Origin of the sequence: Pseudomonas sp. UME65, assembly GCF_014170225.1 — a bacterium.
GTDB lineage: Bacteria > Pseudomonadota > Gammaproteobacteria > Pseudomonadales > Pseudomonadaceae > Aquipseudomonas > Aquipseudomonas protegens.
The window spans coordinates 338714-450222 of sequence record NZ_LZZQ01000010.1; the positions used below are offsets into that span (position 1 = coordinate 338714).

General features: G+C 64.4%; 107 protein-coding genes and 2 tRNA genes (2 of these 109 running past the window's edge). 69 read left to right on the forward strand and 40 right to left on the reverse strand.

The genetic code is table 11. The annotated features are described in order from the left end of the window. Both A9971_RS09300 and A9971_RS09305 read left to right on the forward strand, forming a co-directional pair. On the forward strand, positions 1–522 hold the 3' portion of the coding sequence (locus A9971_RS09300) for a DJ-1/PfpI family protein (RefSeq protein ID WP_011059700.1). 60 nt of this gene lie to the left of the window's left edge; only the last 522 of its 582 coding nucleotides appear in the window; its start codon lies off the left edge, out of view; its stop codon occupies positions 520–522. 14 nt (positions 523–536) lie between these two features. Then, positions 537–842, forward strand: a complete 306-nt coding sequence (locus A9971_RS09305) for a ribbon-helix-helix domain-containing protein (RefSeq protein ID WP_011059701.1) — start codon at positions 537–539, stop codon at positions 840–842. A gap of 133 nt (positions 843–975) precedes the next feature. On the opposite strand, the gene A9971_RS09310 is transcribed toward A9971_RS09305, so the two are convergent. Beyond that, complete coding sequence (locus A9971_RS09310) at positions 976–1977, reverse strand: GntR family transcriptional regulator (protein WP_011059702.1); 1002 nt, start codon at positions 1975–1977, stop codon at positions 976–978. A gap of 395 nt (positions 1978–2372) precedes the next feature. On the opposite strand from A9971_RS09310, the gene A9971_RS09315 reads away from it, so the two are divergent. From A9971_RS09315 to A9971_RS09350, 8 genes are all read left to right on the forward strand, one after another. Further along, positions 2373–3731 carry an amidase gene (locus A9971_RS09315; RefSeq protein ID WP_183000518.1) on the forward strand — a complete coding sequence of 453 codons (1359 nt, stop codon included), beginning with the start codon at positions 2373–2375 and terminating at the stop codon, positions 3729–3731. 45 nt (positions 3732–3776) lie between these two features. Continuing rightward, positions 3777–4658 carry a polysaccharide deacetylase gene (locus A9971_RS09320; RefSeq protein WP_011059704.1) on the forward strand — a complete coding sequence of 294 codons (882 nt, stop codon included), beginning with the start codon at positions 3777–3779 and terminating at the stop codon, positions 4656–4658. Positions 4659–4686: 28 nt separating this feature from the next. After that, complete coding sequence (locus A9971_RS09325; RefSeq protein ID WP_123473836.1) at positions 4687–6027, forward strand: MFS transporter; 1341 nt, start codon at positions 4687–4689, stop codon at positions 6025–6027. Positions 6028–6039: 12 nt separating this feature from the next. Continuing rightward, positions 6040–6801, forward strand: coding sequence for an SDR family NAD(P)-dependent oxidoreductase (locus A9971_RS09330; RefSeq protein WP_015634456.1), 762 nt, complete (start codon positions 6040–6042; stop codon positions 6799–6801). Positions 6802–6897: 96 nt separating this feature from the next. Then, positions 6898–7647 carry an SDR family NAD(P)-dependent oxidoreductase gene (locus A9971_RS09335; protein WP_015634457.1) on the forward strand — a complete coding sequence of 250 codons (750 nt, stop codon included), beginning with the start codon at positions 6898–6900 and terminating at the stop codon, positions 7645–7647. A gap of 13 nt (positions 7648–7660) precedes the next feature. Further along, positions 7661–7960 (forward strand): hypothetical protein, encoded by a 300-nt coding sequence (locus A9971_RS09340; RefSeq protein WP_011059708.1) that lies wholly within the window; start codon positions 7661–7663, stop codon positions 7958–7960. Further along, positions 7957–8964, forward strand: coding sequence for a GTP-binding protein (locus A9971_RS09345; protein WP_183000519.1), 1008 nt, complete (start codon positions 7957–7959; stop codon positions 8962–8964). The genes A9971_RS09340 and A9971_RS09345 overlap by 4 nt, the downstream gene beginning before the upstream one ends. Beyond that, positions 8964–10172: a PotD/PotF family extracellular solute-binding protein gene (locus A9971_RS09350; protein WP_011059710.1), complete on the forward strand. Its 1209-nt coding sequence runs from the start codon at positions 8964–8966 to the stop codon at positions 10170–10172. The genes A9971_RS09345 and A9971_RS09350 overlap by 1 nt, the downstream gene beginning before the upstream one ends. A 3-nt stretch (positions 10173–10175) precedes the next feature. Here A9971_RS09350 and A9971_RS09355 read toward each other — a convergent pair whose 3' ends face one another. From A9971_RS09355 to A9971_RS09385, 7 genes are all read right to left on the reverse strand, one after another. Next, the gene (locus A9971_RS09355; protein ID WP_183000520.1) at positions 10176–10796 is read right to left on the reverse strand and encodes a hypothetical protein; all 621 of its coding nucleotides are present in this window, start codon (positions 10794–10796) and stop codon (positions 10176–10178) included. Between the two features lie 9 nt (positions 10797–10805). Further along, on the reverse strand, positions 10806–11096 hold the full coding sequence (locus A9971_RS09360; protein ID WP_225368733.1) for a hypothetical protein: 291 nt from the start codon (positions 11094–11096) through the stop codon (positions 10806–10808). Positions 11097–11306: 210 nt separating this feature from the next. Continuing rightward, positions 11307–13868 (reverse strand): TonB-dependent receptor, encoded by a 2562-nt coding sequence (locus tag A9971_RS09365; RefSeq protein ID WP_183000521.1) that lies wholly within the window; start codon positions 13866–13868, stop codon positions 11307–11309. A 121-nt stretch (positions 13869–13989) separates the two neighbouring features. Further along, positions 13990–14952 (reverse strand): FecR domain-containing protein, encoded by a 963-nt coding sequence (locus A9971_RS09370; protein ID WP_015634462.1) that lies wholly within the window; start codon positions 14950–14952, stop codon positions 13990–13992. Beyond that, complete coding sequence (locus A9971_RS09375; protein ID WP_011059715.1) at positions 14949–15497, reverse strand: RNA polymerase sigma factor; 549 nt, start codon at positions 15495–15497, stop codon at positions 14949–14951. Before A9971_RS09375 ends, A9971_RS09370 begins: the two co-directional genes overlap by 4 nt. Positions 15498–15749: 252 nt before the next feature. Continuing rightward, positions 15750–17333, reverse strand: coding sequence for a rhodanese-related sulfurtransferase (locus A9971_RS09380; protein WP_103290502.1), 1584 nt, complete (start codon positions 17331–17333; stop codon positions 15750–15752). After that, positions 17330–17959, reverse strand: coding sequence for a cysteine dioxygenase (locus A9971_RS09385; protein WP_011059717.1), 630 nt, complete (start codon positions 17957–17959; stop codon positions 17330–17332). The genes A9971_RS09380 and A9971_RS09385 overlap by 4 nt, the downstream gene beginning before the upstream one ends. A 106-nt stretch (positions 17960–18065) precedes the next feature. Here A9971_RS09385 and A9971_RS09390 point away from each other — a divergent pair, with 106 nt between their 5' ends. The 19 genes from A9971_RS09390 to A9971_RS09480 all read left to right on the forward strand — a co-directional run bounded on the left by A9971_RS09390 (position 18066) and on the right by A9971_RS09480 (position 39014). Beyond that, positions 18066–18965, forward strand: a complete 900-nt coding sequence (locus tag A9971_RS09390; protein WP_011059718.1) for a LysR family transcriptional regulator — start codon at positions 18066–18068, stop codon at positions 18963–18965. Between the two features lie 221 nt (positions 18966–19186). Next, the gene (locus A9971_RS09395; RefSeq protein ID WP_011059719.1) at positions 19187–20008 is read left to right on the forward strand and encodes an ABC transporter permease; all 822 of its coding nucleotides are present in this window, start codon (positions 19187–19189) and stop codon (positions 20006–20008) included. 3 nt (positions 20009–20011) lie between these two features. After that, a complete protein-coding gene (locus A9971_RS09400; RefSeq protein WP_011059720.1) occupies positions 20012–20791 on the forward strand; it encodes an ABC transporter ATP-binding protein in 780 nt (259 codons plus the stop codon). Beyond that, positions 20788–21993, forward strand: coding sequence for an acyl-CoA dehydrogenase family protein (locus tag A9971_RS09405; RefSeq protein ID WP_053149489.1), 1206 nt, complete (start codon positions 20788–20790; stop codon positions 21991–21993). The genes A9971_RS09400 and A9971_RS09405 overlap by 4 nt, the downstream gene beginning before the upstream one ends. Further along, positions 21990–22928, forward strand: a complete 939-nt coding sequence (locus A9971_RS09410) for a D-isomer specific 2-hydroxyacid dehydrogenase family protein (RefSeq protein ID WP_065364427.1) — start codon at positions 21990–21992, stop codon at positions 22926–22928. The genes A9971_RS09405 and A9971_RS09410 overlap by 4 nt, the downstream gene beginning before the upstream one ends. Positions 22929–23089: 161 nt before the next feature. Next, positions 23090–23899, forward strand: a complete 810-nt coding sequence (locus A9971_RS09415) for a class II aldolase/adducin family protein (protein ID WP_183000522.1) — start codon at positions 23090–23092, stop codon at positions 23897–23899. Positions 23900–23911: 12 nt separating this feature from the next. Beyond that, complete coding sequence (locus tag A9971_RS09420) at positions 23912–24874, forward strand: ABC transporter substrate-binding protein (RefSeq protein ID WP_011059724.1); 963 nt, start codon at positions 23912–23914, stop codon at positions 24872–24874. A 304-nt stretch (positions 24875–25178) separates the two neighbouring features. After that, complete coding sequence (locus A9971_RS09425) at positions 25179–26390, forward strand: dipeptidase (RefSeq protein WP_015634469.1); 1212 nt, start codon at positions 25179–25181, stop codon at positions 26388–26390. Between the two features lie 266 nt (positions 26391–26656). Further along, positions 26657–28234 (forward strand): FAD-dependent oxidoreductase, encoded by a 1578-nt coding sequence (locus A9971_RS09430; RefSeq protein ID WP_015634470.1) that lies wholly within the window; start codon positions 26657–26659, stop codon positions 28232–28234. An 88-nt stretch (positions 28235–28322) separates the two neighbouring features. Beyond that, complete coding sequence (locus A9971_RS09435) at positions 28323–28820, forward strand: RidA family protein (RefSeq protein WP_015634471.1); 498 nt, start codon at positions 28323–28325, stop codon at positions 28818–28820. A gap of 25 nt (positions 28821–28845) precedes the next feature. After that, a complete protein-coding gene (locus A9971_RS09440; protein WP_183000523.1) occupies positions 28846–31314 on the forward strand; it encodes a TonB-dependent siderophore receptor in 2469 nt (822 codons plus the stop codon). 52 nt (positions 31315–31366) lie between these two features. Beyond that, positions 31367–32437, forward strand: coding sequence for an aliphatic sulfonate ABC transporter substrate-binding protein (locus A9971_RS09445; protein WP_183000524.1), 1071 nt, complete (start codon positions 31367–31369; stop codon positions 32435–32437). Positions 32438–32729: 292 nt separating this feature from the next. Next, on the forward strand, positions 32730–33506 hold the full coding sequence (locus A9971_RS09450; protein WP_011059730.1) for a 2OG-Fe(II) oxygenase: 777 nt from the start codon (positions 32730–32732) through the stop codon (positions 33504–33506). Between the two features lie 4 nt (positions 33507–33510). Next, positions 33511–34260 carry a tRNA-dependent cyclodipeptide synthase gene (locus A9971_RS09455; protein WP_011059731.1) on the forward strand — a complete coding sequence of 250 codons (750 nt, stop codon included), beginning with the start codon at positions 33511–33513 and terminating at the stop codon, positions 34258–34260. 130 nt (positions 34261–34390) lie between these two features. Further along, positions 34391–35818 (forward strand): MFS transporter, encoded by a 1428-nt coding sequence (locus tag A9971_RS09460; protein WP_072451077.1) that lies wholly within the window; start codon positions 34391–34393, stop codon positions 35816–35818. 13 nt (positions 35819–35831) lie between these two features. After that, positions 35832–37163: an LLM class flavin-dependent oxidoreductase gene (locus tag A9971_RS09465; protein ID WP_019094811.1), complete on the forward strand. Its 1332-nt coding sequence runs from the start codon at positions 35832–35834 to the stop codon at positions 37161–37163. 62 nt (positions 37164–37225) lie between these two features. Continuing rightward, a complete protein-coding gene (locus A9971_RS09470) occupies positions 37226–37564 on the forward strand; it encodes a YegP family protein (RefSeq protein WP_011059734.1) in 339 nt (112 codons plus the stop codon). A 272-nt stretch (positions 37565–37836) separates the two neighbouring features. Then, positions 37837–38481, forward strand: coding sequence for a hypothetical protein (locus A9971_RS09475; protein ID WP_183000525.1), 645 nt, complete (start codon positions 37837–37839; stop codon positions 38479–38481). Beyond that, entirely contained in the window at positions 38481–39014 is a 534-nt protein-coding gene (locus A9971_RS09480) for a hypothetical protein (RefSeq protein ID WP_011059736.1), read from the forward strand. The genes A9971_RS09475 and A9971_RS09480 overlap by 1 nt, the downstream gene beginning before the upstream one ends. Positions 39015–39082: 68 nt before the next feature. On the opposite strand, the gene A9971_RS09485 is transcribed toward A9971_RS09480, so the two are convergent. Both A9971_RS09485 and A9971_RS09490 read right to left on the reverse strand, forming a co-directional pair. Next, positions 39083–39970, reverse strand: coding sequence for a dihydrodipicolinate synthase family protein (locus A9971_RS09485; RefSeq protein ID WP_015634478.1), 888 nt, complete (start codon positions 39968–39970; stop codon positions 39083–39085). A gap of 31 nt (positions 39971–40001) precedes the next feature. Then, positions 40002–40784, reverse strand: a complete 783-nt coding sequence (locus tag A9971_RS09490; protein ID WP_011059738.1) for an aldolase — start codon at positions 40782–40784, stop codon at positions 40002–40004. A gap of 161 nt (positions 40785–40945) precedes the next feature. Between A9971_RS09490 and A9971_RS09495 the strand changes: the two genes are divergently transcribed. Next, the gene (locus A9971_RS09495) at positions 40946–41488 is read left to right on the forward strand and encodes a helix-turn-helix domain-containing protein (protein WP_015634479.1); all 543 of its coding nucleotides are present in this window, start codon (positions 40946–40948) and stop codon (positions 41486–41488) included. Between the two features lie 109 nt (positions 41489–41597). Here the strand turns inward: A9971_RS09495 and A9971_RS09500 are convergent, their stop codons facing one another. Continuing rightward, entirely contained in the window at positions 41598–42617 is a 1020-nt protein-coding gene (locus tag A9971_RS09500; RefSeq protein ID WP_041752724.1) for a DUF4917 family protein, read from the reverse strand. 158 nt (positions 42618–42775) lie between these two features. Between A9971_RS09500 and yiaY the strand changes: the two genes are divergently transcribed. From yiaY to A9971_RS09535, 7 genes are all read left to right on the forward strand, one after another. Next, complete coding sequence (yiaY, locus tag A9971_RS09505) at positions 42776–43924, forward strand: L-threonine dehydrogenase (protein WP_011059741.1); 1149 nt, start codon at positions 42776–42778, stop codon at positions 43922–43924. A 158-nt stretch (positions 43925–44082) separates the two neighbouring features. Further along, entirely contained in the window at positions 44083–44820 is a 738-nt protein-coding gene (locus A9971_RS09510; protein WP_053149500.1) for a hypothetical protein, read from the forward strand. 25 nt (positions 44821–44845) lie between these two features. Continuing rightward, on the forward strand, positions 44846–45577 hold the full coding sequence (locus A9971_RS09515; protein WP_183000526.1) for a hypothetical protein: 732 nt from the start codon (positions 44846–44848) through the stop codon (positions 45575–45577). 239 nt (positions 45578–45816) lie between these two features. Next, positions 45817–46455 (forward strand): LysE family translocator, encoded by a 639-nt coding sequence (locus A9971_RS09520; RefSeq protein ID WP_011059744.1) that lies wholly within the window; start codon positions 45817–45819, stop codon positions 46453–46455. Between the two features lie 104 nt (positions 46456–46559). Beyond that, positions 46560–47909, forward strand: a complete 1350-nt coding sequence (locus tag A9971_RS09525) for a bifunctional diguanylate cyclase/phosphodiesterase (RefSeq protein WP_011059745.1) — start codon at positions 46560–46562, stop codon at positions 47907–47909. 159 nt (positions 47910–48068) lie between these two features. Beyond that, positions 48069–48599 (forward strand): DUF4142 domain-containing protein, encoded by a 531-nt coding sequence (locus tag A9971_RS09530; protein ID WP_011059746.1) that lies wholly within the window; start codon positions 48069–48071, stop codon positions 48597–48599. A gap of 42 nt (positions 48600–48641) precedes the next feature. Further along, the gene (locus tag A9971_RS09535) at positions 48642–49550 is read left to right on the forward strand and encodes an SDR family oxidoreductase (protein ID WP_183000527.1); all 909 of its coding nucleotides are present in this window, start codon (positions 48642–48644) and stop codon (positions 49548–49550) included. A 38-nt stretch (positions 49551–49588) separates the two neighbouring features. Here the strand turns inward: A9971_RS09535 and A9971_RS09540 are convergent, their stop codons facing one another. Then, on the reverse strand, positions 49589–49999 hold the full coding sequence (locus A9971_RS09540; RefSeq protein WP_015634485.1) for a low affinity iron permease family protein: 411 nt from the start codon (positions 49997–49999) through the stop codon (positions 49589–49591). Positions 50000–50251: 252 nt separating this feature from the next. Between A9971_RS09540 and A9971_RS09545 the strand changes: the two genes are divergently transcribed. Both A9971_RS09545 and A9971_RS09550 read left to right on the forward strand, forming a co-directional pair. Then, positions 50252–51337: a type I restriction endonuclease gene (locus tag A9971_RS09545; RefSeq protein ID WP_015634486.1), complete on the forward strand. Its 1086-nt coding sequence runs from the start codon at positions 50252–50254 to the stop codon at positions 51335–51337. Positions 51338–51543: 206 nt separating this feature from the next. Continuing rightward, on the forward strand, positions 51544–52317 hold the full coding sequence (locus A9971_RS09550) for a GNAT family N-acetyltransferase (protein ID WP_019096079.1): 774 nt from the start codon (positions 51544–51546) through the stop codon (positions 52315–52317). A 7-nt stretch (positions 52318–52324) separates the two neighbouring features. On the opposite strand, the gene A9971_RS09555 is transcribed toward A9971_RS09550, so the two are convergent. From A9971_RS09555 to A9971_RS09575, 5 genes are read right to left on the reverse strand one after another with little or no spacing between them, the layout of a single operon-like run. Beyond that, on the reverse strand, positions 52325–53101 hold the full coding sequence (locus A9971_RS09555; protein ID WP_011059750.1) for an AraC family transcriptional regulator: 777 nt from the start codon (positions 53099–53101) through the stop codon (positions 52325–52327). 59 nt (positions 53102–53160) lie between these two features. Next, the gene (locus A9971_RS09560) at positions 53161–54450 is read right to left on the reverse strand and encodes an FAD/NAD(P)-binding oxidoreductase (RefSeq protein ID WP_183000528.1); all 1290 of its coding nucleotides are present in this window, start codon (positions 54448–54450) and stop codon (positions 53161–53163) included. Beyond that, positions 54447–54680 carry a 2Fe-2S iron-sulfur cluster-binding protein gene (locus tag A9971_RS09565; protein ID WP_183000529.1) on the reverse strand — a complete coding sequence of 78 codons (234 nt, stop codon included), beginning with the start codon at positions 54678–54680 and terminating at the stop codon, positions 54447–54449. Before A9971_RS09565 ends, A9971_RS09560 begins: the two co-directional genes overlap by 4 nt. After that, positions 54677–55798, reverse strand: coding sequence for an FAD-binding oxidoreductase (locus A9971_RS09570; protein WP_183000530.1), 1122 nt, complete (start codon positions 55796–55798; stop codon positions 54677–54679). Before A9971_RS09570 ends, A9971_RS09565 begins: the two co-directional genes overlap by 4 nt. After that, positions 55795–56727: a 4-hydroxyproline epimerase gene (locus A9971_RS09575; RefSeq protein WP_047335913.1), complete on the reverse strand. Its 933-nt coding sequence runs from the start codon at positions 56725–56727 to the stop codon at positions 55795–55797. The genes A9971_RS09570 and A9971_RS09575 overlap by 4 nt, the downstream gene beginning before the upstream one ends. A 276-nt stretch (positions 56728–57003) precedes the next feature. Between A9971_RS09575 and A9971_RS09580 the strand changes: the two genes are divergently transcribed. The 4 genes from A9971_RS09580 to A9971_RS09595 all read left to right on the forward strand — a co-directional run bounded on the left by A9971_RS09580 (position 57004) and on the right by A9971_RS09595 (position 62388). After that, on the forward strand, positions 57004–57924 hold the full coding sequence (locus A9971_RS09580) for a dihydrodipicolinate synthase family protein (RefSeq protein ID WP_183000531.1): 921 nt from the start codon (positions 57004–57006) through the stop codon (positions 57922–57924). Between the two features lie 159 nt (positions 57925–58083). Beyond that, positions 58084–59655, forward strand: coding sequence for an APC family permease (locus tag A9971_RS09585; protein ID WP_053156751.1), 1572 nt, complete (start codon positions 58084–58086; stop codon positions 59653–59655). A gap of 32 nt (positions 59656–59687) precedes the next feature. Continuing rightward, positions 59688–61262 carry an aldehyde dehydrogenase (NADP(+)) gene (locus A9971_RS09590; protein ID WP_053149527.1) on the forward strand — a complete coding sequence of 525 codons (1575 nt, stop codon included), beginning with the start codon at positions 59688–59690 and terminating at the stop codon, positions 61260–61262. 115 nt (positions 61263–61377) lie between these two features. Beyond that, positions 61378–62388: an Ldh family oxidoreductase gene (locus A9971_RS09595; protein WP_065364411.1), complete on the forward strand. Its 1011-nt coding sequence runs from the start codon at positions 61378–61380 to the stop codon at positions 62386–62388. A gap of 57 nt (positions 62389–62445) precedes the next feature. Here the strand turns inward: A9971_RS09595 and A9971_RS09600 are convergent, their stop codons facing one another. Then, positions 62446–64602 carry a TonB-dependent siderophore receptor gene (locus A9971_RS09600; protein WP_011059759.1) on the reverse strand — a complete coding sequence of 719 codons (2157 nt, stop codon included), beginning with the start codon at positions 64600–64602 and terminating at the stop codon, positions 62446–62448. A 231-nt stretch (positions 64603–64833) separates the two neighbouring features. Here A9971_RS09600 and A9971_RS09605 point away from each other — a divergent pair, with 231 nt between their 5' ends. Further along, positions 64834–65370: a GNAT family N-acetyltransferase gene (locus tag A9971_RS09605; protein ID WP_015634497.1), complete on the forward strand. Its 537-nt coding sequence runs from the start codon at positions 64834–64836 to the stop codon at positions 65368–65370. A 58-nt stretch (positions 65371–65428) separates the two neighbouring features. Here the strand turns inward: A9971_RS09605 and A9971_RS09610 are convergent, their stop codons facing one another. From A9971_RS09610 to A9971_RS09625, 4 genes are all read right to left on the reverse strand, one after another. Continuing rightward, positions 65429–65803: a hypothetical protein gene (locus tag A9971_RS09610; protein WP_015634498.1), complete on the reverse strand. Its 375-nt coding sequence runs from the start codon at positions 65801–65803 to the stop codon at positions 65429–65431. 218 nt (positions 65804–66021) lie between these two features. Then, positions 66022–66309 (reverse strand): hypothetical protein, encoded by a 288-nt coding sequence (locus tag A9971_RS09615; RefSeq protein ID WP_015634499.1) that lies wholly within the window; start codon positions 66307–66309, stop codon positions 66022–66024. Positions 66310–66785: 476 nt separating this feature from the next. Further along, positions 66786–67973 (reverse strand): DUF1501 domain-containing protein, encoded by a 1188-nt coding sequence (locus tag A9971_RS09620; RefSeq protein ID WP_015634500.1) that lies wholly within the window; start codon positions 67971–67973, stop codon positions 66786–66788. Between the two features lie 27 nt (positions 67974–68000). Beyond that, the gene (locus A9971_RS09625) at positions 68001–69539 is read right to left on the reverse strand and encodes a DUF1800 domain-containing protein (RefSeq protein WP_183000532.1); all 1539 of its coding nucleotides are present in this window, start codon (positions 69537–69539) and stop codon (positions 68001–68003) included. A 375-nt stretch (positions 69540–69914) separates the two neighbouring features. On the opposite strand from A9971_RS09625, the gene A9971_RS09630 reads away from it, so the two are divergent. Further along, entirely contained in the window at positions 69915–71690 is a 1776-nt protein-coding gene (locus A9971_RS09630) for a sensor domain-containing phosphodiesterase (RefSeq protein WP_053149541.1), read from the forward strand. Between the two features lie 79 nt (positions 71691–71769). Here the strand turns inward: A9971_RS09630 and A9971_RS09635 are convergent, their stop codons facing one another. After that, positions 71770–72498 carry a bifunctional 2-polyprenyl-6-hydroxyphenol methylase/3-demethylubiquinol 3-O-methyltransferase UbiG gene (locus A9971_RS09635; RefSeq protein ID WP_183000533.1) on the reverse strand — a complete coding sequence of 243 codons (729 nt, stop codon included), beginning with the start codon at positions 72496–72498 and terminating at the stop codon, positions 71770–71772. 272 nt (positions 72499–72770) lie between these two features. Between A9971_RS09635 and A9971_RS09640 the strand changes: the two genes are divergently transcribed. Then, positions 72771–73199, forward strand: coding sequence for an SMI1/KNR4 family protein (locus A9971_RS09640; RefSeq protein WP_072443252.1), 429 nt, complete (start codon positions 72771–72773; stop codon positions 73197–73199). Positions 73200–73305: 106 nt separating this feature from the next. On the opposite strand, the gene A9971_RS09645 is transcribed toward A9971_RS09640, so the two are convergent. The 5 genes from A9971_RS09645 to A9971_RS09665 form a co-directional block, all read right to left on the reverse strand. Next, positions 73306–73379, reverse strand: a tRNA-Gly gene (locus tag A9971_RS09645). A gap of 155 nt (positions 73380–73534) precedes the next feature. Next, on the reverse strand, positions 73535–74419 hold the full coding sequence (locus A9971_RS09650; protein ID WP_015634505.1) for an alpha/beta fold hydrolase: 885 nt from the start codon (positions 74417–74419) through the stop codon (positions 73535–73537). Between the two features lie 325 nt (positions 74420–74744). Continuing rightward, positions 74745–75437, reverse strand: coding sequence for a pseudouridine synthase (locus tag A9971_RS09655; RefSeq protein ID WP_015634506.1), 693 nt, complete (start codon positions 75435–75437; stop codon positions 74745–74747). A gap of 29 nt (positions 75438–75466) precedes the next feature. After that, on the reverse strand, positions 75467–75685 hold the full coding sequence (locus A9971_RS09660; protein WP_011059771.1) for a cysteine-rich CWC family protein: 219 nt from the start codon (positions 75683–75685) through the stop codon (positions 75467–75469). Further along, a complete protein-coding gene (locus A9971_RS09665; protein WP_183000534.1) occupies positions 75678–77165 on the reverse strand; it encodes a sensor domain-containing diguanylate cyclase in 1488 nt (495 codons plus the stop codon). Before A9971_RS09665 ends, A9971_RS09660 begins: the two co-directional genes overlap by 8 nt. A 312-nt stretch (positions 77166–77477) precedes the next feature. Between A9971_RS09665 and A9971_RS09670 the strand changes: the two genes are divergently transcribed. Next, entirely contained in the window at positions 77478–77714 is a 237-nt protein-coding gene (locus A9971_RS09670) for a hypothetical protein (protein ID WP_015634507.1), read from the forward strand. A 274-nt stretch (positions 77715–77988) separates the two neighbouring features. Beyond that, a complete protein-coding gene (locus A9971_RS09675) occupies positions 77989–78384 on the forward strand; it encodes a hypothetical protein (RefSeq protein ID WP_065364737.1) in 396 nt (131 codons plus the stop codon). Positions 78385–78499: 115 nt separating this feature from the next. Here the strand turns inward: A9971_RS09675 and A9971_RS09680 are convergent, their stop codons facing one another. Further along, on the reverse strand, positions 78500–79612 hold the full coding sequence (locus tag A9971_RS09680; protein ID WP_183000535.1) for an enoyl-CoA hydratase/isomerase family protein: 1113 nt from the start codon (positions 79610–79612) through the stop codon (positions 78500–78502). A 132-nt stretch (positions 79613–79744) separates the two neighbouring features. Here A9971_RS09680 and ung point away from each other — a divergent pair, with 132 nt between their 5' ends. Beyond that, positions 79745–80437 carry a uracil-DNA glycosylase gene (gene ung / locus A9971_RS09685; RefSeq protein WP_011059775.1) on the forward strand — a complete coding sequence of 231 codons (693 nt, stop codon included), beginning with the start codon at positions 79745–79747 and terminating at the stop codon, positions 80435–80437. Between the two features lie 154 nt (positions 80438–80591). Here the strand turns inward: ung and A9971_RS09690 are convergent, their stop codons facing one another. The 5 genes from A9971_RS09690 to A9971_RS09710 form a co-directional block, all read right to left on the reverse strand. Beyond that, positions 80592–81623: an AbrB family transcriptional regulator gene (locus A9971_RS09690; RefSeq protein WP_072443256.1), complete on the reverse strand. Its 1032-nt coding sequence runs from the start codon at positions 81621–81623 to the stop codon at positions 80592–80594. Then, the gene (locus A9971_RS09695; RefSeq protein WP_011059777.1) at positions 81616–83130 is read right to left on the reverse strand and encodes a tripartite tricarboxylate transporter permease; all 1515 of its coding nucleotides are present in this window, start codon (positions 83128–83130) and stop codon (positions 81616–81618) included. Before A9971_RS09695 ends, A9971_RS09690 begins: the two co-directional genes overlap by 8 nt. 1 nt (position 83131) lies before the next feature. Further along, positions 83132–83590: a tripartite tricarboxylate transporter TctB family protein gene (locus A9971_RS09700; protein WP_011059778.1), complete on the reverse strand. Its 459-nt coding sequence runs from the start codon at positions 83588–83590 to the stop codon at positions 83132–83134. A 58-nt stretch (positions 83591–83648) separates the two neighbouring features. Next, the gene (locus tag A9971_RS09705; RefSeq protein ID WP_011059779.1) at positions 83649–84635 is read right to left on the reverse strand and encodes a tripartite tricarboxylate transporter substrate binding protein; all 987 of its coding nucleotides are present in this window, start codon (positions 84633–84635) and stop codon (positions 83649–83651) included. Positions 84636–84714: 79 nt separating this feature from the next. Continuing rightward, positions 84715–86007 carry an OprD family porin gene (locus A9971_RS09710; RefSeq protein ID WP_015634513.1) on the reverse strand — a complete coding sequence of 431 codons (1293 nt, stop codon included), beginning with the start codon at positions 86005–86007 and terminating at the stop codon, positions 84715–84717. A gap of 236 nt (positions 86008–86243) precedes the next feature. Between A9971_RS09710 and A9971_RS09715 the strand changes: the two genes are divergently transcribed. Together A9971_RS09715 and A9971_RS09720 are read left to right on the forward strand one after the other, a co-directional pair. Continuing rightward, a complete protein-coding gene (locus A9971_RS09715; protein WP_011059781.1) occupies positions 86244–86915 on the forward strand; it encodes a response regulator in 672 nt (223 codons plus the stop codon). Beyond that, a complete protein-coding gene (locus tag A9971_RS09720; protein ID WP_011059782.1) occupies positions 86908–88293 on the forward strand; it encodes a sensor histidine kinase in 1386 nt (461 codons plus the stop codon). The genes A9971_RS09715 and A9971_RS09720 overlap by 8 nt, the downstream gene beginning before the upstream one ends. A 7-nt stretch (positions 88294–88300) precedes the next feature. Here A9971_RS09720 and A9971_RS09725 read toward each other — a convergent pair whose 3' ends face one another. Continuing rightward, on the reverse strand, positions 88301–89122 hold the full coding sequence (locus A9971_RS09725) for an HDOD domain-containing protein (protein WP_011059783.1): 822 nt from the start codon (positions 89120–89122) through the stop codon (positions 88301–88303). Between the two features lie 37 nt (positions 89123–89159). Next, positions 89160–90101, reverse strand: coding sequence for a folate-binding protein YgfZ (locus A9971_RS09730; protein ID WP_183000536.1), 942 nt, complete (start codon positions 90099–90101; stop codon positions 89160–89162). A gap of 149 nt (positions 90102–90250) precedes the next feature. Here A9971_RS09730 and A9971_RS09735 point away from each other — a divergent pair, with 149 nt between their 5' ends. Both A9971_RS09735 and A9971_RS09740 read left to right on the forward strand, forming a co-directional pair. After that, entirely contained in the window at positions 90251–90505 is a 255-nt protein-coding gene (locus A9971_RS09735; protein WP_011059785.1) for a succinate dehydrogenase assembly factor 2, read from the forward strand. Then, positions 90489–90941 carry a protein YgfX gene (locus A9971_RS09740; protein ID WP_015634517.1) on the forward strand — a complete coding sequence of 151 codons (453 nt, stop codon included), beginning with the start codon at positions 90489–90491 and terminating at the stop codon, positions 90939–90941. The genes A9971_RS09735 and A9971_RS09740 overlap by 17 nt, the downstream gene beginning before the upstream one ends. On the opposite strand, the gene nadB is transcribed toward A9971_RS09740, so the two are convergent. Continuing rightward, positions 90910–92526, reverse strand: a complete 1617-nt coding sequence (gene nadB, locus A9971_RS09745; RefSeq protein WP_072451051.1) for an L-aspartate oxidase — start codon at positions 92524–92526, stop codon at positions 90910–90912. The two genes, A9971_RS09740 and nadB, sit on opposite strands and share 32 nt — an antisense overlap. 558 nt (positions 92527–93084) lie before the next feature. Here nadB and rpoE point away from each other — a divergent pair. The 4 genes from rpoE (at position 93085) to A9971_RS09765 (ending at position 96905) form a co-directional block, all read left to right on the forward strand. After that, positions 93085–93666 carry an RNA polymerase sigma factor RpoE gene (gene rpoE / locus A9971_RS09750; protein WP_007930230.1) on the forward strand — a complete coding sequence of 194 codons (582 nt, stop codon included), beginning with the start codon at positions 93085–93087 and terminating at the stop codon, positions 93664–93666. Between the two features lie 31 nt (positions 93667–93697). Then, positions 93698–94285: a sigma-E factor negative regulatory protein gene (locus A9971_RS09755; RefSeq protein ID WP_011059788.1), complete on the forward strand. Its 588-nt coding sequence runs from the start codon at positions 93698–93700 to the stop codon at positions 94283–94285. An 8-nt stretch (positions 94286–94293) separates the two neighbouring features. Further along, positions 94294–95250, forward strand: coding sequence for a MucB/RseB C-terminal domain-containing protein (locus A9971_RS09760; protein ID WP_041116484.1), 957 nt, complete (start codon positions 94294–94296; stop codon positions 95248–95250). A gap of 224 nt (positions 95251–95474) precedes the next feature. After that, positions 95475–96905, forward strand: coding sequence for a DegQ family serine endoprotease (locus A9971_RS09765; RefSeq protein WP_011059790.1), 1431 nt, complete (start codon positions 95475–95477; stop codon positions 96903–96905). Between the two features lie 75 nt (positions 96906–96980). Here A9971_RS09765 and A9971_RS09770 read toward each other — a convergent pair whose 3' ends face one another. Further along, entirely contained in the window at positions 96981–98414 is a 1434-nt protein-coding gene (locus tag A9971_RS09770; protein WP_011059791.1) for a M48 family metalloprotease, read from the reverse strand. 232 nt (positions 98415–98646) lie between these two features. Here A9971_RS09770 and A9971_RS09775 point away from each other — a divergent pair, with 232 nt between their 5' ends. Next, on the forward strand, positions 98647–98886 hold the full coding sequence (locus A9971_RS09775) for a sulfurtransferase TusA family protein (RefSeq protein WP_011059792.1): 240 nt from the start codon (positions 98647–98649) through the stop codon (positions 98884–98886). A 40-nt stretch (positions 98887–98926) separates the two neighbouring features. Continuing rightward, the gene (locus tag A9971_RS09780) at positions 98927–99997 is read left to right on the forward strand and encodes an AI-2E family transporter (RefSeq protein WP_047284335.1); all 1071 of its coding nucleotides are present in this window, start codon (positions 98927–98929) and stop codon (positions 99995–99997) included. Between the two features lie 36 nt (positions 99998–100033). Here the strand turns inward: A9971_RS09780 and A9971_RS09785 are convergent, their stop codons facing one another. Continuing rightward, complete coding sequence (locus A9971_RS09785) at positions 100034–100507, reverse strand: peroxiredoxin (RefSeq protein WP_011059794.1); 474 nt, start codon at positions 100505–100507, stop codon at positions 100034–100036. Between the two features lie 9 nt (positions 100508–100516). Continuing rightward, entirely contained in the window at positions 100517–101077 is a 561-nt protein-coding gene (locus A9971_RS09790; protein ID WP_011059795.1) for a glycine cleavage system protein R, read from the reverse strand. 325 nt (positions 101078–101402) lie between these two features. Here A9971_RS09790 and dapA point away from each other — a divergent pair, with 325 nt between their 5' ends. The 10 genes from dapA to A9971_RS09840 all read left to right on the forward strand — a co-directional run. Beyond that, on the forward strand, positions 101403–102281 hold the full coding sequence (dapA, locus tag A9971_RS09795; RefSeq protein ID WP_011059796.1) for a 4-hydroxy-tetrahydrodipicolinate synthase: 879 nt from the start codon (positions 101403–101405) through the stop codon (positions 102279–102281). 17 nt (positions 102282–102298) lie between these two features. Beyond that, the gene (bamC, locus tag A9971_RS09800) at positions 102299–103414 is read left to right on the forward strand and encodes an outer membrane protein assembly factor BamC (RefSeq protein WP_011059797.1); all 1116 of its coding nucleotides are present in this window, start codon (positions 102299–102301) and stop codon (positions 103412–103414) included. A 4-nt stretch (positions 103415–103418) separates the two neighbouring features. Further along, the gene (locus tag A9971_RS09805) at positions 103419–104177 is read left to right on the forward strand and encodes an MBL fold metallo-hydrolase (protein ID WP_011059798.1); all 759 of its coding nucleotides are present in this window, start codon (positions 103419–103421) and stop codon (positions 104175–104177) included. A gap of 28 nt (positions 104178–104205) precedes the next feature. Beyond that, positions 104206–104919 carry a phosphoribosylaminoimidazolesuccinocarboxamide synthase gene (purC, locus tag A9971_RS09810; RefSeq protein WP_058433542.1) on the forward strand — a complete coding sequence of 238 codons (714 nt, stop codon included), beginning with the start codon at positions 104206–104208 and terminating at the stop codon, positions 104917–104919. Between the two features lie 84 nt (positions 104920–105003). Beyond that, a tRNA-Ser gene (locus tag A9971_RS09815) sits at positions 105004–105093 on the forward strand. A gap of 568 nt (positions 105094–105661) precedes the next feature. Further along, positions 105662–106228 (forward strand): fimbrial protein, encoded by a 567-nt coding sequence (locus tag A9971_RS09820; protein ID WP_169892601.1) that lies wholly within the window; start codon positions 105662–105664, stop codon positions 106226–106228. Between the two features lie 27 nt (positions 106229–106255). Beyond that, positions 106256–106999: a molecular chaperone gene (locus A9971_RS09825; RefSeq protein WP_169892599.1), complete on the forward strand. Its 744-nt coding sequence runs from the start codon at positions 106256–106258 to the stop codon at positions 106997–106999. A 173-nt stretch (positions 107000–107172) separates the two neighbouring features. Continuing rightward, positions 107173–109755: a fimbria/pilus outer membrane usher protein gene (locus A9971_RS09830; protein ID WP_183000537.1), complete on the forward strand. Its 2583-nt coding sequence runs from the start codon at positions 107173–107175 to the stop codon at positions 109753–109755. After that, the gene (locus tag A9971_RS09835; RefSeq protein WP_183000538.1) at positions 109755–110513 is read left to right on the forward strand and encodes a fimbria/pilus periplasmic chaperone; all 759 of its coding nucleotides are present in this window, start codon (positions 109755–109757) and stop codon (positions 110511–110513) included. Before A9971_RS09830 ends, A9971_RS09835 begins: the two co-directional genes overlap by 1 nt. A gap of 94 nt (positions 110514–110607) precedes the next feature. Beyond that, on the forward strand, positions 110608–111509 hold the 5' portion of the coding sequence (locus A9971_RS09840; protein WP_220802955.1) for a ShlB/FhaC/HecB family hemolysin secretion/activation protein. It continues 730 nt past the right edge of the window; the window shows 902 of its 1632 coding nt (coding positions 1–902); it begins with the start codon at positions 110608–110610; its stop codon lies beyond the right edge, outside the window.

Here is a 111509-nt window from a genome sequence, read left to right on the forward strand (position 1 = left end):
GTGCCGTTCCAGGCCCTGCTGATGGTCGGTCACAACGTGCATGCGGTGTGTCCCGACAAGAGCGCCGGGCAGACCGTGCGCACGGCGATCCACGACTTCGAGGGCGACCAGACCTACAGCGAAAAGCCGGGCCATCTGTTTGCCCTGAACTTCGATTTCGCCCAAGTGAAGTCCAGCGATTACGACGCCCTGCTGATCCCCGGTGGCCGTGCCCCGGAATACCTGCGCCTGAACGAAAAGGTCCTGCAACTGGTCAGGGAATTCGACCAGGCTGGCAAGCCGATTGCCGCGGTGTGCCACGGCGCGCAACTGCTGGCGGCGGCCGGCATCCTCGAAGGCCGCGAATGCAGCGCCTACCCGGCCTGCGCCCCGGAAGTTCGGCTGGCGGGGGGCACCTATATCGATATCCCCGTGACCCAAGGCCATGTTCAAGGCAATCTGGCCACCGCCCCGGCCTGGCCGGCGCATCCCAGTTGGCTGGCCGGTTTCCTGGGCCTGCTGGGCACCAAAATCACCCTGTAAGCGAGGGCCACGCCATGTGCGAGCTGTACGTCAAAGCCGACCCGATTCTCTACGAATCCCGTTCTCGCTCGTTGCGCATCTGTGGCGTGGTCACGACCTTGCGCCTGGAAAACCAGTTCTGGGACATTCTCAGCGAGATCGCCGAAGTGGACGGCATGACCACCAACCAGCTGATCGCCAAGCTGTATGAAGAGGTCATGGATTACCGTGGCGAAGTGGTGAATTTCGCCTCCTTCCTGCGGGTCAGTTGCACCCGCTACCTGAGCCAGCGCCGCAGCACCGTCCCCGACCTCAGCCTGGTAAAGCGCAACGCACTGTAGCCGCTGCCGCAGGCTGCGAAAGGCCCGCAGGGACGCGGGGTTCTGAGGGCCGCCGGAGGTTTGGCAGGCGATCGCCAGGCAAGGTCCTGCGGACCTTTGCGCAGCCTCGCGGGCTCGGCAGCGGCTACGGGGCTCAGCTGATTTTGCTGAGGAAGCCGGGTAGTTCCGGTTCCGGGAGCACCGACAGCACTTTGAGGCGTTGCAACATGCGCTGGCGGGCGCGTTGCAGGTGTTCTCTGAGGTTCAGGGCCGCAGCGTCGTAGGCACCGTGCAGCAGCAGTTCGAGGATCAGTCGGTGCTCGGCGAGCATCGCCGGGTCGGCGCCGATGCCCAGCAGGCGGTAGAAGATCCGGTTGATGATCATCGGGCTCTGGGCCTGACGGATCAGCGCCGCCATCTTGCGGTTCTGCAAGCCGCCCAGGCATTGCTGGTGCAGGTCTTCTTCCAGGCGTTCCAGGGCCTCCAGCCCACAGTGCTCGGCCTGTTGCGCCTGGGTCACCCGTTCCAGCATCTGTTCCAGGCGTTCGCGGCCCAGGCCCGGCGCGCTCTGGCGCAGGGCTTCGGGTTCCAGGCAGGCGCGCAGTTCGTAGTCTTCGGTGACTTCCCGGGCGGTCAGCGGTCCGGCCAGCCATTGGGAGTAGGGTTCCTTTTCCACCAGGCCGCGATCGCGCAGGCGCATCAGTGCTTCGCGGACCACCGCGCGGCTGACGCCGTAGTGCTCGGCTGCGGCCTGTTCGTCGAGGCGAAAGTGACCGAAGGCGATGCAGGTGGAGAGGGCACTGCCCAGTTCTTCGTAGATCCGTTCCCCCAGGGGCCGGGTGTCCACCAGTTCTTCGTCGCTGGCCAGCCCCAGGTGGGCATGGCTCAGGGGCAGGCGCAGCGGTTCGATCTCCAGGCCCTGGGGGTTGATCAGGTAGCCGCGGCCGTCAAAACGGCTGATCAGCCCTTCGCCGTGCAACAGATCGAGGGCCTTGCGCACCGGCACTCGGCTGGTGCCGAACAGTTCCGCCAGGGGCGCTTCCAGCAGCACCAGGCCCTGCAGGGCGGTGCCCTGGAGGATGGCGTCGCGCAAGACCTGACGGATCATGGCGTAGCGCGATGCGGTGCGCGGGTCCTCTGCTGACACTGCTTTCATCGGTTCCTCTAGGGGCTGTTGCCGGTGGGTGACGAGCCCGTTGCCGGGCCGCGGTGGCCGGGGATTCTCTCACAGTTGCCAAGTGTCACTGAGTGCCACGTTTGGTTGCCCCGTCCTGGGGCCGCCCTGGGTGGGTTGTTACCTTTCTGCACCAAAATGTACTTTTTAATAAAAGATACATTATTTCAATGGCAGACCCTTGGGCGAGGATTTTCTCCGTCGGTCGTCGCGCGATCTCTGTCAGTAGCCCAATCTGGCTCGCTATTACAGGCGAATCTGGGGGATTTTCCGAAAGCACGCGGTGCTCCCTGCGTTTTGAGCTGGCACGGAATCTGCTCTGTATAAAATGTACATTTTAATATTTAGTACATTTTTAGATTTTTGCGGAGTGAGCCATGCACCCTGATTCGCTGAATGACGCCACGGCCATGGCGCAAGCCTTTGCCTCGGGCCGCACCGATCCGGTCCAGGTTCTGGAGCAGGCCCTGGCGTTGGCCGAGGCAACGCCCCATGTGTTCATTTCCCTGTGCCCGGCCCGGGCCCGGCGCGAGGCCGAGGCGGCGGCTGCCCGCTGGCGGGCCGGCCAGCCGCTGAGCCTGCTGGATGGCGTGCCCCTGGCCTGGAAGGACCTGTTCGACCTGGCCGGCAGTATCACCACCGCCGCCGCCCAGGTGCGTCGCGAGGCGCCGCCGGCCAAGGTGGATGCGCCCAGCGTACGGCAGCTGTGCCGGGCCGGGCTGGTCAGCCTGGGCAAGACCAACCTCAGTGAGTTCGCCTATTCCGGGCTCGGCCTGAATCCGCACTTCGGCACTCCGATCAACCCCCACAGTGATGCCCAGCCACGGATTCCCGGTGGTTCCTCGGCAGGTTCCGCGGTGGCGGTGGCGGCCGGTATCGTGCCGATCGCCATGGGCACCGACACTGCCGGTTCGATCCGCATTCCCGCAGCCTTCAATGGCCTGGTGGGCTACCGCGCCACCTCTCTGCGCTATGACCGCGAGGGGGTGTTTCCCCTGGCCGAAAGCCTCGACAGCCTCGGGCCGCTGACCCGCAGCGTGCGTGATGCCTGGCTGATCGACGGGCTGTTGCGCGGTGGCGACCCCCGGCAATTGCCGCCGCCCCGCAGCCTGGCCGGGCAACGCTTCTGGGTCGATTCGCAAGTGCTTGACGACAGCCGTACCCAGGCCGCCGTGCGGGCCAATCTGCTGGTGGTCATCGAAAGCCTGCAACAGGCCGGGGCGCTGGTGGAGCAACGGCCGCTGCACAGCCTGCAAGCCACCCTGCAACTGATCCAGGAACAAGGCTGGCTCGGCGCCGCCGAAGCCTTCGCCCTGCACCAGCCGTTGCTCGACAGCGAGTACGCCGAACAGCTCGATCCGCGGGTGCGACGGCGCCTGGAAAGCGCCCGGCAGATGCCCGCCAGCCAGTTGCTGCGGCTGTACCAGGCGCGGCTCCAGTTGCAGCAACAGGTGCAGGACGAACTGGACGGCGCGGTGCTGATTACCCCCACCGTGGCCCATGTGGCGCCGCCCCTGGCGCCCCTGGAGCAGGACGACGAGCTCTTTGCCCGGACCAACCTGGCGACCCTGCGCCTGACCATGCCCGGCAGTTTCCTCGACATGCCCGGCGTGGCCCTGCCTAGCGGCCGCGATGCCCAGGGCTTGCCCACCGGGCTGTTGCTGAGCCTGCCCCAGGGCCATGACCGGCAACTGCTGGATGCGGCCCTGGCGCTGGAGGCGGCGTTGCCGCGCTAGCTTCGACGATTTTTTTCAACCACAAGCAATCACTGGAGGCCGCTCATGGCTAAAGAAATTCTCTGTGCATTTGGTGTCGATGTGGACGCGGTGGCCGGCTGGCTCGGTTCCTACGGCGGCGAGGATTCGCCGGACGACATCTCCCGCGGCCTGTTCGCCGGCGAGGTCGGCGCGCCGCGCCTGCTCAAGCTGTTCGAGCGTTATGGCCTGCGCACCACCTGGTTCATTCCCGGCCACTCCATGGAGACCTTTCCCGAGCAGATGAAGGCGGTTGCCGAGGCCGGCCACGAGATCGGCGTGCACGGCTACAGCCACGAAAACCCCATCGCCATGACCCCGGAACAGGAAGAGATCGTCCTCGACAAATCCATCGAGCTGATCACCCGGGTCACCGGCAAGCGCCCCACCGGCTACGTTGCGCCCTGGTGGGAATTCAGCAAGGTGACCAATGAGCTGCTGCTGAAAAAGGGCATCAAGTACGACCACAGCCTGATGCACAACGACTTCCATCCCTACTACGTGCGGGTCGGCGACAGCTGGACCAAGATCGACTACAGCCAGCACCCCGACACCTGGATGAAACCTTTGGTGCGGGGCCAGGAAACCGACCTGGTGGAGATCCCGGCCAACTGGTACCTGGACGACCTGCCGCCGATGATGTTCATCAAGAAGGCGCCCAACAGCCACGGTTTCGTCAACCCGCGGCACCTGGAGGAAATGTGGCGCGACCAGTTCGACTGGGTCTACCGCGAGCATGAGCACGCGGTGTTCACCATGACCATCCACCCCGACGTCTCCGGCCGCCCGCAAGTGCTGTTGATGCTCGAACGCCTGATCGAACACATCCAGAGCCATGCCGGCGTGCGCTTCGTCACCTTCGACGAGATCGCCGACGACTTTATCCGCCGCCACCCGCGCAACCGCTGACCCCGGCCACTTCATCGAGGCGTGACTGATGTCTATCTATAACAAGCTCGACCTGACTGGCTGGAAACCCCAGCAGTTGACCCCGGCCCAAGTGCGCTTCGCCACCTGGATCGCCTTCTTCGCCTGGGTGTTTGCGGTGTACGACTTCATTCTGTTTGGCACCCTGCTGCCGGAGATCGGCCGGCACTTCGGCTGGGGCGAGGTCGAGCAGGCCGAGATCGCCACCTGGGTGGCGGTGGGCACCGCGGTGGTGGCCCTGGCCATCGGGCCGCTGGTGGACAAGCTGGGCCGGCGCATGGGCATCATTTTCACCGTCAGCGGCTCGGCCATCTGCTCGGCGCTGACCGCCGTCGGCGGCGCCTGGGGCAAGTCGCCGCTGATCCTGATCCGCTCCCTGGGCGGCCTGGGCTATGCCGAGGAAACGGTGAACGCCACCTACCTCAGCGAGTTGTACGCGGCATCCGACGACCCGCAACTGGCCAAGCGCCGGGGCTTCATCTACAGCCTGGTGCAGGGTGGCTGGCCGGTGGGGGCGCTGATCGCCGCCGGGTTGACCGCGGTGCTGCTGCCGATCATCGGCTGGCAAGGCTGCTTCATCTTCGCCGCGATCCCGGCCATCGTCATTGCGGTGATGGCGCGCAAGCTCAAGGAGAGCCCGCAGTTCCAGATCCACCAGCGCATCAGCCAGCTGCGCAAAAGTGGTTCGGTGAGCGAGGCCCAGGCGGTGGCGCTGACCTATGGCGTGGACTATGACGAGCACAGCAAGGCCGGCCTGGCTGCGGCCTTTCGTGGCCCGGCACGGCGCGCGACCCTGGTGATCGGCGCGGCGATCCTGCTCAACTGGGCGGCGATCCAGGTGTTCAGCGTGCTCGGCACGTCGGTGATCGTCAGCGTGCACCACATCTCCTTCGAGAACTCGCTGATCATCCTGGTGCTCTCCAACCTGGTGGGCTACTGCGGCTACCTGAGCCACGGCTGGATGGGCGACAAGATCGGCCGGCGCAATGTCATCGGCCTGGGCTGGATGCTCGGCGGCCTGTCGTTCGCCGGCATGCTCTACGGCCCGAGCAACATGCCGATGGTGGTGGGTCTCTACAGCCTGGGCCTGTTCTTCCTGATCGGCCCGTACTCGGCGGCGCTGTTCTTCATCAGCGAAAGCTTCCCTACCAGCATCCGCGCCACCGGCGGCGCGATCATCCACGCCATGGGGCCGATCGGCGCGGTGGTGGCGGGTTTCGGCGCCACCCAGGTGCTGTCCGCCGGTGGCGACTGGCAGACCTCGGCGCTGTATTTCGGCGCGCTGCCTTGTTTCCTCTCCGGTGCGCTGATGTTCGCCGCGCGCCATGTGCGTCCTGAATCCGTTCAATAAGGAAAGTTATCCATGACTCAAAAAGTCGCCGTGATCACCGGTGCCGCCAGCGGCATCGGCCAGGCCCTGGCCGTGGCCTATGCACGGGCCGGTGTGGCGGTGGTGGGCGGGTATTTCCCCGCCGACCCCCATGACCCGCAAGCCACCCGCGACCTCGTGGCCGAGGCGGGCGGGCACTGCCTGATGCTGCCCCTGGACGTGACCGACAGCGCCTCGGTGGACGCCTTGGCCGAGCAGGCCGTGGCGCACTTTGGCCGCCTCGATTACGCCGTGGCCAATGCCGGCCTGTTGCGCCGCGCACCCTTGCTAGACATGACCGACGCGGCCTGGAACGCCATGCTCGATGTGGACCTGACCGGGGTCATGCGCACCTTCCGCGCGGCGGTCAAACACATGGGTGAGGGCGGTGCCCTGGTGGCGATTTCGTCGATTGCCGGTGGCGTCTACGGCTGGCAGGACCACGCTCACTATGCAGCGGCCAAGGCCGGGGTGCCGGGGTTGTGCCGCTCGCTGGCGGTGGAACTGGCGGCCAGGGGCATTCGCTGCAACGCGGTGATCCCGGGGTTGATCGAGACCCCGCAGTCGCTGGACAGCCAGAACTCCCTGGGCCCGGAAGGCCTGGCCAAGGCGGCCCGCGCCATCCCCCTGGGCCGGGTCGGGCGGGCCGATGAAGTGGCGTCCCTGGTGCGCTTTCTCACCAGCGAGGAGTCCAGCTACCTCACCGGGCAAAGCATCGTCATCGATGGCGGCCTGACGGTGCGCTGGCCGGATTGAACCCCTTCGCCAGCCAGCCGGCTCGTGCAGGCGGCTCACCGCCTCCGTAGGAGCTGGCTGGCCAGCGAACCGCACACCCTTGAAGGAGAAAGTCCTATGCAACACCTGCACAACCGCCGCGCCGTGATCACCGGCGCCGGCAGCGGTATCGGCGCCGCTATCGCCCGGGCCTACGCGGTGGCGGGAGCACGCCTGCTGCTGGCTGACCGCGACCCCGCGCGCCTGGCCGAGAGCGCCCAAGCCTGCCGCGAGCTGGGCGCTGAAGTCGTCGAATGCGTGGCCGATGTCGGCAGTGTCGAAGGGGCCCAGGCCGGAGTCGATGCCTGTGTCGAGCATTTTGGCGGTATCGATATCCTGGTGAACAACGCCGGCATGCTGACCCAGGCGCGCTGCGTCGATCTGTCCATCGAGATGTGGAACGACATGCTGCGGGTCGATCTCACCAGCGTCTTCGTCGCCAGCCAGCGGGCCTTGCCCCATATGCTGGCGCAGCGTTGGGGGCGGATCATCAATGTCGCCTCGCAGCTGGGAATCAAGGGCGGCGCCGAGCTGACCCACTACGCCGCGGCCAAGGCCGGGGTCATCGGCTTCACCAAGTCCCTGGCCCTGGAAGTGGCCATGGACAATGTGCTGGTCAACGCCATCGCCCCGGGGCCGATCGAGACGCCGCTGGTGTCTGGCATCAGCAGCGCCTGGAAAACCGCCAAGGCCGCCGAGCTGCCCCTGGGGCGCTTCGGCCTGGCCGATGAAGTGGCGCCCACCGCAGTGCTGCTGGCCAGCGAGCCGGGGGGCAACCTGTTCGTCGGCCAGACCCTGGGCCCGAACTCCGGGGACGTCATGCCATGAAGGAGGGCTGAACATGTGCGGGTTATGCGGGCTGCTGGGCGAAGACGTGCACTGGAGCGATCCGCTGGGGGATGAACTGCCCCGGCGTCGCGAACGCTTGCGCAGAATCGCCGCGATCAACCGGGTACTGGTGCCGTTGCGGCTCAAGGTCGAAGACTTCCAGGGCTCGGCCTATCTGCTGCTGGGGGCTACCGGCCGCCAGGAACTGGCCAGCGGCCTGGAGCAGCTGTGGAGCCTGGCCGAATCCATGCTCGGCCGGCCCCTCGATCCTCTCGACCCTGTGATCCTCAAGCACCTGGAGCAACAGCCATGAGCATGCCCCTTAACGTCATCACCGGGTTTCTCGGCAGTGGCAAGACCACCTTGCTCAACCGCCTGTTGCAGGACCAGAGCCTGGGGGACACGGCGCTGCTGATCAACGAGTTCGGCGATATCGGCATCGATCATTTGCTGGTGCAGGAGGTGGCGCCGGACACGGTGCTGCTGCCCAGCGGCTGTGTCTGCTGTTCGGTTCGCGGCGAACTGAAAGAGGCGCTGCTGGCGCTCCTGGCGCGGCGTAGCCGGGGCGAGGTTCCGGCCTTTCGCCGGGTGCTGCTGGAAACCACCGGGCTGGCCGACCCGGCGCCGATCCTGGCCACGGTGAACAACGATCCGCAATTGCGCGGGCGGGTGCACATCGGCCTGCTGGTGACCCTGGTGGACGCCAGCCACGCGGCGTTGCAGGAGCGCCTGCACCCGGAGTGGCTGGCCCAGGTGGCGGCCGCGGATCGCTTGCTGCTGAGCAAGACCGATTGTGTCGACGAAGCAACCCAGGCGGCATTGCGCGAGCATTTGCAGCGGCTCAATCCCGGGGCGCCCCTGTTGCTGACCCAGGCGATCCAGAGTGGCGATCAGCTGTTGCTGGGGGAGGGGCTGCGCGGTGCGACGGCAGAGCGGGAAGTGGCGCGCTGGCAGTTGCAGGGGCCACTCAAAGCGGCTGCGCCACAGCATGGCGCGGCGCAAGTGTGCAGCCTGGAGTTCGAGCAAGCCCTGGATTGGGTGGGCTTCGGGGTCTGGTTGTCGATGCTGCTAAGATGCCACGGCGAACGAATTCTGCGGGTGAAAGGATTGCTCAACATCAACGCCAACCAGGCCCCCATCGTCATCCATGGCGTGCAGCATTGCCTGCACGCACCCGTGCATCTGCCCCGTTGGCCCAGTGCCGACCATCGCTCGCGGCTGGTGTTTATCCTGCGCGGGCTTGCGCCCGAACAACTGCGTCGCTCCTTCGAGGTGTTCGCCCGCAGTTTCGCCCCGGCCGCCGGGGAGGGTGCCTGATGGCGGCGACGCAACCAGTCACCCTGCGGGTGCTGGGCACCTCGGTGACCCTGCTCGAATCCCTGCGGGTGCGTGCCGAGCAGGACCTGGGCATCCGCCTGGTGTATCAGGTACACGATGTGGAGCAGGCCCAGCGCATCGCGGTGATGCAGCCGGACAGCTACGACCTCTATGACCAGTGGTTTCACAACGTCGATTTTGTCTGGCCGGCCCAGGCGATCCAGCCCATCGATACCCGGCGCATTGCCCTGTGGCACGAGATCAACGACCTGCCCAAGCGCGGGCGCCTGTCGCCGGACGATCGCCTGGGCAGTGGCAGCGTGCCCAGCGAACGGCTCTATGTGCAGCACGACGGTAGCCTGGGCAGCACGGCCAGCGAGCGCATCAGCATGCTGCCGCTGACCCACAACGCCGACAGTTTCGCCTACCGCCCGGAGCGCCTGCCGGCGGGTTTTTCCAGCGCCAACGAAAGCTGGGGCTGGCTGCTGGAGCCGGCCTGGAGCGGGCGCATTGCCTTGCAGAGCGATGCGGCGATCGGTGCCCTGGACGCCGCCCTGGCGGTGCAGGGCTGTGGCCTGGAATCCTTCAAGGACATCGGCAACCTGAGCATCGAAGAGATCGACCGGCTGGCAGGGATCCTGGTGCGCAAGCAGCGTGAAGGGCACTTCGCGGCGTTCTGGTCGGACGATGAAGAGGCCGCGCAACTGATGCTCAGCCCGCGCATCGATATCCAGAGCCTGTGGTCGCCGACGCTGATGCGCCTGCACCGGGCGGGGGTCAAATACCGCCTGGCAGTGCCGAAGGAAGGCTACCGCGCCTGGTTCGGCGGGCTGTCGTTGTCGCGCCACGCCAAGGGCGCGGTGCTGGATGCAGCCTATGCCTACCTCAACTGGTGGCTGTCGGGCTGGCCCGGTGCGGTGATGGCACGCCAGGGCTACTACATCGGCAACCCGGCGCGTACCCGCGATCACCTGAGCAGCGCCGAGTGGGATTACTGGTACGCCGGCAAACCGGCCCGGGAAGAGTTGCCGGGCAGCGACGGCGAACCGCTGATCGATATCGGCGAGACCCGCGATGGCGGTTCCTACCAGCAGCGCATGGGGCATATCGCCGTGTGGAACTCGGTGATGGACGAGCACAACTACCTGGTGCGGCGCTGGGGGGATTTCCTGCGGGCGGGGCGGGTCGCGGGCCGGGGCAAAGGCTGAAGGTCAAAGCCCCAGGCGCGCCAGCTGGCGCAGGTCGGCGATCACCGCGGGGTTGCCGCCTTCGAGCACATCCAGGCGCATCTGCGCGATCAGCGCTTTCAGCAGCTCGGTCTGGGTCATCCGGGTGGTTTGCAGCAGGCGTGCAAGATCCTCGGCCACATAGTGGTTGACCTTCAGCGACAGGCGTTTCATGGCATGCACGGCAGGCAACTGGCGGGCCTCGGCCTGCTCGGCCAGGTACGCGGCGAAGCCGCTTTGCACTTGCTCCAGGGAAGACGCGGCGGGGGCGCTGAAGTAGTAGCCGAGGAACAGTTTGCGCATCTGCACTCCGGCATCCGGGGCCACGCAGTGCATCGCCGCATCCAGTACATCGAGGTAGACCGCTGGCAGCCGCGCCTCGATGGAGGTCAATGACTGCTTGCGCGCTTCCTTGATCGCCGGTGTGGACTGGGGCGGGATGGCCACCACCGTGGCGCAGAGGTCGCAAACCCCCACCAGGATGTCCCGGGCCAGGCCATGGCCGTCGCTGAAAGGGACGTCGCGCCGCAGGTAGGTAATGCCGACGACCTGTTGGCAATGCTCGCAGAGCGCCTTGCCCCGGTCGCCTTGCAGAAAGAGTTTCATGGGTTGCCCTCATCGGTGAACGCTGATGAACCACGCATCTGGCTCGATAAAGTAGAACTTGATGTACCAGCCGGCCTTTTTCAGCACGTGGACCGCGATGCCCGGGACGCTGTGGTGGGCGCTGCAACTGTGGTCCTGGCCCTTGCAGGCATTGATGACCTCGATCAGTTGACTGGTCGAGATCTCGCCGGTGGCCAGCAGGTTCTTGACCTCGATCGAGCCGCGCGCGGCATGCAGATAGTGGCCGCTTTGTAAGGCATTGATCAGGTCCCGCCTGACCTTCCTGAAGCCTCTGTCCATGACGTCTTTTGGTTTGTACGACAAGTGTCGTACGGAATCAATGGGAAGTTGACTGAAAGTGCCCAAAGGCATTTCAGCGGTTTTCAGAGGGGAGTCGATCTTAGCCCGGCAGGTGCGGGCGGCAGGGCTTGGCTAACGGTTTGCAATACATCCGTGATGGCCAACGGCTGGCCTGTTGCGGTGCGTCCGATGCACCGCAGCCAGTTGCCGTCAGAAGAAGCGGGTCACGCTGATCTTGGCGTTGCGCCCCAGGCTGGATGCGTTATCGCCGCTCAGTGGTGGGCGATAGTCACGGTTGAACATGTTGTCCAGGGTGAAGTTGACTTCGGTGCCCTTGAGGTAAGGCTGCTGGGGTTTCCAGTTGGCGAACAGGCCGTGCACGTTGTAGCGGTCGTTCTTGTACTGGTCCCAGTAGGCGTCGCCCAGGGCGCTGGCCGGGCCGCCGGCATAGATGTCGCTGGGTACCCGGTCAGTCTGGCGCACCCACTGGCCCTGCCAGCCCACTTGCGCATCCCACTGTGGAATCTTCACCCCCAGGCTGGCCACCCACTTGCGTGGCGGAATGTCCCGGGCCCAGACGTTCGGCCCCCAGGGGTTGGTGTAGGCGCCTTCATGCTTACCGGTAATCCACGAGTAGGACAGCGAGCCGAACAGGTAGGTCGAGTCGTAGAAGCTTTCCACCTCGAAGCCCTTGATGGTCAGGTCGCCGATATTGCGGTAGACGCCTATGGTCGGCTGGTTGCACACCTGGCCGATGCTCTTGCCGCTGCTGAGTTGCTCGGGGCAGCCGATCCCGAGGTTCTTCATGATTTCGTCTTTGATGGTGTTGTGGAACAGCGTGGTACGCACCTGTACGCGGTCGGCCTGGGTGAACACGTCGGAGAAGCTGGTGATGTTACCGGCGCGCAACGCGGTGATGCGTTCCGGGTCGAGATTGCGGCTGGTGGCGGAGCGGGTGGAGGCGGCCGACTGGACCTCGTACTGCTCGTCGATCACCGGCGCGCGCCAGGTCTTGCTGTAGTCGGCGAACAGGGCGAATTGCGGGGTCACTGTCCAGAACGCCGACAGCCGAGGCGACCAGCCGGTGTAGGTCTTGTCGCCGTAATCGTGGCCCGCCACCGGGTCGGGGCTGTTGTAGAACGGTGCGTCGTTCTTCTCGCCGCGGTTGCGCACATGGTCGTAGCGCAGGGACGGGGTCAGGGTGAAATTCCCCAGGGTGATGGCGTCCTGGATGTAGAAGGCATTGTTGTCGACCTTGCCGTGGGGCATGAAGCCAGGCTGGTAGTGGCCGTAGTTGTACTTGGGCACTTCATAGGTCTTGCCCGGCATCCACATGTCCACTTCGCGGGTGTGCTTGCGGATCTGGATGCCATTGGTCAGCGCGTGTTCCAGCGGGCCGGTGCTGAAGCGGCTGGTGTTTTTCAGGGCCAGGATCTTGTCGTCATAGCCCACGGTGATCTTGCGGCCACCGGAGGCCGGCTGGAAGAAGGCGTTCGGCCCGCGTTCGTCGGTCTGGTCGGTGGTGGAATCGGAGTACTTGGCCTCGAAGTCGATCCATGGATTGTCCACGGGGGTGTACTGGTACTTGGCGATCCAGGTGGTGTCGATGGTATTGCGCTGGGCCAGGAAGCGGCGGGTGGCGCCGTCATAACCGTACTTGTTGATGTCGCTCTGGCTCGGTGGCGTCGGGTAGCTCTTGGCCGAGAAGGGCGCCCAGATGTCGCTGTTGGAGCGCATGTAGCTGAAGCCCAGGCGATGTTCGTCGGTCAGTTGCATGTTCAGCTTGAACAGCTCGCCTTCCATGTCCTGGGCGGTATTGGGCAGGCGCTTGGGGTTGATCGGGTAGGCGTTGCGCGGGTCGGGCTGGGCGCTGGCGATCTTCATGTCGTCGCCGTCGCGCTTGGTCCAGTAGGCAAGGGCATCGAAGCGGTGATCATCGGTACGGCCGTACACCGCGCCGGTGTAGGCCTGTTCATGGCTGTTGCTGCTGTAGCCGTACTTGACCATGGCGCCGGCGTTGCGACCTTCCTGCAGCAGGTCCGGGGCGTCCTTGGTCTCCATGTGCACGGTGCCGCCGAAACCACCGTTGCCGGTCTCGGGGGAGTGCGGGCCTTTTTCCACTTCGATGCGCTTGATCAGCTCCGGCTCGATGAACACCGAACCCTGCTGGTAGCGTTCGAAGCCGCTCTTGGTGGCGCCATCAACGCTCATCGGCACGTCTTCGGCATCCCCCAGGCCCCAGATGTTGATGGTCTGGCCACCGGGTTTGAGCGAGCCGCCCAGGCTCACGCCGGGCAGGGTGTCGATCAGGCTGACCACGTTGGTGGCCTGGTGGCGATCGATTTCCGCCTGGTTCAGGGTCGAGCGGCCGACACTCGAGGAGTCCACTTCGGTGCCGTTGCCGATCACGCTCATGGCCCCCAGTTGCAGGGCCGAACCACTGCTCAGGTTGGTGTCGGCAGGGCGCACGATGTAGGTGTTGTCGACCTTCACCAGGTTGAACCGACCGTCCTGCAGCAAGGTGCGAATCGCCTCTTCCGGGCTGTAGTCACCCTGCAGGGCCGGCGCCTTGGCGTTGCGCAGCAGTTGCTCATCGAACAGCAGCTGGATCTTCGCCTGCTGGGCGATCTGGCTCAGGGACGCGGCCAGAGGCTGCGCCGGCAACTGGAAATGCAGCGGCCCGGCGTAGGCCTGCAGGCTGAATGCCAGGCAGGCGGCGAGCAGGGTAGGGCGGGTACGGACTAACGGAACAGGCAAGAGCGCGCGAAACATGACTTCCCCCAGAGCGGCTTAAAGGCCAAAAAAGCGCTGCGTACAGATCGCAGACGGGAGGAAGACGCGGCAGTGAAAAAAAACCTCATATGCGAATGCAAAATATTCTCATATGAGTGGATCAACGAGCCTCGAGCCTCAGCTGGCCGTCGGCCAGGGGTACGGCTTTTACCGGAATCAGCACGGGCAGTGCCTTGATCAGGGCGTCGGGGTCGTTGACATCGAGGTTGCCCGAGACCTTGTAGGCCCCCAGCGAACCCTCAGCCAGTTGCACCGGCTGGCGCCGATACAGGTTCAACTCATCCACCAGGCTGGCCAGGTCGCGGTTGCGAAAGGCCAGGTGCCCGCTGCGCCAGTCCGCGACCTCATCGCTGTCCAGGGTCTGCTGGCGCAGGGTGCCTTTGTGCAGGTCATAGGTGGCTTGCTGGCGGGCGCCGAGCAGGGTCAACTCCCCGGGCTTGCCGTCCGGGCTGAAGGCCACCTGGCCGTGGGCGACGCTGACCACCAGCTGGCGCTGGCCACGACGCACGTCGAAGGCGGTGCCCACCACCCGCACTTTGGCCGCGCCGCTGTGCACCCACAGCGGGCGCTCCTTGTCGGCGGCCACTTCCAGGTACAGCTGGCCCTGTTGCAGGTAGATATCACGCTGCTGGGCGCTGAAATCCACTTTCACCTGGGTGTTGGCGTTGACGTACAGGGTGCTGCCATCGGGCAGCTTGAAGGCGCGGGCGCCCTTTTCCTGGGCCGCCACCTGCTGGATGTAGGGCCCCTGGGGCGTGCCCAGGTTGACTGCCAGCACCGCACAGAGCACCGCCGCGGCCGCCGCCAGGGCCGGGCGCCAGGGGGCGGGCTTGCGCCGGGGCAGGGGAATGGGCCGGCTCAGTTGCTGCAATTGCGCAAGATCGACCCACAGTTCTTCGAACTCGGCATAGGCCCGGGCGTGGGCCGGCTCGCTGACCCAGGTATCGAAGGCCTTGCGCGTGGCGCGGTCCGGGTCGTTGCGGTTGCGGGCGAACCAGCTGGCGGCCTCGGCGTCGATCTGCTCGCTGTCGAGGTCGTTGTGGGTGCCGGAAAAGCGGGTCATTCAGGCTGCTCCTTGCCGTTTTCTCGTTGTAGGTGCTGCTTGCAGTGCAGCAGGGCAAAGGCGATGTGTTTTTCCACCATGCTCACGGAAATGCCCATGCGCTCGGCGATCTGCGTCTGGCTCAGCCCTTCGAAGCGGTGCAGCATAAGGGCTTCGCGGCGGCGCGGCGAGAGTTGGGCGAGGACTTCTTTCAACTGTTCCAGGCGTTGCAGGCGCTGGGCCGCGGGCAGGGGCTCATGCTGCTCGTCGGCCAGGGGTTCGTTGTCCAGGCTTTGCTCGTGGTGCCCGTCCTGATGAGCCCGGGAGCGTACCTGCTGGCGCCGCCAATGATCACGCAGCAGGTTGCGTGCCATCTGGAACAGGAAGGCCCGGGGCTGTTCGACCTGGGCCCGGTCACGGTAGTCGAGCCATTGGGTGAACACGTCCTGGGTCATGTCCGCCGCGTCGCTGGCGTTGTCCGTGCGTTTACGCAGGAAATGCAGGATGTCCGCATAGAACCCGCGAACAGAGTCCGCCGACGCAGAGTCGGGCTTGGAGCGAGACATGGATATCCTTCTTGACGACGCGGTGAGCACAAGGTCGCGAATGATATCGAGAATTATTGCTATTTGCCATCCAGGCCGATTGATGATCCACCAGCACCGCCTACGCGCCCGAAATACCCCTCCTCGCAGGAGCGGGCTTGCCCGCGAGGGTGCCCTTGCGAGCGATGCCAGGCCTGCGGCCTCTTCGCCGGCAAGCCGGCTCCTACAGTCCAGAGGCGGGGTCTGTAGGAGCTGGCTTGCCAGCGAAGCGGTTCAGATGACGAAGAAGCCGTGGGTGCCATCCCGGCCCAACTGCGCCACCAGGCCGAATTCCCAGTCCAGGTAGCCCTGCATGGCTTCTTTCGGGTTGTCGGTGCCTTCATAGGGGCGCCGGTAGCGGTCGATCCGGGGTGAAGCCAGTTGCTGGCGGCTTTCTTCCACGGGCAGGCCGGCTTCGATCCACGCCGCGGTGCCACCGCTGAGGAGGAACACCGGACGCTGGGTCAGGGCCTGCAGCTGCGGCACCACGAAGCGCGCCAGCAGGCTGCTGCCGCAGGTCAGGACATAGCGCTCCGCCTGTGGCAACTGGGCCAGGGCTTCCTGCAACTGGCTGGGCAATGCCCACCAGGCGCCGGGGATGTGGCGCTGCACGTAGTTGGCGCTGGCGGTGAAGTCCAGTACCAGGGTGCCGGGCTCCTGGAGCCAGGTGGCGAGGGTGCGTGGGCTGATTTCTTCGGCCGGCGAGGTGTCCGGCAGTGGCGCCTGCCAGCGGCCGCGCACGCTGAAGTCGCTGTCGCGCAGGCCGTCCAGCACCGCCACCTGCCAGCCCATCTGGGCCAGCCAGGAAGCGCTCATGTTGGCGCGCACGCCGTCGTCGTCCACCAGGACCAGGCGCGCACCGCGCACGCTGGCGAAGTGGTCGGTTTCCTGCACCAGTTGCCCACCGGGGGTGGAGCGGGCGCCGGGCAGGTGGCCGGCGGCGAATTCCTCCGGGGTGCGCACATCGAACAGGTAGCTGGTGCGCTTGGGGTCGGCCTGCCAGCGCCGCCACTGGGCCAGGTCGATGCGTGCCACGTCGGCGCGGTCGGCCACGGCCCGAGCGGCGTCCTGGGCTGGGGCCCGCTGGGCCTCGTTGATGGCCTTGAAGCGCCGGCTCTGACCGTGTTCGAGCTTCTGCCCGGCCAGGGTCCAGCCGATGGTGCCATTGCGCAGTGCCGCCACCGGGTTGGGGATGCCGGCATTCACCAGGGACTGGGTGCCGATGATGCTGCGGGTGCGCCCGGCGCAATTGACCACCACCCGGGTGCGGGGATCGGGGGCCAGCTCACGCACCCGCAGCACCAGTTCGGCCCCGGGCACGCTGGTGCTGCCGGGGATGCTCATGGTCTGGTATTCGTCGAAGCGCCGGGCATCGAGCACCACCAGGTCGGCCTGCTGGTCGAGCAGTGCCTGGAGCTCCTCGGCGGCCAGGGACGGAGTGTGGCGCTCGGCTTCCACCAGTTCGCCAAAGGCCTTGCTCGGCACGTTGACGTCCTTGAACAGCTCGCCGCCGGCGCTGCGCCAACCCTCCAGGCCGCCTGCCAGCAGGGCGACATCGCTGTAGCCCAGTTGCCGCAGGCGCGTGGCGGCGCGCTGGGCCAGCCCTTCGCCCTGGTCGTAGAGGGTGATCGGGGTGTCGCGGCGGGGGATGCGCGCATACACCTCCAGCTCCAGTTTCGACAGCGCGATGTTGGCCGCGAACAGCGGGTGGGCCTCGGCGAAGGGCGCTTCTTCACGCACATCGATCAGTGCCAGCTCCTGGCGGTCGAGCAGGGCCTGGCGGATCTGTGCCGGGCTGCGGGTCGGGAAATCGGTCATTGCAGGGGCTCCTTCGACAAGTCCCAGAGGTTAGGCAGCAAATGGTTGGAGTAGCCGGAGACAAAGGGTTTTTCCTGGCCGTCCAGGTCGTATACGGCGCGCTGCACGGCACCGATATTGGCGCCATACACATGGATGCTGACGGATACCCGATCGGCATGGGCATTGCTCACCTGATGGATGTCGCCAATGCGTGGCGACACCGCTTCCACCTGGCCCGGCACCAGGCGCAGCGGCGCGCCGGCAGGCTGCAGGCGGCCGTCGGCCAGGCGTTCGAACCCCTGGCTGTCCTCGGCGCCGCGCAGCATGCCGATCAGGCCCCAGACCCGGTGGTCGTGGATCGGTGTGCGCTGCCCAGGGCCCCAGACGAAACTGACGATGGAGAAGCGCTGGCGCGAGTCGGCATGCAGCAGGAACTGCTGGTAGCGCTGCGGATCCGGCTGGGCGAAGGCCGCGGGCAGCCAGTCGTCCTGGCTCACCAGCTGGTGCAGCAGCGCGGCGCCCTGGTCCAGCACCCGGGCTTCATCGGGATGGCTGTCCAGCAGCTCGGCCAGAGCGGCGATAAAGTCCCGCAGGCGGGCGAAGTTGGCTGATTCGATGGCGACTGTCGTGGCGTTGTGGGGCATGGGCTCCCTCCGTGGACACAAGGCAAATGACGCGAACTACACGGGCGAGCTAAAAGGTATTATTCTTATCGAACATTTTTCCAGTCATTTATTATGCGAAAAAAGAATGAAGATAGATGATCTGAATGCGTTCGTGGCGGTAATCCGCTGCCAGACCATCAGCCAGGCGGCCGATGCCCTGCAGTTGACCCAGCCAGCCATTACCCGCCGGGTGCAGAATTTCGAGGAAGCCCTGGGGGTGGAATTGCTGGACCGCAACACCAAGCCGCTCAAGCCCACCAGCATGGGCTTGCGGGTCTATGGCCAGTGCCTGGAAGTGCTGCGCAGCATCGACGCGCTGAATGAACTGGTGGCCAATGACGGCGCCCCCAGTGGTGCCCTGCGCATCGGCGTGCCGCAGACCATAGGCGATGTGGTGCTGCTCGATGCCCTGAGCCAGTTGAAGGCGCTGTATCCGCAGTTGCAGACCTCGGTGGCCACGGGCTGGGGCAGCCACCTGTTGAGCAAGGTCGAGAACGGTGAGCTGGATGTGGTGGCGGCGCTGTTTCCCGCTGGCAAGGTCTTCCCCGAAGGTGTGGTGGGCCGTTCCCTGGGCAGCATGAACCTGGTGGTGGTGGCGGCCAAGGGCGAGGTGCGCAAGCGCTCGTGCAAACTGGCCGACTGTTACCAGCGCGGCTGGGTGCTGAACCCGGACGGCTGCGGCTTTCGTGCCGGCCTGCAACGGGCGCTGAGCGCACAGGGGCTGTCGTTGCAGATCAACCTGGAAACCTTCGGCACCGAGCTGCAACTGGGGTTGATCGCCAATGGCCTGGGCTATGGCCTGGTGCCGCTGCCGCTGCTGGAAAACAGCAGCCATCGGGACAAGCTGGAGATCGTCCCGGTCAGCGACTTCAAGCCGGTGATCGACCTGTGGCTGGTCCACCCGCGGTTCCTCGGCAACCTGCAAGAGCCGGTGAGCATGTTCGGCGAGATGGTCGCCGCCCGCGTCGGCAAGGCTGCGCCGTAGGAGCTGGCTTGCCAGCGAAGGCGCCCTCTAGGCCGGCGCAAACCTCAGGGGGCTGTTCGCCGGAAAGCCGGCTCCTTCGGATTGTTTTGATTATTGAATTGCATGTCTTGGCAATCATTGAATGCAATTTTTGTATATTAAGTTAGAACCAAAACGAATTTCACGGACGTTTTTTATGTAGTTAGCATGGGGCTCGAACGCGCTGAAATAAGGATGTTGCGATGCCTGCGCCAGCCCCCCTCACCTCGTCCCGTCGCTGGGCCGAGCGCCCCGGATACCAGCTCCTGGGCAACCTGCTGCTGCGCCTGGTCAGCCCGTTGCTGCTTCTGCTGGTGTGGGAACTGGCCTCGCGCAGCGGGCTGTTGCCGGCGCGGATCATTGCCGCTCCCAGTACCATCGGCGGCACCCTGTGGCAGATGCTCGGCAGCGGCGAACTGGCCGGGCACCTGTGGGTGTCCCTCAAGCGCGCCCTCAGCGGCCTGACCATCGGCGTCAGCCTGGGCACGCTCCTGGCCCTGGTGGCCGGGTTGTCCCGGCGCGGCGAGCTCGCCATCGATTCCCCCATGCAGATGCTGCGCACCCTGCCGTTCCTGGCCATAGTGCCGCTGTTCATTCTCTGGTTCGGCGTGGGCGAGACGCCGAAGATCGCGCTGATCGCCCTGGGCACTACCTTTCCTATCTACCTCACGCTGTTTTCCGGCATTCGCAGCCTCGATCCCAAGCTGGTGGAGGCCGCGACCCTGCTGGGCCTCAAACGCTGGGAACTGATCGTCCACGTGATCCTGCCCGGGGCTCTGCCGGCGTTCTTCGTCGGCCTGCGCTATGCCTTCGGCATCAGTTGGCTGGGGCTGGTGGTGGTGGAGCAGATCAACGCCAGCGCCGGTATCGGCTACCTGGTCAACGACGCGCGGGACTTCATGCGCACCGACGTGATCGTCATCTGCCTCCTGGTCTACAGCGTGCTCGGCCTGGGCATCGACGGGCTGGTGCGCGGCCTCGAACGTTGCGCCCTGGCCTGGCGCCCGACCTTTATCAGGAACTGACCCATGACTTTGTCATTGCCCCAGCAGGGCCGCCTGCGCGCTGCCGTCGAATGCCGCCGGATCACCCGGCGTTTTGCCGGGCAGGCGGTGCTCGATGGCCTGGATCTGGACATCGCTCCCGGGGAGTTCGTGGCCCTCCTGGGCAGCAGCGGTTCGGGCAAGACCACCTTGCTGCGAACCCTGGCCGGGCTGGAACCCATCGACCAGGGCCAGTTGCAGGTGCCTTCGGCCATGGCCGCAGTGTTCCAGGAGCCACGGTTGATGCCCTGGAAGCGCGTGTGGCGCAACGTTGCCCTGGGCGTGCGTGGGGCCGGGGCCCGGGAGCGGGCCGAGGCAGCGCTGGAGGAGGTCGGGCTGGCCCACCGGCTCAATGCCTGGCCAGGCACCTTGTCCGGCGGCGAGGCCCAGCGAGTGGCATTGGCCCGGGCCCTGGTACGCGAGCCGCACCTGTTGCTGCTGGATGAGCCCTTCGCCGCTCTGGACGCCCTGACCCGGATCCGCATGCACCAACTGATCATCCGCCTGTGGCGGGTGCACACCCCGGCGGTGCTGCTGGTGACCCACGATGTCGACGAGGCGCTGCTGCTGGCCGATCGGGTGCTGGTGCTGGCCAACGGGCAAATCGCCGAGCAATTGCCAATCCGCCTGCCGCGTCCGCGTCAGGCCTCCACCCCTGGGTTCCAGGCACTGCGCGCGCGGTTGCTGCAACTGCTGGGTGTGGAAACCGAGGCCGAGCCGGCCGTCGACATCTCCCTTCCCTTGAGCAGGACTGCCAGCCGATGAGCCTTTCCAGCGTGCAACCGTCTCCGTCCGTGTCCCGTCCCGTCCCTGATCCAGACTCCAGCGAGTTCGCCGACCTGCTGCAGCAACTGAGTGAAGAATTCGCCGCCACCGCAGCGCACTACGACCGTCACAGCGAATTTCCCCACGCCAACCTGCAACGCCTGCACCAGCATGGCCTGCTGGCCCTGACCGTGCCCCGGGCCCTGGGCGGCAGCGAGGCGAGCCTGGCCCAGGCGCGACGAGTGATAGGCGCCGTGGCCCGGGGCGAGCCTTCCACCGCGCTGGTGCTGGTGATGCAGTACCTGCAGCACACGCGCCTGCAACAGAACACGGCCTGGCCGCTGCACCTGCGCCAGCGCGTGGCCCGGGAGGCGGTGCAAGAGGGTGCCCTGATCAACGCCCTGCGGGTCGAGCCGGACCTGGGTACCCCGGCCCGGGGCGGTTTGCCGGCGACCCTGGCACGACGAGTCGAGGGCGGCTGGCTGCTCAGCGGGCGCAAGATCTACTCCACCGGCATTCCCGGGCTGACCTGGCTTGCGGTCTGGGCCCGCAGCGACGAGGCCGAGCCGCAAGTGGGCACCTGGCTGGTCCACCGTGACAGCCCCGGGATCAGCGTCGAGGAAACCTGGGACCACCTGGGCATGCGCGCCACCGGCAGCCACGACGTGATTTTCGATGAGGTGTTCGTGCCCGAGGAACAGGCGGTGGATATCCAGCCGGCTCACGTGCCCCGGCCCTCCGAGCTGGACAGCAAGGGCGTGCTCTGGCTGGCGGTGCTGCTCTCGGCCATCTACGACGGCGTGGCCCGGGCCGCGCGCGACTGGCTGCTGGGCTGGCTGGCCCAGCGTGCCCCGGCCAACCTTGGCGCACCGCTGTCGAGCCTGCCGCGCTTTCAGGAACTGATCGGGCGCATCGACGCCTTGCTGCTCAACAACCGGGTGCTGCTCGATGCCGCCGCCGAAGGGCGGATCGCCCCGGGGGAGGCGACCCAGATCAAATACCTGGTGACTAGCAACGCCATCAGCGCCGTGGAGCTGGGCATCGAAGCCATCGGCAACCCCGGGCTGGCCCGGGGCAACCCCATCGAGCGGCATTACCGCGATGTGCTGTGCAGCCGCATTCATACCCCGCAGAACGACGCGATTCTCGGTGCCGTGGGGCGCGCCGCCTTTGCCTTGCCCAGCCGCGGAGCCCAGGCGTGACGCGCATCGCCAGCCAGCTCGACGAGCACTTCAACCAGCAGTTGCGCCAGTGGCTGCCGGGGGTGGAAGTATTGAGCCTGCCTCGGGGCCTGCCGTGTGGCTTGCCCGCCGATATCGAAGTGCTGCTGGCCGCGCCCCACGCCGATTTTCGCAACGCGCCAAAGCCGCCGGCGGGCTGGCCGTTTGGCCTGCGCTTCGTGCAACTGGTGACTTCGGGCCTGGATTATTTTCCTCGCTGGCTGTTCCAGGACCTGCCGGTGGCCAGTGCCCGAGGCAGCACCGCCGAAAGCATTGCCGAGTTTGCCCTGGCGGCGATCTTCGCCGCCGCCAAGCAACTGCCCCAGGTGTGGATCGAGCGCGCCGAACACTGGCAGCAACGGCCGCTGGCCTCGGTGGCCGGCAGCACCCTGGGGCTGTTCGGCTTTGGCAGCATCGCCCGGGAGCTGGCGCCCAAGGCCCAGGCCCTGGGCATGCAGGTACTGGCCCTGCGGCGTTCGGCGCAGCCGTTCGAGGTGCCCGGGGTGGAGGCGGTGGCCGACCTGCAGGAGCTGTTTGCCCGCGCCGATCACCTGCTGCTGGCGGTGCCGTTGACTGAGCAGACCCGGGGCATCATTGATGCCGATGTACTGGCAGCGGCCAAGCCAGGGTTGCACCTGATCAATATCGCTCGCGGTGCGCTGATCGATCAGCCGGCGCTGTTGCAGGCCCTGGACACCGGGCGCATCGCCCTGGCCAGCCTGGATGTGGCCGACCCCGAGCCGTTGCCCGAGGGGCATCCTTTCTATCGCCACCCGGGTATTCGCCTGTCGCCCCACACCTCGGCCAATTCGCCCCGGGTCTACCTGAATATCGCTCGCCTGCTGGGGCGCAATCTCCAGCGCTGGGGCGATGGCTTACCCCTGGAAAACCCGGTGGAGATCCAGCGTGGCTACTAACGCGCGGTTCCAGCCCTGGCCGGCAGCGCTTCGTGTAGCCGCTGCCGCAGGCAGCGCACGGCCCGAAGGGGCGCCGGGGGTATCAAGGTCGCTGAAGGTTCGGCGGGAGATCGCCAAGCAAGGCCCTGCGGGCCTTTTCGACAATTTCAAGGAGAGCGGATATGACCGCACATTTTCGCCCCGCGGTGTATGACTTGCCCCGCGATGGCCATACGGTTTTTCGCTGGGAGCATCCGCCCCAGCAGGCCACCGTCGAGCTGGAGCGCCTGCAGCGCAAGCAGAGCCTGGCCGCGGCGTTCCGGGTGTTCGCCCGGCTGGGGTTCGACATGGGCGGCGCCGGGCATATCACGGTGCGTGACCCGGGGCGCCCGGACCATTTCTGGGTCAACCCGGTGGGGGTGTATTTCGGCCATGTACGGGTCCGCGACCTGTTGCTGGTCAACCCCGAAGGGGCGGTGATCGAAGGCGAGGGCGCGTTGAACCTGGCGGCGTTCGCCATCCATGCGGCGCTGCATGAAGCCCATCCCGAGGTGGTCGCCGCGGCCCATGCCCATTCGCTGTACGGCAAGGCCTGGTCGAGCCTGGGGCGCTTGCTCGATCCGCTGACCCAGGACGCCTGCGCTTTCTATGAAAGGCACGGGCTGTTCGACAACTTTTCCGGGGTGGTGCTGGAGGCCAGCGAGGGCGCGCGGATCGCCGCCGCACTGGCGGGGCGCAAGGCGCTGATCCTGCAGAACCACGGCCTGCTCACCGTGGGTGAAACCGTCGAGGCGGCGGTGTGGCGCTTCATCGCCATGGACAACGCCGCCCAGACTCAACTGCTGGCGGAAGCTGCCGGCACCCCGCGGCCCATTCCCCATGAGGTGGCGCGCCACACCGCACGCCAGGTCGGCACCGAGTTTGGCGGCTGGTTCAGTTTCCAGCCTTACCGCGAGCGGGTCGTGCGCGAAGAACCGGACTTTCTCGATTAAGGACCATTGCCCATGCAGCGTCGTCATTTTCTCCAACTCTCGGCCCTGGCCGGTCTGGCCGCCGCCTTGCCGCGCCTGGGCCTGGGAGCCTCCGTGGACCTGTCCGGGGTCACCCTGAACGTCGCCACCTACAAGGGGGCGGCGCCGAGCTTCTTTGCCGAGGCGGGCATCGAGCCCCCGCCCTACAAGGTCAAGTACGCTGAATTCACCGGCGGCAACCTGAGCTTCGAGGCCCTGGTCAGCGGCACCCTGGACATCTCGCCGATGAGCGAGATCCCGCCGATCTTCGGGATCAAGAACCACGCCCCGGTGAAGCTGATCGCGGTGCTCACCGGCGACGTCAACAACCAGGCCTTCATCGTGCCCAAGGGCTCTGCAGTGCAGTCGGTGGCCGAGCTCAAGGGCAAGCGCATCGGTTATATCCGCTCCACCAGTTCCCATTACTTCCTGCTCAAGGCGCTGAAGGAGCAGGGCCTGGGCTTTGCCGATATCGTGCCCATGGCGTTGACTGCGCAGGACGGTTTCGCCGCGTTCCAGAACGGTGCCCTGGATGCCTGGGTCAGCTTCGGCTACTTCATCCAGCTGGCGGAACTGCGGGCCGGGGCCCGGGTATTGAAGACCGGCCAGGGCTACCTGTCCGGCAACTACGTGATCGCCGCCAACCAGCAGAGCATCGCCGACCCGGCCAAGCACGCGGCGATCACCGACTACATCCTGCGCGAGTACCGCTCCTGGCAGTGGATTGCCAGCCACCCCGAGGAATGGGCGACCAGGAGCGCGCAGATTCTCGGCATGCCCCGGGAAGTGTTCCTTGCCCAGTACCGGGCCCAGAGCGGCCCGCGCCTGCTGCAACCGGTGGACGACGCAGCGGTGAAATCCCAGCAGGACGTGGCCGACCTGTTCTTCGAGGCCGGCGTGCTGCCCCAGCAACTGGATGTATCCGGCCTGTGGGACCGCAGCTTCCACTGGACCTGAGCCTGTAGCCGCCGGCTTGCCGGCGAAAGGGCGATGACGCCTTCGCTGGCCAGCCAGCTCCTACGGAACACCCGACACCCCATGTAGGAGCCGGCTTGCCGGCGAAGAGGCCCTCAAGCCTTGCGCTGGCCAGGATGACGCCTTCGCTGGCAAGCCAGCTCCTACGGAATACCTGACACCCCATGTAGGAGCCGGCTTGCCGGCGAAGAGGCCCTCAAGCCTTGCGCTGGCCAGGATGACGCTTTCGCTGGCCAGCCAGCTCTTGCGATCCGGGGGGAAATTCTTTCATTGGCCAGGAGGCCGCATGTTTACCCGAACCTTGCTGTGCCTGGCGCTGGCCAGCCCCTGGGCCTTGGCCGACAGCCCCGCCCAAGCCCTGCACCAGCGCCTGATCGTGCTCGACAGCCACCTCGATACCCCCATGCAACTGGCCCGCCCCGGTTGGGACATCACCCAGCGCCATCGCTACCAGGACGACCTGTCCCAGGTCGATCTGCCACGGATGAAAGAGGGCGGCCTGGACGGCGGTTTCTGGGCCATTTTCACCCCCCAGGGGCCGCTCACCGCCGAAGGCCGGGCCCTGGCCAGCGAACATGGGCTGGCGGTGCTGGCGCGGATCCGCGACCTGCTGGGCGCCCACCCCGATGATTTCGCCCTGGCCCTGACGGCTGGCGATGTACCGGCCATCGTCGCCCGTGGCCAGCGTGTGGTTTTCATCAGCATGGAAAACGCCCAGCCCCTGGCCGCCGATCCGGCACGCTTGCACACCTATTACCGCCAGGGCCTGCGCATGCTCGGCCTGGTGCACTCGGCCAACAACGATTTCGCCGACTCGGCCACCGCCCTGCCGCAGTGGCGCGGCCTGAGCCCGGCGGGCCGGGAGCTGGTGGCCGAGGCCAATCGCCTGGGGATACTGCTGGATGTCTCCCATGCCTCGGACCAGGTGTTCGACCAGGTCCTGGCGCTGTCGAGGGCGCCGATCATTGCCTCCCATTCCAGCAGCCGTGCAATCACCGCCCATCCACGCAACCTGGATGACCGGCGCCTGCGGCAACTGGCGGCCAGGGGCGGTGTGGTGCAGGTCAACAGCTTTCCCAGCGACCTGATCAACCTTGCGCCCAATCCCGAGCGGGACAAGGCCCTGGGGCCGTTGTACCGCGAGTTCCGCCTGGCGGCGAGCATGAGCCCGGAACAGGTGGCGGACCTGGCCGAACGCATTCGCCAGGTCGAAGCCCGCTACCCGCAGCCCAGGGCCAGCCTGGACGATTACCTGCGCCACCTGCTGCACATCCTGGAAGTGGTCGGCCCGGATCATGTGGGCATCGGCGCCGACTGGGACGGCGGTGGCGGGGTACAGGGGCTCGAAGATGTCGCGCAACTGCCACGGATTACCCAGCGCCTGTTGGCGGCGGGCTACAGCGAAGCGGACCTGGCGAAGATCTGGGGCGGCAACTTGTTGCGCGTTCTCGACGCCGCCCAGGCCGTAGGAGCCGGCTTGCCGGCGAAGGGGCGCTGATGCCGGCGCGAGCCGTGGGGCTTCTTCGCTGGCAAGCCGGTTCCTGGCGGGGCGAGTATGGCCAGGCACGGCCAGGCGCAGGGCTATGCGCGGAGCGCAGAATCTTTTGGCTTGAATATGAAACAAAGTAATATTTTCATATGCTTAAAATGTATTTCTCTTATTAAATAAGCGCCCCTAGGATGGCTTCACATAGACCCAAGTGACTGCATAAGTCGCCGATCTATAACCGAACGCACTATCCATCCGCAGCAGGGAGCGCTTGCATGCCACTGACCAGAAGACAATTGATCGCCCGTATTGCCGCTGTCGGCGGGGTCCAGGCGGCGAGTGCGGTCATGGGCCTGTTCGGCGCCAGCGCAACGGCCGAAGCGTTCGAGGAAAACTACGCGGCGCTGCCCACGGCGGCGCTGGGCAAGGGGGCCAGCGTGGTGGTGATCGGCGCCGGGATCGGTGGCCTGGTCAGCGCCTACGAGTTGAGCAAGGCCGGGTTCAAGGTGACCTTGCTGGAAGCCCGGGACCGGGTCGGCGGGCGCAACTGGACGGTGCGTGGTGGCGATCGGGTGGAGTACAGCGACGGCAGCACCCAGGTCGCGCAATTCGGGGAGGGGTTCTACCTCAATGCCGGGGCCGGCCGCCTGCCCAGCCACCATCAGTTGATGCTCGGCTACTGCCGCGAGCTGGGGGTGGAGCTGGAGGTGCTGGTCAATACCAGCCGCAACGCCCTGGTGCGTCCGGACCTTGACCAGCCGGCGTTGCAGATCCGCCAGGCGGTCAATGACAGCCGCGGGCATTTTTCCGAGCTGCTGGCCAAGGCCGTCAATCGCCATGCCCTGGATCAGGAGCTGACACCAGCCGATCGCAGCAACCTGCTGAGTTTCCTGAAAACCTGGGGTGATCTTTCCGACAAGCTGGAGTACCTGGGGTCGGCCCGCTCCGGCTACAAGGTCTGGCCCGGCGCCGGCGACCAGTTGGCGCAGAAGAATGATCCGCTGCCGTTGCAGACCCTGCTCAACCCGGCGCTGACCACGGCGTTGATGATCGACGAATACCCGGAGTTCTCGCCCACCATGTTCCAGCCGGTGGGCGGCATGGACCGCATTCCCCAGGCCTTTGCCCGGCGCCTGAAAGGCCAGTTGCGGCTGCACAGCGAGGTGCGTTCCATCAGCAACCAGGCCGACAGCGCCGAAGTGGTCTACCTGGACCGGCGCACCGGCCGCACCCACAACCTCAAGGCCGACTACGTGATCAGCAGCCTGCCCCTGCCGCTGCTGGCCAAGGTGCAGAACAACTTCAGCGCCCCGGTGCGCCAGGCCATCGGCGCGGTGCAGTTCGGCTACGCCAACAAGGTGGCCTGGCAGTCGCGGCGCTTCTGGGAAAGCCAGTACCAGATCTACGGCGGGCTGTCGTTCATCAACCAGGAAGCCTCCGGGCTGTGGTACCCCAGCGGCGGTTTCAACCAGGCCGAAGGGGTGCTGGTGGCGGCCTATAACAACGGCGAAACCGCCCGACGGTTCGGGGAGAAAACCCTGGCCCAGCAGATCGAGATTTCCCGTCAGGCGGTGGAGCTCCTGCACCCCGGGCACAGCCAGGAACTGCGCAATCCGCTGGTGATTGCCTGGAGCAAGATCCCCTACAACTTCGGCCCCTGGATCAGCCATGAAGTGGCCGAGCCGGACTACGGCCTGCTCAACCAGCCCCAGGGCCGGGTCTACCTCACCAGCGACGGCCTGGCCCACAGCGGCGTGGGCATCTGGCAGGAAGCCGCCGCCGGCGCGGCGCGGCGGGTGGTGCGGCAACTTTTCCAACGGGCGCAAGGCTCGTCGCTACAGCAAACGGCCTGAAAAAGCCGAGCACTCACACAACAGCGGTAACCCATGCCGGGTAGCGGACCTCCGAGGCTGGCACACACAACCTTGGGAGCGTCTTTGCATGTCTTTGAAAAACACCGTCGTAGGGCTGGGGCTGTTGTTCGCCGCCAGCAGCAGTTGGGCCGCGGGAATCCAGCGCGTGCCGTCCAGCTACCCCAATTCGCCGATCCTGCAATCGGTGACCCTGCCCGCCAACAGCGAGGTGACCTACCTCTCCGGGCTGCTGCCGGACCCGGTGGACCCCAAGGCGTCCAAGGAGCAGATCCACGCCGAGGGCAACACCGAGGCCCAGGCCCGGGTGGTGCTGCGCAAGGTGGAGACGATCCTCGCCAGCCAGGGCCTGACCCTGGGGGACGTGGTGCAACTGCGCATCTACCTGGTAGGGGACCCGGCCCTGGGCGGCAAGCTGGATTTCGACGGCCTGCAAGTGGCCTTCCGCGAGTTCTTCGGCACCCAGAAGCAGCCGCTCAAGCCCGCCCGGACCACGGTGCAAGTGGCGGGGCTGGTGCTGCCCGGCGCCTTGATCGAAGTCGAAACCGTTGCCGCCCGAGCGCGCTGAACCGCCTGTCAAAGGATCTGAAGTCATGAGTATTTCCTTGCATAAAATCCTCTTCGGCGCGGCCCCCCTGAGCCTTGGCCTGCTGGGCCTGGCGCTGCCCGCCGAACTGCTGGCGGCCGACGAAACCCTGGGCACGGTGGTGGTCACCGGGGTGCGCGGCAGCCAGCAACGCACGGTGACCGACAGCCCGGCGCCGATCGATGTGATCGACAGCGAGCAGTTGCGCAGCATCGGCCAGAACGGCCTGAAAGAGATGCTCGGGCGCCTGCTGCCGTCGTTCAACGTACCGACCATCAACGGCGGCGGCACGGCGTTCCTGGTGCGCGGGGTGAGCATGCGCGGCCTGGGCGGCGACCAGGTGCTGGTGCTGATCAATGGCAAGCGCCGGCACAACTCGGCGCTGATCAACAACGGCGCACGGGTCGGCAACGCCTCGGTGCCGGTGGACCTGGACCTGATTCCCACCGCCGCCATCGAGCGCATCGAAGTGCTGCGCGACGGCGCGGCGGCGCAGTACGGCTCCGACGCCATCGCCGGGGTGATCAACATCATCCTCAAGCGCAATGCCGAAGGCCTGACCTCCGACACCACCCTGGGCCAGTACTACGACGGCGACGGCACCACCGGCCACGAAGCCTTCAACTGGGGCAACAAACTGGGAGAGAACGGCGGCTTCATCAACCTGTCCTGGGACGCCAAGCTGCAGGAACCCTACGAGCGCTCCAGTGCCGCCAGCGGCCAGCTGTACTTCAAGCAGGCCGACGGCTCGCCGGACCCCCGGGAAAGCAATCGCCAGGGCTGGGGCACCGAGTACGGCCTGGGCCGCGACCGCACCACCAGCCTGGCCTACAACGCCGAGCTGCCTCTGGAGGACGACCTCAAGCTGTACTCGTTCTCGACCCTGAGCTACCGCAACAGCAACAAGGACCTGGGGCACCGCAAGCCCACCGACATCACCAGCCTGGCGGGCATTCCCAATGCGCCTTACCCCAACGGCGGCCAGGCGCGGCGGGAAATCCACGAGACCGATTTCCAGGTCGCCGGTGGTGCCAAGGGCCTGCTCGGTGGCTGGGACTGGGACCTGTCGAACACCTACGGCAAGGATCGCGGCGTGCTCGACACGGCCAACAACCTGAACATTTCCAATGGCCCCTACAGCCAGCACGACTTCCACCTGGGCAACCTGGTGTTCGACCAGTGGACCAACAACCTGGACTTCTCCCGGGCCCTGGACATCGGCTGGAGCAGCCCGCTGGAAACCTCCTTCGGCGTGGAATACCGCTGGGAGAAATATGCGCTGGAGGAGGGCGAGGCCAACTCCTACAACCAGGGCAGCTATGTCCCCAACACCGGGCCTTTCGCCGGTGTGGTGCCGGACCCGGGGTTGTTCTCGGTCAACGGCACGACCCCGGAAGATGCCTACAGCCTCAAGCGCCACAGTGAGGCGGCTTATATCGACCTGGGCCTGAACATCACCCCCAACTGGTACGTCGGTGCGGCGGCGCGCTACGAGAAGTACAACCTAGGGGTAGGCGACACCACCAGCGGCAAGCTCACCACCCGTTACGAGTTCCTCCCCGGGTACGCGGTGCGGGCTGCGGTGAGCAACGGCTTCCGTGCACCGTCCCTGGCCCAGAGCGTCTTTTCCACCACCAGCACGGTCACCGAATTCGGCGCCGGTGGCACCACCACCTCGGTGCGTACCAAGCAGATGCGCCCCAACTCGCCGGAAGCGGTGGCCCTGGGCGCCAAGGACCTGGAGCCGGAAACCTCGCGCAACTACAGCCTGGGGTTCACCGCCGAGCCCACCGATCGGCTGCGCCTGACGGCCGACTTCTACCTGATCGACATCGACAAGCGCATTCTCCAGACCGGCATCCTCAAGGGCCCGGCGGTGTCGCAGATCCTGGTGGAGAACGGCCTCTCGCCGAACCTCGCCGGGCAGTACTACACCAACGCTGCCGACACCCGGACCAAGGGCGTGGACCTGGTGGCGGACTACCGCCAGTCCTTCGGCGAGTACGGCACGGCGAAATGGAGCGTCGCCTACAACCACAACAAGACCACCATCCGCGACCTGGCGGACACCCCGGCGGCCCTGTCGCGCCTGGGGGCGGGGTATGTGCTGTTCGACCGCCAGCAGCAGATCGACCTGACTAAATCCACGCCCAAGGACAAGTGGATCCTTTCCAGCAACTACAAGGTCGGCGACTGGACCACCAACCTGCAGTTGACCCGCTTTGGCGAGTACACCGAAGGCTCGAACATCCCGAGCAACGATCGCACCTACAGCGCCAAGTGGATCACCGACCTGGACGTGGCCTACGACGTGACCCAGAACCTCACCGTGGCCGTGGGCGCCAACAACCTGTTCGACGTGTACCCGGACAAGATCGGCCTCAAGGCCTGGGCGGGAACCTATGAATACGGAATGTTCTCGCCCTATGGCCTGGGCGGCGGCTACTACTACAGCCGCGTCAGCCTGGCGTTCTGAGCATGACCACGATCACTCTCGTAGGAGCTGGCTTGCCAGCGAAGGCGGCGGCATGACCGGCGCAGGGTTCAAGGGCCATTCGCCGGCAAGCCGGCTCCTACAGCCGTGGCGTCCTGCCGGTCGTTTACCTGGTGGGAGCTGGCTTGCCAGCGAAGGCGGCGGCATGAAGGGCGCAGGGGGCAGGGGCGGTTCGCCGGCAGGCCGGCTCCTGCAAGGGCTGGTGTTGTGTTTGTGGCTGGGCAGTGCACTGGCGCAGCCGGCGCTGCGGGTGTCCAGCCAGAAGCAGTCGCTGAAGATTCTGCTGCAGGCGGCAGGCGAGCTGGAGCAGGTGCCGTACCCCATCGAGTTCGCCTCCTTCGCTGCCGCGGCCCCCACCGCCGAGGCCCTGGCCGCCGGGGCGGTGGATATCGGCAGCCTGGGGGATGCGCCCTTTGTGTTTGCCGCCGCGGCCGGGGCGCCGCTCAAGACCGTGGGGGTGATCAAGCTCAAGGTCACGCCGACCGCGGTGGCGATCGTGGTCAAGGAGGATTCGCCGCTGAAGCAGGCCGCCGACCTCAAGGGCCGGCGCATCACCACCACCCGGGGCTCCATCGGCCATTTCCTGGCCCTGGCCGCCCTGCGGTCGTTGGGCCTGCACGGCGCGGATGCGCAGTTCATCTTTCTCCAGCCGGCCGAATCCCGCAGCCTGCTGAGCAACGGCCAGGCCGATGCCTGGTCGACCTGGGACCCCTATACCAGCATGGTGCAGATGGAGGGCGGCAGCCGGGTGCTGGTCAGTGGCGAAGGGCTGTTCGCCGGGCACATGCTGCTGGTGGCCAACGACCAGGCGATTCGCGACAAGCCGCAGCAGATCGCCGACTTCCTGCAGCGCCTGGATCGTGCCTATGCCTGGGCCAACCAGCACCAGAGCGAGTTTTCAAAGATCCAGGCCGGCTACAGCGGTTTGCCGGTGGAGGTGCATGAGCGTTCCAATCGCTACTCGGTGCCCCGGCGTATCGCCGTAGGCCCGGCCGTGGTGGAAGACGTGCAGCACACCGCCGATCTCTACCGCGAGGAGGGCATTATTCAGAAGACTTTCGATGCGGCAGCTTACATGGATGCTCAATTCAATGAAGTTGAATGAGTGTGTGGCAGTTTTATTAATTGATCTCGGGAGGTTTTAAATAAATAAAGAGCAATAATGTCCTTCGCTTAATTTAACTATCAGCAAATTTCATAATCTTCTCGCAGCACTTTCAAAGTGCCTGTGGTGGCCGCTATTTGCCTGATTTTCGATACATTTTTAAGTTTGGATATTAGAGATAAAGGATATTTCACAAGGCCATCGCAACTGCCTAAGGTGGCCCTGAAACAAATTATTACGTTCTACCGATGTTGTACTTCGTCGCTACTTCCAGGGAATTAAGGGAGCTTGCATGTTCACAGTCACTACGGCCGACAAACTTGAAGCGCGGCATATCCTCGATGTTGTGGAAAAACGCTCTTACGGCGTTCAGCTCAAAGGTTTCTGCCCACCGGATACCTTGCAGGTGGCGCGGGATCATCTGTATCAGCAGGAACTGCGCAGTGCCTTCAGCCAGCAGCAGGAATTCGTCCGGGTCGGCAAGGCCTATATCGAGATCCAGGATGAGCAGAGCCGGGCCGAATACCACGCCCTGGCCCTGCCCAACATTCGCAAGATCCGCAATCTGTTCCGGCCACTGGCCTCGCCCATCGACGAACTGCGCCTGCTGCTGGACGAAGTCTGGCCGCAGGGCGCGCACCTGTTGCAGGTGGACGGGCAGAAGTGTTTCGTCGGTATTGCCCGCTTCCAGGGTTCGGGGGTCGATCTCACGCCCCACACCGACAAGCTCGAACGCAATGCCCCCGAGGGCCACAGCCCGCAGTTGCTGACCCAGCTGTCCACCAACATCTACCTGGAGATCCCCGAGGATGGCGGCGAGCTGGAGATCTGGGGCATCGAGCCGGACGAGCAGGAGTACAACCGCCTCAAGGGCGAACGGGCCTACGGCATCGAACGCCACCTGCTGCCGCCGCCGGATTTCGTGGTCAAGCCCGAGCCCGGCGACCTGATCCTCCTCAACCCGCGGCTGATCCACGCCGTGCGCCCTTCGGCCAGCAGCACCCGGGTCACCCTCGGGGTCTTTATCGGTTACTACGGCGAACACCAGCCTTTGGCCTACTGGAGCTGAACTCATGAGCAAGGTGCAGGAAATCAACCTCAAGGCCTACTTCAACAAGGGCGGCGAGGAGCACGAATTCGACGGCAAGCGCGTGGTACTGGCGGTCAGCGTCGGCCAGGAATATCACGAGGACCAGAAGCTGCGGTCCACCATTCACTTGATCAACCAGTCCGGTTTCAGCCACGTCAAGGTGGTGGTGGCCGATACCCTGCAACGCCACAACAAGCACGGCAAGTCCCCCGGGGAGGCGCTGTCGGCGGCGATCCGCGATGGCGATGCCTGGCTGGCGCGCAACCAGAGCATCCTCGACGGCCTGCGGGTGCCGTACCACATCACCCGCTGGAACCAGGAACTGGCCAGCGACCGCTATGCCGAGCTGCGCCAGCAACTGAACCAGGTCTACCAGCAGCGCGAGGAACTGCGCGACGCCATCGACAGCACCATCGGCGTATTCACCGAGCGCCTGCGCCTGCGTGACGAACACGCGGACATCGAGCGGGCGGCGGCCCAGTGCCGGGAGTACATCCTGGAAGAGATCCCGATCATCCTGCCGCTGTGGGCCGACGAGGGTTACCACTATGTGCTCTACCCGCAGCAGATGACCACGGCCATGGCCACCAGCCGCGAGTTGCTGATCGAACCCCACAGCCCGGACCGGGTGCGCTGGCTGCCCCTGAAGTTCAAGAAGCGGGGGATCCCGATTCCCTTCACCTTGCCCGGCGCCATTCACCCCAACTGGACCAGCGGCGCCATCGCCATCTGATCCGCCGCGATCAATGTAGGCGCTGGCTTGCCAGCGAAAGCGCCCCTGCCGGCGATGCCGGACTCAAGGGGCTGTTCGCCGGCAAGCGGGCTCCTACAGAGCGTTTTTTTATGACTGACAAGGAGTTTCCATGGGCGTTTTTGCGCAACAGCAACGCAAATGGTGGGCATTGCTCGGTGTGAGCATCGCCAGTTTTCTCGGCTGTGTGGATTTCACCATCGTCAACACCGCGTTACCGGCCCTGCAGGCCGACCTCGGGGCCTCGGTGGACGCCCTGCAATGGGTGATCAACGGCTTCATCCTGGCCCTGTCGAGCTTCATGGTGCTGGTGGGGCGCCTGGCCGACCTGCACGGGCGCAAGCGGGTGCTGTTCATCGGCCTGACGGTGTTCGGCCTGGCTTCCCTGGCGGCCGGGCTGGCGGGGCAGATCGATACCCTGATCGGTGCGCGGGTGGCCCAGGGGCTGGCATGCGCGGTGCTCTATACCGCCTCGGGGGCGATTGTCTCCAGCACCTTCGAGACCGCCGAGCAGGGCCGGGCCTTCGGCGTGCTGTTCGGGGTCAATGGAGTGGGGCTGGCGGTCGGCCCGGTGTTGGGCGGGCTGATAACCAGCGCCTTCGGCTGGCAGTGGATCTTTCTCATCAACGTGCCCTTCGTACTGCTGAGCCTGGGCATTTGCAGCTTCAGCGTGAAGGAGTCGCGTTCGGCCGAAACCGGGGCGCGCCTGGATGGTTGGGGCGCGCTGCTGTTGCTGATCGGCCTGCCGAGCCTGGTGCTGGTGATCGTCCAGGGCGGCAGCTGGGGCTGGGGCTCACCCCTGACCCTGGCCCTGGTGGCGCTGGCGGTGCTGGCCCTGGGCGCATTCCTGGCGGTGGAGCGGCGGGTGGCCGCGCCGATCATCGACCTCAAGCTGTTCGCCAACCGGCGTTTCGTTGCCGGAGTGGCGGCCAGTTTCGGCCTGGCGCTGTTCTACTGTGTGGCGTTTTTCGTCATGCCGCTGTACCTGGCGCAGATCCGCGGCGAAACGGTGCAGGCCAGCGGCCTGCTGTTGCTGCCCACCACCCTGGGGGTGGCGCTGCTGTCACCGCTGGTGGGGCGCCTGGTGGATCGCAAGGGGCCGGCGCTGCTGATCAAGACCGGGCTGCTGCTGTTCGTGCTGTCGGCGTTGTTGCAGGCCGGTTTCGATGGCCAGACTTCGCTGCCTTATCTGCTGGGCGCCTTTGTCGTCATGGGCCTGGGGTGGGCCAGCATTCTCGGGCCGTCCACGGTGCTGGGGATTTCCTCGGTGCCCCAGGAAGTGGGCTCGGTGGCCATGGGCTCGCTGATGACCTTGCACAACGTCGGTGGCGGTGTCGGGCTGGCGGTGGGGGTGGGGCTGTTCCATCACTTTTCCGCCACGCCGCTGGACGATGCCCAGGGCGCCTTTCTCAATGGTTACCGCGCGGTGATGGGCTTTCTGGCGGTGGTCACGCTGCTGGTCTGGGCCTCGGTGAGCCTGCTCTTGCGCACGGCCCCGGCGCCGGTGCCGACGGCCGAGGAGGGCACCAGCCGTGGCTGAGCGCGGCGGGCAGATGGGGCTGGGGGCCTTTCTCTCCGGCTCCGGCGCCCATGGCGGCAGTTGGCGCCATCCCCAGGCGGATGCCGACGCCTCGTTGAATTTCCAGCGCTACCGGCACTACGCGCAAACTCTGGAGCGGGGCTGTTTCGACGCCCTGTTTCTCAACGACAACGTGGCGGTGGGGGACCTGGACCCGCGAGTACTGGCCCGCAGTTCCTACAGCCTGCGCTGGGACCCGCTGACCCTGCTGCCGGCCCTGGCGGTGGTGACCCGGCATATCGGCCTGATCGCCACCGCCAGCACCTCCTACAACGAGCCCTACAACCTGGCGCGCAAGTTCGCTTCCCTGGACCACCTGAGTGAGGGCCGGGCTGGCTGGAACCTGGTAACCGGGCTGGTCGGCGGGGAGAACTTCAACCACCCCGAACCCCTGAGCCACGCCGAGCGGTACGCCCGGGCCGAGGAGTTCTTCAGTGTGGCCAGCGGGCTGTGGGACAGCTGGGCCGACGACGCCTTTCCCCGGGACAAGGCCAGCGGCCAGTGGCTGCGCCCGGAGCGCATGCACCTGTTGCAGCACCGGGGGCGGCACTTCCAGGTACAGGGGCCGTTGAATGCACCGCGGCCATTGCAGGGCTGGCCGGTGATCGCCCAGGCCGGGTCGTCCGGGCCGGGCTGTGAGCTGGCGGCGCGCTGCGCCGAGCTGGTGTTCACCGCCCAGACCGACCTGCAGCAGGCCAAGGCTTTCTATCGCGAACTCAAGGAACGGCTTCCCGCTTACGGGCGTCATGCCGGGCAGTTGAAAATATTCCCCGGCATCGCCCCCACGGTGGGCCGCACCCTCAACGAAGCCGAGGAGAAGTACCAGCAATTGCAGGAACTGCAGGACCCCCAGGCACAACTCAAGGCCCTGTCCTACCTGCTGGACCTGGGTATCGACCTTTCGCATCTGCCCCTGCATGCGCAGGTGCCGTTGCTGGACGACGCCGCCCCCACCGAGCGGCATAAAAGCCGCCGGCACCTGGTGCAGGAACTGATCCGCCGGGAGCGGCCGAGCCTGGCGCAACTGCTGCGCAGCCTGTCGGCCAGCGGGCACAAGGTACTGGTGGGCACGCCGGGGCAGATCGTCGATGAGCTGGCTACCTGGTACCAGGAATACGCCGCCGACGGCTTCAATGTGCTGTTCACCCATCTGCCGGGGGCCATCGACGATTTCGTGCAACTGATCACCCCCGAGCTGCAGCGCCGGGGTCTGTTTCGCCAGCGCTACACCGGCCACAGCCTGCGCGAACACCTGGGGCTGGCGCGGGTGGAAAACCGTTTCTTCAGCCACCGGGGCAATGGCTGAATGGCTGAAAGAGTCTTTACTCTCAAGGCGCAACGCCCATCGATCAACCTAGGAGCTACAGCATGTCCGGATGGTATGAGTTGAAGAAAAGCAGCAACGGCCAGTTTCGCTTCGTGCTCAAGGCGGCCAATGCCGAGGTCATTCTCAGCAGCGAGCAGTACACCACCCGCGCCGCAGCCGAGAACGGCATCGCCTCGGTGCAGGCCAACAGTCCCCTGGAAGAGCGCTACGAGCGCAAGAGCGCCAAGGATGGCAAACCCTATTTCAACCTCAAGGCGGCCAACCACCAGATCATCGGCAACAGTGAAACCTATTCCTCGGAAGCGGCCCGGGAAAAGGGCATCGCCAGCGTCAAGGCCAACGGCCCCAGCCACAACATCAAGGACCTGACGTCCGTTTAGGCCCGGCTCCACACACCCTCGACAGCACCAGGCCCGAACCCAGGCAGCGTTCGGGCTTTGTGCTGCCAGCGGGTTTTCACAAGCACCTGGCATTTGCCTGGAGGCCGGGCGAGGGCAGCGTATTGTGATCTGGCAGGCCGCCAGCCGATTGGCGACGGAGTTATGGCGCAATGCCATCATTTGCCTTATCCTCCGCGCCCGTCACCGGGCGCTCGGCAGGCCTGGCACTCTGGTTGACGTTATCAATCATTGTCCAAGGGATCTGCGACGTCATGATTCGCCCTCTCGTATTACTCGCCGCGCTGCTGGCGTTGAGCGGTTGCTACAGCCTGTCTTCCACGAAAGTTGCCGAGAGCATGCGCCCCGACTCGCAGTCGGGGGTGGCCTATGTGGTGGGGGTGGTCGGCATCTGGCCGAAGGCGGTGCACACCGCCAACGAACAAATGCTGCTGATTCGCCCGCGCGGCGGTGACGGGTTCGCCTCGGCGCGCTTGTACAACCAGATCTACGGCCGCACGCCACGGGATGTGCGCGAGACCTGGCACGGCATCGGCAGCCTGTTCGTGATGCCGCTCAAACCCGGGCGCTACGAGATCTACAACCTGCACTTCGACCGCGGCAACGCCACCGCCTGGAGCCGCGAAGATTTCTCCATCCCCTTGGAACTGGAAGCCGGCAAGGCTTATTACCTGGGTGATTTTCGCGCCGGCTGCCTGTCGGCGTCGGGGGCCAAGTGCGTGTTTCTGCACAGCGACCACCAGGAGCGCGACGCTGCCCTGGTGCGCGCCAAATACCCGCAGGTGCCGAACCTGCAACGGGTCGATCTGGAGAAGATGGAGGAGGTCACGTCGTTGATCGTCAGGGAGCAGGGGCCCAAGGCGTCGATGCTCAAGGCCATGCTGTCGGGGGATCTGTAATGCGTAGTCAATTGTGGTTTTTGATGGTGCTGATGCTGGGGCTTGGCGGTTGCCAGACCAGCCACAGTCTCAAGCCGGCCGAGGTGGATTATCAGCAGCGGCTACCGGCGATCAGCGTCAGTGTGATGGGGGCCATCCCTGCCGGCCTGATCCGTGACGAACTGCGTCGTCGCGGCACCTTCGAGCAGGTGCAGCCGGGGTTCAGTGCCGATGGCTACAACGTGATCGTGATGGCCAACAGTGATTACTTCGGCTGGCAGAACATTCCCATGGGGCTGCTCAGTGCCATGACCTTGTTTATCGTGCCGGGCCGGACCACTTGGGACAGCCAGGTGATGTTCCATGTGAGCCGCGGTGACCAGGAGGTGGCCAAGTATCGGGTCAGTAATCAGACCCGCTCCTGGCGTGGTTGGGCCAACACTGATGGCGGCCAATACCAGCATGTGCGGCGCATCACCGACGACTTCATTGCGCAGATGCTGCAGGACCCGCAGTTCAAGGCCCAGGCCCCGGTGGCGCTGGACAGTCACTGAGCCACGCTTGGACGCGGCCCATGCCAAAGCCCGGACGGTGTCAGCCGTCCGGGCTTTTTTTCAGGAAATCAACCCAGGCTCTGCAGCAGCGTCTGCAACTGTTGGCGACCGCCCTCGTTCAGTGCGAATACCGGCTTGCGCGGCTCGCCGGTGGGCAGCCCGGCGAGTTCCAGCCCGGCCTTGACCGTGGCCGGCAAACCGCCCTTGAGGATGAAGTCCAGCAGCGGCAACTGGCGGTAGAACAGCGCCCGGGCGCGGGCCAGGTCGTTGCTCAGCACGGCCTGATAGAGGTCGAGATTGAGCTGCGGGATCAGGTTCGCCGCCGCTGTGCACCAGCCACTGGCACCGGCAGCGAAAGCTTCCAGGGCCAGCGGGTTGCAGCCGTTGTAGAACGGCACCTGGCCTTCGCCCAGCAGTTGCAGCTTGTGCATGCGCTGGATGTCGCCGGTGCTTTCCTTGACCAGGGTGACGTTTTCCACGGCGTGGAAGATCTTCAGGATCAGTTCCACCGACATGTCGGTGCCGCTGGTGGCCGGGTTGTTGTAGAGCATGATCGGCACGCCGATGCTGGCGCCGATGGCCTGGTAGTGAGCGAGGATCTCGGCTTCGCTGAGCTTCCAGTAGGAGGCGGGCAGCACCATCACCACGTCGGCGCCCTTGGCTTCGGCAAAACGCGCGCGGCGGATGGCCTTGGCGGTGGTCAGGTCGGAGACGCTGACGATGGTCGGCACGCGTTTGGCCACGTGGCGGATGCTGAACTCGCTGACCTGGTCCCATTCGGCGTCGCTCAGGTAGGCGCCTTCGCCGGTGCTGCCCAGGGGGGCGATGGCGTGGACGCCCGCGTCGATCATGCGGTCGATGGAACGCCCGAGGGCGTCCAGGTCCAGGCCTTCGCCGTTGGGGCCGAAGGGGGTGACGGTGTAGCCGATGATGCCGTGGATCTGGGTAGTAGGCATGGTGCAACTCCTGCAAGGCATAAGGGGTGGATCAGTTCAGGCAGTCGGCGTGTTTTTTCAGGTTTTGCCGAGCGTAGTAGTTGAAGGCGGCGCTGTGGCGCTTGGGCTTGGAAATCCAGTCGTGGGCTTCGCGGCCCAGCTCCGGGAGGATCGGCTTGATGGTGCCGGCGGCCATGGCCAGCAGTTGCAGCTTGGCCGCACGCTCGATCAGTTGAGCGATCACGCAGGCTTCCTCGATGCTCGCGCCGGTGGACAGCTGGCCGTGGTGGGAAAGCAGGATCGCGCGCTTGTCGCCCAGGGCGGCGGAGATGATTTCGCCTTCTTCGTTGCCCACCGGCACCCCCGGCCAGGCTTCGAGAAAGGCGCAGTCCTCGTACAGGGGGCAGAGGTCCATGTGCGACACCGCAAGCGGCACTTCGATCATCGACAGCGCGGCGACGTGGGTCGGGTGGGTGTGGATGATGCAGTTCACGTCCGGCCGGGCGCGGTACACCCAGCTGTGGAAGCGGTTGGCCGGGTTGGGCATGCCGTGGCCTTCGAGGACCTCCAGGTCTTCGTTGACCAGCAGCAGGTTGCTGGCGCTGATTTCATCGAAGCCCAGGCCCAGTTGCTGGGTGTAGTAGGTGCCGGGTTGCGGGCCGCGGGCGGTGATCTGCCCGGCGAGGCCCGAGTCGTGGCCGTTCTCGAACAGAATGCGGCAGGTCAGGGCCAGCTTTTGTCGGTCGGTCCACGTATTATCCGCCAGGGTATTTTGCATCTGGGTCAGGGCTTGCTTGACCAGTTGGTCTTTGGGCAATGCTAATGTCTTGGCCATGTCGAAGGTCCTTTGAGAAGTGCAATGGACGTCGGATCTGCGCTTCACCTGCTGCTTGCGACGGCGCTTGGTGAATCGCGATGACACTTAAGAGGCTATATGACACTTTGTGTCATTGGCAAGCGCCAATCGTTGTTTTCTAGATGGATTAACCGCTCTACATGTCTATCCGTTTGAAATTACTGAGAAAAAAACTGGGCGTGACCCTGGAAGCCCTGGCCGAGAAATCCGGGATGACCAAGAGCTATCTGTCGAAAGTCGAGCGCGGGCTGAACACGCCGTCGATCGCTGCCGCGTTGAAGCTGGCCAAGGCGCTGAACGTCAAGGTCGAGGAACTGTTCGCCGAGGACAGCATCAGCCTCGACAGCTACAGCCTGGTGCGCAGCGACCAGCGCCAGTCACTGGCGGCCAATGGGCAGGTCCCGGGTTATGCGGTGCTGGCCCATCAGGTCAGCGAGCGCAACCTGCTGCCGTTCATCATCTACCCGGCCCGGGAATTCAGTGACAAGACCTTCAAGGAACACCTGGGGGAGGAGTTCCTGTTCGTCCACGAAGGCCAGGTGGAAGTGGATTTCATGAACGAGCGGGTGATTCTCAACCGTGGCGATGCACTGCACTTCAATGCGCAGAAACCCCACCGCATCCGTTCCGTGGGGGACGAGCAGGCGCAGTTGCTGGTGGTGGTGCACAGCAGCGAGGACTGAAGGCGTTCAGCGCCGCCAGGAGCCGGCTGGTTGGCGAATGAGCACCAAGACATGCATCGCCCCGGCGGACATCTTCGCTGGCAAGCCAGCTCCTACAGGGCGGGAGTGCTCAGCGCTCCACGGGCACCGACAGGGCCGGGTTGCCCAGGGCGTGGGTCTTGGAGTCGAAGAAACGCAGACTCAGGTCCAGGCCTTCGAACAGCTTGGCGTAGTGGCGTTTCTGGTGCTGGATGAACGCGGCGCTGCGCGGGTAGATGGAGATCGCCAGGGTCTGGGTCGCCGACTGGCGGATCGCCTGGACCAGGTGGCTGTCCTGGGGCCCCAGGTTGTGGCCGAAGATGCACAGCGCGCCGCTGTGATCCAGCAACTGCTGGTAGCAGAACGACAGGTAATCCGAGCTGCGGATGGTCTTGAGCTTGTCCGCCAGCGGCCCCTCGCTGACGAACAGCGGCACGTCGTCCAGGGTCTTGAGGGTGTTGTTGATGGCGAAGCTGCCCAGCAGGGTGCCTTCGGTGGAGGTCAGCTTGCGCGCGCTGCCGTCCAGGTTGCGCACCAGGTGCAGGCCGCCATGCAGGTAGAGAATGCGGGTCGGGGCGCTAGGGGCGCTGCCCAGTTCGAAGGCCGGATCGGCACCGTGGAACAGGTCGTCGATGCCTTGGCTGTCCTGTTGCACGGCCCAGTAGTTGAGCAGGTCATAGTTGCTGGTGAACACCGTGGGATAGCGCCGCAGTTCCTGGTTGATCGCCGCCAGGCTCTGCTCCTGGACCAGGCGCCAGGGAATGTGCACCGCGTGCACGGTGTTGATCAGCGCTTCCTTGATGGCGTAGTAGCGATTGCGCGGCGCCGCCGAGCTGACTGCCAGGGCCTTGTTGACTCGGCTGGTGGTTTTCAGGGCGCCCAGTACCTGCTCGAAACTGCGGGTCTGTAGGGCCTCGAATACGCTGAGCTCGGACTGGCTGAGGGGTTTTTCTTCCACTGTGCGAGCGTTTTCGAACAGTGAGTCGTAGGCAAAGTCTTCCCACACGGCACGGCTGGCGCCGTTGCCGATCAGCAGGCCACTGAACGGTGTGCTGGCACCCAGGGCGTTCCAGTCTTCAAGTTCGGCATCAAATTCCTGGAAATCCATCATCGCGGTCATCGGTCTCAAGGCTGGAGGTATTTCGGCTGGCGACTTTATCACGACCGACCCTTGAGCCAGATCAACAACGCCGGTGACCGATCGGTCGATCCTGTTTGGCAAACATTGCATCGACACCGTGAAATCGGCATTCGCCGGGAGACCTTCTGATGAGCAGCACCTTTTTCATTCCAGCCGTGAACATCATGGGCATCGGCTGTCTCGACGAGGCCATGAGCGCCATCCGCAACTATGGATTTCGCAAGGCGCTGATCGTCACTGACACGGGCCTGGCCAAGGCTGGCGTGGCCAGCATGGTGGCCGAGAAGCTGGCCATGCAGGACATCGATTCGGTGATCTTCGACGGTGCCAAGCCCAACCCCAGCATTGCCAACGTCGAGCAGGGCCTGGCGCAATTGCAGCAGGCACAGTGCGATTTCGTCATCTCCCTGGGCGGCGGATCGCCCCATGACTGCGCCAAGGGCATTGCCCTGTGTGCCACCAATGGCGGGCAGATCCGCGATTACGAAGGCGTCGACCAGTCGGCCAAGCCGCAACTGCCCTTGATCGCCATCAACACCACCGCCGGCACCGCCAGCGAAATGACCCGTTTCTGCATCATCACCGACGAATCGCGCCATGTGAAAATGGCCATCGTCGACCGCAACGTCACACCATTGCTGTCGGTGAACGATCCGGCACTGATGGTGGCGATGCCCAAGGGCCTGACCGCCGCCACCGGCATGGATGCCTTGACCCACGCGGTGGAAGCCTATGTGTCCACCGCCGCCAACCCCATCACCGACGCCTGCGCCCTGAAGGCCGTGGAAATGATCAGCGCCAACCTGCGCCAGGCGGTGCACGACGGCAACGATCTGCTGGCACGGGAGAACATGGCCTATGCGCAGTTCCTCGCCGGCATGGCATTCAACAATGCGTCCCTGGGTTTCGTGCACGCCATGGCCCACCAGTTGGGCGGCTTCTACGACCTGCCCCATGGCGTGTGCAACGCGGTGCTGTTGCCCCATGTGCAGAGCTTCAACGCCACGGTATGCGCCCAGCGCCTGACCGATGTGGCCCACGCGCTGGGAGCGGACATTCGCGGTTTCAGCCCGGAAGAGGGCGCCCAGGCGGCCATCGCGGCGATCCGCACCCTGGCCCGTGATGTGGAGATTCCCGCCGGTTTGCGCGAGTTGGGCGCCAAGTTGCAGGACATTCCGCTATTGGCGGCCAATGCCCTCAAGGATGCCTGCGGCCTGACCAACCCGCGTCCGGCGGATCAGCGGCAGATCGAGGAGATTTTCCGCAACGCGTTCTGAGGGACGGGACCCTTCGCTGGCAAGCCAGCGAAGGGTTCATCCGCACGCCCGGCACCACAGACTCCCGAGCAACTGCTCCCGGCGTTGAAAGCGCCCGCGCCGCGGAGGATAGTGCGACCTGAAATGGCGCTCTATCCGCCTGTCACAAGGAGTCGTGAATGATCCGTTGCTCTTCCCTGGCCCCGCTTCTGGGCAGCCTGGCCCTGCTGGCCGGTGCCACATCCGCCGCCGCCCAGTGCCTGCCGCCGCCACGCAATGCCGAAGTCCCGGGCTTTTCCCTGTGCAAGGACTGGCCGGCCTTTGCCGACCAGAGCATCAGCCTGCTGTCCGAGCAGGTTCCGGACCCCAGCGACACCGGCACCGATGACGGCACCTACAACCTGCAACTGGCAGTGCTGGACCGCAGCAGCGGACAGGCCCTGGCCAGCTATGAGCAGCCTGCCGCCTTTGTCTCCGACGCCTTTCGCCTGGAGAGCGTGAAGCTCGATACCGGGCGCTTCCAACTGACGCCTCAGGTTCGAGCGTTCGGGGTCCGGGCCGCGTTCGAGGGTTCCTCCAGGGTCAACCCGTTCAATCAGACCTGGCTCAGCCTCTACGTGCGCGAGGGCAGTACCCTGCGCCCGGTGCTGGAGAAGTTCGTGGCCCATTCCTACAACGGCGAATGGGATGGCCAGTGCGCCGGCGAGGGCACTAAAACCACGCGCACCCTGGATATCGCCAAGACCCGCAGCCACGGTTACGCCGACCTGATCGTGCGTTCGGTCAGCGTCAGTACCCAGAGCAAAAAAGTCGGGGAAGAATGCCAGTCCACCTCCGTGGCCGCCAAACCGGTGGTCAGCACCCTGCACTACGATGGCCAACGCTACGTCCTGCCCAATGGCTTCAGTGGCATCTGATACCGGCGATCGATAAGGAAGCTTGATGAACCTGCTTGAACAATCGACCCGCGGGCTGGTGCTGTGCGCGTTGCTGGGCGTGGCGACGATGGCGCTGGCCGAGTGCGACAACAGCCCCAATTCCCCGGGAGAACTCCACGTCTGCAAACCCTGGCCGGCGGAAGACGGCATCAACATCGGGATTCGAGCAACGCCAGTGCAAGGGGCCGAAAACGCCAAGGTACCTCGCTACAACCTGGATGTGGCGCTGCTGCTCGACGACAGCGGCTGGGCCGTGGCCAGCTACAACAAGGACCTGGCCCGGCGTTCCGATGGCTTGGCTTTGCAGGGGTTGCAGATCGATACCGGGCGTTACCAGTTGAGCGAGGAGGAGCGGGCCTTTGGCCTGCGGGCCACCTACCGCCGCGCCTCAAGCACCCACCCCCATGAGAAAACCGTGCTGACCCTGTTCGTGCGTGATGGCAAGGGCCTTCCGCCGAGGCTCGAAGGGCTGGTGGTGGATGAGCGCCGCGCTGAGCTCGGTCGTGGCGGTGAGTGTGTCGGGCGCAGCCGGACCCTGCACCGGACCCTGGAACTGGGCAACGGCCAGCGCAACGGCCATACCGACCTGCTGGTGCGTACGCGAATCGTCGACACCGAGCATTTCAAGGGGCCGGCCGGTTGCGAAAGCCGCGACCTGGCGTCCAGGGACAGCCGTGTCACCTTGCACTACGACGGCCAGCGCTACCCCTTGCCGAAAACCTTGACGGGAGCGTGAACCATGCTCAAGGGGCTCAACCACCTGAGCCTGGCCGTCAGCGATCTGGCCTCGCGATTGCTGGCCTGGCGCGATCATCCTTACCCGGGAATGCGCTTTTACTCCGCCGATTGAGAGACTGTTCCACAGGGGCAGCTGACGAAAGCGGCTGGTGGCAAGGTGCCTTGATCGTGCAGAATCCGCCACATTCCCCCTGTGCCTGGCGTTTTTGTCAGGCGCATCGTCCTGGAGTCTTGCTGATGACCTCATCGCTGTTGCTGGCCGTTATCGCCTCGGGTTTCATTTATGCGATCACCCCCGGGCCCGGAGTGCTGGCGGTGTTCGGCATCGGCGCGGCCCGCGGGCGGCAGGCGGGGGCCGGTTTTCTCTGCGGGCACATGCTGGGCGACGTGGTCTGGTGCAGCACGGCGCTGATCGCCATTGTCGGGGCCCGGGAGATCGGCAGCGATGCGTTCAATATCCTTGGCGTGCTCAGCGGCCTGTACCTGTTCTGGCTCGGCTTGCGGGCCATCCGCAGTAAACCGCGCGATGGCGACGAACCCCAGGGCCCGGCGCGCAACCCGTTCTGGCACGGGATCCTGTTCGGCCTGACCAATCCCAAGGCTTATCCGGTGGCGGTGGCAACCTTCACCGCGCTGCTCTCCAGCCGCGCGGAGCTGTTGACCTGGTCGATGCTGCCGGGGCTGATTGCCCTGAGTTTCCTTGGCGGCCTTGGCGCATACGCTATCCTCATCGGCATCGTCGGCGCGCGTAAGGTACGCAATTGGTACCAGCGCCACGAGCTGGCGATCACCCGGGTCTGCGGGGTGATGTTCATCGGTTTCGCGATCAATGCCCTGCTGCACGCAGTGCCAGGGTTGGTCGGCAACAAGGCGTGACGCGCCGCGCGGGTTGCGACGGTGTGCAGTTGCAGGCTTCGGCCTGCGACCGGGCTCAAGGGATGGGTACTCAGTGCATTTTTCATGGGTAGTAGCTTTCTCTGATGGCAACCAAGAACTCCGCGCCTCTGGCCAGTTTCATCGACCTGCTCCTGGACGCCGTGTGCGCCGTGGATGTCGAGGGTCGCTTCGTGTTCGTCAGCGCCGCTTGTGAGCGGGTCTTCGGCTACACCGCCGACGAGCTGATCGGCCGCCCGATGATCGAGCTGGTGCACCCGGCCGATCGTGAACGTACCTTGCAGGCCGCCCGGGAAATCATGGGCGGGGTGCCCAAGCCGAATTTCGAGAACCGCTACGTGCGCAAGGACGGGCGGGTGGCGCATATTCTCTGGTCGGCGCGCTGGTCGGAAGTGGACCAGTTGCGCATCGCCGTGGCCCGCGACATCACCGAGCGCAAGCAGGCGGAATCCCGGCAGGCGGCGCTGTACGCGATTTCCGAGGCGGCCCATGCCACCGAAGACCTGCTGGTGCTGTTCCGGCATGTGCATCGGATCATCGGCGAATGGCTGCCGGCGCTGAACTGTTCCCTGGCGCTCTACGACGAGCGCAGCGCCAGCCTGAGTTTTCCCTATCACGTCGATGACTGCGAGGGCAGCCCGGAACTGCCGGGCACCTTGATCGAACGCTTCTGTGTCGAGGTGCTGCAATGCGGCCAGCCCTTGCTGCTGGCGCCGGAGTGCCCGGTGAACCGGGTGCTCTGGAGCGAGTTCGCGGCTATCCAGGGTTCGCGCTGCTGGCTGGGCGTGCCGCTGAATTCGCAAAAGGGCACCATCGGCGTGCTGATGGTCAAGAGCGCCCCGGGCACCGAAAGCTACAGCGAACAGGACCAGGAACTCTTGCAGTACGTCAGCGCGCAGCTGGCCGCGGCCATCGAACGCAAGCAGCTGCATGCACGCCTGCACTACATGGCCGAATACGATCAATTGACTCACCTGCCCAACCGCGAACTGCTGCGCGAGCGCCTGCGTTCGGCCCTGGCCCGGGCCCGGCGCGAGTCGGGGCGCATGGCCCTGCTGTATGTCGACCTGGACAAGTTCAAGGAGGTCAACGACACCTGCGGGCACGCGGTGGGGGACATGCTGCTGCAAGCGGTGGCCAACCGGCTCAAGGGCTGCGTGCGGGAAACCGACACCGTGGCGCGGATCGGCGGCGACGAGTTCGTGATCCTGCTGGAGAGCGTGCAGCACAGCGAGGACGCCCAGCGGGTAGCGGAGAAGATCCGGCGGACGCTGGGCGAGCCGCTGCGCCTGGACGGCCACTCGTTGAACATCCTGCCGAGCATCGGCATCGGCCTGTATCCCGAGCATGGCCTGGAGGAAAAACAGCTGTTCAAGCACGCCGACGAAGCCATGTACGCGGTCAAGCGGGCACAGAAAAGCCGCTCCAACGCCTGAGCCGGCAGGCACCGGATGAAGCCCTGGCCCGGCCGTGCCGGGGTTCACCGTTCGTCGTGCAAGCGAGGGTTTTTCTAAACCTTTGCGCCCCCCACCTTTCCCTATGCAGACGGGAGCCATGGCTTCCGGCAGATCAATTTGCAAGCGGAGAGCCACCTCATGAACCCCATGGCCACAGTCATGCGCGGTGCCGGACTGGCACTGCTCCTGGGCCTTGGCGCCACCAGCGCCCTGGCCCAGTCCCCCGCGGATTTCATCGACGACGCCTCGGCCAAGGGCATGGCCGATATCGAAGCCAGCCGCCTGGCCCACCAGCAGACCTCATCCAAGGCGGTCAAGGAATACACCATCCAGGTGATCAACGACCGCACCACCGCCAACCAGCACCTGGCCAAGATCGCCAAGCAGCTGGACTTGCCGGTCGCCCCCCGGGAACAGGTGATGGACCAGGCCAAGCGCCTGATGCCCCGCGTACCTGAAGCCGAGGGCGAGGACTTCGATCGCGCCTACGCCGCCAGCCAGGTCAAGGCCACCGAAGAAGCCATCGAGCAGATCCAGCAGCAGGCGCAGACCAGCGAGGTGCCGGAGCTCAAGGCATTTGCCGAAGAGACCCTGCCCAAGCTGGAAAACCACCTGCAGATGGCCAAGGCCCTGCAGGCCGGGCGCCGGTCCGACCGGCTGGACGGTTGAGCCCGCCGTTGCCCCATCCTTGCCCTTTAGTTGGAGAGCACCATGTCGACTCAACCCGTATCCAATCAGTACGCGATGCAGGATCCCCTGACCCAGTACCCCCAGCCGGAATTTCCCGACCAGCCGCAAACGGCGCCGGGCATCGACCAGGACATGATTCCCCGTCCCGACCACGGCGAGCAAAGCTATCACGGTTTTGGCCGGTTGCTGGGGCGCAAGGCCCTGATCACCGGCGGCGATTCGGGTATCGGCCGCGCGGCGGCCATTGCCTATGCCCGTGAAGGCGCGGACGTTGCCATCAACTACCTGCCCGAGGAGGAGCGTGACGCCCGCCAGGTGATAGAGCTGATCAAGGCCGCCGGGCGCAAGGCCGTTGCGCTTCCCGGCGATATCAGCGACGAACGTTTCTGCCGCGACCTGGTGCGCCGGGCCCATGAGCAACTGGGTGGGCTGGACATCCTGGTCAACGTGGCCGGCAAGCAGGTGGCGCAGGAGGACATCGCCGACATCAGCACCGCTCAGTTCGACGCCACCTTGAAGACCAACGTGTATGCCTTGTTCTGGATCTGTCAGGCGGCCTTGCCGCTGATGCCGGCTGGCGCCACGGTGATCAACACCGCGTCGATCCAGTCCTACCAGCCTTCGGCCAGCCTCCTGGATTACGCCACCACCAAGGCAGCGATCGTGGCTTTCACCAAGGCCCTGGCCAAACAGGTGATCGGGCGGGGGATCCGGGTCAACGCCGTGGCGCCGGGGCCGATCTGGACCGTACTGCAACCCAGTGGTGGCCAGCCTCGGGAAAAGATCCCGCAGTTCGGCCTGCAAACCCCCATGAAGCGTCCGGGACAGCCGGCCGAATGCGCTCCCCTGTACGTGCTATTGGCGTCGCAGGAATCGAGCTACATCACCGGCGAAGTGTTCGGGGTCACCGGCGGCAACCCTCTGCCCTAGGATGATCGGCGCAGGGGCCTGCCTTCGCCGAGCCGATCTCAGCACTGATTGAGATCGGTCTTGTCCTGCTGGCTGGAGGTGCTGACGGACAGCTCGGAATCGCCGCCCTGGCCGATCTCGCGGTATTCGCGGCGCATCTGCTCCAGCTGCTTGAGGTCCAGCCCGTCCAGGTTGAGCATGGCGTTGTGGGCCGCCTTGGTGGCCCGCAGCAGCTCGTCGATCTTCAAGTGCAGAATGTCGTTGTCGCGGTTCTGGGTGTTCTGGATCAGGAACACCATGAGGAAGGTGATGATGGTGGTGGAGGTATTGATGATCAACTGCCAGGTGTCGTTGAAGTGAAACACCGGCCCGCTGAGCCCCCAGATCAGAATCAGCAACAGCGCGCCGAGAAAGGTTTTCGGGCTGCCGGCCCACATCGACAGCGTTTGCGAAATCTTCGAGAACTTCATGACCGTGTTCCTTATGGGGGAGGTGTCTGAAGCTGTGACAGCAGGGCTCTGGTGAAAGTGCTTTTTTCGTTAATTCACCGAGGTATGAGGGCTCCCGATGGGAGCTGTTTTATCTTTTACCCAGCTGCCTGGCAGTAACCTGTGTTTGAGTTGACGGGGATGTCTGTCTTTGTACCGGTTTGTGGCTAGTATCAATGGCGTTCAAAGTGCCATCACGCTAATACACGGATCGGAAACTGTCAGAGGTCTCTCATGGAATTTCTTGAAAAACTCACCAGTCTTGCTGCCAAGGTACGTCTACAAGGCGCGGCCATTCAAACCGAAGAGGCGACGAAAAACGCGTTCGTCATGCCTTTCATCAGTACGGTCCTGGGTTATGACGTTTTCGATCCCATGGAGGTGACGCCAGAGTTCGTCTGCGATGTCGGGACCAAGAAGGGCGAGAAGATTGATTACGCGATCATCAAGGATGGCGAGGTGCAGATGCTTATCGAGTGCAAGAAAATCGGTGAGCCGTTACACATCAATCATGCATCCCAGTTGTTTCGTTACTTTCACGTGACCAGCGCACGTATATCCATCCTCACTAATGGTCAGGTCTATAAGTTTTTCACGGACCTGGATGCGCCGAACAAGATGGATGAAAAGCCTTTCCTTGAGCTTGATCTGCTGGACATTGATGAGTACTCGGTGCCGGAGCTGATCAAGCTGACCAAGTCGGCGTTTGATGTCGAGTCGATTCTCAGCGCAGCGGGCGAATTGAAGTATGTCAGTCAGATCAAGAAGGTCGTCGCTTCACAAGTCAGCAAGCCGGACGATGACTTTGTGAAGGTCTTTGCATCGCGAGTCTATGAAGGCGTGATCACGCAAAAAGTACGCGATCAGTTTTACGAACTGACGCGCAAAGCCATCGGTCAGTTCCTCAATGATCAGATCAATGACCGTTTGAAGTCCGCAATGAGCGGGGCTAATCAGGTTCTCATTCCCCAGCATTCGGCCCCCCTCAACGATGAAGCGGGAGTCGATGAGGAGGAGCGCACAGATGAGAAGATCTTCACGACCCTGGAGGAGCTTGAGGGATATCACATCGTACGAGCGGTGGTGCGCTCGGTGGTTGATGCCAAGCGTATTGTGCAACGCGACACTCAGAGCTATTTCGGCATCCTGCTTGACGATAACAATCGCAAGCCGATTTGCCGTTTGCACTTCAATAGATCACAGAAGTACATCGGTATTTTCGACCAGGACAAGGTTGAGACTCGCCATCCCATCAACTCTGTCGACGAGATTTACGAGTATTCGGAACATCTAAAGAAGACGGTGGGTTTTTATGACTAGGTGACCGGGCTCGCAGTGAAACTGGCGAAGGCGGCAGGAGGGGCGCTTCCTGACCGCTGGAGCAGAGCAATTGGCTGCCCGCTTACACCTCACAACACTCCTTCGCACAATAAAACAGGATTGTGCTGGAGCTGTCGGGGCGCTGGGCTTAACGTGGCCCGGGCCAGGTGCCCCATGGGGCGCCACGACGCTCAAGGAGGCAGCTTATGTCGGCCAGTACCGGTGCTTCGGTCATCGACCTGTATCACCAGGCGCAAGACTATTTCTTCGTTTCCATCTCCCAGTTCTATCGACGTTTCGGCAGTGGCCTGAGTGCCTATTGCACCGGGGTCGAAGCCAGCAGCCTGAACCTGTTGATGATGAATGTCTGCGCTGTCGACGAGCCGGGGGCGTTGGCCGAAGGCGTGGCGTTCCTGCAGCGCACGGGCATGCCGTTCTGTGTGGTGGTGCCCGAGGCGCTGGTGCCCCGGGTCAGCGGGCAATTGCACCAGCAGCATCTGCTGGCGGCGGACAAGACCACCTGCATGGTGCTCGATCTGACGCGCCATGAGCCCCGGCAAGCGCTTGCGGCGCAGGCCCAGGTGCGCTGTAGCGACCTGCGCCTGGAGGATTGGGCGCAGCCCGTGCAGAGTGCATTCGAGTCCGGCGAGGGGGGGATCGAGCAGTACCTGGCCCGGCATCGGGCGGCGCTGTCGGCGGGCCGGGCCCTGAGCCATTTCACCCTGTATGTCGAGGAGCGCCCGGTGAGTGCCCTGACCCTCTCGCTGCTGCCGGGGCTGGCGCGCCTGGATGACATCGGCACCGTGCAGGATTGCCAGGGCCAGGGCTATGCCACGGCGCTGATTCAAGCGGTGCTGGCGTTCGCCCGGGCCAGGGGCGCCAGGACCTGCGTGCTGGAAGCCTCCCTCGATGGCCTGTCGATCTACCGCAAGGCCGGCTTCGAACCGCTGTTCGACTACCGCACCTTCTGCCAGGAATGAGCCCGCCCTAGCGGGCAGCGTTCTGCCGGAACTGGCGCGGGCTGAGCCCGGTCAGGGCCTTGAACTGGCGGCTGAAGGCGCTGTGGTCGGTGTAGCCGCATTGCAGCGCCACCTCGGTGATGGGTTCTTCGGTGAGCAGCAACTGCGAAGCGTGTTCCAGGCGGACCTTGTGGATCATCTGCCGTGGCGTGAGGTGGAAGATGCGCTTGCAGTAGCGCTCCAGCTGGGCAGTGGACAGGCTGGCGATGCGGGTCAGGTCGTCCAGGCGGATGGCCTCGCTGTAGTGCTCGCGGATATGCCGGTCCACCGCTGCCAGGCGTTCATAGGCCGGATGGGTGTCATGGGCGGCCTGCAGGTCCAGGGAGATCCCGGCCATGCCGATGATCTGCCCGTCACGCCCGTACAGCGGCAGTTTGTGGGTCAGGCACCAGCCGGGCTCGCGGCTGCCATACAGATGCAGTTCCAGCTGGCCCTTGATGGTGATGCCCTGGCGCAGCACGCGCTGGTCCTGCTCGGTGTAGACCGGGCCGAGCACCGCCGGGAAGACTTCGGCGGAGGTCTTGCCCAGCAGGGGCCGCACATTCTTGAAACCGCAGCGCTGGGCCAGGGTCAGGTTGGCCACTCGGTAGCGGGCCTGCAGGTCCTTGATGAAGAACACCGCGCTGGGGATGCAGTCCAGCAGCGGGGTGATCGGCGCCATGTTGGCCAGCAGGCCATTGAGGTCCCGGGGTGCATGGGCGGCGATGGCCCGGGGCAAGTGGTGCAGCTGTGCGCCATCGATCATCGTCTGCCTCTCTCTATGGGGGCTTGGGGGATGGATCTGGGTCGATAAAGCCAAGGGGTTCAGGGGCCGCCGGTTGCATTGTCGGCGCCGGGGCGTGCCTGCTGGCTGTCGAGCAGCAGCGTGGCGATCCGCGCCGGCACCAGGGGTGCCCGTGGCGGGGTGGGCGCCCAGCCGAACAGGCGGTGGGCCGCGCTGGCACAGACCCGGTCCTGGCAGGCGCCCATGCCGCAGCGGCTCTGCAGCTTGGCCTGGGCCCAGTCGGGGGCTGCGGCCACGGCGGCGTAGGGCACATCCTCGCACCGGCACAGCAGAGTATCAGCTCGGGCCAGTTGCAGGACCTGCGGCTGCAGCTCGAAATGCCGCAGCAGGCGCTCGGCAAAATGCTGCCAGTGACGGCGCTGCTGGATCAGTTCGGCGGCCCGGTCTGCCTGCCCGCTGGCCACACAGCCGGCGATCCGGCCTTCGATCAGCGCCAGTTCGCTGCCACCGATGCCCGTGCACTCGCCGGCGGCCAGGACCTGGGGCAGGCTGCTGCGCTGTTGCTGATCGACCGCGATGGCGCCCTGTTCCAGGCGGCAGCCCAGGTGGTTGGCCAGGCGCACATTGGGCACCAGGCCGAAGCCGCAGGCCAGGTAGTCGCAGGGGATTTCCAGGGTGCGCCGGCCCTGGCGGATGCGCACGGCCTGCAGGTGCTGCTCGCCCAGCGCCTCGACCACGTGGGCGTTGCAGCGATAGCTCGGGGTGGCCAGGCTCAGGGCCTGGGCCAGCTTGTTCGGCCAGCGCCACAACTGGGCGGCAAAACCCAGCAGAGAGGCCGCCGGGGCCTGTTCCAGCACCCGCACCACCCGGCCGCCGGCGCGGCGCGCGGTGGCGGCGCTGGCCAGCAGCAAGGGACCGCTGCCGGCGATCACCAGGGTCTTTCCTGCCACCGCCAGGCCGTTCTTGAGCAGCGCTTGCAGGCCGCCGGCCCCGGTCACCCCGGGCAGGGTCCAGCCGGGGAAGGGCAGCAGCAGTTCCTGGGCGCCACAGCACAGGATCAGTTGTTCGAATTCCACGTGCCAGGCCTGCCGGGCATCTTCGAGCAACAGGCTGTGGGTGCCCAGGGTCGAGATGATGCGGGTGGCGCTGAGGTAACGCACCGCCGGGTGCTGCAGTACCTTGAAGTGCTCGGCCTGGGCGGCGCTGGGCGGATGCTGGGGGCCGTGGCGCCAGATCTGGCCGCCGGGGCGCGGGTTGTCATCGACGATCAGGATCGAGCTGGCGCTGCGGCTGGCGGCCTGGGCGGCGGCCAGCCCCGCCGGGCCGCTGCCGACGATGAGGATCTGGCACTGCAGGTGGCGGGCGGTCATTGGCTGCGCTCCACCTGCATGCCGTCCCGGCACAGGGTCTGGCAGGCCAGCTGGCGGCGGCCATCGATGGTCATCCGGCATTCCTGGCAGATGCCCATGCCGCAGAACATGGTCCGCGGCTGGCCACCGCAGGAGGTGCGGGTGCGCGGGTCGGCACTGCCGGCCACGGCGGCGGCCACGCTGAGGCCGTCGGCCACCTGCAGGGCCTGCTGGTCCAGGTAGATGATCATGGCAAGTCTCCAGTCAGGGCGGCGAAGCGCCCGGGCAGATAGGGGCGCGGGTCGAGCGCCGGGCATTCGCCCAGCATCAGGTCCACCAGCAGTCGCGCGCTGCCGGGAGCGGTGGTGACTCCCAGGCCTTCGTGCCCGACCGCCAGCCACAGGCCCGGTTGCCGCGGGTGTTCGCCGAGGATTGGCAGGCCATCCGGCGTGGCGGCGCGAAAGCCGGTCCAGGCGCGGATGCCGTTGAGCTCGGCGAGCGCCGGCAGGTAGTCCACGGCGCGCCGCAGCATGGGCGCCAGTACGCTGGGTTCGATGGCCGGATCGAGGGTGTCGAACTGTCGGGACGAGCCGATCAGCAACTGGCCGGTGGGCCGCGGCTGGACATTGAACGCCACCGAGGTGCCGTGGCTGGCGTGGGCGCTGGCGGCGTAACCCAGCTCCACCAGTTGGTGGCCGACCTGTTGCGGGTAGCGGTCGCTGATCAGCAGATGGCCCTTCTTCGGGCGCAGGGGCAGGGCCGGCAACAGTTCCCGGGCAGCGAAGCCGTTGGCCAGCAGCACCCGTTGTGCCCTCAACACGCGACCGTCGGCGAGCTCCACCTGGTCCCCGGCGACGCTGCGCACCCGGGCTGCCTGGCGCCTGATCAGCGAAGCGTTGCCGAGCAGCCAGTGGGCAGTGGCCGGGGCGGAGAGAATCGCGTCGCCGGGGATCTTCAGCGCACCGGCCAGGCCTTTGCGCAACATCGGTTCCAGGCTCGCCAGCCGGGTGCTGTCCAGCAGCTCGCCGCTGATGCCGTGGTCGGCCAGGGCCTGCTGCTTGGTTCGCGCCAGGTCCCTCTCGTGGTGGTCGGCGGCCAACCACAAGGTGCCGCAGTTCCGGTAGGCGCAGGCCTCGGGCAGGCGTTCGCGCAGCTGCCGCCAGAGGCCGAGGGAGTAGTGACTCAAGGCCAGTTCCGCCGGGTTGTCGTCCATCACCACCAGATGGCCCATGCCGGCCCCGGTGGCACCGCCACGACCATCGTCGAGCACCTGCACTCGCAGGCCGCGCCGGGCCAGCTCATGGGCGCAGGCGGCACCGATGATGCCAGCGCCCACCACTATCACCTCGGCCTCGGCCACCGGCGTCACGAGCCGATGCCCCAGGCGAACGGATCGCTGTCGTCCAGCAGCAGAGTGGCTTCGGCGCTGATGTGGGCACTGCCGCGAAGGATCGGAATCAGTTGCTCGCCGACCTTCTCATAGTGGGCGCTGAACTGGCTGCCGATGACACTGGCCTGGCGCCAGGCCTGGCCCGGGGCGAGCTTGCCGTCCGCCGCCAGGCACGCCAGCTTGGCGCTGGTGCCAGTGCCGCAGGGCGAACGGTCGTAGGCCTTGCCGGGGCAGAGCACGAAGTTGCGGCTGTCGGCTTGCGGGTCGTCGGCGAACAGTTCGATGTGGTCGATGACCCCGCCCTCGGCGCCGGTGATGCCGGCGGCTTCGAGGGCCTGGCGCACGTCCCAGGTGTAGTGGGTCAGGGCTTCGACATTGTCCAGGGCAATGCGCTGGCCGTGGTCGCTGATCAGGAAGAACCAGTTGCCGCCCCAGGCGATGTCGCCGTGCACCTTGCCGTGGCCGGGCAGTTGCAGCATCACCTGGGTGCGGTAGCGGTAGGCGGGGACGTTGCGCACGCTCACCGACAGGTCCTCGTGCAGGGTGGCCTCGACGGTGCCCACCGGGGTTTCGATACGGTGCACGCCCTGGTCGATGCGCCCCAGGTGATACAGCGAGCGCACCAGGCCAATGGTGCCGTGGCCGCACATGCCCAGGTAGCCGCTGTTGTTGAAGAAGATCACTCCGGCACAGGCGTCGCTGGCCTGCGGCTGGCACAGCAGGGCCCCCACCAGCACGTCGCTGCCCCTGGGTTCGAGGACGCAGGCCCGGCGCCACTGGTCGTGCTCGCGCTCCAGGATCTGCAAGCGTTCGGCCATGGAGCCGCGGCCCAGGTCGGGAAAGCCGTCGATGACCAGGCGGGTGGGTTCACCCCCGGTGTGGGAGTCGATCACGGTTATTTTTTTCATGAGGGCACCTGAGGGCAAAGAGCTACAGAGTGGCCTTGGCAGGGGCGCTGCCGCTTGTGGGTTTTCGCTGTCGTGGATGACGAAATCGGCACAGTCCGTTCGGCTGTAGAGGCGGTGTGCGAGGAACGCGCCGGTGAGCCGCGAGCGCCGGGCAAGTGTGCCGATTTCGTCTCCTTCGGGGGTGAAAAGTCTCAAGCTGCGACGGGGATAAAAGGCGACTCTGGATTTCGTATCCAACGCCTGTCGGCCCGGCCGACCTCATACAAGGACAAGACCATGAGCCGTAAAGCCATCCAGTGGAGCGGTGTGTTCCCCGCAGTGACCACCCAGTTCAACGCCGATTTTTCCCTGAACCTGCAAGCCACCCACAAGGTCATGCACAGCCTGGTGGACGATGGCGTCTCGGGGCTGGTGGTGTGCGGCACCGTGGGGGAGAACACCTCGTTGACCACCGCGGAAAAACTCGCGGTGATCGAAGTGGCCAAGGACGCCGCCGGCGGCCGGGTGCCGGTGATTGCCGGGGTGGCCGAATTCACCACCGAGTTTGCCCGCAACACCGTGCGCGAGGCCGCCAGGGCCGGGGCCGACGGGGTGATGGTGATGCCCGCCCTGGTGTACTCGGCCAAGCCCCATGAGACCGCCGCGCATTTTCGCGCCGTGGCCACCGGCACCGACCTGCCGGTGATGGTCTACAACAACCCGCCCATCTACAAGAACGACGTCACCCCCGACGTACTGATCGCCCTGCAGGACTGCGAGAACATCGTCTGCTTCAAGGATTCCTCCGGCGATACCCGGCGCTTCATCGACCTGCGCAATGCCGTCGGCGACCGCTTCGTGCTGTTCGCCGGGCTCGATGACGTGGTGGTGGAAAGCGTTGCGGTGGGCGCCGAGGGCTGGGTCTCCGGGATGTCCGTGGCCTTCCCCAAGGAGGGCGAGACGCTGTTCCGCCTGGCCAAGGAAAAGCGCTTCGAGGAAGCCCTGGCCCTGTACCGCTGGTTCATGCCGCTGCTGCACCTGGATGCCCGTCCGGACCTGGTGCAGTGCATCAAGCTCTGCGAGGAACTGGTAGGGCGTGGTTCGTCCATTACCCGGCCGCCGCGCTTGCCACTGCAAGGCGAGACCCTGGCCGAGGTCAAGGCGATTGTCGCCAAGGCCCTGGCCACGCGCCCGAGCCTGCCCAACGTCGGCTTGTAAGGCGTTCACGGGCGCCCAGGGTGAAGGGCGCCCGCTTCCAAATAACAGCTCCGGGCAGCCACAAGGCACAGCCCGGGTGCAGTGCTGCAAGCGTCGGACGGCCCCGCCGACGTGACATTCCATCTGCCCATTCCAATAATCCAAAACAGGCGCAGCCCCATGTCAGGCAAAGGCAAATTCAAGAAACAACTCTCTCTGGTGGACCTGACCTTTATCGGTCTGGGTGCGATTTTCGGTTCCGGCTGGCTGTTCGCTGCCAGCCACGTTTCGGCGATTGCCGGGCCGGCGGGGATCTTTTCATGGCTGCTGGGCGGCTTTGCCGTACTGCTGCTGGGCATCGTCTACTGCGAGCTGGGGGCAGCCCTGCCCCGGGCCGGCGGGGTAGTGCGCTATCCGGTGTTTTCCCACGGGCCGCTGCTGGGCTACCTGATGGGGTTCATCACCCTGATCGCCTTTTCCAGCCTGGTGGCGATTGAAGTGGTGGCGGCCCGGCAGTACGCCGCGGCCTGGTTCCCGGCGCTGACCCACGAGGGCTCGAGCAACCCGACGATCATCGGCTGGCTGGTGCAGTTCGCCCTGTTGTGCCTGTTCTTCTGGCTCAACTACTACAGCGTCAAGACCTTCGCCAAATCCAACAACTTCATCAGCCTGTTCAAGTTCATCGTGCCGCTGCTGGTGATCGGGGTGCTGTTCACCTTCTTCAAGCCCGATAACTTCCATGTCCAGGGCTTTGCGCCGTTCGGTCTCTCGGGGATCGAGATGGCGGTCTCGGCGGGGGGCATCATCTTTGCCTACCTGGGGCTGACCCCGATCATTTCCGTGGCCAGCGAAGTGCGCAATCCGCAGCGCACCATTCCCATTGCCCTGATCCTTTCGGTGCTGCTCTCGACCCTGATCTACGGCCTGCTGCAACTGGCCTTCCTGGGCAGCATTCCCACGGAAATGCTGGCCAACGGCTGGAGCGGCATCAGCAAGGAGTTCTCTCTGCCGTACCGCGATATCGCCCTGACGCTCGGGGTCGGCTGGCTGGCCTACCTGGTGGTGGCCGACGCGGTGATCTCCCCCAGCGGCTGCGGCAACATCTACATGAACGCCACGCCGCGGGTGGTCTACGGCTGGGCCCGTACCGGGACCTTTTTCAAGATCTTCACCCGCATCGACGAAGAGTCCGGCATTCCGCGTCCGGCGCTGTGGCTGACCTTCGGCCTGTCGGTGTTCTGGACCTTGCCGTTCCCTTCCTGGGAAGCCCTGATCAATGTGGTCTCGGCAGCCCTGGTACTGAGCTATGCAGTGGCGCCCATCAGTGTCGCGGCCTTGCGCAAGAGCGCGCCGGAGTTGGCGCGGCCGTTCCGCGTGCGTGGTTTTTCCCTGCTGGGGCCGGTGTCCTTCGTGATCGCGGCGCTGATCGTCTACTGGTCGGGCTGGGGCACGGTGTCCTGGCTGCTGGGGCTGCAGATCCTGATGTTCGTGATCTACCTGTTGTGCAAGCGCCTGGTGCCCACCGATCACTTGAGCCTTGGCGAACAGGTGCGTTCGTCCCTGTGGCTGATCGCGTTCTATGCCCTGACCATCGTCATTTCCTACCTGGGCAGCTTCGGCGGCATCGGCGCCCTGGCTCACCCCTTCGACACCCTGACCGTCACCCTCATGGCCCTGTGTATCTACTACTGGGGCGCCAACACCGGCGTGCCCGGCGCCAAGCTGGTGCTGGACGGCGATGAGGTGGAATGAGGGTGCCCACTTTCAAGCAGACGAGGCAAACCATGACTGTTACTGGACAGATGCTGATCGGCCAGCAAGCCGGCTTAGGCACCCACGGGCATATCCATGGGCTGAACGCGGCCACCGGCGAGGTGCTGCAACCGGCTTTTGGCGGGGCCGCACCGGCCGACCTGGAGCGTGCCTGTGCCCTGGCCCAGGCGGCGTTCGAGCCTTATCGGCTGTTGCCGCTGGAGCGGCGGGCGGCGTTTCTGGAGAGTATCGCCAGCCAGATTCTTGAGCTGGGGGATGAACTGATCGAGCGTTGCCTGCTGGAAACCGGCCTGCCCCGTGCCCGCCTGGAAGGCGAGCGCGGGCGCACCGTTGGCCAGTTGCGGCTGTTTGCCGCGGTGGTGCGCAAGGGCGGGTTTCTCGGGGTGCGGATCGACCCGGCGCAGCCCGGGCGCCAGCCTTTGCCCAGGGTCGACCTGCGCTTGCGGCAGATGGGTCTGGGGCCGGTGGCGGTGTTCGGTGCGTCGAACTTTCCTTTGGCCTTTTCCGTGGCCGGCGGCGATACCGCATCGGCCCTGGCGGCGGGCTGCCCGGTGATCGTCAAGGCGCACTCGGCCCACCCCGGCACCTCGGAGCTGGTGGCCCAGGCCATCGCCCGGGCGGCACGGCAGCAGGGAATGCCCGAAGGGGTGTTTTCACTGTTGTTCGACAGTGGCCGGGATATCGGCCAGGGGCTGGTGGCGGACTCGCGGATCAAGGCCGTGGGTTTCACCGGCTCGCGCAGTGGCGGGATGGCCCTGATGCAGATCGCCGCAGCGCGCGCCGAGCCGATCCCGGTGTATGCGGAGATGAGTTCGATCAATCCGGTGCTGCTGTTGCCCCATGCCCTTGAGGAGCGCGGCGAGCAGATCGCCCCGGCGTTTGTCGCCTCGCTGACCCAGGGCGCCGGGCAGTTCTGCACCAACCCGGGGTTGATCCTGGCCGTCGATGGGCCGGCGTTGCAGCGTTTTGAGCGGGCCGCCGCCGAGGCCCTCGGCCACGTGGCGGCGCAGACCATGCTCACGCCGGGCATTTACCGCAGCTACTGCCAAGGCGTGGCCAGCCTCGCGGCGCATGCCCGGGTGCAGCTCCTGGCCCAGGGCCCGGAAGGGCAGGGCCAGCAGGCGCGCGGGGCATTGTTCGCCACCTCGGCCGCGGCGTTCATGGCGTGCCCCGAGTTGCGCGGGGAGATCTTTGGCCCGGCCTCGCTGATTGTCCGCTGCGCCGACTTGACTGTCCTTCAACAGGTACTGCGCAGCCTGGAGGGCCAGCTGACCATTGCCATTCACCTGGTCGAGGGCGATCAGCCGCAGGTGCGGGCGCTGCTGCCGCTGCTGGAGAGCAAGGCCGGGCGCCTGCTGGCCAACGGTTTCGGCACCGGTGTCGAAGTGGCCCATGCCATGGTCCATGGCGGGCCGTTCCCGGCCACTTCCGACAGCCGCAGCACTTCCGTGGGCAGCCTGGCGATCCAGCGCTTCCTGCGCCCGGTGTCCTACCAGGACCTGCCCGAGTCGCTGTTGCCGGCTGAACTGCACAGCGCCAATCCATTGCAGGTGCCGCAGCTGCTCGACGGCCAGGGCCCGGGCTGACCCGAGGCGCGCCTGCTCTCCTCGGGAGTGCCGGCGCGCCTGCTCATCCTTCTTGCCTTACCTATCCGCAAACTCTCCCACAGGAGCGTTCCCCACCTGCCATAGAGGTTCCTGCATGTCTGAATACATCACCCTGTCACTGGATGAAGTCTGTGCCCTGTCCTATCAGGTCCTCACTCGCCACGGCCTGTCCGACGCCCATGCCCGGGCGATCGCCGAAGTCATCACCCAGGGCCAGCGTGACGAGTGCCACTCCCATGGGGTGTATCGTCTGCTGGGCTGCGTACGTTCGGTGCGCGAGGGCCGGATAGACCCCCGGGCCGAACCCAGCCTGCGGCATGTTTCTCCCGGGGTGCTGGAGGTGGATGCCCATTACGGCTACTCCCTGCTGGGTTTTCATACCGGTTTGCCGATCCTTGCGGAAAAGGCCCGCAGCCAGGGGATCGCCGCCATGGTGATCAAGCGCTGCTTCCACTTTTCCGCGCTGTGGCCGGAGGTCGAGGCGATTGCCGACTACGGCCTGGTGGGGATGGCGATGAACCCCAGTCATAGCTGGGTGGCCCCGGCGGGCGGGCGTCATCCGGTGTTCGGCACCAACCCCCTGGCCTTTGCCTGGCCGCGCCCGGGGGGCCAGCCTTTTGTCTTTGACTTCGCCACCAGTGCCATTGCCCGGGGGGATATCGAACTGCATGCGCGCCAGGGCAAGCCGATTCCCGAGCACTGGGCCATCGACGCCGATGGCCAGCCCACCACTGATGCCAAGGCGGCGTTGCAGGGCGCCATGCAGACGTTCGGCGGGCACAAGGGTTCGGCCCTGGCGGCGATGATCGAGTTGCTGGCCGGTGCCCTGATCGGCGACCTGACCAGTGCCGAGTCCATGGCCTTCGATGGAGGCGTGGGGGCTACGCCCTGCCATGGGGAACTGGTGCTGGCGTTCGATCCCAGGGTGTTTTTGGGGGAGGGCTATGCGCAGGGGCTGGAACGGGCGGAAGGGTTGTTCGCGGCGATTGCCCGACAGGGCGCACGGCTGCCGTCACAGCGGCGTTTTGCGGCCCGGGCCCGCAGCCTGGAGCACGGAGTGCAGATTCCCCGAGGGCTGCTGGAGGATATTCGCGGGTTGCTCTGAGGCCTGTTCACCGGCAGACGGCTCCTGCGGATGAGTGCAGGAGCCGGCTTTACGGCATCAGAAGCGTACGTTGGCCGCCAGCTCGGCGGAGCGCCCCGGCGCGACGGTGGCGAACATCCCCACGTGGGAGGCGTCGTAGTAAGTCTCGTCGGTGAGGTTGAGCACGTTGAGTTGCAGGTCCAGGTTCTTGTTCACCCGGTAGGCGAGCATGGCGTCGTAGCGCCAGTAGGAATCGAGGCTGCGGGTGTTTTCATCGTTGGTATAGCGCTTGTCCACATAGTTGGCGCCGCCGCCGACCTTCCAGCGGTCGGTGAGGGCGTAGGTGGTCCAGACCGAGCCGCTGTTGGGGGCGATGAACTTGGCCTGGTTGCCATCGAAGTTGGTGTTTTTTCCGGACGCATACTTGACCGTCTTGGCATCCAGGTAGGTGTAGCCCGCCATCACTTCCCACTGCTCGGTGAGATGGCCGGTGGCTCCCACTTCAAACCCCTTCACCTCGACGTCGCCGTCCAGCGTGACCTCGTTGCTGATCGGGTCGTAGGTCCGGGCGTTGGTCTTCTCGGTCTTGAACAGGGCCGCGGTCAGGGACAGGCGTTCGTTCAGCAGGTCCCACTTGGTGCCCAGCTCGATGCTGCGGCTCTTTTCCGGATCCAGGTTGCTCAACCGCCCGCCCGCGGCGCCGTCGGCCCCCCCGGATTGCCCGGCGGTTTCCCCCGATGGGTTGAACGAAGTGCCGTAGGACAGGTAGATGCTGCCGTACGGCAGGGGCTTGAAGACGATGCCGCTCTGGTAGGTCCAGAGGTTGCTGCGGTTGCTCTGCACACCATCTCGCACGTGGTAGTTGTCGAAGCGCGCCCCCAGGTTCAGGTCCCATTGTTCATGCAGGGCCAGGGTGTCCATCACGTACAGGGCGCGGTTGTTGTGCTTGGTGACGCGATGCTGGCCATCGCCGCGTGGCACCGGGGTGAAGGGATCCTTGGGGTTAGGGTGGTTCAGGTCACCGAGGTCGGCGCTGCCCGCGCTGCCATAGCGGTTTTTCTCGTCGATCCGTTCCCGGGAGAATTCCAGGCCGGCGCTGTAGCTGTGGCCGATGGAGCCAGTGTCGAACTTGCCGAAAATATCGGTCTGGTTGATCAGCGAGGTATTGACCACGTTACGTGGGCGAGCGGTGCGTTGTGCGAGGTTGTTGCGCTCCTGGGCCGGTGTCGCAATCGGCCGGCTCATGATGTAGTCCTGCATGCTGCGCCCCTGGCGTGTGGTGTTGCGCAGGGTCAGGTGGTCATTGAAGTCGTGTTCCAGTTGCAGGGTGAACAGGTCGGCCGAGGTCTTGCGGAAGTCGCGTTTGCTGAAGCCGTAGAAATTGTCCCGGTCGACCTTGACCGGCTTGCCGCTGATGGCCGATACCGGAACACCCTGGTCGGGAATGTCGTCGCTCTGCATGTGGTAGTAGCTGAGGGTGCCGCGGGTATCGGTGTTCAGGCCGAAGGAAAAGCTCGGCGCCAGGCCCCAGCGGGTGACTTCCACATCGTCGCGCCCGGGGGTATCGGCTTCATGCTTCATGGCGTTCAGGCGCAGCGCCATGTTCTGTTCGGGCAAGTACTGGTTGAGGTCGACGGTGGTGCGGCGCAGTTGATCGGTGCCCAGGGTCAGGCTGCCGGCGGCGAAGGTTTCCTGCTGCGGCACTTTGCTGACCAGGTTGATGGTGCCGCCGGTGGAACCGCGCCCCGCGTAGGCCGAGCCCGGGCCCTTGACGATCTCGATCTGCTCGACGTTGAAGGCTTCGTGGGTCATGCGCCCGACATCGCGAATGCCGTCGATCATGATGTCGGTGCTGGCTTCGAAACCACGGATGAAGGGCCGGTCGCCCAGCGGCGTGCCGCCTTCGCCCGCGCCGAAGGTGATTCCCGGCGTGGTGCGCAGGGCATCGGCCAGGGTCGACACCGCACGCTCCTGCATCAGGGATTCGGTGATGATGGTCACCGACTTCGGGGTTTCGCGCAGCGGTGCGGTGAACTTCACCGAATCCGATGTTTCGCGCTTGTATCCCGGCTTGTGTTCGCCCTTGACGTGGGTGGTGCCGAGGGTGACGGATGCCGGGTCGGATGGGCGTTCGGTGGATTGCTCGGTGGCGCCGAGGCTGGCTTCGCTAAGGGCCATCAAACCGAGGGATGTGGACCACAACTTCCATGGGTGTGGGCGGGCAGGACTGGACATTTCAGATAAAGCCTCCGTTTTATTTGGAAGCGATTCTCATATGCGAATTTATGTCATTCAATCAGAACTATCTGAACAATCATGTCGAAAAGTGTATGCGTCGTTGTATGCGCGATAGCCGGCCCCTCCTCAGGACCGCTACCAAGGGGCCGTGGCCTGTTGCTGAACCGGAGGGTTCTTTTTTTTCCGGCGTTGCGGTTTCATGAGCGCCCCCTTTCAGGAAGCTCACGGATGAACCTGCATTTCGAAACCGCCCGCCTGTTGCTGCGCCCCCGTACCCTTGAGCACTTCCAGGCGTGCCTGGGTATGGATCAGGATCCCGAAGTCACGCGCTTCATCCCCGGGACCTGGGATGGCGGGCAGTGGCACAGGGACTTTTTACAGGGGCGCATGACCCAGGATTTCGGCCCGCGCTGCGGGTATTGGGCGATCTTCGCCAAGGACGCGCCGGATGAGTTGCTGGGCTGGGTTTCCTTCATTCCCTTCGATGCTGTGGGGCCCGAGCTGGAAATGGGCTGGCGCCTGGTGCGGCGGGCCTGGGGGCGGGGTTTTGCCAGCGAGGCCGCGCGGCGGATCGTCGAGCATGCGTTTGCCGACCCGGCGGTGCAGCGCATAGTCGCCGATGCCCATGTCGACAACGAGGCGTCGTTGGCGGTGGCGCGCAAGGTCGGTTTTCGCTTCACCCACAATGCCGATTTCGAAGGCTTGCCCTGCCGCTTCTTTGCAATGACCCGTGAGGATTTTTGCCAGCAACGGTCGGCTGGCTGAGGCGGGGGGGCAAGCGTGGGGCGCCGTTGGCGGCGCCCCGTATGGTCCATGCCTGCCGTCAGAGGTGGCGGCTGACCCACCACAGCACCAGGAAGGCAATGACGGCCACCAGGGCCGCGAACTGGAACAGATTGATCAGCCACTTCAGGCCCAGGGGGAATTTCCTGTAGTCCTTCACGTTCAGGCCGCCGTTGCGCAGGAACAGGTGGGGCATGGCGAACAGTGCGCCGATGCACAGCAGCATGAAGAAACGGCTAAGGGGGTCCTTGCCCAGGAGCGGCATGCGGATGGCAATGACCCGGCAGCGCGACAGGTGCTTGACCATGTCATCAAGCCTGAAATAGCCCAGGTAGACCTGGATCGCCAGGGACACCAGCCCGGCCATGACCACCAGGACCCAACCCGCGGTATAGATATCTTTTGCGTTACACATATCTCTTCAGTGACCTCCTCAAGGTGGCGACCACGCGCTCAGCGTATTGCTCCTCCAGTGAGCCCTGGCACGCAGGGCAGCCGGCCACCATAGCACTTTGGGAGCCGTGTCGGGCGCAGGTGCTCCGGTACCCAGGGGCCAATGAGCACCGCATCAGGGCTGTTTAGCGCGGTCGTAGCCCTGGTCGGAGGCTGGGAGAGAGGGGGGGCAGGGCGGCCCTAGAGCTTGGCGCAACGCTCCACATCGGCCTGGGTGGTGACCTGGGTGTCGATGCCCAGGCGGTATTTGCAATAGTCGATGATCATCTGGCGCTGTTCATCGGTGAGCTTTTCCACGCGCCGGTAGTCGCCGTCATTGGCGTGGATGTTGAAGAATTCCAGGCGCAGGGTCGGGGATGTCTTGATAAACCAGCGGGTATGGGTTTCAGCCTCTTCAAGCTCGGTGTAGTAACCGAGGTTGAGCACCATCAGCAGGATGAGGGAGAGCAGCAACAGCAGTGTTTTCAAGGCACGGCTCCTTCCGTGGGGGGGCGCCAGGGGCGCGGGCTGCGAATGCTTCAGGTTTTTCCCCGGCTTGGCAAGCGCTCGGGCAGGAGGGGGGACAGCATCGATGGCGGGATTGGCTTCAGGTTCAGCAAGCAGACAGTTGCGCACTGGTAAAAATATCGGCACGCCTGGCAGGAGCCGGGCGGTGACAGGGGGCAAATGGTTTCAAGCGGATTCACGGCAGGTTGCCAAGAGTCTGCCGGGGCGAATGGCCCGGTGCATCCGTTTGCGAACCGCAGAGCGATCGTGGGCTCTGTACGAAAACTACCTGCGCTTCGATCAGACTGCGTTAAAAACAGGCTCGGAATGCTCATTTAGGTTCCTAAACTCCGCTTCCTCGCCTGTTTTTGCCTTGCCTGATCTTTGCTCGGCGAGTTTTCGTACAGACCCTGGGATCGCTCTTTTTTTGCCAGCACCCGGGCGTTTCAGCAACGGCATCAGACCAGGCCCAGGGTCGCGGGCCGGGAACCGGGGAACACCGCCTGTACCTGAGCGCTGGAAAGCCCCCAGGTAGCGCCCAGTAGGCCGCCGAGCAGATCCCGGTAGTTGTTGAGCACCGGGTAGTCGCGGTTCTGCAGCAGGCTTTGCGCGTTCACCGTCACTTGCTCGCCGGCCAGGCGCCCGCCGCGAATGCTGCCGCCCAACACCCAGTACACCGTGCCATGGCCGTGGTCGGTGCCCCGGGCGCCGTTCTCGCGAAAGGTCCGGCCGAATTCGGAGACCACGACCACCAGGCTGTCCTTCCAGTGCTCGCCCATGGCCTCGGCATAGGCCGCCAGCCCTTGCCCGAGGTTGGCCAGGTTGCTGGCCAGTTGGCCCTGGGTGCTGCCCTGGTTGACGTGGGTATCCCAGCCGCCGACATCGACGAAGCCCAGGCGATACTGCTCGCGCATCAGGCCGGCCATGCGCCGGGTCTGGGCGGCGAAGCTCTGTGCATTGGCGGCCCCGCGATTGGCTGCGAGCATCTCTTGCTGCAGCTCCCGGGAGACCTTCTGGCGCAGGGCCAGTCCATCGCTGGCCGCGGCGGCATAGGGCGTGTGCTGGTACATGGAGGCCAGAATCGCTGCCTGGCGCTCATCGAAGGGCGTCTTGCCGGCGCTGCGCAAGGACAGGTTGGGAATCTCCTGGCCGCCCTGGAAGCTCAGGGGCAGGGCGTCGGTAAAGGCGATAGGCGCGCTGTCGGGCACCTGCCGCGCCAAGCGTGCGAGGAACCCCGAGTCGTAGCGCCGGTGCTGCTGGCTCGGCTGGCCGGCCTCGATAGTGTCCTGGGTCTGGAAGTGGCTGCGGGACAGGTCGTCGGTGCCGGCAAAGGGCACGAAGGCGAGTTCATGGCGCTGCCACAGCGGGTACAGCGAATCGCGCAGCACCGGGTTCAGGCCCCAGTGGCTGTCCAGGGCGATGGCGCTCTGTGGGTTGTGCCCATCGGGCCGGGCAATCGCCAGGGTCGGGCGCGACTCGTAGTAGAAGTCGCTGCTGTAGGGCACCAGCAGGTTGTTGCAGTCATAGCCGCCGCGCAGGAACACCAGCAGGGTGCGCGGCGCCGAGGCCGGTGCGGCGAACAGCCGGGCACAAAACGTCAGGCTGGGCAGGGCGGCGGCTGCGATCAACAATTGGCGACGATTCATGACGGCTCCTGGTCAGGTGGGGCGCTCTCAGCGATTGTTGAAATCCGGCGAGGACAGCAGGAAGGTGTTCCATTCCTGGGGGGAAACGGCCTGCTCCAGGGCGTTGCGGGTGGTGCTGGAGAGGTAGGGGGCGATTGCCTGGTAATACATCGGCGTGGTGATCATGGGAAACCCCGGCCCCGGGACCTGGCTGCCCTCGGCGGTGAACAGCCGGTTGTTGCCCGAGCCCATGGCCCGGGCGATTTCAAAGCGCCTGGCCATCTGCCCGGAACTCGACCAGCCACTGGCTACCAGCGGCCAGCCGTCGGGAGTGATGCGCCCGAACAGCGGCTGGCCCATCTGATTCAGCCAGTTGAGCAGTGGTCGCGGGTTGGCCAGGGGCTTGCCGTCATAGGTCAGGCGCAGCGCCGAGACCACGAACTGTTGCGGGTCCTTGAATTTCCTGCCGGCCGCGTGCAGCAGCTCCGGCGATTGCATCAGGGTGGCCATGACCTGGGCGATGTCGCCATCGCTGTCACTGAAGCTCTTGGCCATGCGCGCCACCAGCGCCGGCGGCGGCTCGTCCGCGACGAAGTACTGGGCCAGCTTGCGCGAGATGAACCGCGCGCAGGCCGGTTGCCGGGTGATGAGGTCCACGGCCTGGGTGATCTCGTCATACCCGCTGCCCTTGATGGTATGGCCCAGCAGGTGCTTGTCGCTGAAGTCGTGACGTTTGGGGTTGAACTGGAACAGGCCCTGTTGCACCACCAGGGGCTGCAGGTTGCGGGGAAAGCGCTGCTCGCGACCGTCCAGGGGCGCCAGCCCGGCTCCGGTGAGGATCAGCGCCAGCTGTTGCACGTCTTCCTGGCTGTAGCCGGCGTCGACGCCCAGGCTGTGCAGTTCCATCAGTTCACGGGCGTAGTTCTCGTTGACCTTGCCCCTGGCGTTGCTGCTGTTGTCCAGGTATTCGAGCATGGCCGGGCTTTGCAGGGTGGCCAGCAGCAGGTCCTTGAACTTGCCCAGGGCGTGGGGGCGGAGGGTGTTTTCAAGGTAATCTGCGGTCAGCAGCCGCACCCTGCCCTTGCCCTGGAACACGCTGAAATGGTTGAGCCAGAACAGCACCAGTTGTTCCTTGAGCTGGTTGGGGCCGTAGACAGCTTGCAACAGCACACTGGACTGGGTCTGTTCAGCCAGTTGGGCGGCGTACTGGCGCAGGTCTTTTTGCGCCTGGTTGCGCGCTTCGCCCTCGGGCATTGCCTTGATCTGTTCTTGGCGCTGCCGGAACTCCTCCAGCAGGGAGCGGGGCGAATCGTTCAGGGCCGGATAACTGCGCAGCAGGGTGTCGATGGCCGGTGGCAACGGATCGTGCAGGCGATCGTCCAGTTGCGCCCTCAGCAGCTCATTGCGCCCCAGGGTGCGCAGGCGCTGGAGTTGCGCCGCGTCCAGGTCGAAGCCGTCACGCCGCAGCCAGGCGATGTCGGCGGCACTGGGCGCTTGAGGTTGTGCGGCGTGGGCCAGGATTGGTAGCAGCACAGCCAGGGCAGTCGACAGGTACAGGCAGCGGGGCAACGGGGAAAGCCTTGGCATGGGCGGTTGGTCCGAAGTGAGAGGTCGCGGCCGATGGGGATTTTCGCCGTCCGTCGCCAGGTTCAGGGCAGGGCGTGAAGCCTGTCCCGGCTCCCTGGGCAGCACAGCGGTATAGCGTCGCAGGCTACCAGAGGGTTGTACCGGCTTTCAGTTGGCAATGCTCTAGGACAAGTGTTTCAACGCAGGGTTGGGGGGCTTGCCGTCGACCGTTCGTCCGACGGATGGAATTGGCAAGCACTAGTCACTGCGTCATGCTGTCGATGGATGTCGTAGTGCCACTACTTCAAGGCCCGACCCGGTTTCCGGGTGTCGTTCCATCCCTGCGTTGGTGAGATAGATTGGTGATGAGTGTGTTGATCCTGCCCGAGGCGCAATATGCCCGATAAGGCGCTGGCCGAGGAGCAGCGCCTGGCTGCCCTGTATGCCCTGGAACTGCTGGATACGGCCCGGTGCGAGCGTTTTGACCGCATCTGCCGGCTGGCCGCAGAGTACTTCAAGGTGCCCACGGCCCTGATCACCCTGGTGGACCGTGATCGGCAGTGGTTCAAGTCGCGGGTGGGCTTTGCGCCCGAGCAGACCCCCATCGAGCAATCGTTCTGCGCCTATACCATCAAGTCCGGTGATGTATTCGAGGTGGAAAACGCCCGCCAGGATGTGCGTTTCCACGCCAACCCCCTGGTGACCCAAGACCCGGGCATCGGTTTTTATGCCGGCGCGCCGCTGATTACCTCCACCGGGCATGCGATCGGCAGCCTGTGCGTCATCGATCGCCAGCCCCAGCGCCTGAACGCTGCCGAGCGTCAGCAACTGCGCGACCTGGCATCCCTGGTGATGGAGCAGGTGGAGCAGCGTCAGCGCCTGACCCGGCGCGACCCGGTGAGCAGGCTGCCCAACCGTGAGCAATTTCAGAGCGACCTGTACGACCTGGCGGATGAGAACCCGGGAGAACGGCGCGTGCTGGTGCTGGTGGACGCGGTGGACATGACCGTGGCCCACGAGCTGACCCTGGCCATGGGCCTGGCGCCGTTCGAGACCATCGTGCGTTTCCTGGCCCAGCAACTGCTCGCCTACCTGGGGCGCCATGTGCGGGTGTATCACGTATCGGTCAAGCGCTTCGGCTTCCTGCTGCCGGCGGCTCCCGGGATCGAGCGCTTCCTGGAAGGCCTGGTGCGGCGCCTGCGGCGTCAGCCGCCAGGGCTGGAACTGCCGATGATTCCCGGGGTGTGCGCGGGCACGGTGGAGTTCTCCACGGACCGCGACGCCGTGCCCGACGTGTTGCGCAAGGCCATGTTCGCCCTGGAACTGGCGACCCTCAACCGCAGCACCTGGGCGCCTTACGACGTGGTGCGGGACCAGGCCTACCGGCGAGCCTTCAACCTGGCCTCGGATATCAGCGAAGCCCTGGACAGTGGGCAGATCTACCTGATGTTCCAGCCGCGTTTCGCCCTGCCCGACGGCGCCCAGGTCAGCGCCGAGGCGCTGATCCGCTGGGATCACCCCTGGCTGGGGCCGATTTCACCGGCGGAGTTCATTCCGGTGATGGAGCGCAATGCGTTGATCCACCGCGTAACCCACTGGGTGATCAATGCGGTGCTCGGCAAGCTGCAGGCCTGGAGCGACGGTGAAGTGCAGCGCCTGTCGATCAACCTCTCGCCCCAGGATTTCGAGGACCAGGACATCGCTGATGTGCTCAAGGCGGCCTGTCGCCGCCACGGCATCGAACCCCATCGCCTGGAAGTGGAAATCACCGAGGGTGCCTGGTTGCGTTCCAACCCGCGGGTGCTGGACCAGTTGAGCAAGATCCGCGCCCTGGGCATGGATGTGGCCATCGACGATTTCGGTACCGGCTACAGTAACTTCGCCTATCTGCATCAGATTCCGGCCAACGTGGTGAAGCTCGACAAATCCATGGTCACCGACCTTGAGAGCAGTGCCCAGCACCAGAAGATCACCCGCTCGGTCATCGCCCTGGCCCGGGAACTGGGCTACCGCACCGTGGCCGAGGGCATTGAAAGCTTCAAGTGCCTGCAGATGCTGCGCACCTTCGGCTGCGATGAGGCCCAGGGTTATTTCCTGGCCCGGCCCATGGTCCAGGAAAAATTCCTGGCCCGCAGCGCGGCCCAGCGCTTTCCACTACAGCAAGGCTACTGACTGCGGCTTCTGTAGCCGCTGTCGCAGGCTGCGAGCGGCCCGAAGGGGCGTTAAAAAACCTTGAGGGCGCCGCACCTCCTCACCGCTGCGCTGCCACCAGCAACAGCATCGGCCGCACCCGCTCCTCTGCCAGCGCCGGAAGGTCCTCGATCTGCTGCGCCGTGGGGCCCCACTCCTGCACATGGCGCAGGTTGAAGCCGGTATCGATCAGCGTGTTGAGCAGCGTGCCCAGGGTACGGTGCTGCTTGATCACCCCTTCGGCCAGCCAGTGGGTCACCCGCTCGCCTTCCTGCTGGTAGCTGTCCACCGGCCAGGACTGGCGGCCCTGCGCGTCCACCTGCCAGCCCGGGTTGCGCGGTGCCATGAAGATCGGGTGCTCGATGGAGAACACCAGGCGCGCCCCCGGTACCAGGGCCGCATAGATCTGGGCGAACAGGCCGGGCAAATCCTTTATGTAGTGCAGGGCCAGTGAGCTATAGGCCAGGTCGAAGCTGCAGGCGGGCAGGCGCAGTTGCTCCAGGTCCTCTTGCTGATACTGCACGTTGGGTGCCGAGGTGGTGGCGCGGGCGGTGGCCAGCATCTTCTGCGAAACGTCCAGGCCCACTACCTGGCGGGCACCGTGCTCGCTGGCCCAGCGGCTGAACCAGCCATAGCCGCAGCCCAGGTCCAGCACCCGCAGGCCGTTCATCGGTGGCAGCAGGGCTTGCAGGGCCGGCCATTCCGGCGCGGCGTCGAGGCCGCCGAGGGAGCGGCCCATCTGGCTGTAGGCCTGGAAAAAAATCGGGTCGTCGTAGATGTTCTGAGTCATGTCGGGAGGCTCTATCAGGTTCGTGTGCAGCCCTGGTGGGCAGGGAATGTCATGCAGTTGAAACAGCTGAGGGGCTTCTCCCTCGCAGGGCGCGACGCAGGTATCGTCGATGGCCGGGCAGGTGGTGCAGCAAAACAGGTCGGATATCTTAGCCAGTTTTGCGGGTCGGACCATCGCCGGATGCTTTGCACGCCAGGATCTTCATCGGCACAATCGCCGGCCGGGAACACCGAGTGTCCCCGGCCCCGAATTCGTACCCCAAGAGAGGCATCATGGGCAAAGCGAGAGTGACAGGCACGACGATCGAGGCGATCCGCGCGGCAGAGATGGCATTGGGGCGTACCTTGCCCTGCTCGTTCGCGCGCTGGTTGCTGGAGCACAACGGCAAGGCCCTGGGGGCGCTGGAGGTGTTTCCGGTCTTCGATGCCCGGGATCCGCGCAAGACCTGGGAGTCGATAGTCCGCCATTTCGAAGGCGGCTGGCGGGCCTGGCAGGACAACGTCTGCGCTGACCCGGCGGGTTTCTCCAGCCTGCTGCCGTTCGCCCAGTTCGGCACGGGCGACTACTACTGCTTCGATTACGCCGTGCTGGGGGAGGCCGGTGAGCCGGTGGTGGTGCTCTGGTCCCATGAGACTGGCGCCACGTCCGTGGTTGCCGATGGCTATGCAGCTTTTCTGGCCAGCACCGATCGGCCCGGGTAGGCACAAGGCTTGGGCTTGAATGGTCAGGTCTGGAGGGAGAGATCGCTGCAGTTCAACGACTGGAAAACTGCTTGGAGCTTCTGCGTGGGCACGCAGATTGGGGAAGTGGAGCGGGTGAAGGGAATCGAACCCTCGTTATCAGCTTGGGAAGCTGGAGTAATGCCATTATACGACACCCGCTCGAACGGCTGACTTTGTACCAGATGTGGCCGTGGATTTGAAGTTTTTCTTTAGCTGACTTGCGCTTGCGCGCCGCTGACCTTCATCGCCAGCCCGCCCCATACCGTGAAAACCGGGGTTGTCACGGTATGCAGGCGGCCTGCGAGGAGGGCTTTTCAGAGGGCTCGTACATGCTGCTCCTGGACATGCGGGGCACGCGAACGGTTGTCGTACTGGCCCGGTTTGAGGAACCCCATCAGGGCCTGGCGGGTGTCGCGGCAGGCGGCCTTGTGCTCCATGTCGAGAAAGTGCCCGGTGGCCTGGATGGTGCTGAAGCTCGACTGCTGCACATGGTTGGCGAACAGCCGGGCATCGTTGGCCGAGGTGTACTCGTCCCATTCGCCGTTGATGAACAGCACCGGGACCTGGATGTTGCGTGCGGCCCTGAGGTAGCACTGGCGATCACCATGGAGCACATGGCTGATGTGGAAGTGCATCTGCCCGTATTCATGTTCCGCCAGGCTGCTGACGTGGCGATAGTTGAAACGCTTGAACAGCGACGGCAGGTGCTTGCCGATGGTGTTGTTGACCAGGTCGCCGACGCGATGGCCATCGCGGCTGCCGAGGTAGTCGACACCGCGTTCCAGGTAGTCGCGCATCGGCTCGTTGATCACCGGCGAGAACGAGCTGATCACCGCCTTCTCGATGCGTCGCGGGCGCTGGGAGAGCGCTTGCAGGGCGGCGGCGCCGCCCCAGGAAAACGACAGCACATGTTCGGCGGCGAAGTGCTCGATCAACTCCAGCAGGATCTGCCCCTCGACTTCCTTGGTGAGCATCCGTTCGTGCCTGTTGTGGGCCTTGGAGCGACCCGCGTAGGGCTGGTCGTAGAGCACCACATTGAACTGCGGGTGGAGGTTCTTCACGGTCTGGGCAAAGGACGCAGTGGTGGCCAGTGAGCCGTTGACCAGAATGATGGTCTTGTCTGCGGCATCTGCGCGATAGAACTCCGTGTAAACCCGATACTGACCCTGTATATCCAGCACAGCGATTTCTGGCCTCATGTCATAAGACTCCTGGCAAGCGGGTATGCGCGCAACGTGAGTGTGCACGGGCAATGTGACAGGTAGGCATACGCCTGGAATCGGAGCCCATGTCGATCCGGTAAGGCAGGTCGACGGGTGTTGTTATAGGCGGGCGATTTGCCGGAGGGAAGGCAGAGCAGGCAGGGCTCAGGCCGGCAAAGGGTTTCTTAGATGTGTGGTTGTGACTCATCGGTCACAATTCGGCCGACGGACAGATTCAAGCAGGGCAACCGGGAACCTGCAAGGTCATTGGGCAAATTGTTCGACAGCTTCTGCCCAGCGGTCGTGTGGCGCGGCGCAACGCTCAGATCAGGCGTATTTCGGCGTCGCTTAGAGCACGGTATTCGCCGGGGGCCAGGCGTTCGTCCAGCAGCAGCGGGCCCATGCGTTCGCGGTGCAGGCGCAGCACCTTGTTGTTGAAGTGGCCGAACATGCGCTTGACCTGGTGATAGCGCCCTTCGACGATGCTCAGCCGGGCGCTGCGGGGGCCGAGGATCTGCAGTTGAGCGGGCAGGGTGGTCAGGTCCTCGAAGGCGAAATACAGGCCACGGGCGAAAGTCTCGACGTATTCGGGACCGATCTCCTGCTCGGTTTCCACGTAATAGAGCTTGGGCAGTTTGGTCTGGGGCTGGGTCAGGCGCCGCGACCAGTTGCCATCGTTGGTGATCAGCATCAGCCCGGTGGTGTTGTAGTCCAGGCGCCCGGCGATATGCAGATCCTGCGGGTCCGGCTCATGGATCAGTTCGAGCACGGTCTTGTGCTCGGGGTCGCGGGTGGCGCTGACGCAGCCCATGGGCTTGTGCAGCATGAAGTAGCGCGCCGGCTTGCCGGCCTGCAGCACTTCGTCGTCCAGCTCCACACGGCTGAATTCGCGGACCTCGGCCTTGGGGTCGCTGACCGGCTGCCCATCGATGCGAATACGCCGTTGCACCAGCAGCACGCGCACTTGCTGGCGGTTGAAACGGGGCAGGTTGCTGAGAAAACGGTCAATGCGCATGGTGATCGGTGGCTATCGGCTGGAGGGGCTCAGGGACGGGGCAGGGTAGCGGCGCGCAGCTGCGCGTCGACCCCGGCACAGCGCGGGCACAGGCAGGCCTGGTTGCGCAGCTCCGGCGCCAGGGCTTCGATGATCGCCGGGTCGATGTCCACGCTGTAGCACCAGCAGGCCTGGCCGGCGCGGCGCGGGTCAGCCAGGGTGCAGTCGTTGCGGGCACCGCAGGCGGGGCAGAGTTCAGGTTCATTCATGGCTGGAGTGAGGCATTTCCATGCAGGTTCGATTGCGTCCGGTGTGCTTGGCACGGTACATCGCGTGGTCGGCACGGGACAGCAGGCTGTGCAGGGTGTCCTGGGCTTGCAGGCTGGTCAAGCCGATGCTGACGGTCAGTTGCAGCGGCTGCCCTTCATAGTGATAGCGCTGCTGTTCGGTGAGCAGGCGGATCTTCTCGGCGATGCCCAGGGCCACGCTGCTGTCGGTGTCCTTGAGCAGGACGATGAATTCTTCGCCGCCCCAGCGGCAGACGATGTCGGACTGGCGCAGGCAGCCCTGCAGGTCCCGGGCGAAGCCACTGAGCACCTGGTCCCCGGCCAGGTGGCCGTAGGTGTCGTTGAGGCGCTTGAAGTGGTCCAGGTCCAGCAGCATGGCGCACAGCGGCGTCAGGTCGCGCCAGGCCTCTTGCAGGGCCTGGGCCGCCAGCAGGTCGAACCCGCGGCGGTTGGGCAGACGGGTAAGGCTGTCGAGGGTGGCCTGGGCTTCGATCTTGCGCTGATAGCGGCGCACCACGGCGCTGAGCAGGACCAGCACGATGGCGGTGATCACCAGGCAGATCAGCAGGTTCAGGTACAGCGACTGGCGGATACTGTTGAGGGCGCCGTCTTCGCGTTTGTCGACGAACAGGTACCAGTTCAGCTCGGGAATGAAGCGCACATTGAGAAAGTGCCCCTGGCCCCGGGAATTGTATTCATAGCTGCCGCTGTGGGGCTTGGGCAATTGGCTCAGCAGCTCCTTGAGGCTGTCCAGCTCATGCAGCGACTGGCCGCTGCGGGCGCCCTGGGGGCCACCGTCGGCACCGGTGAGGACGATGCGGCCGAAGGCGTCGACGAAGTACACGCTGCGCTGGTAACGCTGCTGGTACTTGTCGATCAGCTTGATCACCGCATCCACGGTCAGGCCGACCCCGGCGGCGCCGATGAAGCGGTCCTGGTAGTCGTAGACCTTGTAGTTGATGAAGAAGGTCAGCTTGTCCTGGTTGGCCAGGTCCGGGTCGACGTTGATCTCGTAGGGCGTGCTCATGTCGCGTACGCGAAAGTACCAGGCGTCCCGGGGCTCATCGGCCTTGACCTTCTTCAGCACGCCCTTGGCCTGGTAGTAGGTGAGGCTGGTGTTGGAGACGAAGAACGCGGTGTAGGCGTCGTAGTGGGTCATGACCTCGTTGAGGTAGCGGGTCATCTGGCTCGGGTCGCGCTCGCCGGCCACCACCCAGTCGCGCATGAAGGTATCGCGGGCCATCATCGAGGAGATCAGCACCGGCCGCACCAGGTCCTTCTGGATTTCCGAGTACACGGTATCGGAGGTCAGGGGCAGTTCGGTATTGACGATGCTGTCGCGGATCGAATCCCGCGAGGCGTAGTAGCTGAGCAGCGAGGTGGCGAGAAAACCGCTGCCCAGCAGGGCGATCAGGACCAGAACCAGCGAGCGCTGGGAATACAGGGGAGAGCGGCGCGGCATGGTGATTCCGTGATAGTGGCCCGATGACGCATTCTAGTGGCACGGCGCGCAAATAACTCGTTCATCACGCGCCTGAATTGTCTCGACTTCGATACGTTTGCCAGGCGCTGGAAGGCCCGCGGGGGGCTCGTTGCAACTGGAGCCTGCAAGGCCGCCGAGCAGGCCCCGCCACTGGTCGGTGAAGCCATCGGGGCACTGCTGCGCGGCGCACCACAAAGGCTTTTTGCGGTCCTATGCAATGCCAGTCATGCCGTTTCGATTGGCGTCGTCCAGCGTCGCTGGTACGGCTTGCACGCGGTCCGGGAGGCCGCCATGTTCCGTCGAATCTTGCTCGGTGTTGTGCTTGGTTTGAGTCTGTCCGCCTGTGTGCCCTATTACGTCGAGCCGGGGTACTACCGCACTGACGTGTATGCGGTTCCAGGCCCCTATTACTACGGTGGCTACCCCTACTATGGAGGCGGCTACAGGCCTCACTACTATTACCGGCCCTACTATCACGGGGGCTACGGGCCGCACTACTACGGCGGCTACCGACGCTGGCACCACTAGCCGGCACCAAGGCCCGTACAACAGGCCACCGCCTCGGATGACAAGAGGCCAAGGGCCGAGAGTCGTTGCCCACAGCGCTGCCTTTGCCTGAGGCAGCGCTTTTTCGTGGGCGTGGAAAACCGCGGGAAAGGACGTCAGCAGCACTTGTTTCAAAGTGTTGCGCAAATCGCACCACAAGCGCTTTTCGCGGTCAGATATTGCGTCAGTCAGCCTGTTGCTGATTGCCGCCTGCCAGCGTCGCTGGCGAGGCTTCTTCGCGGTCCAGGAGGCCGCCATGTATCGTCGACTTCTACTGATTGCCTTACTGGGTTCGAGCCTTGCTGCGTGTGCCCCTTATTACGGTGGAGGCTCCGGCTACTACAGCTCGGAGGTCTACAGCGCTCCCGCGCCGGCCTATTACTACGGTGGCGGGTCTTCCTACTATTCCACAGGGCGCAGTTACTACCCACCGCGCTACTACCAGCCGGCGCCGCGCTATTACCAACCGGCCCCGCGTTACTACCAGCCACCGCGCGCGGTATACCGGCCTTATCCGAACCAGGGTTGGGGTGGGCATGGCCGGCCGAACAACTGGAGCAACCAGGACTGGGGCGGCCACGGCGGGCGTGACAATGGCGGGCGCGGCGATCACGGGCGCGGCGACCATGGCCACGGTGGCCGCGGTCATTGAGCCGGTACTGGGCTGAACCCTGTAGCTGCTGCCGCAGGCTGCGACAAGGTCCGCAGGACCTTCGGCGAGTCCACTGTCGCCGGGTCCTTTCGGGCAGTGCGCAGCCTGTGACGATCTAGTAATCCGTCAGGTCCGCCAGGGGATGGCGACCTTCCCAGGCCTTGTGGAAATGCGCCTCCACCACGGCCTCGGGCACGCTGTTGATATCCGCCCAGTGCCAGTGCGGCTGATGATCCTTGTCGATCAGCCGCGCGCGCACGCCTTCGGCAAATTCCGGATGCCGGCAGCAGTTCAGGCTCAGGGTGTACTCCATCTGGAACACCTCGGCCAGGGACAGGTAGCGGGCGCGGCGGATCTGTTCCCACACCAGGTGTGCAGTCAGCGGGCAGCCTTCGACTAGGGTCTTGGCCGCACGGCTGTAGAGGGCATCGCTGTGGTTGTGCAACTGGCTGATCGCCCGCCAGGCACAGCCCACGTCACTGACATCCAGCCAGTTGTCGATCTGTTGCCGGCGCGGCAGCCATTGAGCGTCGGGCATCTGCTCCAGGGCTTCCTGTTGCAGGGCCTTGAGCAGGCTGTTGAGCTGCCTTGGGGTCTGTTCCTGCCAGTTCAGTTGCAGCAGGCCCTCGATCAGCGCTTCCTGTTGCTCATCGAGCAGGAAACGGTCGGCAAGGTTCAGGTCCAGAGCGTCGCGGCCGTTCATATGGGCGCCGGTAAGGCCCAGGAACAGCCCGAGCTTGCCGGGCATGCGCGACAGGAACCAACTGGCGCCCACATCCGGGTACAGGCCAATGCTGATTTCCGGCATCGCCAGGCGGCTGCTGGGGGTGACGATACGAATGCCAGCACCTTGCAGCAGCCCCATGCCGCCACCGAGGACATAACCGTGGCCCCAGCAGATCAGTGGTTTGGGGTAGGTGTGCAAGCGATAGTCGAGGCGGTATTCCGCGGCGAAGAAGTGCCCCGCCAGCGGCGGCACTTCGCCGGGATGGGCCAGGCAGGCCTGGGCCAGGCTGCGCACTTCGCCGCCGGCGCAGAAAGCCTTGGCGCCGTTGCCCCGCAACAGCACGCACACTACCTGCGGGTCCTTGGCCCAGGTGTCGAGGTGTTCGCTCAACTGCTGGATCATGGGCAGGGACAGGGCGTTCAGGGATTTTTCCGCGTCCAGGGTGGCAATGGCGATGCGTGCACCATCGGTGCCGGTGAGTTCTTCGACGTGCAGGTTCATCGTGACCTCGATGGGAAATTTAAGCGGTCAGTATGATCGCTGTAAGGGAAAGTGCCGGTTCTGTGTCAGATCAATTGACAAGCGAAGTGGGCTTTCCTAGGGTGCGGCCATTGTTTTTTCACGGGCATGGCCATGACTGCTGACGATCGTATCAAACTCGAACCGAGCTGGAAGGAGGCCCTGCGTGCCGAATTCGACCAGCCCTACATGAGCGAACTGCGGGAGTTCCTGCGCCAGGAACATGCCGCCGGCAAGGAAATCTACCCGCCGGGACCGATGATCTTCAACGCCTTGAACTCCACGCCGCTGGACAAGGTCAAGGTGGTGATCCTCGGCCAGGACCCCTACCACGGGCCGGGTCAGGCCCATGGGTTGTGCTTCTCGGTGCAGCCCGGGGTGCCCGCGCCACCGTCGCTGGTGAATATCTATAAAGAGCTCAAGCGCGACCTGAACATCGACATCCCCAACCATGGCTACCTGCAGAGCTGGGCCGAACAGGGCGTGCTGATGCTCAACACCACCATGACCGTGGAGCGGGCGAACGCCGCTTCCCATGCGGGCAAGGGCTGGCAGTTCTTCACCGACCGGATCATCGAAGTGGTCAGCGAGCATCAGCCGCACCTGGTGTTCCTGCTGTGGGGCGCCCATGCCCAGAGCAAGCAGAAGCTGATCGACGCCACCAAGCACCTGGTGCTGACCTCGGTGCACCCTTCGCCCTTGTCGGCCTATCGCGGCTTTCTTGGTTGCGGGCACTTCAGCCGCACCAACAAATACCTCGAGCAGAACGGCGAGACGCCGATCGAGTGGCGCCTGCCGCCGTTGTAACCAGTGCTCGATGGGGAGGCTGCTTGGCGGCCACCCCGCTCGCGACTTGAACCAAGGCATATCTGTAGCCGCTGCCGCAGGCTGCGAACGGCCCGTGGGGACGCAGCGGTGGTTCGGCCACTGAAGGTCCTGCGGACCTTGTCGCAGCCGGCGGCTACAGGGGGCCTTTGTTCCAGTGGCGGAACAGGGGCTCGGCGAGAAACAGCACGAACAGCAACCTCATGACCTGCATCGCCGTTACCAATGGCACCGACAGTTGCAGGACCTCGGCCGTCAGGCTCATTTCCGCAATGCCGCCGGGCATCATGCCCAGGGTCAGCGAGCGCAGGTCCAGGCGGGTCAGGGCGCTCAGGCCCAGGGCTGCGAGGCCGGCGATCAGCATGGTCAGGGCGGTGCCGATCAGGGTGCGGCCCATGAACGAAGGGGCCCGGCGAAAGAACTGGCGGTTGAAGTGGCAGCCCAGGCCGCTGCCAATCAGCCACTGGCCCATCTGGCTGGCGCCGTCGGGCAGGCCGATGTGCAGGTCCCAGGCGATGCTCAGTGTCGCGCTGAGCAGCAGGGGGCCGAACAGCCAGGGGTTGGGCTGGCGCAGGCGCTGCCAGAGCCAGGCCAGCAGGGCACCGGCCGGAAACAGCAGGGCCAGCCAGCGCCAGTCCACCGTAGCGGCATGCAGGGCGGGCGTGCCTTCCCCTAGCAGGTACTTGAACGCCGCCGGCACACAGAGCACCACCGTCAGCACCCGCAGGCTCTGCCCGGCCGCTACCCGGCTGAGCACCGCGCCGTTGCGCGCGCCGAGGTTGACCATCTCCCCGGAGCCGCCGGGCATGCTGGAGAAGAACGCGGTGGCCCGGTCCTCGCCGGTGCGCCGCAAGAGCCAGACCCCGACCACGCTGGACAGGCTGGTGACCAGGGCACCGAAGAAGATCAGGCCGAAATGGCTCAGCACCTGCTCCATCACCTGCGGGGTGAAGTGCAGGCCGATGCCGATGCCCACCACCCATTGCCCGCATTTGCGCCCGCCGGGGATTTCCGCCAGTTGCCAGGGCGTCAGGCAGCGCACCAGGATGATCGCCAGCAACGAGCCGACCATCCACGGCAGCGGCCAGCCGATCTGGCTGGCGAGGTAGCCGCCAGCCAGGCCCACCAGGGGCGTGCCCCACCACTGTTTCCAAGTGGATTCAGACATCGGCCACGGCACGTTGCTGGGCCGCGCGCTTGCGCCAGATACGCAGCAGCGGCATCAGCAGCATGATCACGGTCAGCACCCAGACCCCGACGGTGATCGGGCTCGACCAGAGGATCTCCATGGCGCCGTTGGAAATCGACAGCGCCCGGCGCAGGTTCTGCTCCATCAGGCCACCGAGGATGAAGCCCAGCAGCACTGGCGACAGCGGGAAGTCCAGCTTGCGCAGGATGTAGCCGAAGATGCCGATGCCCACCATCAGGAACAGGTCGAAGGTGGTGGCGTGTACCGCATAGACGCCGATCCCGGTAATGATGGCGATCACCGGCACCAGGGCCCAGTTCGGCACCGCAAGGATGCGGGTGAAGATACGGATCATCGGAATGTTGAGGATCACCAGCATGATGTTGGCGATGAACAGCGAGGCGATCAGGCCCCAGACGATATCCGGCTGTTGCTGGAACAGCAGCGGGCCGGGGGTGATGTTGTACAGCGACAGGGCGCCGATCATCACCGCGGTGGTGCCGGAACCGGGCACGCCGAGGGTCAGCATTGGTACCAGGGCGCCACAGGCCGAGGCGCCGATGGCGGTTTCCGGGGCTGCCAGGCCGCGCTTGTCGCCCTGGCCAAAGGTGCCGCTGGCACCGGCGATGCGTTTCTCGGTCATGTAGGCCACGGCGCTGGCCAGGGTCGCGCCGGCTCCGGGCAGCACGCCCATGATGAAGCCCAGCAGGCCGCAGCGGATGTTCACCACGAACACCGAGGCCGCTTCCTTGAAGTTGAACATCATGCGCCCGGTGGCCTTCACCGCTTCCTGGCCGCGATGGGTCTTTTCCAGCAGCAGGAGAATCTCGCTGATGGAGAACAGGCCCAGCACCAGCACCACGAACTGGATGCCGTCGGTGAGGTGGATATTGTCCCCGGTGAAGCGGTACACACCGCTGTTGGCGTCGATGCCCACCGCCGACAGGAACAGGCCGATCAAGGCGGCAATGAAGGTCTTCAGCGGTCGGTCGCCGGCCATGCCGCCCAGGCAGACGATGGCGAACACCATCAGCACGAAGTACTCCGCCGGGCCGAAGGCGATCGCCCACTTGGCCAGCAGCGGGGCGAACAGCACCATGCCGCAGGTGGCGATGAAGGCACCGATGAACGAGCTCCAGGCCGACAACGACAGGGCTACGCCCGCCAGGCCCTTGCGTGCCATGGGGTAACCGTCGAGGGTGGTCATCACGGTGGAGGCTTCGCCGGGAATGTTCAGCAGGATCGAGCTGATCCGGCCGCCGTATTCGCAGCCCAGGTACACCGCCGCCAAGAGGATCAGCGCCGATTCCGGCGGCAGGCCCAGGGCGAAGGCGATGGGGATCAGCAGCGCCACGCCGTTGATCGGGCCAAGGCCCGGCAGCAGCCCGACCACGGTGCCGATCAGGGTGCCGGACAGGGCGGTGACCAGGTTGTAGGGGGTCAGTGCAACGCCGAAGCCCTGGCCCAGATAGCTGAGGGTATCCATATCAATTCTCCAGAACGTCGAGCAGGCCGAGGGGCAGGGGGACGTCCATGACTCGGTCGAACAACCAGTAGAGGCCGACACTGAGCAGGCAGATGATCACCAGGCTGGGCAGCCAGCGGCCGCCGTACAGGCGGGCCATGGGCACGCCGATGAGAATGCTGGCGACGATGAAGCCCAAGGGCTCGAAGGCCCCGGCGAAGACCAGCAGCAAGGCCACGCAGAGGGCGATCTTGGTCAGGGTCTGCCGGTCCAGGGGCGGTTCTTCTTCGCTGTGCTTGATCGGTGCCGGGCGAAACAGCATGTACAGCAGGGCCAGGCCCATCAGCCCGAGCATCAGCAGGGGGAAGGCCCGCGGGCCCACCGGTTCGTAGGAAAAGGCCGCCTGGTAGGGCCAGGCCATCAGTGCCAGGCCGGCACAGGCCAGCAGCAACACCGCGGCGAAGAGACGTTGAACGAGCATGGCTAACTCCCGGGCCCGGCCCCCGATGCGCGAGGGCCGGGCCGTCAGAAAGGGACGGTCACTGGATCAGGCCGAACTCTTTGGCCAGGGTCTTGTAGTCGGCTACCTGCTTCTTCACGTAGGTATCCAGTTCCGGGCCGGTCATGGCGAAGGGGAACAGCTCGCGCTGGTCGCGCAGCTTGGCGAACTCTTCGGAGGCCAGCAGCTTGTCGAAGGCCTCTTTCCACCAGGCGTACTCCGCATCGCTGACCTTAGGCCCGAGGTAGAAGCCGCGTACCACCGGCCAGACGATGTCGTAGCCCTGCTCCTTGGCGGTGGGGATGTCTTTCATTTCCGGCTCGTCCAGGCGCTGCTCGGAGAACACCGCCAGCAGGCGCATGTCGCCGGCCAGGATATGCGGCATGGAGTCGGAGATGTCGGTACTGCCGACCTGGATATGCCCGCCCAGCAGGGCAGTGGCGATCTCGCCGCCGCCTTCCAGGGCGACATAGCGCAGGTCCCGCGGGTTGATCCCGGCGGCCTTGGCGATCAGCGCGGTCTGCATCCAGTCCTGGCTGCCGACGGTGCCACCGGAGCCGATCACCACTTTGCTCGGGTCTTTCTTCAGGGCCTGGACCAGATCGTCGAGGTTCTTGTAGGGCGAATCGCTTTTCACCGCGATGGCGCCGTAGCTGGTGCCCACCGCCGCCAGCCAGCGCACCGCGCTTTCATCGAAGCGGCCGAACTTGCCCTGGGCCAGGTTCAGCAGCGAACCACTGGACCAGGCCACCAGGGTCCCGGCATCGGCCGGACGCTGGGCCACCACCGCGTTGTAGGCCACGGCCCCGACACCGCCGGGCATGTAGGTCACGCGCATCGGCTTGGACAGGAGTTTCTCGTTGACCAGGGCGCTTTGTGCCAGCTTGCAGGTCAGGTCGAAGCCGCCGCCAGGGGAGGCCGGGGCGATGCATTCCGGGCGCTTGGGCTCGGCGGAGGCTGCCAGCAACTGGCCGGCGAACAACATGCAGCCGGCGGCGAGGGCGAGTTTGCGCAGTGAAAGGTCCATGAGCGTCTCCACAGGAGTTGTTGTAGGTATGTCCGGGTCATCCCCGACCCGTTTTTCGTAGGAGCGTGATAGGGGGGGCTTACCACAGCGCTACGCTGTAGCTCACCAGCAGGCGTACTTCATCCGCATCGCGTGCCGAATAGTTGGAACGGTAGGTGGCGTTGCGCAGGCGCACGGCGACGTCCTTGAAGGTGCCGCTTTGCACTACGTATTTGACCTCGGTGTTACGTTCCCACTCTTTGCCGGTGTCGCCGTTCTTCAGGGCAATGTTGTCGCCGCTGAGGTAGCGGGTCATGAAGCTCAGGCCGGGCACTCCCAGCTTGGCGAAGTCGAAGTCGTAACGGGCTTGCCAGGAGCGCTCCTCGGCCCCGGCGAAGTCGTTGATCTGCACGAAGTTCACCAGGTATGGGTCGCTGCCATCGACGTAGGGGAAAGCGCTGTCGCCGGACATGTGCTGGTAGCCGGCGCTGAGTTTATGCCCGTTGAGGGCGTAGCTCACCAGGCCGTTGAGGGATTTGTTGTCGATCTTGCCGCCGCGGGCCTGGCCCTGGTCGTCGCTGATGGCCAGGCGCAGGTCGGTGCCGAAGGTGCCCGGGCCCATGGGCTGGGAGGCTACCAGGCCGAGAAAGTGCTGGTTGTAGACATCGTCCAGTTGGGCGAAGTGGTAGCTGCCGGTGATCTTGTCGGTGAACTTGTAGTCCAGGCCGCCGAAATTGAAGTGCTTGCCGGCCACGGTGCCGGCGAAGCGGCTGTTCTTGTTGTTGAGGCGGATATCCTCGTAGTTGCTGTCATCGCGGTCCTTGGCCTTGTCCAGGCGACCACCGGTGAAGGTCAGGTTCTTGATCTCCCTGGAGGTCAGCAAGCCGCCCTCGAAGGTCTGCGGCAGGATGCGCCCGTCGTTGGGCTTGAGGATCGGCAGTTCCGGAATCAGGCTGCCGATTTTCAGTTCGGTGGCGGAAATCTTCACCTTGCCGGTCAGGCCGAGCTTGGAGTACTCGTTGGCCGCGCGCCCGTCATCGTGGGTCGGCAGCAGGCCGGTACCGGTGCGGTCGGGGCTGGAGTCGAGCTTGACCCCGAGCATGCCCAGGGCGTCCAGGCCGAAGCCCACGGTACCTTCGGTGTAGCCCGACTGCAGGTTGAGCATGAACCCCTGGGCCCATTCGTCGCGCTTGGACTGCTGGGCGCTGGTGCCGTCGCGAAAGTCGCGGTTGAAGTACATGTTGCGGGTTTCGAAGGTGGCGCTGCTGTCTTCGATAAAGGCGGCCTGGCTCAAGGGCGCGAAACCGGCAAGGGTGGCGGCGCTGGCAAGAGCAGTCGGGGTCAGACGGGAAAAACGCGCGGGCTGGACAGCCTGAGGGTGCGTGGATGGCATCCTGGAGTACTCCGTTATTGTTCTTATTTTGACGAAAACGCTTCGAGGCGTTTTGCGGGTCAGCGGCCTTCACGGCCAGGGCAGTCGAGACTGTCCGTGGCGGGACTCTAAAGGGCCAACCTTTCGCTAACCTTTCAGTGCACTTTCGTGGCTTTCGGGCTTCACAGCGGCGGTTGCGGCGGTACACTCCGCGCCAAAGAGCGGCGTCGATCCCCCCTGAAACGAGGTAAACAGCCATGCGAGTCCTGCTCGTGGAAGACCACCTGCAACTGGCCGAAAGTATCGCCCAGGCGCTCAAGAGCACCGGCCTGACCGTGGATGTGCTGCACGATGGGGTGGCGGCCGACCTGGCCCTGGGCAGCGAGGAATACGCCGTGGCGATCCTTGATGTCGGCCTGCCGCGCATGGATGGTTTCGAAGTGCTGGCGCGCCTGCGGGCCCGCGGCAAGAACCTGCCGGTGCTGATGCTGACCGCCCGCAGTGACGTCAAGGACCGGGTCCACGGCCTGAACCTGGGGGCCGACGATTACCTGGCCAAGCCCTTCGAGCTGACCGAGCTGGAGGCCCGGGTCAAGGCCCTGTTGCGCCGCAGCGTGCTGGGGGGCGAGCGCCAGCAGCGTTGCGGAGTGCTGGCCTATGACCTGGACACCCGGCGTTTCACCCTGGGCGAGGAGTTGCTGACCCTGACTTCCCGCGAACAGGCGGTGCTCGAAGCCTTGATCGCCCGCCCCGGCCGGGTCATGAGCAAGGAGCAACTGGCCTCCCAGGTGTTCGGCCTGGACGAAGAGGCCAGCCCCGACGCCATCGAGATCTACGTGCACCGCCTGCGCAAGAAGCTCGACGGCCATGCGGTCGCCATCGTCACCTTCCGCGGCCTGGGCTACCTGCTGGAAAGCCGCGATGCATAAGCCCAGCAGCCTGCGCTGGCGCTTGCTGTGGAACCTCGCACTGCTGCTGGTGGTGCTGATGCTGGCCAGCGGCCTGAGCGCCTACTGGAACGGCCGTGAGGCCGCCGATACCGCCTATGACCGGACCTTGCTGGCTTCGGCGCGAACCATCGCCGCCGGCTTGTCCCAGCGCGATGGCAGCCTGAGTGCCAACGTGCCCTATGTGGCCCTGGACACCTTTGCCTACGACAGCGCCGGGCGCATCTACTACCAGGTCAACGACATCCATCAGACACTGATTTCCGGTTATGAGAACCTGCCCGGGCCGCCGCCCGGCACGCCGCGAACCGATGATTACCCGGCCCTGGCGCGCTTCTACGACGCCCGCTACCAGGGCCAGAACGTACGGGTGGTGAGCCTGCTCAAGGCGGTCAGCGAGCCGAACATGAACGGCATGGCGGAAATCCGCGTGGCGGAGACCGACGAGGCGCGGGTGGCCATGGCCCGCAGCCTGATGGCTGATACCCTGCTGCGCCTGGGCATGCTGGCCATCGGCGCCCTGGTGCTGGTGTGGTTTGCGGTGAGTGCGGCCTTGCGCCCCCTGGAACGCCTGCGCGGGGCGGTGGAAGAGCGCCAGCCGGACGACCTGCGGCCGCTGCCCCTGGTCTCGGTGCAGCGCGAACTGTGGCCGCTGGTACGCGCCTTGAACCATTTCACCGAGCGCCTGCGCGGGCAGTTCGAGCGCCAGGCGCAGTTCATCGCCGAGGCCGCCCATGAGTTGCGCACCCCGCTGGCTGCGCTCAAGGCCCGCCTGGAACTGGGCTTGCGCGCGAGTGAGCCGGATACCTGGCGCGCCACTCTGGAAAGTGCGGCCCAGGGCACCGACCGCCTGACCCACCTGGCCAATCAGTTGCTGTCCCTGGCCCGGGTGGAAAACGGCGCCCGGGCGATCGCCGAGGGCGGGGCGCAGTTGCTCGATCTCAGCCAACTGGCCCGGGAACTGGGCATGGCCATGGCGCCTCTGGCCCATGCCCGGGGCGTGGCCCTGGCCCTGGAGGCCGACGAACCGGTGTGGCTCAGAGGCGAACCGACCCTGCTCAATGAACTGCTCAGCAACCTGGTGGACAACGCCCTGGCCCATACTCCGCCGGGTGGCAATGTGGTGCTGCGGGTGTCACCGCCCGGGGTGCTGGAGGTGGAGGACGATGGGCCGGGCATTCCCCTGGAAGACCGTGACCGGGTCTTCGAGCGCTTCTACCGGCGCAATCAGCAGGGTGCGGGTTCGGGCCTGGGGCTGGCGATCGTCGGTGAGATCTGTCGCGCGCACCTGGCACAGATCAGCCTGCACGATGGCGAGCCGTCGGGGTTGAAGGTGCGGGTGAGCTTTACAGCCGGCTAGGGGATGCTCAATAGAGCATGGAGCGGGATTCTTCCAGGTCCAGGCACATGGCCTTGTTGTCCGGGTCTATCCCCAGCTTCTTGAAGGCCGGCACGCTGAAGGCGTCGATCCGCGACAGCGGGTGCTCGGTGTCCTTGTGGCAGTACAGGGTCGCCACCTGGACCAGGTCGACGTAGTCGATCCGGCTCGACTGGCGGCTGAAGTCCAGGTATTGCCCGGGGATCTCCACCAGTTGCTCGGGGAACTCCCAGACCCGCAGCAGCTTGTCTCCCAGCAACGGGTGGATGCGCTCGATCACGTGATTGAGGCTGACCGGGTCGGAGAGCAGTTCGTAGTGGTCTTCGGCGTAGGTAAGAATCGGCAGCACGCCAATCTGGTGCACCAGGCCGCCCAGGGCCGCCTGGTCCGGCTTGAGCTGGCTGTAGCTGCGGCACAGCGCATAACTGACCCCGGCCACCTCCAGGCTGCGGCGCCAGACATCGCGCATTTTCTGTTCCACCACTTCGGAGCGGGCGTTGAAGATCTGCTCCATCACCAGGCCGATGGCCAGGTTGCTGCTGTAGTTGACCCCCAGGCGGGTGATTGCCGTGTGCAGGTCGGTGACTTCCTGGGCCGCCCTTAGCAAGGGGCTGTTGACCACCTTGATCAGCCGCGCCGACAGCGCGGTATCGCGGCCTATCACCTTGCTCAGGGTACTGACGCTGATTTCCGGGTCTTCGGCGGCCTGGCGAATCTGCAGGGCCACCTCCGGCAGGGTTGGCAGAACCAGGTCATCGTTGCCGATGGCCTCCAGCAAATCCTGTTGGACCTTTTGCGCCAGCTCAGTCATGTAAGTTCTCTAGGGTGTTGCAAGAAAAGGCAGGCAATCAGCGCTGGATCTCGCGGTCGCGATCCAGCTGGTACGGCAGGTCCAGCAGTTGCAGGGTTGGCCCTTCGAGTGTTTCCAGGTGCAGTTCGCCCCCTTCCACCGCTTCGGCCTGCAGCACGGCCAGCAGTTCCACGCCCTGCTGCGCCCGGGCGGCCAGGACCACTTCGCCAATGGCGCTGTTGTGGCTGGGAGCGAACAGCGCAGTGCCTGGAACGGGGAGGGCGTCGCCAGGCAGGGCAAGGCGGTACAGGCGACGCTTGAGCTTGCCCAGGTACTGCATGCGGGCGACGATTTCCTGGCCGGTGTAGCAGCCTTTCTTGAAGCTGACGCCGCCAACGGCCTGCAGGTTGAGCATCTGTGGAATGAACAGTTCACGGGTCTCGGGCATGACTTGGCCGAGGCCGGCGCGGACTTGCCCCAGCAGCCACTGGTTCAGCTCGCCCTCGGGCAGTTGCGCGGCCAGTTGCTGGCACAGGCTGGCGGCGCGCTCGGCCGGCACCCAGAGTTCGGCGCGCTGGCTGGATACGCGCAAGGCGATCAGGCCATCGGCGCGGGCCACGGAGCCGTCTTCCTCGGGCAGCTCAAGGCCCAGACCGCTCAGGGCGACCTGGGCATCGGCCAGGCCGAAACGCGCCCAACTGGCGCTTTCGTCGGCAAGCTTGGCCTTGGAGAACACCGCGTACTTCTTCAGGTCCGCCAGTTGCGGCTCGATCAGCTCGCGGGCCATGGCCAGTAGGCAGCCGTCGCCTTCCAGAAGGATGCGGAAGCTCGATTGCATGCGGCCTTTCTGATTGCAGCGGGCGCCGAGGCTGGACTGGCTGTCACTGAGGTAATTGAGGTTGCAGGTCAACTGACCCTGAAGGAATTTGCTGGCGTCAGGCCCGCGGACAGCGAGCACGCCTTCGTGGGATAGGGGGCAGAAAAAAGCGGAGTCAGCCATGGTTCATCGCAGGGTAAAAAGTCTGGAGCACATCATAAGGGGGCGCCCCTGAAATGGATAGTTCACAAAGGATGGGTGGCCACCGACCAAAGCCGACTGTTCTCGTCTCCCCCGGGCTGTATACTTGCGCTCTATTTGAGGAGCGCTCCATGGTTGAAGATGTTGAACTGAATCGCCTCTACTGGCACAGCCGCCGCGGCATGCTTGAGCTGGACGTATTGCTGGTGCCGTTCGTCAGGGAGGTGTACCCGCATCTCAATGAGACCGACCGCGAGTGCTATCGCAAGCTGCTGGAGTGCGAGGATCAGGACATGTTTGGCTGGTTCATGGAGCGCAGCGAGTCCGAGGACCCCGAGCTGCAGCGCATGGTCCGCATGATTCTGGACCGTGTCCAACCCAAGTAGGTTGTTCGAATGCCGCTGGCGTGCCTCACGGCAACTGCTGGCGGCCTACCTGCTGGCCCAGGCGTTCGCCCTGGGCGCGTTTTTCCTGCTGGATCTTCCGTCTGTCGCCAGGCTCGTGGGGCTAGGGTTGTGCCTGCTGCACGCCGGCTGGGTGTTGCCGCGGCAGATTCTCTTGAGCCATCCACGGGCCTTCACCGGGTTGCGCCATTCGCCCGAAGGCTGGCAGCTGTGGAGTCGATCCGAGGGGTGGCAGGCCGTGCAGTTGCGCCCCGACAGCCTGGCGCTGCCATTGATCGTGGTGCTGCGTTTTCGGCTGCGGGGGGAGCGCTGGGTGCGCTCCCTCTGTGTACCGCGGGACGCGCAGGCCGCCGACCAGCATCGGCGCCTGCGGCTGCGGCTCAAGTTCAGCCGGCGTAGGTGGGCGGCACCAGAATAGTGTCCCGGGCCTCGGGCAGCATCTGCGGGTAGTCCAGGGTGTAGTGCAGGCCGCGGCTCTCCTTGCGCTCCATGGCCGAGAGAATCATCAGCTCGGCCACCTGGGCCAGGTTGCGCAGCTCGATCAGGTCACGGCTGACCTTGTAGTTGCTGTAGAACTCGTCGATCTCGTCCAGCAGCAGGCGCACCCGGTGCTGGGCCCGCTGCAGGCGCTTGTTGGTACGCACTATGCCTACGTAGTCCCACATGAACCGCCGCAACTCGTCCCAGTTGTGCGCAATGATCACGTCTTCATCGGAATCGGTGACCTGGCTGGCATCCCAGGCGGGCAGGGCGATGGGGATCGACACCTGGGGCAGTTGCCGAAGGATGTCGGCCGCCGCCGAACGGGCGTAGACGAAGCACTCCAGCAACGAGTTGCTGGCCATCCGGTTGGCGCCGTGCAGGCCGGTGAAGCTGGTTTCGCCAATGGCGTACAGGCCCGGCACGTCGGTGCGGCCCTGTTGGTCCACCATCACCCCGCCGCAGGTGTAGTGCGCGGCCGGCACCACCGGGATCGGCTGCCGGGTGATATCGATGGAAAACTCCAGGCAACGCTCGTAAACGGTGGGGAAGTGGCTCTTGATGAAGGCTTCCGGCTTGTGGCTGATGTCCAGGTACACGCAGTCGATGCCCAGGCGCTTCATTTCATGGTCGATGGCCCGAGCCACGATGTCCCGTGGTGCCAGCTCGGCCCGAGGGTCGAAGCGCGGCATGAAGCGTTCGCCGTTGGGCAGCTTGAGGTGGGCGCCTTCGCCACGCAGGGCTTCGGTAATCAGGAAGCTCTTGGCCAATGGGTGATACAGGCAGGTGGGGTGGAACTGGTTGAATTCCAGGTTGGCCACCCGGCAGCCCGAGCGCCAGGCCATGGCGATACCGTCGCCGCAGGCACTGTCGGGGTTGCTGGTATAGAGGTAGACCTTGGCTGCGCCGCCGGAGGCGAGGATCACGAAGCGTGCGCCAAAGGTGTCGACCTGGCCGGTGCTGCGGTTGAGCACGTAGGCTCCCAGGCAGCGGTCGCCTTCCAGCCCCAGGCGTTTTTCGGTGATCAGGTCGACGGCGACCCGTTGTTCCAGCAATTCGATATTGGGGTGTTGCCGAGCCTGGGCCAGCAGGGTCTTGAAGATGGCCGCACCGGTGGCGTCCGCCGCGTGGATGATCCGCCGGTGGCTGTGGCCGCCCTCGCGGGTCAGGTGGAATTCGAAGCTGTTGTCGTCGCTGCTGGAGTCTTCGTCGCGGGTAAAGGGCACGCCCTGGTCGATCAGCCACTGGATGGCCTCGCGGCTGTGTTCAACGGTAAAGCGCACCGCATCCTCGTGGCACAGGCCGCCGCCGGCATTGAGGGTGTCATCGACGTGGGATTCTACGGTGTCGGTATCATCCAGCACGGCCGCGACGCCGCCCTGGGCCCTGAATGTCGAGCCGTTGGCGAGGTCGCCTTTGCTCAAGACGGCAATACGCAGGTGGCTGGGCAGGGTCAGGGCCAGGCTCAAGCCGGCGGCACCGCTGCCAATCACCAGAACATCGTGTTGAAACTGTTGGCTCATTTGAAGGATTCCGCTCAAAGCGACCCGGGAAGGGGTTGGCGCAAGACGCCTGAATCGGCAAGTCAAAGCAGCCACACAGCCCACTAGTATATAGAGGGGGGGATCGGCACAATAGTCGCGCCTTCATGGCATTGTGCGACTTCACCGAGCAAAAGCGTTGCTCTCGGTCAGTCCGATATTCGGAGCATTCCAGCCTCTGGAGCGGCTGATCGAAGACATAGGGCGGTTTTTCTTGCCACCGTTACACAATCTTCGTCTGGCGCAGCTATAAAGATTGGGAACTTTTGCCAAGGCCCCAAACTCAATAGAAGGTTGCCTGAAAGAAGGGACAGCGTCGGTTATATCCAAGGTTTACAGTGTGTCCCTTGTGACAGAATTCGACGACAGGATTATTCGCGCAGCCGGCCTCGCCCGTGCTGCGTTTTTCGTGCGTGCCGGATCAGAGCCCGCAGGAAACTTGCTTGGAGGGGGAGAACTTTTGCGAAAAGCCCGAGTCTATGTTTGCAAGCCTGATCGTTTAGTGATGCAAGCCTCCTCCGAGCTTATCGAGGAGTGTTCATGCTAACCCAGGAAGAGGATCAGCAGCTGGTCGAACGCGTTCAGCGTGGCGACAAGCGAGCGTTCGATCTGCTCGTGCTGAAGTACCAGCACAAAATTCTCGGGTTGATCGTGCGTTTCGTGCACGACACCCATGAAGCCCAGGATGTTGCACAAGAAGCTTTTATCAAGGCTTACCGTGCGCTAGGTAATTTTCGGGGTGACAGCGCGTTTTACACGTGGCTGTACCGTATCGCCATCAACACGGCGAAAAACTATCTGGTTTCACGCGGCCGCAGGCCGCCGGATAGCGATGTAAGTTCTGAGGATGCGGAGTTCTATGACGGCGATCATGGCCTGAAGGATCTCGAATCGCCGGAGCGTGCGTTGCTGCGGGATGAGATCGAGGGCACCGTCCATCGAACCATCCAGCAACTGCCTGAAGATTTGCGTACGGCCTTAACTTTACGTGAATTCGATGGTCTGAGTTACGAGGACATTGCCAGCGTCATGCAGTGTCCGGTGGGTACCGTGCGCTCCCGGATTTTCCGCGCTCGGGAAGCCATCGATAAAGCCCTGCAGCCGTTGTTGCAGGAAACCTGAGACAGCGGCGACAGCCAAGAGAGGAACCGCCATGAGTCGTGAAGCCCTGCAGGAATCGCTGTCCGCGGTGATGGATAACGAAGCGGACGAACTGGAATTGCGTCGGGTATTGAATGCCGTCGACGAAGTGGAAACCCGTGAGACCTGGGCCCGTTATCAAATCGCCCGGGCAGCCATGCACAAGGAGTTGCTGCTTCCGCGTCTGGACATCGCCGCTGCCGTTTCTGCAGCTCTGGCTGATGAGGCCGTGCCGGCCAAAGCCTCCCGCGGACCTTGGCGCAGCCTGGGCCGTCTGGCAGTAGCTGCCTCGGTGACCGTGGCCGTGCTGGCGGGTGTTCGCCTGTACAACCAGGACGAGATCGCAGGTGTCGAGCTGGCGCAGCAAACCGGCCAGCCCACCCTGGCGACTCCACAAGTCAAAGGGCCGGCAGTACTGGCCGGCTACAATGAAAGCTCGGAAGCTACTGGCCCCATGGCCAATGGCGTACTGCAAGGGCAGCCAGGCTGGCACGATCAGCGTCTGCCGAGCTACTTGCGCCAGCATGCCCAGCAAGCTGCACTCAAAGGCACTGAAAGCGCTCTGCCTTACGCCCGTGCGGCAAGTCTGGAAAACCGCTAAGGAGGATCATGCGCGCCATACCTCTATTAACGCTTCTGCTCAGTGGCTGGTTTGTGGTTCCAGCCCATGCCGACGAAGCCCAGGACTGGTTGCAGCGTCTTGGGCAAGCGGAACAGCAGCAAAGCTTTCAGGGCACTTTCGTTTACGAGCGCAACGGTAGTTTTTCTACCCATAACATCTGGCATCGTGTCCAGGATGGAAAGGTCCGTGAGCGGTTGATCCAGCTCGATGGGTCCGCTCAAGAGGTGGTGCGTGTCGATGGTCGTACCCAGTGCGTCAGTGGCGAGTTGGTGGCAGGGCTCGGGGATTCCCCGGACGGTGCTGCCCGAGCCCTGGACCCGCAAAAACTCAAGAATTGGTACAACCTTGCTGTCATCGGCAAGTCGCGCGTGGCCGGTCGCCAGGCGGTGATCGTCTCGGTCACGCCCAAGGACCAGCATCGCTATGGTTTCGAGCTGCACCTGGATCGTGAGACCGGGCTGCCGCTCAAGTCCCTGTTGCTCAACGACAAGGGGCAGTTGCTGGAGCGCTTCCAGTTCACTCGCCTGGATACTGCGGATGTGCCTGACGACGTCGAGTTGCGTCCCAGCGCTGGCTGCAAGCCGGTGTCTCTGGACAGCGACAAGGCCTCGGCGGTCAAGACTGTGCAAACCTGGCATTCCGACTGGCTGCCTCCGGGCTTCGAATTGACCAGCAGCAGTGCCCGCAAGGATCCGGAAACCAAATCCATGGTCAACAGCCTGCTGTATGACGATGGTCTTGCGCGCTTTTCGGTGTTTCTCGAGCCGCTCAACGGCGCGACGGTCACCGATACCCGCACTCAGCTCGGACCTACGGTGGCTGTATCACGCCGCCTGACTACCCCCGATGGCGAGATGATGGTCACGGTGGTCGGGGAGATCCCCATTGGTACTGCTGAACGTATTGCGCTGTCGATGCGTTCCGATGCCACTGCCAAGCAATGAGCCTTTGTTGGTTGTGTAAGAGGTCAGTGATGCCCGCTCCACAATTGAGAAGATGAAATGTTTGGTCAGCAATTTCATTTGCAAAATTCCCAGAGTTTTTCTATAGGTCAGAACCCCCTCGGTTCTGACCTTATTTGTCGTTCCTGGAACAAAGATGCCGCCCCTGCAGTTTCGGTATTTGCTGTTCCATATCGCTTAACCACGCTCGTCGTAACGGGAGCCGTATGTCGATACCACGCTTGAAGTCCTACTTCACCATTCTTGCCACCGTGCTGGTGCTTGGGCAGGCCGTTTCTGCCCAGGCGGCCGAGCTGCCTGATTTCACCCAACTGGTCGAGCAGGCCTCGCCTGCGGTGGTGAACATCAGTACCACGCAGAAACTGCCGGACCGCCGGGTTTCCAATTCGGCGCAGATGCCCGATCTCGAAGGCCTGCCGCCAATGCTGCGCGAGTTCTTCGAACGGGGCATGCCCCAGCCACGCTCTCCGCGCGGGGATCGTCAGCGCGAAGCGCAGTCGCTGGGTTCCGGGTTCATCATCTCCGCGGACGGTTACATCCTCACCAACAACCACGTGATCGCCGATGCGGACGAAATTCTTGTGCGTCTGGCCGATCGCAGTGAGCTGAAAGCCAAGCTGATCGGTACCGACCCACGCTCCGATGTAGCACTGCTGAAAATCGATGGCAAAGACCTGCCGGTGCTGAAACTGGGTAAATCCCAGGACCTCAAGGCCGGCCAGTGGGTGGTGGCCATCGGCTCGCCGTTCGGCTTCGACCATACCGTGACCCAGGGTATCGTCAGTGCCATCGGTCGCAGCCTGCCGAACGAAAACTACGTGCCGTTCATCCAGACCGACGTGCCGATCAACCCGGGCAACTCCGGTGGCCCGCTGTTCAACCTGGCCGGTGAAGTGGTGGGGATCAACTCGCAGATCTACACCCGCTCCGGTGGTTTCATGGGCGTGTCTTTCGCCATCCCGATCGATGTGGCGATGGACGTTTCCAACCAGCTGAAAACCGGTGGCAAAGTCAGCCGTGGCTGGCTTGGCGTGGTAATCCAGGAGGTCAACAAGGACCTGGCTGAATCCTTCGGCCTGGAGAAACCGGCCGGCGCGCTGGTTGCACAGATCCAGGATGATGGCCCGGCGGCCAAGGGCGGCCTGCAAGTGGGTGACGTGATCCTCAGCCTCAATGGCCAGCCCATCGTCATGTCGGCCGACCTGCCGCACCTGGTAGGCGCGCTGAAGGCCGGGGCCAAGGCCAACCTGGAAGTGATCCGCGACGGCAAGCGCAAGAATGTCGAGCTGACCGTCGGCGCTATTCCTGAAGAAGACAAAGACCTGAGCATGCTGCCCAAGTCGGGTGTCGAGCGCAGCAGCAACCGTCTGGGTGTAGCGGTGGTCGAGCTCAACGATGAGCAGAAGAAAGCCTTCGACCTCAAGGGCGGGGTAGTCATCAAGGAAGTCCAGGACGGTCCTGCGGCGCTGATCGGCTTGCAGCCGGGCGACGTGATCACTCACCTGAACAATCAGGCGATCACTTCGGCGAAGGAGTTCACTGAAATCGCCAAGGCATTGCCGAAGAACCGCTCGGTGTCCATGCGGGTACTGCGTCAGGGGCGAGCCAGCTTCATCACCTTCAAGCTGGCCGAGTAATTCGCCAGCCTCTGAGGTTGCCCAATAAAAAGCCCGCCTCGTAAGAGGCGGGCTTTTTTGTGGCTTGCGTCAATGTCAGCGCATCATGTCCTTGACCATCTGTTCCTGGTCCATCATCTCGCGCTGACGAGCGTCGATCCTCGACGACAGGGGGAAGTTGCTGCCGGCCCGGCGTTTGGCGAAGTCCAACTGCTGGATGGCCTGGCGATAGTCGCCCACCAGGGCGAAGTACTCGGCTCGGGCCTGGTGCAGGCCGATGATATTGCCCGACAGGCCGCGGGTTTCCGCCACCAGGTACCAGACATCCGGGTCGTCCGGGCGGCTTTTCAGCAGGCCTTCCAGGGCCTTTTCGGCATCGGCCGGGCGGTTCTGCTTGAGCAGCAGGTCCACGCGGATCTGGTTCAAGGGGTAATTGCCCGGGTACAGGTTGAGCATCCTTTCGACCCGAGTCTGCGCGTCCGGCAGGCGGCTGTTGGCCATGTCCAGTTCGATCTGAGCCAGGTTGTAGGTCACGTCGTTGGGCGACTTGGCCAGCAGCGGCTTGAGGTTTTCCCGTGCTTCGTTCCACTGGCTGCCCTTGATCTGGGCGATGGCGAGGCCGTAGCGAGCGATGTCGTTCTTCGGGTTCTCATCGAGCTGCGCGCGAAAGCGCTTGGCGGCCAGCCCTGGCGATTCCTCATAGGTCAGTTGCACCCGGGCGCGGATCAACTGGTAGCGAAGGCTGTCTTCGGTGCCGCCTTGCCTGGCCTGTTCAGCGCGGTTGCGGGTGTCGGCGATCCGCGATTCGGTCACCGGGTGAGTCAGGAGAAATTCCGGCGGCTTGGCATCGAAGCGGTACTGGCGCATCAGGCGTTCGAACATGGTGGGCATCGAGCGCGGGTCGTAGCCGGCCTTTTCCAGGTTGAGGATGCCGATGCGGTCGGCTTCCTGCTCGTTCTGCCGGGAGAAGCGCCGCTGTTCCTGGATGGCTGCGGCCTGGGTGCCGGCGATGGTGGCGATCCCCGCGTCCCCGGCGCCAGCGGCGGCAATCACGATCCCGGCCAGCAGGGCGGCCATCATCGGCACCTGCATGCGCTGCTGGGCTTCGACCCCCCGGGCGAAGTGGCGCTGGGAAAGGTGCGCCAGTTCGTGTGCCAGCACCGAGGCGTATTCGCCTTCGGTCTGGGCATTGAGGAACAGCCCGCCATTGACCCCGATGATTCCCCCGGGAGCGGCGAAGGCGTTGAGCTGCGGGCTGTTGATCAGGATGAACTCCAGGCGCCGGTCGTTGACCTGGCTGGTTTCCACCAGTTTGTAGACGCTGGTTTCGACATAGTCCTTGAGTTGCGGGTCGTTGAGCTGCGAAACCTGGCTGCGCAGCAACGCCAGCCAGGCACGGCCCAGTTGGTATTCCTGTTGCGGAGAGACAATGGCTGAACTGGCATCACCAAGTGACGGCAGGTCGTCGGCGAAGCCCGGTGAGGCGAGCAGGCAAGCGAGCGTCAGCAGGGTAGGGCGCAATACATTCATGCACAAAGCCTTAATCGACAAAGGCTCTACTGTAGCTGGACACCTGGCCGGGGACCAGACAAAGCCAGTGAAAACTCTGAGGATAAAAAGTGCTTTTGGGTAAATTCCGGCGTCTACCTGATCGTGGCTCCGGCAGCGCGCGGCAGTGCTCTGGTGTCGGGCTTCTTTATTGCCGGTGGGCCTGGCTTGCAGGGTATTCTAGACGCCTTGAATTGATGATCGGAGTAACCCAATGACCGATGTTGTCGCCCATGATGCCGAGCTGGACGCCAGCGGCCTGAACTGCCCGCTGCCGCTGCTCAAGGCCAAGATGGAACTCAATCGCCTGGCCAGTGGCGCGGTACTCAAGGTCATTGCCACCGATGCCGGCTCCCAGCGTGACTTCCGCACTTTCGCCCGCCTGGCCGGTCATACCCTGCTGCGTGAAGAGGATGAGGCCGGGGTGTATCGCTACTGGTTGAAAAAGGCCTGAGCGCAGTCTGCCCTTGAGGGCCTTCATCTAAGGAACATCGATGTTCAAAGTGCTACGTGACTGGATTCAGCGCTACTTCTCGGATGAAGAGGCGGTGGTGCTGGCCGTTCTGCTGTTTCTGGCCTTCACTGCCGTCCTGACCCTGGGCGGCATGCTCGCGCCGGTGCTGGCGGGGATGGTCCTGGCCTACCTGATGCAGGGGCTGGTGGTGAGCCTGGAGCGGCTGCGCCTGCCTGGCGGGGCGGCCGTGGGGCTGGTGTTCGCGCTGTTCATGGGGCTGCTGCTGGTGTTCATCCTGGTGGTGGTGCCGTTGCTCTGGCATCAGTTGATCACCCTGTTCAACGAGCTGCCGGGCATGCTCGCCAAGTGGCAGTCGCTGTTGCTGCTGTTGCCCGAGCGCTACCCGCATCTTGTGTCCGACGAGCAGGTGCTGCAGGCCATCGAAGTGGCCAGGGGCGAGATCGGCAAGTTCGGCCAGTGGGCGCTGACCTTCTCCCTGTCCAGCCTGCCCTTGCTGGTGAACATCATGATCTACCTGGTACTGGTGCCGATCCTGGTGTTCTTCTTCCTCAAGGATCGGGCGATGATCAGCCGCTGGGTGATCAGCTATCTGCCCCGCGAACGTACGCTGATTACTCGCGTGGCCCATGAAATGAACCGGCAGATCGCCAACTACATTCGCGGCAAGGTCATCGAGATCGTCATCTGTGGCGGGGTGACCTACATCGCCTTCGTCGCCCTGGGCCTGAATTATGCGGCCCTGCTGGCTCTGCTGGTGGGGATCTCGGTGGTGGTGCCCTATGTCGGCGCCGTGGTGGTAACGGTACCGGTGGCGCTGATTGCGCTGTTCCAGTGGGGCTGGAGCGATCAGTTCATCTACCTGATGGCGGTCTACGGGATCATCCAGACCCTGGATGGCAACGTGCTGGTGCCGCTGCTGTTCTCCGGCGCGGTGAACCTGCACCCGGTGGCGATCATCTGTGCGGTGCTGCTGTTTGGCGGGCTGTGGGGGTTCTGGGGGATATTCTTTGCGATTCCCCTGGCGACCCTGTTCAAGGCGGTGCTGGATGCCTGGCCCAGGAAGGACCCGGTGGTGGCACCTCTCCTCTAGATAAACGGGGCGGCTGATACAGCCGCCCCGGTCATTTCAGGCCTTGTTCAGGGCCTGGGCCGCGGCCAGTACGGCGTCGACGTGCCCGGGTACCTTCACCCCGCGCCATTCCTGGCGCAACACACCGTCCTTGTCGATCAGGAAGGTGCTGCGGTCCACGCCCAGGTATTCCTTGCCATAGAGCTTCTTCAACTTGATCACGTCGAACAGCTGGCAGACGGCTTCGTCCTTGTCGCTGATCAGCTCGAAGGGGAACTCCTGCTTGCACTTGAAGTTCTCGTGGGACTTCAGGCTGTCGCGGGAAACGCCGAAGACTTCGGTGTTGGCAGCCTGGAAGGCGGCGTATTGATCGCGAAAGCCCTGGCCTTCGGTGGTGCAGCCCGGGGTGCTGTCCTTGGGATAGAAGTAGATCACCACTTGCTTGCCCTTGAGGTCGGACAGGCTGACGGTCTGCCCGCTGGTGGCGGGGGCCTGGAAATCGGCAATAGGTTGATCGATAGCAACGGCCATGGGGCTTCCTTACATAGGGTTCTGTGGGCGCCAGGGTTCGATCAGCGCGTCGAGGTTCATGGCATCGGCAAAGTCCAGGAACTGGTCGCGCAGCCAACTGATCTGAGTGCCGGCGGGCAGGGTCACGGTAAAGGTGGCATTGAGCATGGTGCCGCCGGTCTGTGGAGCCTGGTAGGTATCGCAGGTGAGGTTTTCCAGCTCGACCTGATGGTCGATGAAGAACTGGCACAGCTCATTGACGATGTCCGAGCGGTACGCGGCGCTGACGTAGGCTACATAAGGCAGGGCCTGGGGGCGGCTTTCCAGGGCGGCGCTGCGCACCACGTTGACCGTGAAGGCATGCTTCTTGGCCAGGAACGGCAGGCTGCTTTCCAGGCGCGCCAGGGCGTCCCAGCTGCCGGAAATCTCCAGAACCAGCGCGCTGCACTCGCCATGCCGGGTCAGGCGCGACGTCACCACGGCGCAGCGGTTTTCATGGCTGGCGCGGCACAGGACGTTGGTCAGCTCCATGGGGTTGGCGCCGAGGGCACTGATGACAAGGAATTGTTCGCGAACTGTGGGGGTGGACATGCAGCATTCCTAAAGCGATGAGCGGTCGGTACTTTTTGACAAGCCAGTACCGGGCAAGCGTCGCCGGCGGAACTTCAAGGCCTCGGACCACAAGCCGGCGACTGGCCCCGAAACGCTCGGAACACAGGCTGGCAACGCGGAATGGGGCTTTGCAGATCCAACAGGCAGGCGATAACCCGGTCTACACGCTTATCAGTAGCGATCAAAGCCTGAAGGGTAGCGAAAACCATCGCTCAGGGGAATGCTCATGGCGCGGGACTTCGCTTGTGCAAGGAACTTGGCGCCAGTACCATTACCGCTCTCTTTTTCCGGCAGGAGCGGTTGCATGATTGCGGGCAGTATGGTGGCACTGGTCACACCCATGGATGCACAGGGAAATCTCGACTGGGACAGCCTGAGCAAACTGGTGGACTTCCACCTGCAAGAGGGCACCAACGCCATCGTGGCGGTCGGCACCACAGGTGAGTCGGCCACCCTGGATGTGAACGAGCACATCGAAGTGATTCGTCGGGTGGTCACCCAGGTTGCAGGGCGCATTCCGGTGATCGCCGGTACCGGCGCCAACTCGACGCGCGAAGCGATCGAGCTGACCACCAATGCGAAGATCGCCGGCGCCGATGCGTGCCTGCTGGTGACCCCGTACTACAACAAGCCGACCCAGGAAGGCCTGTACCAGCATTTCCGCGCCATTGCCGAGGCCGTGGACATCCCGCAGATCCTCTACAACGTTCCGGGCCGCACCGCATGCGACATGCAGGCCGAGACCGTGATCCGCCTGTCCAGCGTGAAGAACATCATCGGCATCAAGGAAGCCACCGGCGACCTGCAGCGCGCCAAGGCCATCCTGGCCGGCGTGCCCGGCGATTTCCTGGTGTACTCCGGCGATGACGCCACCGCAGTCGAGCTGATCCTGCTGGGCGGCAAGGGCAATATCTCGGTGACCGCCAACGTCGCGCCACGGGCCATGAGCCAGATGTGCGCCGCGGCCATGGCCGGCGATGCTGCCAAGGCCCGGGAGATCCACGAGACCCTGATGCCGCTGAACAAGACTCTGTTCATCGAATCCAACCCTATTCCCGTGAAATGGGCCCTGCACGAAATGGGCTTGATGCCGGACGGTATCCGTCTGCCGCTCACCTGGCTCAGTGCCGCCTGTCACGAACCGCTGCGGCAGGCCATGCGCCAGTCCGGCGTCTTGGTTTAATTGAGGAAGTACAACGCATGAAGCGAATGGCCGGACTTTCCGCACTTGCCTTGATTATCTCCAGCACCAGTGGCTGCGGTTGGATCTGGGGCCCGGAAGGCTACTTCCGTGACCGGGGTAGCGATTACCTGCAAGCGCAACAAACAGCACCGATGCAATTGCCGCCGGATGTACAGACCGCCAAGCGTCTGGACCCTCTGCTGCCGATTCCGCGCAACGTGGCCGACGACAACGTCAAGGGCGAGTACGAAGTGCCTCGTCCACAGCCGCTGTCGGCCATTGCCGATGCCAGCGACTACACCCTGCAAAAGAGCGGCGATTCGCGTTGGGTCATGGCTCAGCATCCACCGGCCGAAGTCTGGCCAGTGGCGGTGCAGTTCTTCCAGGACAACGGTTTCCGCCTGGATCAGCAGCGCCCGCAAACCGGTGAGTTCACCACCGGCTGGCAGCGTTCCGACGAGCTTTCCGCTGCCGTGGCCAAGCGCCTGAGCAGTGCCGGCGTCGCCGCCGACAGCGAAACCCGTGTGCGGGTACGCATCGAGCCAGGCGTGCAGCGCAACACCAGTGAAGTCTACGTGGTCAGTGCCGAGCGTCCCGCCGGCAGCACTGCCGACGTGGAGTTCACCAACCGTTCGGTCAACACCGGCCTGGACGCAGCGCTGGTGGACGACATGCTGGCAAGCATGAGCCGCACCTCCGAGAAGGGCGGTTCGGTGTCTCTGCTGGCGGCCCGCGATTTCGATACCCCGAGCCGAGTCAGCCTCAGCGAGGATGGCAGCGGCAACCCGGTACTGAACCTGGGCGCCGACCTCGATCGCGCCTGGTCCAGTGTTGGCCGTGCCCTGGAACAGGGCGAATGGCGGGTTGAGGACATCAACCGCAGCCTGGGCCTGTACTACATCAACCTGGCGGAAAAAGCCGAGAAGAAAGACGACGAGCCGGGCTTCTTCGGCAAGTTGTTCGGCAGCAAGCCGGCCAAGGAAGAGATCGAAGCCCGTGCCGAGCGCTATCAGGTTCGCCTGAGCAAGGTAGGCGAGAACGTCCAGGTCACCGTCGAGAAGAACATCAACACCGTGGCGCCGGCCGATGTGGCACGCAAAGTGTTGGGCGTGATTCAGGACAACCTGGGCTGATCCGATGCGTTTTGCCGTTCTCGGCAGTGGTAGCCAAGGGAATGGCACGCTGATCGTCAGTGCCGACACCTGCGTTCTGGTGGATTGTGGTTTCTCCCTGCGGGAAACCGAGCGGCGCCTGCTGCGTCTGGGAGTCGATCCCGCGCAGTTGAGCGCCATCCTGGTAACCCACGAACATGCCGACCACGTGCATGGCGTGGGTTTGCTGTCTCGGCGCTACAATCTACCGGTCTACCTCAGCCAGGGCACCTTGCGCGGGATGCGCAAACCGGTGGAGGTCGCGGGTTTTGTCCGCGGTGGCGAGTCGCTGCAGATCGGCGCCTTGCGCATCGACGTGATTGCCGTGGCCCACGACGCCCAGGAACCTACGCAATTTGTCTTCAGTGATGGCCAGCGGCGCTTCGGCCTGCTGACCGACCTCGGCTCCTACTGCGCCGGGGTGCTGGACGGCTACCGTGGCCTGGATGCCTTGATGATCGAGGCCAACCATTGCCGGGATCGGCTGGCACGGGGTTATTACCCGTACTTTCTCAAGCAGCGGGTTGGCGGCGACCTGGGACATTTGAACAACCATCAGGCCGCAAGCCTGGTGGCCGAATTGGGATGGCAGGACCTGCAGCACCTGGTCCTGGCTCATCTGAGCAGCAAGAACAACCTGCCGCAGCTGGCCCGGCAATGTTTTGTCGACACCCTCGGGTGCGACCCGGACTGGCTGCAACTGGCCGATCAAGATTCAGGGCTCGACTGGCGCCACATCGCCTAGCCCACCTACTTAGCAAGCGGAGCCCATCATGGAAAAACGTGAAGAACTCTACCGCGGCAAAGCCAAATCGGTTTACAAGACCGACGACGCCGACCGCTTGATCCTGCTGTTTCGCAACGACACCTCGGCGTTCGACGGCAAGCGCATCGAGCAGCTGGACCGCAAGGGGATGGTGAACAACAAGTTCAACGCCTTCATCATGCAGAAACTCGAAGCCGCCGGCGTGCCGACCCAGTTCGACAAGCTGCTGGGCGACAACGAATGCCTGGTGAAGAAGCTCGACATGATTCCGGTGGAGTGCGTGGTGCGCAACTACGCCGCCGGCAGCCTGGTCAAGCGCCTGGGCGTGGAAGAGGGCATGAAGCTCAACCCTTACACCTTCGAGCTGTTCCTCAAGGACGACGCCAAGGGCGACCCGTTCATCAACGAATCCCATGTGGTGGCATTCGGCTGGGGCACCGTCGAGCAACTGGCACGCATGAAAGAGCTGTCGCTCAAGGTCAACGAAGTCCTGAGCAAGCTGTTCGATGACGCTGGTCTGCTGCTGGTGGACTTCAAGCTGGAGTTCGGCGTGTTCAGCGACGGCTCCATCGTCCTGGGCGACGAGTTCAGCCCGGACGGTTGCCGTCTGTGGGACAAGGACACCAAGAAGAAGATGGACAAGGACCGCTTCCGCCAGGGCCTGGGCGATGTGATCGAAGCCTACGAAGAAGTGGCCCAGCGCCTCGGCGTACCGCTGTAATCGACGCAAGCATCTGATAGCACGGAAAAAATTTGCTCGGGGGGCTTCGCTTCGAGCAAAGGTGCTGTTATGATGCGCGCCGTTGGAGAGATGCCAGAGTGGCCGAATGGGACGGATTCGAAATCCGTTGTACCTTCACCGGTACCTAGGGTTCGAATCCCTATCTCTCCGCCATACAAATGAAAGCCCCGGAAATCATCGATTTCCGGGGCTTTTTTGTTGCTCGCAATCGGCCGCCCCGGGCCGTGCGCCCCCCTCGTTTTCCAGCAACGCCTTCTGCCGAACTGTTAGCGCCGGCGGAATCAGTGCGTCCTGCGCCCGGTCGATTCGGCGGTGCGTGGCCAAATATCAATAGTCCACAATACTTGATGCTGTTATCGGCTATTGGATTGATATTCCAGGAAGTTGTTATTAGCGAGTAACTTTAGTTTGTCTGTTGTTTAAGTTGGTTTTCCCTTCCGAGAAATTTCCTGTTTCTCTGCGGGAGCATTCCCGGAAATCATGCTGTAGTGATCTTGATCCAAATAAAACGACTCTTCTATATGCTTGGTCGCTGCTGGCAGACCCGATCCGAACTTGTAGTTCAAGCCGGCCGGGATGCCGGGAGCAAGCAGCATTAATTAACTTTTATAAGGTCAGGCAAATCCGTTCTTCCAAGCTGGCGGCAGTATTATTGTCGGTTGCTTTCGGAGGGAAGTGTTTTGTTGTTGCTTCCTTATAATCATTTGGAAAAGGAAATCAGATGAAACGCAAGACTCTCTTGTCCATGGCAACTTCCGGGTTGATGCTGGCAGCATTGATTCCATCCTTTGCCCAGGCTACCGATGGCGTGGTGAAGTTCAGTGGCAGCATCTCTGACACCACCTGCGATATCAACGGCAAGGCCCCGGGCGAAGGTAACGAGACTAACGTTGAACTCGGTACTATCAAGCCTACTGTGTTTGACAAGATCGGTGCGAGGTCTCCACTGGTGCCGTTCGTACTGCAACTCTCGGGTGCCAACTGCACCGCTGGTAAGAAGGTCTCCATCGAGTTCGACCAACTCGGCAACGTCGACCCAGCCTCCGGCAACCTCAAGCTGATCGGTAGCAAGCCTGCAACGGGCGTGCAGATCGAGGTCTATAACGACCATAACACCACCCCGCAGAAAATCGTCCTGGGCCAAGCCGAGGCATCCCCGCAGATCGCTACGATCTCCACCGACAAGGAAGCAACCCTGAAGTACAAGGCCGCTTACGTATCTACTGAAGCCACCGTCGGTGCAGGTTCGGGCGTGTCCTACATTCGCTACACCCTTGCGTACCAATAACAGCAGTTAGTTATTAAGGGGCAGGTCATGACGCCGACAGCGCGTTTTGTTCATTCTCTCGTTATCGGTGTCATGTTCCTGGGGATACTGTCGGGGGTCGCGCATGCCGGGATAGTACTGGAAGGTACGCGCCTGGTTTATCCAGCAGAGGCTCGTGAAGTTACATTGAAGTTGAGTAACACCGGCTCTGTGGCCTTGTTGGCGCAAAGTTGGATCGACGAAGGCGATGCCAACAAGTCTCCTGAGGAAATCAAGGTTCCCTTTCTTCTGGCCCCAGCAGTCAGCCGGGTGGAAGCGGGAGGCTCGGCAATATTGCGTGTGTCTTATTCAAAAGAGCCCTTGGCAAAAGATCGCGAGTCATTGTTCTGGCTGAATGTACTGGAAACGCCACCACGGCGAAAACAGGACGAGAACGTATTGCAGTTTGCATTCAGGACTCGGATCAAGATTTTCTTCCGTCCTGAAAACTTGATTGGCAATGCGGGCATGGCTGGCGAAAAGCTCAAGTGGGAATTAAGTCGAGCAGGCGCTTCGCAAGCTCCGGTTATCAAAGTGTTCAACCCAACACCTTATTACGTGTCCTTCGGGCGTATGGAAGTTGCTGTCGCAGGCCGTCGATTCGATTTGAAGCCAGGCATGGTCGCGCCGTTCGGATATGAGTCTTTCCCCTGGCCGGCGAGCGCTCCGTCACAGCCGGCCAAGGCATCAATCGAATATGAGGTGATCGATGATTTCGGCGGCCGAGGCCTGCTGAAAAAGTCGCTTCTTTGACGGGGACTCTCCACATCTGCGGGCTTTTCAGTGGCTTGGTTTTCTTGAGGGGCAGGGGCTTCGTTATGTCGCGTATTCCGTGCCATCGGCATTTGCGTGCGAGCTGTTCTGGGCCTTCATCCGGCCGCAGACGGGTTCCGGCGACGCAGTCACTGTGTCTGGCGGCGGTGCTGATGAGCAATTCCATGGTGCTGGTGGCCGACCAGGACGGCATTGCGCCGGCGACGGCAGAGGCCGCGGATACGGGCTCCAGCCAGGATGTGTTGTTCGACAGCCAGATGCTATTTCAAGGTAAGGGCACTCCCATCGATACCTCGCGCTTTCAACAACTGGGCTATGTCGCGCCCGGCACGTACTTGCTTGATGTGCTGGTGAGCAGTCAGTGGCGAGCGTTGCAGGAAATCCAGTTCCGCGCCAGCGATGACCCACAGGGCAGCCAGCCGTGCTACGACCGTTCGTTGTTGCAGCAGTTGGGTATCGACTTGAAAAAGACCGATGCGAGCCTGGGCACCCATTCCTCTCACCCTCTCATGGGCGATGGGCTGTTTTGCGGCGACCTGGGCAGCTACATCCCTGGCGCGACCACCCGCGTCAAAATTGCGGAACAGAAGATCGAGTTGTCGGTGCCGCAGCTTTTCCTGCAGCAGAACCTGTCGAAAACCTATGTCGATCCGGCGAGCTGGGATTACGGCGTGTCCGCGGCCACGCTCAACTACAACACCAGCCTGTTCAGTTCCCAGAGCAATGGGCGAAGCCAGACCGATGGCTATGCCGGGCTCAACCTGGGGCTCAACCTGGGTGACTGGCGTCTGCGTCACAGCGGCACCGCCACCTGGTCGCCGGAGGTGGGCGGCCATTATCAGCGCGGTTACATCTATGCCCAGACCGACCTGCCGGCCTGGCACTCGCAGTTGCTGGTGGGAGAGAGCGTGACCGAAGCCGATCTGTTCGACTCGGTATCGTTTCGCGGTGTCCGGCTGGCCAGCGACCCGCGCATGCTGCCCGAGAGCCAGCGCTATTACGCACCGCAGATCCGCGGCACGGCCAGCACCAATGCCAAGGTCTCGGTCTATCAGCGCGGCTACATGATCTATGAAACCTCCGTTGCACCGGGGCCGTTCGAGATTTCCGATCTGCAAGCGGCAAGCTTTGGTGGTGATCTGGACGTGACGGTCACCGAGGCCAACGGCCAGACCAGCCGCTTTACCGTACCTTTTGCCACCACCGTGCAAACCCTGCGCCCCGGCACCTCACGCTACAGCCTGACGGCGGGCAAGGTGGCGAACCCCGGGCTCGGTGGCAGCGAGCAATATGTGGCCCAGGGCACCCTGCACTACGGCCTGGATAACCAATTGACCGGTTATGCCGGCACGGCACTCACCGGCAGCTACATGTCGGCGCTGATCGGCAGCGCACTGAATACTTCCCTCGGGGCTTTTGGCCTGGACCTGACCCAGGCCAGAACCGAGCTGCCCCGGGGCGGCAGCATGCAGGGCCAAAGCGTGCGCCTGTCCTACAGCAAGAACCTGCCCAACAGCGGGACCAACTTCTCATTGCTGGCCTACCGCTATTCCACCAGCGGTTACCTGGGCCTGCAGGACGCCATCACCCTGCAGGACCACGTCAACCAGGGCGAGAGCGTCGACTCGTTCGCCCGGGTCCGTGACCGCCTGGATATCAACATCAACCAGCAACTGGGCGACGGCGCAGGGCAGCTCTATGCCACGGGCTCCAGCCTCCAGTACTGGAATCGCCAGGGCCAGACCCTGAACTTCGCCATGGGCTACAGCAACCAGTGGCGCGGTAACAGCTACTCCTTCATGGCTCAGCGCATGCGTGCTTCCAGCAGTGGTTCACGGGCAGGCGCGGGGGCGGACAACACGTTTTTCAGCTTCAGCCTGTCGATTCCCCTGGGGCGGGAAGGGCGCCGGGGTACCACGATCAACAGCTACGCCAGCCATGACAAGCGTTCTGGCGCGCACTACACCAGCGGCATTTCCGGCGTACTGGACAAGGATGGCGACGCCACCTATGCGTTGTCCGCCGCCCATGACCAGCGCCAGGGCGAAACCTCGACCAACGCCAGCCTCAACTATTTCCTGCCCGAGGTTTCCCTGAGTTCGAGCTTTTCCCAGGGCCGCGACTATCGCCAGCAGTCTCTGGGGGCTTCCGGGGGCATGGTGCTGCATTCGGGTGGCTTGACCTTCGCCCAGACCCTGAGTGAAACCACGGGCCTGGTGCATGCTCCCGATGCCAAGGGCGCCCGGGTCGGCTATGCCGATACGCGGGTGGATGGAAGCGGCTATGCCGTGGTCTCCAGCCTGAGCCCCTATCAATTGAACACCGTGGACATCGACCCCACTGGCGTTGCCGATGACGTCGAGCTGCTGCTCAGCTCGCGCCATGTGGCGCCGGTGGCGGGGGCGGTGGTGATGCTTTCGTACCCGACCCGCAGGGCGCGTGCGGTGCTGATCGATAGCCAGCAGCCCGATGGCCAGCAGTTGCCGTTTGCTGCCGTGGCCGTCGATGCCCAGGACGGTGCCGAGCTGGGGGCGGTGGGCCAGGGCAGCCGCCTGGTGCTGCGTACCGAGCAGGACCAGGGCACGATTCGCGTGGAATGGGGCCAGGAGCCGGATCAGCAGTGCCTGATCGACTACCAGTTGCCGCCCCGCGATACGGCCTCCGCCACGGTCTATGTGGTGCTTCAGCGCCCCTGCCGGGCGATGCCGGCAGGTTCCGTAGAGGAGCGGCCTTGATGGGCCATCAAGGCGGATATCGCCGTCTTTGCTCCCTGCGTGGTTGCCGGTGGCTGCTGGGGCTGCTGGCCTTGTCCAGCGGCTGGGCCCAGGCCGACCTGTCGATTGTCGGCACACGGTTCATCTATCCCGCCGGCAAGCCGGCCATCAGCATCCGGGTCGGCAATAGCGGCCGTGCGCCGATCCTGTTGCAGGCCTGGCTGGACAAGGGCGACGCCGAGGTCGACCCCAGCGCCCTGGTGGTGCCGTTCGTGCTGTCGCCACCCATCTCCCGGCTCGAGCCAAGGCAGAACGCAGCCCTGGTCCTGCGCTACAGCGGCGAGCCGTTGCCCGGCGATAGGGAGTCGGTGTTCTGGATCAACTTTCTCGAAGTACCGCCCCTGGCGGCCGCGAAGGACGACTTGCTGCGGCTGGCATCGCGCATGCGCATGAAGCTGCTGTACCGCCCCCAGGGCTTGTCCGGCAAGGCTGACGAAGCGGTCCGCCAGTTGCGCTGGAGCCTTGTGGCGCCGGGGCAGGCTGGCGCGGCGCTGCTGGCCGGCAACCCGACCCCGTACTACGTGTCCTTCGCTGAGTTGGCGCTGGGCAGCGGCAATCGATCAATCACATTGCAGGGGATCACCGTGGAGCCCTTCGGCTCGGCGCGGATCGCCCTGCCCGATATGCAGGGAATTACCCCGGATCAGGCGGTGGTTCATTACCAAGTGGCAACTGACAGCGGGGAGACGCTGAGTGGAAGTGCGCGGATACAAGACTGAAGTTGCCTTGGGCAAGTCATCGAACAGCCTGCTTGCGGGGGGCCTTGAACGGCGCTGGCAGCGATTGTCCGGGGGCTGCCTGGGCTTGCTGCTGATGTTGCCCGCAGTGGCGGCTGCCGCGGTGTATGTGCCCAACGCCGGGCAGGCGATGCGCGACATCCAGGCCACGCAACCGGCCTTGCCGGAGCAGCCGGCACCGGAGCTGGACCTGCCGGCGAAGCCGCCGAGCGCCCCTGCCCAGGCTCCGGACACCTCCGGCATCCGCTTGCAGGTCAACGACTTCGTGATCGTCGGCAACCAGGTGTTCAGCAACGAGACGCTGCAAGCCCTGCTGGCGGACCTCAAGGGCCAGGAGCTGGACCTGAACCAGCTGCGCGCGGCCGCCGAGCGCCTGACGACCTATTACCAGAACCAGGGCTACATGCTGGCCCGGGCCTTCCTGCCGGCCCAGGACATCGAGGACGGCGTGGTGCGTATCGAGGTCATGGAAGGTCGCTACGGTCGTATTCAAGTGAACAACCAGTCCCGGGCCCTGAACTCGGTGATCACAGGCCCGTTGTCGTCACTGCACAGCGATACCGCGGTCCGCAGTGAAGATCTTGAACGCAGCCTGCTGCTGTTGAGCGACCTTCCCGGGGTCCGGGTCAAGGGCACTCTCAGTGCCGGCGAGCAGCGCGGCACCACCGACCTGCTGGTCAATGCGCAGCCCGGGCCCTGGGCCAGCGGCACCCTGGAAGCCGACAACTTCGGCGGCTACTACACCGGCGAATACCGCCTCGGGGGCAGCCTCAACCTCAACAACCCCTTGCGCCTGGGCGATCAGTTCAACCTGCGCCTGCTCGGCAGCGACGAGGACCAGCGCTACTACCGCGCCGCCTACAAGCTTCCCCTGGGCCCCTGGTCCACCAGTGTGGGCGTGGCCTATTCGCGGATGAACTACGAGTTGAGCCGGGACTTCGAGGTGCTGGAGGCCCACGGCCAGGCGAGCATCGGCAG

What these genes read in the sequence shown, in the direction of transcription:
- A9971_RS09305 (WP_011059701.1), top strand. Translation starts at nt 537, where the DNA reads ATGTGCGAGCTGTACGTCAAAGCCGACCCGATTCTCTACGAATCCCGT.
- A9971_RS09310 (WP_011059702.1), bottom strand. Translation starts at nt 1,977, where the DNA reads ATGAAAGCAGTGTCAGCAGAGGACCCGCGCACCGCATCGCGCTACGCC.
- A9971_RS09315 (WP_183000518.1), top strand. Translation starts at nt 2,373, where the DNA reads ATGCACCCTGATTCGCTGAATGACGCCACGGCCATGGCGCAAGCCTTT.
- A9971_RS09320 (WP_011059704.1), top strand. Translation starts at nt 3,777, where the DNA reads ATGGCTAAAGAAATTCTCTGTGCATTTGGTGTCGATGTGGACGCGGTG.
- A9971_RS09325 (WP_123473836.1), top strand. Translation starts at nt 4,687, where the DNA reads ATGTCTATCTATAACAAGCTCGACCTGACTGGCTGGAAACCCCAGCAG.
- A9971_RS09330 (WP_015634456.1), top strand. Translation starts at nt 6,040, where the DNA reads ATGACTCAAAAAGTCGCCGTGATCACCGGTGCCGCCAGCGGCATCGGC.
- A9971_RS09335 (WP_015634457.1), top strand. Translation starts at nt 6,898, where the DNA reads ATGCAACACCTGCACAACCGCCGCGCCGTGATCACCGGCGCCGGCAGC.
- A9971_RS09340 (WP_011059708.1), top strand. Translation starts at nt 7,661, where the DNA reads ATGTGCGGGTTATGCGGGCTGCTGGGCGAAGACGTGCACTGGAGCGAT.
- A9971_RS09345 (WP_183000519.1), top strand. Translation starts at nt 7,957, where the DNA reads ATGAGCATGCCCCTTAACGTCATCACCGGGTTTCTCGGCAGTGGCAAG.
- A9971_RS09350 (WP_011059710.1), top strand. Translation starts at nt 8,964, where the DNA reads ATGGCGGCGACGCAACCAGTCACCCTGCGGGTGCTGGGCACCTCGGTG.
- A9971_RS09355 (WP_183000520.1), bottom strand. Translation starts at nt 10,796, where the DNA reads ATGAAACTCTTTCTGCAAGGCGACCGGGGCAAGGCGCTCTGCGAGCAT.
- A9971_RS09360 (WP_225368733.1), bottom strand. Translation starts at nt 11,096, where the DNA reads ATGGACAGAGGCTTCAGGAAGGTCAGGCGGGACCTGATCAATGCCTTA.
- A9971_RS09365 (WP_183000521.1), bottom strand. Translation starts at nt 13,868, where the DNA reads ATGTTTCGCGCGCTCTTGCCTGTTCCGTTAGTCCGTACCCGCCCTACC.
- A9971_RS09370 (WP_015634462.1), bottom strand. Translation starts at nt 14,952, where the DNA reads ATGACCCGCTTTTCCGGCACCCACAACGACCTCGACAGCGAGCAGATC.
- A9971_RS09375 (WP_011059715.1), bottom strand. Translation starts at nt 15,497, where the DNA reads ATGTCTCGCTCCAAGCCCGACTCTGCGTCGGCGGACTCTGTTCGCGGG.
- A9971_RS09380 (WP_103290502.1), bottom strand. Translation starts at nt 17,333, where the DNA reads ATGACCGATTTCCCGACCCGCAGCCCGGCACAGATCCGCCAGGCCCTG.
- A9971_RS09385 (WP_011059717.1), bottom strand. Translation starts at nt 17,959, where the DNA reads ATGCCCCACAACGCCACGACAGTCGCCATCGAATCAGCCAACTTCGCC.
- A9971_RS09390 (WP_011059718.1), top strand. Translation starts at nt 18,066, where the DNA reads ATGAAGATAGATGATCTGAATGCGTTCGTGGCGGTAATCCGCTGCCAG.
- A9971_RS09395 (WP_011059719.1), top strand. Translation starts at nt 19,187, where the DNA reads ATGCCTGCGCCAGCCCCCCTCACCTCGTCCCGTCGCTGGGCCGAGCGC.
- A9971_RS09400 (WP_011059720.1), top strand. Translation starts at nt 20,012, where the DNA reads ATGACTTTGTCATTGCCCCAGCAGGGCCGCCTGCGCGCTGCCGTCGAA.
- A9971_RS09405 (WP_053149489.1), top strand. Translation starts at nt 20,788, where the DNA reads ATGAGCCTTTCCAGCGTGCAACCGTCTCCGTCCGTGTCCCGTCCCGTC.
- A9971_RS09415 (WP_183000522.1), top strand. Translation starts at nt 23,090, where the DNA reads ATGACCGCACATTTTCGCCCCGCGGTGTATGACTTGCCCCGCGATGGC.
- A9971_RS09420 (WP_011059724.1), top strand. Translation starts at nt 23,912, where the DNA reads ATGCAGCGTCGTCATTTTCTCCAACTCTCGGCCCTGGCCGGTCTGGCC.
- A9971_RS09425 (WP_015634469.1), top strand. Translation starts at nt 25,179, where the DNA reads ATGTTTACCCGAACCTTGCTGTGCCTGGCGCTGGCCAGCCCCTGGGCC.
- A9971_RS09430 (WP_015634470.1), top strand. Translation starts at nt 26,657, where the DNA reads ATGCCACTGACCAGAAGACAATTGATCGCCCGTATTGCCGCTGTCGGC.
- A9971_RS09435 (WP_015634471.1), top strand. Translation starts at nt 28,323, where the DNA reads ATGTCTTTGAAAAACACCGTCGTAGGGCTGGGGCTGTTGTTCGCCGCC.
- A9971_RS09440 (WP_183000523.1), top strand. Translation starts at nt 28,846, where the DNA reads ATGAGTATTTCCTTGCATAAAATCCTCTTCGGCGCGGCCCCCCTGAGC.
- A9971_RS09445 (WP_183000524.1), top strand. Translation starts at nt 31,367, where the DNA reads ATGACCGGCGCAGGGTTCAAGGGCCATTCGCCGGCAAGCCGGCTCCTA.
- A9971_RS09450 (WP_011059730.1), top strand. Translation starts at nt 32,730, where the DNA reads ATGTTCACAGTCACTACGGCCGACAAACTTGAAGCGCGGCATATCCTC.
- A9971_RS09455 (WP_011059731.1), top strand. Translation starts at nt 33,511, where the DNA reads ATGAGCAAGGTGCAGGAAATCAACCTCAAGGCCTACTTCAACAAGGGC.
- A9971_RS09460 (WP_072451077.1), top strand. Translation starts at nt 34,391, where the DNA reads ATGGGCGTTTTTGCGCAACAGCAACGCAAATGGTGGGCATTGCTCGGT.
- A9971_RS09465 (WP_019094811.1), top strand. Translation starts at nt 35,832, where the DNA reads ATGGGGCTGGGGGCCTTTCTCTCCGGCTCCGGCGCCCATGGCGGCAGT.
- A9971_RS09470 (WP_011059734.1), top strand. Translation starts at nt 37,226, where the DNA reads ATGTCCGGATGGTATGAGTTGAAGAAAAGCAGCAACGGCCAGTTTCGC.
- A9971_RS09475 (WP_183000525.1), top strand. Translation starts at nt 37,837, where the DNA reads ATGATTCGCCCTCTCGTATTACTCGCCGCGCTGCTGGCGTTGAGCGGT.
- A9971_RS09480 (WP_011059736.1), top strand. Translation starts at nt 38,481, where the DNA reads ATGCGTAGTCAATTGTGGTTTTTGATGGTGCTGATGCTGGGGCTTGGC.
- A9971_RS09485 (WP_015634478.1), bottom strand. Translation starts at nt 39,970, where the DNA reads ATGCCTACTACCCAGATCCACGGCATCATCGGCTACACCGTCACCCCC.
- A9971_RS09490 (WP_011059738.1), bottom strand. Translation starts at nt 40,784, where the DNA reads ATGGCCAAGACATTAGCATTGCCCAAAGACCAACTGGTCAAGCAAGCC.
- A9971_RS09495 (WP_015634479.1), top strand. Translation starts at nt 40,946, where the DNA reads ATGTCTATCCGTTTGAAATTACTGAGAAAAAAACTGGGCGTGACCCTG.
- A9971_RS09500 (WP_041752724.1), bottom strand. Translation starts at nt 42,617, where the DNA reads ATGATGGATTTCCAGGAATTTGATGCCGAACTTGAAGACTGGAACGCC.
- yiaY (WP_011059741.1), top strand. Translation starts at nt 42,776, where the DNA reads ATGAGCAGCACCTTTTTCATTCCAGCCGTGAACATCATGGGCATCGGC.
- A9971_RS09510 (WP_053149500.1), top strand. Translation starts at nt 44,083, where the DNA reads ATGATCCGTTGCTCTTCCCTGGCCCCGCTTCTGGGCAGCCTGGCCCTG.
- A9971_RS09515 (WP_183000526.1), top strand. Translation starts at nt 44,846, where the DNA reads ATGAACCTGCTTGAACAATCGACCCGCGGGCTGGTGCTGTGCGCGTTG.
- A9971_RS09520 (WP_011059744.1), top strand. Translation starts at nt 45,817, where the DNA reads ATGACCTCATCGCTGTTGCTGGCCGTTATCGCCTCGGGTTTCATTTAT.
- A9971_RS09525 (WP_011059745.1), top strand. Translation starts at nt 46,560, where the DNA reads ATGGCAACCAAGAACTCCGCGCCTCTGGCCAGTTTCATCGACCTGCTC.
- A9971_RS09530 (WP_011059746.1), top strand. Translation starts at nt 48,069, where the DNA reads ATGAACCCCATGGCCACAGTCATGCGCGGTGCCGGACTGGCACTGCTC.
- A9971_RS09535 (WP_183000527.1), top strand. Translation starts at nt 48,642, where the DNA reads ATGTCGACTCAACCCGTATCCAATCAGTACGCGATGCAGGATCCCCTG.
- A9971_RS09540 (WP_015634485.1), bottom strand. Translation starts at nt 49,999, where the DNA reads ATGAAGTTCTCGAAGATTTCGCAAACGCTGTCGATGTGGGCCGGCAGC.
- A9971_RS09545 (WP_015634486.1), top strand. Translation starts at nt 50,252, where the DNA reads ATGGAATTTCTTGAAAAACTCACCAGTCTTGCTGCCAAGGTACGTCTA.
- A9971_RS09550 (WP_019096079.1), top strand. Translation starts at nt 51,544, where the DNA reads ATGTCGGCCAGTACCGGTGCTTCGGTCATCGACCTGTATCACCAGGCG.
- A9971_RS09555 (WP_011059750.1), bottom strand. Translation starts at nt 53,101, where the DNA reads ATGATCGATGGCGCACAGCTGCACCACTTGCCCCGGGCCATCGCCGCC.
- A9971_RS09560 (WP_183000528.1), bottom strand. Translation starts at nt 54,450, where the DNA reads ATGACCGCCCGCCACCTGCAGTGCCAGATCCTCATCGTCGGCAGCGGC.
- A9971_RS09565 (WP_183000529.1), bottom strand. Translation starts at nt 54,680, where the DNA reads ATGATCATCTACCTGGACCAGCAGGCCCTGCAGGTGGCCGACGGCCTC.
- A9971_RS09575 (WP_047335913.1), bottom strand. Translation starts at nt 56,727, where the DNA reads ATGAAAAAAATAACCGTGATCGACTCCCACACCGGGGGTGAACCCACC.
- A9971_RS09580 (WP_183000531.1), top strand. Translation starts at nt 57,004, where the DNA reads ATGAGCCGTAAAGCCATCCAGTGGAGCGGTGTGTTCCCCGCAGTGACC.
- A9971_RS09585 (WP_053156751.1), top strand. Translation starts at nt 58,084, where the DNA reads ATGTCAGGCAAAGGCAAATTCAAGAAACAACTCTCTCTGGTGGACCTG.
- A9971_RS09590 (WP_053149527.1), top strand. Translation starts at nt 59,688, where the DNA reads ATGACTGTTACTGGACAGATGCTGATCGGCCAGCAAGCCGGCTTAGGC.
- A9971_RS09595 (WP_065364411.1), top strand. Translation starts at nt 61,378, where the DNA reads ATGTCTGAATACATCACCCTGTCACTGGATGAAGTCTGTGCCCTGTCC.
- A9971_RS09600 (WP_011059759.1), bottom strand. Translation starts at nt 64,602, where the DNA reads ATGTCCAGTCCTGCCCGCCCACACCCATGGAAGTTGTGGTCCACATCC.
- A9971_RS09605 (WP_015634497.1), top strand. Translation starts at nt 64,834, where the DNA reads ATGAACCTGCATTTCGAAACCGCCCGCCTGTTGCTGCGCCCCCGTACC.
- A9971_RS09610 (WP_015634498.1), bottom strand. Translation starts at nt 65,803, where the DNA reads ATGTGTAACGCAAAAGATATCTATACCGCGGGTTGGGTCCTGGTGGTC.
- A9971_RS09620 (WP_015634500.1), bottom strand. Translation starts at nt 67,973, where the DNA reads ATGAATCGTCGCCAATTGTTGATCGCAGCCGCCGCCCTGCCCAGCCTG.
- A9971_RS09625 (WP_183000532.1), bottom strand. Translation starts at nt 69,539, where the DNA reads ATGCCAAGGCTTTCCCCGTTGCCCCGCTGCCTGTACCTGTCGACTGCC.
- A9971_RS09630 (WP_053149541.1), top strand. Translation starts at nt 69,915, where the DNA reads ATGCCCGATAAGGCGCTGGCCGAGGAGCAGCGCCTGGCTGCCCTGTAT.
- A9971_RS09635 (WP_183000533.1), bottom strand. Translation starts at nt 72,498, where the DNA reads ATGACTCAGAACATCTACGACGACCCGATTTTTTTCCAGGCCTACAGC.
- A9971_RS09640 (WP_072443252.1), top strand. Translation starts at nt 72,771, where the DNA reads ATGGGCAAAGCGAGAGTGACAGGCACGACGATCGAGGCGATCCGCGCG.
- A9971_RS09650 (WP_015634505.1), bottom strand. Translation starts at nt 74,419, where the DNA reads ATGAGGCCAGAAATCGCTGTGCTGGATATACAGGGTCAGTATCGGGTT.
- A9971_RS09655 (WP_015634506.1), bottom strand. Translation starts at nt 75,437, where the DNA reads ATGCGCATTGACCGTTTTCTCAGCAACCTGCCCCGTTTCAACCGCCAG.
- A9971_RS09660 (WP_011059771.1), bottom strand. Translation starts at nt 75,685, where the DNA reads ATGAATGAACCTGAACTCTGCCCCGCCTGCGGTGCCCGCAACGACTGC.
- A9971_RS09665 (WP_183000534.1), bottom strand. Translation starts at nt 77,165, where the DNA reads ATGCCGCGCCGCTCTCCCCTGTATTCCCAGCGCTCGCTGGTTCTGGTC.
- A9971_RS09670 (WP_015634507.1), top strand. Translation starts at nt 77,478, where the DNA reads ATGTTCCGTCGAATCTTGCTCGGTGTTGTGCTTGGTTTGAGTCTGTCC.
- A9971_RS09675 (WP_065364737.1), top strand. Translation starts at nt 77,989, where the DNA reads ATGTATCGTCGACTTCTACTGATTGCCTTACTGGGTTCGAGCCTTGCT.
- A9971_RS09680 (WP_183000535.1), bottom strand. Translation starts at nt 79,612, where the DNA reads ATGAACCTGCACGTCGAAGAACTCACCGGCACCGATGGTGCACGCATC.
- ung (WP_011059775.1), top strand. Translation starts at nt 79,745, where the DNA reads ATGACTGCTGACGATCGTATCAAACTCGAACCGAGCTGGAAGGAGGCC.
- A9971_RS09690 (WP_072443256.1), bottom strand. Translation starts at nt 81,623, where the DNA reads ATGTCTGAATCCACTTGGAAACAGTGGTGGGGCACGCCCCTGGTGGGC.
- A9971_RS09695 (WP_011059777.1), bottom strand. Translation starts at nt 83,130, where the DNA reads ATGGATACCCTCAGCTATCTGGGCCAGGGCTTCGGCGTTGCACTGACC.
- A9971_RS09700 (WP_011059778.1), bottom strand. Translation starts at nt 83,590, where the DNA reads ATGCTCGTTCAACGTCTCTTCGCCGCGGTGTTGCTGCTGGCCTGTGCC.
- A9971_RS09705 (WP_011059779.1), bottom strand. Translation starts at nt 84,635, where the DNA reads ATGGACCTTTCACTGCGCAAACTCGCCCTCGCCGCCGGCTGCATGTTG.
- A9971_RS09710 (WP_015634513.1), bottom strand. Translation starts at nt 86,007, where the DNA reads ATGCCATCCACGCACCCTCAGGCTGTCCAGCCCGCGCGTTTTTCCCGT.
- A9971_RS09715 (WP_011059781.1), top strand. Translation starts at nt 86,244, where the DNA reads ATGCGAGTCCTGCTCGTGGAAGACCACCTGCAACTGGCCGAAAGTATC.
- A9971_RS09720 (WP_011059782.1), top strand. Translation starts at nt 86,908, where the DNA reads ATGCATAAGCCCAGCAGCCTGCGCTGGCGCTTGCTGTGGAACCTCGCA.
- A9971_RS09725 (WP_011059783.1), bottom strand. Translation starts at nt 89,122, where the DNA reads ATGACTGAGCTGGCGCAAAAGGTCCAACAGGATTTGCTGGAGGCCATC.
- A9971_RS09730 (WP_183000536.1), bottom strand. Translation starts at nt 90,101, where the DNA reads ATGGCTGACTCCGCTTTTTTCTGCCCCCTATCCCACGAAGGCGTGCTC.
- A9971_RS09735 (WP_011059785.1), top strand. Translation starts at nt 90,251, where the DNA reads ATGGTTGAAGATGTTGAACTGAATCGCCTCTACTGGCACAGCCGCCGC.
- nadB (WP_072451051.1), bottom strand. Translation starts at nt 92,526, where the DNA reads ATGAGCCAACAGTTTCAACACGATGTTCTGGTGATTGGCAGCGGTGCC.
- rpoE (WP_007930230.1), top strand. Translation starts at nt 93,085, where the DNA reads ATGCTAACCCAGGAAGAGGATCAGCAGCTGGTCGAACGCGTTCAGCGT.
- A9971_RS09755 (WP_011059788.1), top strand. Translation starts at nt 93,698, where the DNA reads ATGAGTCGTGAAGCCCTGCAGGAATCGCTGTCCGCGGTGATGGATAAC.
- A9971_RS09760 (WP_041116484.1), top strand. Translation starts at nt 94,294, where the DNA reads ATGCGCGCCATACCTCTATTAACGCTTCTGCTCAGTGGCTGGTTTGTG.
- A9971_RS09765 (WP_011059790.1), top strand. Translation starts at nt 95,475, where the DNA reads ATGTCGATACCACGCTTGAAGTCCTACTTCACCATTCTTGCCACCGTG.
- A9971_RS09770 (WP_011059791.1), bottom strand. Translation starts at nt 98,414, where the DNA reads ATGAATGTATTGCGCCCTACCCTGCTGACGCTCGCTTGCCTGCTCGCC.
- A9971_RS09775 (WP_011059792.1), top strand. Translation starts at nt 98,647, where the DNA reads ATGACCGATGTTGTCGCCCATGATGCCGAGCTGGACGCCAGCGGCCTG.
- A9971_RS09780 (WP_047284335.1), top strand. Translation starts at nt 98,927, where the DNA reads ATGTTCAAAGTGCTACGTGACTGGATTCAGCGCTACTTCTCGGATGAA.
- A9971_RS09785 (WP_011059794.1), bottom strand. Translation starts at nt 100,507, where the DNA reads ATGGCCGTTGCTATCGATCAACCTATTGCCGATTTCCAGGCCCCCGCC.
- A9971_RS09790 (WP_011059795.1), bottom strand. Translation starts at nt 101,077, where the DNA reads ATGTCCACCCCCACAGTTCGCGAACAATTCCTTGTCATCAGTGCCCTC.
- dapA (WP_011059796.1), top strand. Translation starts at nt 101,403, where the DNA reads ATGATTGCGGGCAGTATGGTGGCACTGGTCACACCCATGGATGCACAG.
- bamC (WP_011059797.1), top strand. Translation starts at nt 102,299, where the DNA reads ATGAAGCGAATGGCCGGACTTTCCGCACTTGCCTTGATTATCTCCAGC.
- A9971_RS09805 (WP_011059798.1), top strand. Translation starts at nt 103,419, where the DNA reads ATGCGTTTTGCCGTTCTCGGCAGTGGTAGCCAAGGGAATGGCACGCTG.
- purC (WP_058433542.1), top strand. Translation starts at nt 104,206, where the DNA reads ATGGAAAAACGTGAAGAACTCTACCGCGGCAAAGCCAAATCGGTTTAC.
- A9971_RS09820 (WP_169892601.1), top strand. Translation starts at nt 105,662, where the DNA reads ATGAAACGCAAGACTCTCTTGTCCATGGCAACTTCCGGGTTGATGCTG.
- A9971_RS09825 (WP_169892599.1), top strand. Translation starts at nt 106,256, where the DNA reads ATGACGCCGACAGCGCGTTTTGTTCATTCTCTCGTTATCGGTGTCATG.
- A9971_RS09830 (WP_183000537.1), top strand. Translation starts at nt 107,173, where the DNA reads ATGAGCAATTCCATGGTGCTGGTGGCCGACCAGGACGGCATTGCGCCG.
- A9971_RS09835 (WP_183000538.1), top strand. Translation starts at nt 109,755, where the DNA reads ATGGGCCATCAAGGCGGATATCGCCGTCTTTGCTCCCTGCGTGGTTGC.